Raw genomic sequence first — 115,343 nt, 5'->3', positions numbered from 1 at the left:
CGAACTGTAGGTAAAGAGGCTACAGACGGGGCGTCCTCGACCTCGAATGGCCCCAGATGCAGCCACGCATCAGTCGAGCCCTCAATGCGATAAGGCTGTACGAGACGGACCTTTTGCATAGCAGTATGATCGCTCCTACGGTGCACACGATCTTCTGGTGCACTGGCCTGGAGTACCGATGAAGCGGTATCGTCAAAGGCTGAGTCTAGATCTGGACCCATGTCTGCGTCTGACTCCAATTCCAGCTCGAAGCCCCAGCCTTCCCCATCACATACGGATTCCACAATCAGTTCATGGCGACCAAATTCCAGTCGCAATGGAACGACTAGCTGGTCACGATCCTGTGCCTTGTTACTGACCAGTGTGCCGTCAAGGTACACCGCAAGGGACGAGATGGCCCGGCAGGACCCGTATAGCTTCACAAGGATCGGCTCTGGATTCATAGATTCAATGCTGCACCAGGAGAACGCTACGGCATCCTGCTTCACACCAAAGATACGAGAGAGCTGTCCCTCCTGCTGCTCCTGCTCAGTCCAGCGGAGGTCAGGATACCACGTACATCTTGCGGCAAAGTCGGCTTCTTCATGTCCCCATGAAGCAGAGGATACCTCCTCGTTGGCATCAGCTCCTCCGTCCTTCATCGCACAAGAGACGGTTGCCTGCTGTCCATGGGGCATATTGGCTACAGACGAATCTGCCATAGACTGGCCAGGCCACACGGTCCACCGCTGCTGCTGTGGAGCACTGTATAGCCAGCCTTCACAGCCGCTATGCTCGTCAGTCGGCATCAGGAAGTGCAGCGGGGCTCCTTTCACACTGCCTGTACCGAATATACCGCCGCAGCCTGTGCCGACAGCCACGAATTCCAGTACGATATGGTTCCAGCCCGCATCCAGCTTAGCCCGAAAATAGCTTCGCCGCTCAGGGAACACATCCTCGTTCAGATTGGAACGAAATACGCTTCTCCCATTGATATAGACCCGGGCGGGGCTGTAGCAGCTGATCGCAAAAGGAAGCTCAGCCTCCGTGTCACTCCACAGCTTTCCCCACACATAGACGAAGTCGCCCGATTGTACAGACGGGAATCTCTCATGCAGATTCATATCATAGCGACAATCCGGCAAGCGCCGGAAGCCGCGCTCCGAATGGACACGATACACCGGGGGGTGAGCCGGGTGTGCACCCACGAAGCGCCCAGCGACAGCTGTCAGCACCTGCTCGATCTGCGTTCCCGCATATCGGCTGATACTATGATGAGGAGGAAAATACGTCGGAATGTGAGCCGCGGCATCGCTTATTTGGACAGCCGTGCTTGAATGGATCATGGCAGGCAAAGCCTTTAAATCTTTTACATCCTTCGTATTGTCCGTATTCTTCTCAACCAATCTGCTCATCGTCCGCTCCTCCTCTCAGACCCATTCTCCACCAGGATACAATGTTGAGCTATAAAGACGCTTGCTCTGCTTCAACGGCTTGGCAGCAGCCGGGGTCAATTCCATAGGTGCAGAGGCAAAAACCTTTGCAGTCTCATCATCATAGATAATGACCTGCTCAAGTCCGGTTCCCAGCAAATCCCCGTGCGCAGCATAGCCTTCATGAGGGAACTGCACAACTCTGTTCATTTCACCATCATAGAGGCCCGGATACACGCCTCCGCCCCGACGATAGGCCAGAATGTAATCCAGTGCGTCCTGCTCCCAGTGACCTACCGTCTCTACAATCGTCAGCCATCCGCCTGTCGTCCGTTCTTCCTTCCACACCTCACGGCCTTCGTGATCAAGCAGGAACAGGGCATCCTTGCCCTTTAATCCTTTGCCATCATCCTCCCGTACCATTCGGTCAAGCCCGGCTACCTGCAGTCCTGGCTGATCCTTCAGGAATCGTCCCAGAGCCAGATGCTGAGATTCAATCGAGCCCTCGTAGCGCCACAGCTCCTGTCCGTTCCGATCGTACATCACCGTCACACTGCCGCCGATGACCAGCTCAGGTAGTCCATCGCCATTGACATCACCGACCCAGATGCAGTCCGCATGATCGTCCAGATCATGGCAGCTCCAGCGCAGCTGTCCCTTGGCATCCAGCAGGTCATACCCGGCCATGACCTCATCCAGCCCATCTCCATCCAGGTCATACACCCACGGGAAATGCCCTACATTGCCCTTATGTGTCCACAGCAGATTGAAGTCCCGGTCAAGTGCCCATAGCTGGTGATACCGATCCTTGAGGATAATATCCGTGGGATGGTCCCCCCCTGTCAGATTGGCAATGATAATACAGTCATGTGCATGCTCGGACGGAAGATCATGCACGGCTTTTACCTGCCCAGTGTTACCGTCTAAGATATGAAAACGTCCATCCATTACACACAGCACCTCAAGCTGTCCATCGCCGTCAATGTCGTAGATTTGAACAGGATAATCTGAGCCCTGCTTCCCTGCACCCGGGTCGGGCTTCCCTGTCTGCCATAGAAGCCTTCCCTCCAGATCGTAAGCCGTGAGACACTGCACCTGATGCGGAATATAGCGAACATCCTGGCGGTTGTCTGGCTGCACGAGTAGCAGCTCCGCACGTCCATCTCCATTCAGATCGCCCAGCAGCAGCTTGCACCGCGGGCCAGCAGCCGTAATATCAATATCCGCAAGACAATGCGGGGCCAACTTTTGAATAAGTGCTTCCATAACCAGTCCTCCTGTCTCTTCTTCACACGAATCCATGCCATCTTTACGAATACAGTCGAGTTCGAGCAGATACATTCCTTAGCAGACACATCCCTCAATTGAAGCAACAACCCTAGTGCCTTGACTGCATGCGATTTCGGGTTGGAATGATCTGCAGAGAGCGGGGTAAGCAGAAAGCGGGGAAGCCCTAGAGAAACGACAGTGGCCGCCTTTAAGCTTGCTGTTCATCAGCTTTTCCATTTCGTTGGAAAGAACAGCAAGCTTAACAGTGGTTGACAGGGCTCCCCGCTTGCAGCGGCTCTACACTCACATTTGATCTGGTCAAGGTACTTAGTTCAGGTCCACCTGAGCGCCCCCGGGAACCTCCACGATCGAGCCATCAACTGCCAGCCACACGGAGAAAGCCCCTGGATTGTAGACAAAATCACGAGCAGCGGAGAAGATCAGCTGGTTACACGCCTTTAGATAATGGACGATTTCAATATTCGTCGCATACCAGATATCCTCACGTTGTCCTATGAGCTCACAAAAACGCTCCATGACCTCCCAGTTGTTGTCCTGATCGAACTCATAGCTATGTCCCCACACCGCCATCAGGTAGAGGTACTGCCGCTTGTGCAGGGCCGCAAAATTCTCCCCGTGCTCCATCAGGTGATCGTTATGATGACAGGTCATTTTCCACTCCAGCCAATCCTCAGGCAGCCCGAAGTCACCTCGGGTGGTCGGCACCACACGTGCATACTCCATCCCGAGCGACGGAAGAACGCTTATTATATCCTTGTTATAGGAACCATTTGGATAGGACATTCCTCGAATGGGTGTACGCAGCAGGCTCTCGAAGTACTTGCGGTCCTCCACGATTTCATGGACGATCTGCTCCATAGGACACCGTGCGAGTGTAGGATGCGTCTGGGTGTGCACAGAAATCTCGTGACCACGATACAGCTCCACAAGCTCATCCGCGGGAATCCGCTCAGGCTGATCCAGCAGACCTGAATTCAGGTGAAAGGTACCTTTGATGCCGTATTGGTTGAACAAGCCTACGAGTCGTTCATCGGCTCGCTTCCCATCGTCATAGCTCATGGTAAGCGCTTTATGCCGACCTTGCGGATAACAGTAATAAATACTAGGCATGATCGCATGCACTCCTTTTCTATCTCAACTTCATCAACTATTTTCCCTTTTTGTGCTCGTATATCCTAACGTGAAACCTCGTACTCTATTTACTTCTCTTACTTCTTTATTGCTCTTTATTGCTCTTTATTGCTCTTTATTGCTCTTTATTGCTTCTTCCTACTTCTTATTTTCCCTTGTTCTTCCTTGTTCTTCTTCACTCTCCCTCTTGCTTCGTCACACTTCCCCATACTTACTCATTCTTACTCGTGCTCCCTCTATACAGCCAACATGCGATCATGCGATCATGCGATCCGGTAGGCCGCTCCATAACCATTTCTCTTGCTTATTGCAGCTCTTCTGCTTGAGACGATGCCAGTGGTGCATACACAGACAGATGGGCATATTCCGCAATCAGTGGTGCCATCTGTCGAAAGCCGATATACCCACCTCCAAGCAATGGACCATAGCTCTCCCCATCATCTGTCCAACGGAAGATCGGCAAGCCGTTGATGGCAAAAGTAAGCTCCGCACCTTGCTTCAGCACCAGGATGTCATACGCATCTCGCATGTCCTCCACACCCGGGAGCGGATCGGCGCCCTGTGCTACCAGATGGAAGCCATAGCTTTTCCGTAGGTTACAGGTATGAAAGCCGCGTTCCTCCGCCCACATTCGACGGAAATACGAGACATGAAATGCATCGATATCCCCGTGATGATATTGGTTATATTCACCAGTACGGACTGCCAATGCAGGATCGAACAGATCCCGCCCGCCCTGGCCGCTGGCAGTGAAGAACATAATGGCCAACCCCGGTTCCCGCAAAGGACGGAAGCGCCAAGTAATTGCACAGTCCGCTGGAAAGCTCACAGGGCACCAATATACGACATTGGCACGCTGTCCTTCCTTCGGGTCCAGTGTGCTTTCGAGCCGCATTCGACCCATAGGGAAGGTCACAGCCCCCTGCCCCTCCAGACGGAAGCTGCTAACATCCGCCGGAGATGCGAGTGGATTATAATAGACTCGTTCCCACTGCTGTGGAATCAAGACAGGACGTTCAGTGTGCGTCATATCCTCCACCTCCCGTTTGCTTTTCTCTGGCATCCATTCAGAGCCCATACCTCTTAGGCACGAGCAGCAATCGCCGCTGCATCCTCAGGCAGTTCAGCAGCGATCAGCTCCAGGCTAATAATGGCATTGATGGACCACTGCGAGGCTTCATTGGTATTCATCCAGTCAATCTCACTCAGCTCATGGACATACTGCACTCGTGCAGCTTCATGCTGCAGATTCACACGCCCGAACGGATTGGCCAGCAAAATGCTCCAGCAACGCTCAGCCGTAGCCGTATCCTGTCGGTAATACGCTCCATAAGCAGCAATACCCACACTCAATACAGCGTGCTCGAAGCGAAGTGGACCATTGATGATCCCTCCTGTGATGGCGTCCTTCTCTTCCTGTGGCAGATTGTAGAAGACACCGAATTCCGCGAGCATATCCTCCCACTCCGGGTCCTCCAGCATGGCTGCCAGCTCGAACCAGACCTGCGGACCGCCCATACTAATGGCGAGGTGTCTGCCCCAATTGTCGTCCCCCATGCCGTAAAGTATCCCGGTCTTGGGATCGTAGCCATAGGTAGGTCCCGACAGCAAGCGCAGATTCGCTCCCTTGATGCATTCGATCCCCGTCAGAATCTTGTCACGGTAAGCCGAATCTTCGAATCGCTCCCACCTTGTCATCCAATTCGAGCTGAAGGCCGCCCAGTCTGGTCCTACCCGAACATGAGTCGGAAATTCGTCCTTCGGGAAATAAGCCCGCATCGGGTCCAGTGTCACGGTACTGAAATCCGCATCCTTCACATCATCCATAACATCCCCGATCCGCTCATCACCGGTCAGATAGTAATAGTAGCGGTGGAGGCCTGCCATGGCGATCCGTGCTTCCTTGCAGCCGCAGCCCCAGTGAATGACGTTATGACGCGAGCCCAAGCCAGCATATTCTCCAAAATGGTAGGAATCCACCTCGCTCGTATGCCGAGTCATCGCTTCGGCCATTCGGAATACATCTGCGCGTCCGGTCCGCAAGAACGTCAGCCACAACCACATATTCGGCACCAGCTCACCGTTCTGCCAGGCACAGCCACCCAGATCGTAATTCCAGACATGCCGCACTGGATCATAGCTATGCATGAAGTCGCCATAGTCCCAGAAGCCGTACCATCTACGCTGCTCGATCTCCTCCAGATAGAATTCGATAATCCCATCCAACCGATCCTCCAGATAGCTCTTGGACGGTGTGCTTCGATCTGGCAGACTCCAGATCCCAAAGGCAGCGGCCTCATGGTAATACTCCGGTGTACACACGAGCCTTGCAGGCGTATCCACCGCTGTCTGCATTCGCGCCAGCCCTTCCCTGTCTGGTGTCTGCTCCGTGCACCAGAGCGTCAGCTCGTTCGTGTTCGCAATTCCATACGGTGTCGCTCGCAGCTCCTCCGCTCCTTCATAGGATGATTCCACATGCGTTTCCGTATCGTAATGCCTTAGGTCCATAGCTCCCGCTTCCGGGGACCAGAACCAGACCGTCAAGCTTGCGCTATCCGTCGCGGCTGCTTCAATCTCCATGCCCGAGGGATATTTGCGCCAGCTATCCTTCAGTCCTACTGCTACGCCGCCACCCTCCGAGCCAATGTACCCCAGACCACCAGCACGACGCCCTTCGGCTGCCTTGATCCAGGCATTGCCCTCAGCTGTGCGCTTGACGATCCGGTAGTGATCTGCGGAGTCCTGTACGATCCTGAAGCCGTTCCAGGTCGCCGAATCCGCGAGCAGGCTGAGAAAATAGGCATCCTCATCCGCGTCGAAGGCTACGGGGCGACCCTCAGTCTGATCTGTGAACAGCTCCTGATATTTCCCCTTCGTGCGCCGGGTATGCAACGTCTTGGGCGATTCACTGAACAGGCCACGGTCACCACCAAAACGAACATGGCGATTATAGAGCGGCCCACGCATAGGAATGCTGAACCGTATTCCGAGTCCTCTGATATAATCCTGATGCGGGTTCCCATCGTAATGAAAGGTATGTACCACCCTTATAGAATCCAGTCCGGCATGGAAATACAGACGCAGCGTGTATGGCAGCCATTCCCGCGAACCTGAGCTGGATACGGAACGGTGTCTTCCCTCCAGCTTCAGCACAGCCTGCAGCGGACCATCCTGCTCCAGTAAAACATTCCGGGTATGCCCCGCGAAGCTCTCCTCCCGGATCGTCACGGTCCCGGAGACCCGATCCTGCACCTCACGTATACAGACCAATTCGCCCCCATCGCACAGCTGTACCATTCCATTTGTAGCCGGAGCGCTTACTATGGAGACAGGGATTGCCGCACCTGATCTTCGGTGGATACTGCGGAGCAATCCTCGTCCCTGCTTGTTCACTATACAGGTCATAACACCTGTGTCTATGATGAAGGTCTCCTGCGTCTCCTGAACAGCCACTCGGGGATGAAGGGCTTGTATCTCTGTTGCATCTAGACCCTTGGGATCTGTTGCCTCAGTCAGAATCCATTCTTCATCTCCAACTTGGGAATCCTCACAGATGGCGGTATGGAAGGACCACTTGATGCTGCCGTCGGGCCAGTAGGCGGCTGGGCGGCTCTGTAGTGGGAGCTCGACATCATGCTTCTGCCTGCTTGCAACCAAGTGAGGCAACTCCTTGCGAGACAGCTCTCCTTTTCTCCACGGCACCCCCCAGGTTACTCCTGTGGTGATGGTCGGCTTATGTAGCCAGCGTAGAGGAATCCTTGGCACCATGTTCAACATAATCATCTCCTTATAGTGAAGCTGCTTCTTGAGGTCCAAGAAGCAGCAACCTGAGCAGGACAGCACAGTAATTCGGTGATTCGAGAGTAATAAAGTAGTCTCATATTTAATGAAATATCCTAATAGTATTGAAGTATTCAAGTGGTATTAAGTATCATCATGAAAAAAAGCACATAAGCAATACGCCACTATTTCCCGTCCTGCCGGGCAGATTCAGAGCTGTCCTGCTGGTACAGCTTGCGATAATGCGTCGGGGTCATTCCCTCCTGCTTCTTGAAGATCCGATTGAAGTAGCTATGCTGATATCCAACCTGTACCGCCACATCGTTAATCAACAACGAGGTATCCCGCAGCAGCTCCTTGGCCTTATCCAGCCGTAGCTCCGTTAGATAATCAATGAAGTTCTTCCCTGTGACCTTCTTGAACCACTTGCTGAGTACAAACGGACTTGTGCCCGTATAATCAGCGCAGCTATCCAGCGAAATATTGTGCATGTAATTCTCGTTCATATAAGCCATTACCTGCTCCACGGTCCGTCGGAGGCCGGCGTCCGAGCGTTCTGCCATCTCCTTCAGGAACGGAGCGACCACCTTCGATCTGAACCAGTCGAGAATGAGACGCGGCTCATGAATCTGCGACAGCGCAGCATACATATTCGCACCCTTGAACAGCTGGTTAGGGTGAACGCCTGATATCATAATCGCATGCTGGATACTCCCGAGCAGGTGCAGCATGCCCTGCTGCACATCTATCGCCTTCGCACCATCTGCACATAGCGCCTCCAGGAACTCCTCCAGCAGACGATAGGCCTCATCCGCCTCTCCCATACGAAGAGCCTGAATGAGCCCCCGTTCCAATGTAAAGGAATACTGCGAGTCTGGCGCTGCTTCGCCAGTACGATCCATCTGCTCCAGATTGATGATCTGATTCTCTCCACTGAACTGACGATAGCTGGCAGCCTGCTTCACGGATTCGAAGAGCAGCGGAACCGCTGATACCCGGTCCGTCGGGGCGGCAAAAGCAATCGTCACTCTCATCTTGAGCATGCGATTGATCGCCCCTGTCAATTCCTCTGCGAAGGTCTGTACCTGCTTCAACAGCTGTTCTTCAGGTGTCCCCATAATAAGCAAGCCAGCTGTCAGATCGTGGAAATGGATACTCTCCGCTTGGTGAAAGTGTTCAGCAGCCATCTCACCCATGATATTAACAGCCGCGAAGGATACCAGACTCTCGTCACCATCCCTGAATTTCCCCTCCAGGCTGGAGATCCCTGTTAATTGAATATAGAGCACCACCAATTGGCAGTTGTCCATACTCCATTGATAGCGTTCCATTCGCTTACGAAGCTCCTGCTCAGAATAAGCATACATATTCCCTTGGAAAAGCTGATGCAGGAAGCTCTCCTTCACCTGGGGAAGCTGCTCGGATAGCGTGTACTGTAGCGCGTGACTCTCCCCGTATAGATGTAGCCAGCGCTGCTCAATCACGGAGAACTCATCCACTCGGGCATGAGCAGCCGCATCCTCTGGCATTAACGTCTGCATGAGCCTTCTGACAGGAGAATAAATCTTCCGCGAGGCGAACCAAGACAGGATAGCTGCCAGCAGTAACGCACAAGAGCTTACCGCAAAGATCAGACGAGAAATAAAAATGACAGGAGCCGTAATATTCGTGATTGGAGAAGCCGAGACATACAGCCATTCCGCAGCAATCCGAGAGAAGCTGCCATAAGTAACAGCGTAGGTCACATCCTCCCACTTGAACAGGAACGAGGACGAGCTCCCGGAGGCACGCTGCTCCTGAATGGCGCTGCGCAGGGCGCTCACGAAAGGAGCGTCCTCCGTACTCCCCCCGGCTGAGACGAACAGATCCCCTGTTGTCCTCAGCAGGAAGGTCTCGCCGTTTTTGTAAGGCATCATCGTCTTCAGCATGGCGGCTACCTTCTCTGAATCCATGCGCATCAGCAGAGCTCCGTTCGGGCTCTGGCTGCCACCAGGAATATGGTGCACCAGCGTCAGGTCCTTCTCCCAAGGTCGATTGGGATCAAACGCCCACTGCGCCCAGTAGGTGCTCTGTTCCTGCTCCATCAGCTTCTCATAGCGCTCGACTACCGCAGCAGAGGACACGAGACCATACTCGGGATTGAATAGAACAGGCTGCTCCTCTGACAAATACAGCTCTACCTGTTTTGCCATGGAGCTAGAGCCCTGCATGACCACCAGTGTCTTCGTAATATCCCACGCCCGTTCATGGTTCAGCGTGAAATCCATTCCCTTGAGACTGTAATCGAACTTCGGATCGAAGGCCCAATGCGCCAGCATGAGCTCCAGATTCGTTAATTGATCATTCATGTAAGCTGCCCGCTGCTCGATCTGACGATTGTGGTTCGCCAGCAGCTCACTCTCCAGTCTGCCGCCAGCCATCCAATAGATCATTGCACCAATAATGAATCCAGGAATGGAGGACACGACGAGGACTATAGTCAAGTTACTACGAAAATACCGTCCCCGGTGTCCCGCCCGGAACGGACTGTACCGACTCCATTGCATCGCGATCCTTTTCAATGTGCTCTCACCAGCCGAATTAGATTTGAAGTGAAGCCGAACTATACGCTTCTCCTTCGGCTCCATCCGACTGGATCTGCATCCATGAGAGCACACACATCTTGCTGCTCTATACGCCATGGTTGCTATCGCTACTGGGATGCTGCCTTGGACAACCTTTCGAAGTAATATACTGCTTCATGGCTGGCACAGACTCCACGATGAATGGAGCCTATGTCAGCCATAGCAGGATCTAACTATCGTAAGTGGCCCTTACTTCTCGGAATTCGCGTACAGCTCGTTCATTTCATTTACCAGTTCATCTCCGCCTGTGTTGCGCCATACCTCAAATGCAGCCTTCAGGCCTGCTTCGTCAAGCTGTCCTACAATGAATTTAATACGTGCGTCGTTGATGATATTGTCCAGCTGCGAGCCCTTTTGTGAATATACCTTGGAGATGAAGGCCTCCGCCGGATTATTCACAATGAACTCCTCATTGGCCTTCTGTACAGCATTTTGCTTGATCAACAGAGGCGTCTGCTTCACCTTGGCCGTGCGATCCTCAGGGATGAATGCCAGCATTTGGTTCAGTCCCTCAACCTCACTCTCCAGCAGGACTGTATCCTTGGAACGCTCTACGGCTCCGTCCACTATGGCATAGTGCTTGCCTTCCAGGCCATAGTTCAACAGTGTCTGATTATCGGCATCGTTCAGCTGATCGAGGAATTTCAGTACCTTTTTCAGCTCATCCTCCGTCTTCACCGTGGATTTCGGAATGGCCAGGATTCCTGAGAAGCCTGAAGTCGGCAGCGTACGCAGTTGACCATCTGGACCCTTGACTCCACCATTAACATCAATATAGTGCTGGTCCGGCTGATCCTGACCTGATTTCTCCAGCGCAGCGTGAATCCGATTGTCGATCCGTGCTCCACCGTCTACCACGTCTACGATTACGCCAGCCTTGTTATTCACGATCGGATCTGTCCATTTGGCGCTGTCCATGACCGGGAAGTCTGAGTTAATCAGCTTCTCTTCGTAGAGCTTTTTCATGAATTTAAGCGCTTCCAAATATTCAGGATACTCATGCTCCGGTACAAGCTTGCCATCCTTCACACCCCATTTATTAGGCGAATTGAACCATAGCTTGATTGTATCGAAGCCACTTGCCCATTGTCCGGTCCATTTCACCAGCACCATACCGTAGGTGTCAGCCTGACCATTGCCATCCGGGTCCTGCTCCTTGAATGCCTTCAGCATATTATAGAAGTCATCGACCGTCTCTGGCTCCTTCATACCGAGCTTATCCAGCCAATCCTTCCGGAATGCCATACCGTTACGACCGAGGTTGCGTCCACGATAGATCCCGTAGTTCTTGCCTTCAATTGAGGAGTTCTTCATAATGACCGGATTGGCCTGACTGAGATTCGGGTAATCCTTCAGATAAGGACCAACCTCCCAGAAGGCGCCTGATTTGGCAGCGTTCACAAAACTGGATGCCTTGACATCGCCTACATAAATAATATGCGGCAGCTTGCCTGAGGCCAGTGTAATATTGAATTTGTCCGCATAGGAAGCATTAGGCACCCATTCAAAATGGATCTTCGTTCCTGTGCGCTTCTCAATCTCGGCTGCAGTCGGACTACCATCCTTCGGATAATTCGTTTTGAAGATTGGAAGCATGATATTCAGATTCAAAGCACCATCATCAGCCCCTGCTGATCCTTGATCCTGATCACCGGAATTGGCGGAGTTGCCACCGGCACAACCTGCGATCAAAGTTACTATCATCATAGCAGCAATCAGCATTGACAACCAGCGTTTCGTGTTAGCCATACATGTCCCCTCCATTATACTTATTCATTTTCTTGCCAGTCTGAGAACTTGCTCTACTCGTCTGAGAATTTGCTAATGACCCTCTTCAACTCCGCTTCCCTATCCATAACTTAGCCCTTCACAGAGCCCAGCATCACCCCTTTGGCAAAATGCTTTTGCAGGAATGGATATACCAGCATAATCGGCACGGTACCAACGACGATGACCGCCATCTTGACTGCCTGGTCCGGTGGCTGTACAAAATTCGGGTCCATTGAACTTAGATCGCCAGCAGCCGACTGGGATAGCATAACAATCTGGCGCAGAATGACCTGCAGGGGCCATTTGCTCGGATCATTGATGTACAAGAGCGCCGAGAAGAAGTTGTTCCAGTGCCCCACCGCGTAGAACAAAGTGAACGTCGCCAGCACCGGCTTGGAGAGTGGGAGTACGATCCGCCATAGCAGCCCAAGCTCGGTACAGCCATCAATCTTGGCAGCCTCCTCCATCTCAAGTGGCAGCTCCTGAAAGAAGTTCTTCACAATGATCAGATTGAAGGCACTGATTGCTGCAGGATAAATCAAGGCGTTCAGAGAATCGAGCATATTCAGCTCACGAATGACGAGATACGTCGGGATCATCCCGCCGCTGAACAGCATGGTGAAGATGATCAGATTCAGAATCAGATTGCGCCCCATCAGCTGCTTCTTCGCCAATGGATACGCCATAGTGACGGTGCAAAAGAGATTCACAATCGTTCCGACGACCGTCACATAGATCGAGACGCCAATACTATTCACAATCGTATCCGTGGAGAAAATGAAGCGGTACGCATCTAGCGAAAATGTAGTCGGAATCAGAAATACAGCACGCTGCGTAATCTCTGCCTCCGTCGCGAAGGAGCCGGACACGACGAATATGAACGGAATAATGGCTACAATGCCGATTAGACCGAGGAAGACATAGTTGAAGATGTCAAACGTCACGCCTCCAGCAGTTCTATATTGTTTGGCCACGCTCTATCCTTCCCTTCCGAAGATCTTAGTCATAGCTTAGTAAATGCCGGACTCACCAAACTTCTTGGCCAGCCAGTTCGTGCCCAGTACCATAATGACGCCGATCACCGACTTGAACAGCCCTACAGCAGTACTGTAGCTGAACGCACCTTGTGTGATCCCGAGTGTGTACACGTACGTATCGAATACCTCCGCCACTTCACGGTTGAGTGCATTCATCATCAGGTAGATTTGCTCAAAGCCGTTGTCGAGGATCGTCCCCATACGTAGAATCAACAAAATAACAATCGTGCTGCGAATAGCTGGAAGTGTAATATGCCAAATCTGCCGCCAACGGTTCGCGCCATCCACAGTCGCCGCCTCGTACTGCTCCATATCTACTCCAGAGAGCGCCGCCAGGAAAATGATTGTCCCCCAGCCGCACTCCTTCCAGATGGTCTGGAGGATGATCAGCGGACGGAACCAGTCAGGATTGGCGAGGAAATCAACTTTTTGCCCTGTAAACGCATACACAATTTCATTGATTGTGCCGCCTTCCGTCGTTAAGAGCACATAAGACATACTCGCAACAATAACCATAGAGATGAAATGTGGTACATACACCATAGTTTGAATGGTTTTCTTATAAAAGGAAAGCCGAATTTCATTCAGCAGCAGCGCCAGTATGATCGGTGCCGGGAAGAAAAATATAAGATTATAGAAGGACAGGATCAATGTATTGCGCAGCAGCATGAAGAAATCGGGATTTTGAAAAAACACACGGAAATGCTCCAACCCTACCCATTCGCTCTTCCAAAAGCCCAAAAACGGCTGATAATCCTTAAATGCTAACATGACCCCCCACATCGGGATGTACTTGAATATTAGAAAATACAGCAGACCTGGGATCAAGAGAATATACAGCCAACGATCACGAATCAGCCTCTTCTTGCGGAGTGCCCATTTATTAGGATACAGTCTTGGCTGCGATGCTGCCAGGTCCTGAACTGCTCCACGCTCCATTACGAATCACCTCCGGTTGTCATCACAACAATTACGATTGAAGCAGCCATGGAATGCCACAATCCTTTGCGTGAGTTCATTATGGAATGAGGAGCATTTTCCAGCAATTAGACTTTTTCAACGGGGCTGTTATTGGCCTGATTTGACCGGATACTAGGCCTCTTCAAGAAAGTGCAAACGGTGCAAAACATTACTATTGCGCGCAATGACGCCGCCGCTTATGCTTCCCCTGTTAAGTTACTATAGGAGAAATTCAGGTAGGAGCCAATCAAAATTGGTTCGGTGTACGCAATGAAATATCTACTCACCTACGAGACAAGGAGGCTGTACGAATATGACGGCTAAGCTGTATCACGGGGCCGCCTGGTATCCCGAGCTGTGGAATGAGGATGTGCTGGAGCAGGATATTCGGCTGATGAAGGAGACCGGAATTAATCTGGTCCGTATGGGGGAATTCGTATGGAGTATGCTGGAGCCAGAGGAGGGTCGTATTAATATCACGCCGTTCGCCGACTTCATTGAACGTCTGCATCGGCACGGGATTGATACGATCATGTGCACACCTACGCCTACTCCGCCGATCTGGATGACCCATCAGCATCCTGAACGCTGCTTCGTAGATCAGCAAGGCACAGTCATGGGACACGGAGCCCGTCAGCACATTTGCACGAATCATCCCTATTTCCGGGAACGGGCTGCTATTCTGGCAGAGCATCTCGCACGGGGGCTCGGGCAATTGCCTGGCCTTGTGGGCTGGCAGCTGGACAATGAATTCAAAGCCCATGTAGCCGAATGTATGTGTAGCACCTGCCTGGGGCTATGGCATGCATGGCTGGAGGCACGCTACGGTACTACCGAGCAGTTGAATGAAGCTTGGGGAACGAATATCTGGAATCAGCGCTATCAGCGCTTCGATCAGGTGCCCCAGCCGGGGCCGGCTCCATTCCTGCATAGCTCCTCGCTGTGGACTATGTACCGTCTCTTCTCCATGGAGAAGATCGCGGAATTCGCAGATGAGCAGGCGGCTGTCCTGCGTCGCTATTCGGATGCTCCCATCACGCACAACAGCAGCGTTGCCTTTCATGTGGATAATGAACGGCTGTACCAGAATCTCGACTTCGCCTCATACGATACCTACGCCTCACAGGAGAACGTGCACGCGTATCTTCTGAACTGTGACCTGTGGCGTAATTTCAAGCCGGGCCGGAGCTTCTGGATCATGGAGACAAGCTCCTCCTTCGCGGGCTCACTGAAGAGCTATGCTCATCCGCATCCGAATGGATATCTGAAGGCTGAGGCGGTAGCTGCCTATGCGCTGGGAGCTGAAGCGTTCTGCTACTGGCTCTGGCGACAGCAGCGCAGCGGCAGTGAGCAGACGCACAGTGCTGTGCTAAGCGCTTGGGGCGATTACGGGGTAGGCTATGCCAACGTCCTGGAGGTGGAGTCTGCGCGACGCGAGCTAGAGCCCTGGCTACTTCATAGCCATCCCGTGCAGGCCGAAGTAGCCATTACCTATTCAGACCGTACCAAGGCGTACTTCGCAACAGAGCCGCATCGGGGATTGAATTACCGTGGACTGCTAGGGGATTACTACAAGCGCGTGCTGAACATGGGGATTCATCGTGACCTGCTGCCGGAGGGAGCTGAGCTTAGTGGATACAAGCTACTGCTCACACCGTTCGTTCATTATATATCTCCCGAGTATTTGGCTAAGGCTCGGCAATTTGTAGCCGAGGGTGGCATTTGGATTATAGGTCCCTTAAGCGGTGGACGAACCCAAGAGCATACGATTCATACAGATGCTGCGCTGGGCAAGGAGCTCGAACAGTTGGCTGGTGTCAAGACGAAGTATACGTACCCGATGGAGCAGTCCGGGGCGATCGGCCATGCCTTCGGTGTCTCGGCGGATTTATCGTTATGGAGTGCCCTCTTCGAGCCACTTCCCGGCGAGGCGGTCAGTATAGGGGAAGTCATCGGCGGACTGACACCCGGCTTGTCCTTTGTTACCGAACGCAGCTATGGACGCGGGTCCGTCGTCATGCTGGGCTCGCTGCCAACAGGTGATGATGGAGATCTGCTGCTACGCAAACTGATTGATCATTATGCAGCGCAATCCGAGGTTCGGTTGCGGAGTGATGTCACCTCGGGGACCATTGTCTGTCCCCGCCAGGGAGAGGGCTACGAGCTATGGGTAATCGTCAATATGGACGGTCATGGCGGCTCCGTCACACTTCCGTATTTGGGAGAGGACGCCCTGAGCGGACAACAGCTGCCTCCCGGGCCGCTCAAGCTCGGAGCTTATGAGTACAGGACGGTTCGTTTTCCGGCGTAAAAGGATCATACCCCATGCCAAAAGAAGCTTCCCAGCCTTATATAAGGTCTTGGAAGCTTCTCGTGCGTGGTTAGCGGAAAGCGGGGAAGCCATAGAGAAACGAAGTGTCTGCCTTTAAGCTTGCTGTTCAACTGCTATTTAACTTAAATCAAAGAACAGCAAGCTTAACAGCAGTCGACAGGGCTCCCCGCTTGCAGCTGCTTTACACTCGCATTTGATTCGGTCAAAGTCTAGTCTAAAGTTCCTGCTCTACGCCTGCTGACGCAGCTTCAGGAATACCTGATAGCTACGCTCGGCACAAGAAGAGATGGACACCGGATCAAAGCCGATCAGGTCAGCATACAGCGTATCATTTAGCGGAGCTGTCCAGGACTGCGGCAGCTGTGATGCACCGAGTCGTGCGCCCATAATGGAGCCTACCGTAGCCCCGTTGCAGTCCGTGTCCATTCCACCGTATACAGAAGTGACTACCGCCTTCTCAAAATCATTGCCCGCATACACTAGTGATGCCGCTACCAATGCCGCATTGTTATTGGTGTGGACGGCATCATAGTGACTGAAGGCATCCCAGATCCGGCTAACGAGCTCCCGTTCATTGCGAGCCTCAAGCCCAATCTCCATGCCGCGCTGAACATCCGCCGCCAAGCGACTGGTCCTCGGAATCTCACTTAAGCCAACCTGTACAATGCGCTCACTGTCGCTCTCCACGAATGCAGCCGCAATCATAGCCGCAGCCAGCATCTCACCATAAATGCCATTCTTCACATGAGAGAACGAGGCATCGCGCCAGCCCAGCTCTGCTGCCAGCTCTGGTCGCCCGGCTACACCATAGGCCAGACCATCGGCACGAATCGCAGCTCCAATCCATTCCCGATAAGGATTCAAGTGCATCCGTACATGCTCCTGGCGCTCCAACCAGTTCGAAGGCTTGCCCGGATGGAGATGAGAAGTCTCCTGTGCAAAATTCATGTAGGCCTGGGTCTCTGCTGTACATACCTGACTGTACGTCAGACGGCGATGCCACAGCTTCCCGATATCCCAGGAATCCCAGTCCAGCCCCTTCTCCTCCAGCATGAGCAGGCCCAAAATCGTATAACGGATATCATCATCGCTTTCCATGAAGCGAATTTTCTCCCGTACACTCAAGGGCCCCAGCTCCGTCAACCCCAGTCCGTACTCCTGTTCAGCTCTGGAATGCTCTGGTGTATAGCCTTGGATCGGCCAAGCGTCCGCCCCCTTGAACCAGAGCTCGACATTCTCCCATCCAGGTCGTCCATCCTTGCCGTACAAATAATCAGGGTGCTCCAGCGGCTTGCCGAGCGCGCAGCCAATACTGCGTCCCAGCCAGGCACCACGGAATTTATCCTGCCATATCTCCTCACTCCAGTCGGCCTGGAGAGTCCGTGGGCCATCTGGCCGCAGACGACGAATTCCTTCCAGATCTGAAGGCTCCTCGAAGGAGAATTCCGGAGTTACAGTAAGGTTCATTAGCTCATGATATAGCTCCAGCAGCTTATGTTCGTCCTGACCCGCAGCTGTCCAGCGCTCCGCAAAGCCCTGCGTATCGCAGCCCTCTTCGCCCCGCTGTATGAGCTCCAGCCTCACCGTCTCTTGCAAGTCTGTCCAGCCCGCCATGTTATGCATCTCCTTGCGAGGCTTGCAGCACCTTGGCATCCAGTATAGCCAGGGCTTCAAAAATAAGACGAATAAAGGCTTCACGATCAACACCGAGCAGCACATTGACGTTCGGCTCCCGGTCTGTCTTCGTACGCAGGTCACCTACCGTCATACCGCGGGTATACGTCCCTTGTGTCTCGATCGTGACATCCACCATTTTGGACTGGAACAGCTCGGGCTTCAGCAACCATGCAATAGCACATGGATCATGCAGTGCATTGCCATGATAGCCCATCTTTTTCCCGAAGATCGAATAGAAATCCAGTAACTCTCCTACCATGACAGAGACTGGGCCACGCGTCTTCAGCGCTTCGATCTCTTCGTCGAATATAGCGGCCTTATCCGTCACGTCCAGACCGCTCATTGTAATAGGAATGCCTGATTCGAAGACAATCTGAGCCGCCTCGGGATCAACGTAAATGTTGAATTCCGCTGTGCGTGTCACATTGCCGTAGGCAAGTCCGCCGCCCATCATCGAAATGCCCGCAATACGGGATTGTAGCTCAGGATAGGCACGAATCAACGTCGCAATGTTCGTCAGTGGGCCAATCGGTACCAATGTAACGGGCTCAGGCGAGGACAGCAGGATCTCCCGCATGAACTCGACTGCTCCCATCTCCAGCGGACGATAACGGCTTGGAGGTAGCACCGGACCATCCATGCCGGATTCGCCATGAGCCTCTTCTCCCGTCACCAACGTACCGAGCAGCGGTCCCTTCGCTCCTTTGGCTACGGGGATGTCCGCACCTACGAAGCTCAGAATCTTCAGTGCATTATCTGTAATCTTCTCTAATACCTGGTTACCGCCTACTGTGGTGATTCCTTTGATCTCCAGCTGCGCAGGATGAGCCAGCGCCAGCAATATAGCAATGGCATCGTCATGCCCAGGATCACAGTCAATAATAATGGGTCTAGTCATGGTCCTCTCCTCAGTTCGTTTTTTGTGCCAGCTTACGGCGCTTCTTGCGTGTCTCTGCAATTGCATAGACGATCAGCCCGATGACGGTAGCTACATATGGCAGCGTACCGATCAGCTCGGCTGGGATTTTGAGCACCTGCAGTGCATTGGCTAACGCTTCTGCTGCACCGAAGAGCAGCGAGGTCAGAGCTGTACCTACTGTCGTGCTCCGTCCCATGGACTCAGCCGCGATCGCAATCCAGCCCCGTCCGGCAATCATATCCCGAGTGAACAGGGACAGGTACCCCATCGACATGTAGGCTCCTCCCAGACTGGCGAAAAAACCACTCAGCAGTAAGGCCGCATATTGAATTTTCACCACGCTGACTCCGACGGATTGAGCTGCGTGTGGATTCTCGCCAACCGAGCGAATCTGCAGCCCCAGCGGCGTTCGCTTCAGCAGATAATAGACAGCGATGACTGCCAGTATAGAGACATAGGTCAGAATATGATGCCCTGACAGGATGGGGCCGAGCACCGGCACCTGATTAAGCAGAGGAATATCCAGGCTGGGCAGCACCTTGCTGGGCAAGGAGGTGGATGAGCCTTTATCACCACTTAGCAGGTACAGCAGGAATACAGTTCCCCCTGATGCGAACATATTGATAGCCACTCCGCCCAGAATAATATGCGTCTTGAACTTGAGGGTGAAGAAAGCTAGCAGTCCGGCAATGGCTGTACCAGAAAGGACCGCACCCAGCAAGCCTATCCAGGCACTGCTTGTATAAGAGCTAACAACAACCCCGGCCAGCGCCGACACCAGCATGATGCCTTCCATACCAATGTTGATGATGCCCGCACGATTGGAAATCAAGGCACCAAGAGCAGCGAACAGGATCGGCGTCGTCACCCGCAGCACCGAAAATGCAAAATCCGTCGTAAGAATCACGTTCAACAGACTATTCATGAAGCTTGGCCTCCTTCAGCAGCATCCGATTCTTCCAGAATTTGAGGAACTGCTCTGCCGAGATCAGCAGGATAATGACAGCCTGAATAATCGAGATCATCTCGGAAGGCACGTCCGACAGACGAGCCATCAGATCAGCACCAATGCGAATATAGGCCAGGAAGAGCGCCGCTCCAATGACGGATAGCGGATTATTCTTAGCCAGCATGGCCACAAGTGCGCCATCAAGCCCGTATCCTGGCAGCGCAGTCCATTGGAAGCGATTATACATACCCAGCACCTCTACAGAGCCGCCCATACCAGCGATGAAGCCTGCAATCAAATGCACGACAATGATCACCTTGGCTGTCTTCATGCCAGAGTAGCCGGCGAATTCACGGTTAGCCCCCGTCATACGTAGCTCATACCCCCACCGGGTCCGGTACATGAAGAAGTGGGCAGCTACGATGAGCACCAACACAATAATCAGCCCGGTATGCAGGCGGGTGCCTGGTACAATTTTGTCTAGCTGGGCCGTCTGAGCAAATTTATAGGATACATTCGAGAAGGCCTTGGCATCTCGCAGATGATAATTCAGCAGGTACAAGCCGATCCCGAATAAAATACTATTGAACATCAGAGAGGTAACCAGCTCATTCGCATTCCATTTGGCCTTCAGGTAGCCAGGTATGGCCGAGATGAGCGCTCCCGTAATAGAACCTGCAGCAATAGCTATAATCGGGTGCAGAATTCCGTTCATGCTCAGGTGAATAGCCAGAATCGCAGCGACTATGCCAGAGATGTAAAAGATACCCTCTGCTCCAAGGTTGAACATATTCGTCTTGAACAGGAGCGATACCGACAGCCCCGTGAACATGAGTGGAATAGCCATTTCGACTACATTTCCCATTCTGCTCACCGTTGATAGCGGCTCGAACAGAAAGATGCGAATCGTCTCTACAGGCTGGCTGCTTACCAAGGAAATAATAATGAATGCGATAGCAAGCGCAATCAGAATGACCGCTGAGGTCCGCAATACTTCAAAATACTTCAATCGGAACATGGGGAAGCCTCCTCACTCAATTGCTCCTGCTGACGTTGAATACCCAGCATGTAGAGGCCAAGCTCCTCTTCACTGACACTGGCTGGTGACTCTAGGCGTGCAACAATCTTGCCATCGTACAATACGAGCAGCGTATCGCTCATTTCCAGGATCTCATTCAGATCCGCCGAGACGAGCACGACAGCACAGCCTGCATCCCGCAGCTCCAGTAGCTTCTGATGGATGAATTGGGCTGCTCCGATATCCACGCCACGCGTGGGCTGCTCCGCAATCAGCAGGTCAGGTCCGGTCGAGCACTCCCGGGCAACGACTACCTTTTGCATATTACCACCAGACAGCATACCAATCTGCTGCGTGGGGCCTGAGCATCGCACCTTGAATTCCTCAATCAGTGAGCGTGCCAGCTTGTGAACAGATGACATGCTCAGGAACAAGCCTTTATTCAAATTCTTCGAACGATACTGGGTAGAGATCAGATTATCCGCAATGCTGGCTTCACTCGCGGCACCCTGCCGATTCCGATCCTCCGGGATGTAGGAGACACCCAGCTTACGAATATCATGAATGTCGAGAGTGTTGATGCTTCTACCTTTTACTGCAACCTCTCCTACGGACTGAATGTTATGCAGTCTTCCGGTCAGAGCCTCGATCAATTGCGCTTGTCCGTTGCCTTCGACTCCGGCGATGCCCACAATCTCTCCGGCACGAACATGAAAGCTAATATCCGATAGCAGAGTCTTTCCTTCATGATCAACAGCTCCAAGTCCCTGTACCGATAGTACAGGGTCACCGTAGCTCGGGCGCGTCTTATCATACTTCAGCACGACATCCCGCCCGACCATCAGCCGTGAGATTTCCTGCTCACTGACATCGACTATGTTGAATACACCCTCTGTACGTCCACCCCGTAGAATTGTGATCCGGTCACAGATCTCCTTCACTTCCTTCAGCTTGTGCGAGATGAACACGATCGTATGGCCCTTCTCCTTCAGCTGCTTGAGCTCCCGGAACAGCTCCTCCGTCTCTTGGGGCGTCAATACAGCCGTAGGCTCATCCAGAATGAGAATTTCTGCGCCACGAAGCAGCGCCTTGAGAATCTCCACCTTCTGCTTCATTCCCACACTCAGATCCTCGACCTTCGCTTCGGGATTCACCGTCAGGTTGTACTTCTGGGCCGTCTCCTTCGTCATCCGCACGGCCTCCGCATAGTGAATGCCGACCCCTCGCCTTGGCTCCATACCAAGCACCATATTCTCTGCAACTGTAAAAGACGGTACCAGCATGAAATGCTGATGCACCATACCAATACCCAGCGCTATAGCATCCTGCGGATTGCCCAGCTTCACCTGCTGACCTTTTAGCAGAATCTCGCCTTCACTCGGCTCCTCCATCCCGAACATCATCTTCATCAAGGTGGACTTGCCTGCACCGTTCTCGCCAGCAATGGCATGAATCTCGCCCTCCTGCAAAGAGAACTGTATGTTCTTGTTAGCCACGACCCCATTCGGGTATACCTTCGTAATGTTTCGCATTTCCAGCAGCGCGCCGGGCATGGTAGGCAACTCCTCTCTACAGCAAATATGCACAAAAAATATACAGCCGAAAAATGCATCAAATAGCATGACTACACTTTCCAGCTGTACAAGATCAATTCCGTATACAACTAATACTTTGACCAGATTAAACGTGAGTGTAGAGCCGCTGCAAGCGGGGAGCCCTGTCGACCACTGTTAAGCTTGCTGTTCTTTCCATCGAAATTAAAAAGCTGATGAACAGCAAGCTTAAAGGTGGACACTCTCGTTTCTCTAGGGCTTCCCCGCTTTCCGCTAACTACGATCTCCGAAGATCATTAACACCCGAAATCTAATTGAGTCAAAGGTAGTAGACTATGAAAAAACGACACAACCTCTTTCAGTTAGCGGGCTTATGGCTTGACACTGTTGCGGATCTCTTCGATCTCGGAAGTCTCCATACCCATTGCATTCGCTACTGTGATCTCATTGTTCATCAGCCTCTTCTTAATGTCCTCTACTTGAGCCTGCAGCTCGGCTGGGAACACATCCTTGTAAATATCATTCTCGGCAATCCCTACACCGTTCTCGACGAATCCCAATACTTCGCGTTTGCCCGTCTCCAGTGTGCCTTCCTTGGCTTTGCTCACCGCTTCAAGGATGGCTGTGTCAATCTTCTTGATCGCAGAGGTAATAATGAGATTCGCTTTCTCGCTGTCTGTATCTTTCAATAGTGCCGCTTGGTCCGAATCCACGCCAATGGCATACTTGGATTTCTCTTTTGCCGCGTCAAAGATGCCCAATCCAGTACCACCTGCTACGTTGAAGATCACATCGACACCGGAATTATATTGAATGAGCGACAGCTCTTTTCCCTTGGCTGGATTTACAAAATCACCTGCATACGATACAGCGACCTTGATGTCAGGGTCCACATATTTGGCTCCCTGAATATAGCCTACGAGAAAGGCGTTAATGCCTGGAATATCCATACCGCCCAGGAAACCGATTACGTTGTCTTCATTGGCCTGTGGCATGTCCGATTTCGTGGCCAACGCAGCAACGGCTCCCGCCAGGAAGGATACTTGATTCGTAGAATAAGACATGTTGTAGACATTGGCAGGTGCATCCTCGATGTCTGTGTCATAGTTAATAAAAGTCTTGTCAGGATACAGCTCGGCTGTCGCATTGAACATCTCTGTGATCTCGGAACCACCGGAAATGACGATGTTCCAGTCCTCAGCTGCAATATCATTAAACGTAGGCTCCCACTTCGTCTTGTCCGTGCCCATCTCAATCACCTTGGTCTCGGCGTCCAGCTCCGTCTTGACCATTTCCAGACCATGATTGGCTGCGTCGAAGAATGATTTGTCCCCCAGCGTACCTGGAATCAGCAGCACGACCTTCAAGCGGTCACCCTGTTCACTACCACCGTCAGTACCATTTGTGCCCGTTCCTTCAGATGCGCCTTTCGTTCCTCCGCAAGCGGACAGCAGTAGCAGCACAGCCAACATACACATTACCAATGCATTCTTCTTCATTTTCTTTACTCACACCCCTGTTTGTTGTTAAAATCATTGATGATCTGTCATACTTGTACATCAGGTCTTTCTAACAAATTGTGTATCAGATGTGCCAACTTGAACCATATTGCAATGTATCATTACCAAAAACCGAACGTAACAATGGGTAACAACAGTTAACTTTCGTTTGTGAGTATGATCATAACAAAATTCAGCCATGATATTTATATGATTTCGGCCATGTTTTTGTACGATTCGGCTAAATGTCGAAATTTCGGGGAGGGCGATTATGGATCAAGTTCTGTATGTTGTCAGGGCGGAACATGCCAGATTCACACATATTATCCCTCATCACCATGAATGCTATGAGCTGATCTATTATCTCAAGGGCAAAGGGACCTCGACGATCGGGGAGCATAGCTACCATTTTCAAGCTGGCTCTTATGCCTTGATCCCTCCGTTACAGCAGCATGACGAAGACCACCGCGAGGATGCCGAGGTGCTGTTCATCGGGTTTCAGACAGCTAGGTCCAAGGCTACGGAGCTTCAGGGTATGCATCGGGATGACAAGGAGCACAGTATCCGCAGCTATATGCAGGAGCTGAGCACCGAATATACAAGACGTCGAGAGGGCTTTCAGAAGCATCTGAATGATCGTCTTCACCATATGCTGCTGCATCTGCTACAACGAGGGACAGGCAAGCGGCATCCCTTGTTCTCTGGAGATCGGTTACAGTATGTACTCGCTCATATTGATGAGCATTTCAAACAGCGTCTATCCGTCGATATGCTGGCTGATATGTCTGGTTACAGCTATGATCGATTTCGGCATTTGTTCAAAGAGCGCTATGGTACAGCCCCTTCCAGGTACTTGCTGATCAAGCGTCTGGATTACTCCAAGCACCTGCTGGCTAGCACGCAGATGTCCATCTCCGAGATCTCGGCCGAAGCTGGCTTCGTGAATGATGCTCAATTTTGCAACATGTTCAAGAGAGAGACGGGAACGACCCCACGCTCTTATCGAAAAAGCCTGCAAATCAAGAGTATGTGACCACGCAAAAGAACCTTCATAACCACTTGAGTGTGTGGAAATGAAGGTTCTTTGTTATTTAACGCTGATGCAAGTTATTTCGTTGATTACGCCGGATATCCTCCAGTGTGCTGTAGCAGCTCAATCTCGCGCAGCATATAGGGCAGATCAGATAATGAATCAATGATGAGATGTGCACCAGCACGCTTCAGATTGTACGCTGCTTCACGACGTCGCTCTTCCTTGTCGAATGGGGTTGGGGCTGACGTTCCATCCGCTGCGGCAGGCTCCTCATTCCGATTCAGCACCCCGATTGTCCATACCCCGGCATTTCTACCCTCTTGCATGTCTATAACCGTATCTCCCACCTTCACTACATCGCTTAGCGGATATACCTGCATGCGTTGGGCCATCTCATACAGCATCCACGGATAAGGACGACCGTTGCTCACCTCACAAGGCGTCACCATGCAATCCAGTCCCAATGTATTAAATACATGACCTGGGACCGTACTCAGCATCTCAAGCGAAAGAGCAGAAGTTGCACCACACTGGATACGCCGCTCTCGTATCTCCTGTAACGCCAGATTCAATCCCTTCGCCGGGGCCGTACCATGCAGCATGGATTGCAGCATCGGCAGCAGCTCGTTGTAAATATGCTCCACATCCTTAAGCCCAGGCTCATGTCCATAATGATTCACCCAGTTCCTTCGCACTTCAGCAAGCTGCAAAATATGGGCGATATGCTCTCGTAGGGGCAACCCCCGTCCACGCCTGATATCCGTAAGACCGACCTGAACCCCCATCCAGCGAAAAATGTCGGCCATGCCTTGCGATAATCGAAGTCCTTCGGGGTCCAGCATTGTGCTTTCCAGATTGAACACCACCGCTTGTATCATGCCCTTCGCCTCTCTTCCACGCTGCCTTGTATTACTTCAAGAGCTGTTGCACTCCATCGTATACGATGAGTGTAAGAAGAGTTTCTGTGGGAGGTTAACAATATGCAAAATTCAATTCGTCCTAAGCTCATGTCTAAAATGCTGCTTGTAGGTGTTTCTTAATCTCAATTATAATAATAGGGCGAGTGAACCCGGCCAAAGCGTTGCTCGCCCCAAGCCGATTGCCTATGTGATTGGCTTGGGCTATTTTGCATTTAAGTGAACCCATTGATTAGAATTTCGATCTGTGTATATATGTACGATGTCTGGATCATCAGCAAATTCGACATAGACAGGGTATTGCGGCATTTTGCTGAGCTTCGCCTCGATCCTGACAATCTCGGATGGACTGTATCCCTCTACACGAATGAGATGATCTCTTAGGTTGTCTTCAAGTTGGATATATTTCATTTGTAGTTGGATATACGTTCCTAATGAAATCACAATAATGATAATCAGGGCAGTGAGCGACGGGGCTCGTAGCAGCAAGTTCTCTTTACGACTTGCCTTATCCTTATTATGGGACTTCCAATGTTTTATGATAGCACTCAGGATTTTAAGTATGATGTATGTCCCACAGTATATAAGAAATAATAAAATGTATAATGAAAGCATATCATCACCTCTCAAACTAAAAAATAGAGCTCTACTTTTTTTCATCTAATGTTTCCGCAATGTATACGAGAACTCCAATGATTATCACTAATAAAAGATAGATAGTTTCGTCTCCTGCAATCACGTGCATATTAAAGAGTGAAAGTATGAACCCGACAACGTAGAAAATAACGATACTTAGAAACATATATAAATAAACCATTTTACCTCCCTTCTTTGTCAACAGTTCTTAGTCAACAAATAGGTATCGTCGCAGCTTTCCGAGAATGCTCGATTATACGTAGCTGCTACTATGGTTACACCACTTAATTTGAGCTGGTTAAACAATAAAGCATTTTGCACGTAGTGCCTCCGAGAATTCAGGATATTAACACTGATTCATGTCTACACATTCCACTTTTGCATAAAGTCGCAAGCAATCGTATGGTACATTTTGTGAATTGGATATCACTTGATGAATTTTATACAAGCTGGTCAACTCAATCTCTTTTTGATGTTACACCACCAATAATAAACACTAGGAGAAAAAGCACAAAAATCCCTATGATCACACAATTCAGCACACTGTAATGTCTTAGATTTATCATATAGATTGTAATTATATAGATAATGCATATGAAGATACTCTGTAGGTTGAACTTTCGGAATCGGTGTATTCTAATTCTAAACGTAAGCAGGATCAGAACAAAAAATGATATGGCAAAACCCGCCAGCAACATAAATTCTCACCTCTCTATATAATTATTAACAACTATAACGTACAGGAATAGCCTACTAAATTTAGCAGGCTATCCAAACAATTAGTATTACATTCTGCTCACATAATTGTAAGCTTTCTTTATGTTATCCTGAGCTGCGTTGTAATTTTCATATACTAAACCAGCTTGTAATGCAGTTGCCCCACCAGCACTTAGAGCAGCTATAACAGATGGAATGGATATTACAGTCGTACCTAACAGTGAAACTAAACCAAGAGCACCAAATCTCATGTTATTGTGGTTAGTTGCAAAAGCGTCTATATTAGCCATAGCTAGTGGGACATAGTTATTTGAAATTGAGACTCCATTTTTACTGACATGGCTCCCAGCAGGTCCCCAACTCGTCCAGAAAGCAAAATCATTATACACTCTAAAAGAATACGTTCTATAATCGCCATAATAGTGAGCAATTGCAGGCAACCCTCCGGTGTCTTGACCGGCCGCTAAACTGAAATCATTGGGTTGAATGATTGATTGAGTATTATGTGTAGTATTTAATTTTTCTCCATCAATGTAGTATTCATTTTTTAATTTTTGGATTTGAGTCTTATTTATACTATCTGTAAATACCTCCTTCTGTACTTCAGTAGCATTACTATTTAAATTATAGCGTGTTTCAGCAACCAAATTTACTGTAATGTCTTCCCCTTCTATTTCTCTTTCGATCTCCAAATGAATAGTTTTAGTACCAATTTTTTCTCCTTGAACAATAACATCATAGGTTTCCTTCGTATTTTGTTTTTCTAGATTTTGGCTAACTTCAGGTGATGCACTTACGGGAGTGAAGAATACAATATTTGAAATAACCAGTGAAACTGCTAGGATTAATTTCGCTACTCTCAAAAAATTACCTCCAATCGAAATACTCTTAATAGTAAAATGGTAAAAGTATTAACATGCGCAGAGCGAGCGAACCCGGCCAAAGTGTTACTCGCCCTCCCCGTCTACCTAAACAATTGACTTAATTCTTGTTCCGTTACCAAGCTGTTGGTAATAATTGATTAGTTCATCCAGCTTCACCGATTGGGCTATGACCTTCGGATGCTGCATAGGATACCTTGCAGTTACTTGATGTAGTTTAATTCGCTCACGTTCAATGCGTACACGGACAAAAAACTTTTTGCTTGGCATGATTAATTCACCTCCTTCTGTGTAATATATTAACTATTTTTGTCAAATGTGATTATCTTAGTAAAATGACACAACTGCTACAAATCATCTACAAATAATATGGCTATATTAAAGGGTAATCCCAGTGATAATCCTGCTCAAAGAAAAAAGGAGTCTTCAGTTCTACTATTAACAGTAGAATTAAAGATTCCTTTGTTATCTGAATATCCCTCATAAAAATATTGAAAAATGTAATCCAACACTCTGGTTCTAGTTTATTGAAAGGTAGCGAACGTCGAGAAAGCGAGTATCATTTAAGAACCCATACCATGTCCCAAAGTTGTAACAATGTTTCCTATAACAATTGATAAACTCATAATAAAACTAAGCCTTACCCATTGGTATCGCCTCCGCATTGATACGATGCACCTCCATGGAGAGATTCTTGAATTCCTTTAGTTCCTCCGGTTCAGCCAAGTCCCGATATTGCTCAAAGAGGGTCATACAATTAAGCATATTCAGCACACTGTGAATTCTAACAGCTATTTTCAAACTATCCAAAATTAATTTTATGGAAAGCTCTGGCCGATGGCTATACTGATACACAGCCAAATCTGCTAAAAATCTTGTGTATTTCTCTGCCATAAATGCTTCATTGTATTGTTCATTTGAGGGAAACAGAATATAGTCATGAAATCGCTCTAAAACCTCTTCAATGATGTAGTTATATTTATTGGCAGCTTGAACTATAAAACATAACGCATAAGAAATCTCATTAGGATAAGAAGCTATGTAATCAGCATATTCTTGTAAAGCCTCGGCCTCTCCCGACATCATTCTGTAGAGGAGCGCGTTTGCTTCCCCCCATTCCTTGAATTGTAGGATACACCTGTGTGCCTGCTCGTCATCCTCCCTGATCCAACTCTCACCTGTACTGTAAAGAGCCACGAACTCTAAGGCACCTTGGTAGTCTCGGTTTTCTTCACACACATTGGAACATACCAGCCACGCATATAAAATATAATAGTACATCGGCTGAGAGGACGTTCTTTCGCTTCTATCCTTTGATCCTTGACTATAGAACATCGTGGCTAGTCGAAGTATTTCTTGTGCTAGTCTATCTACACGCTTCCAATCATGTACGGCTGCAAATACATTAATCAAATGCTTCAATGCATCCAATTGATCCATCTCATCCAACCGATCAACATAATCCTCAAATACCATAGCGGCTCGATAGTTCGCTTCTAGATCTGTACCCAGCGAAATGACAAAGAGACGATACCGGCACAGCGCCAGACGCTCAGAGTGCTGATACCTCTCCGCCTCACTAACCCGCAGATAGATGAACTTAGCGGCTTGTAACAGGTTATCTGAATACAATTCCTCGGCTATTTCGAACATAGTAGATACATAAGAGTTGTCCTCAAGCAGTTCATAAACTAATCGCTCTATACAATCAAGACGTTCAAGCTTGGCACATCGCAGTATGAATGGACGAATTCTACGTAATGAGGGGGTAGCGACACATTCATGGACATAGCGATCGAAGAAGTAATCCTCTGACAGCCCCATAGCCTGTGTAACCTGTACAAGCTGATTAAAGGCAATGGGCTTGCTCCCTTGGATTAGCCGACTGAGCGTACCAGGGTTCATGCCTGAATAGTCGGCGAATTGAGCAATCTTATAATCATGCTTCAGCATATAATCTGCCACAATATCACGAATCGGGGTCACCCAATCATACGCCTCCTCTCATAAAATCCAGAAATAGGATGTAATTACATTACACAATAGAATTCAACAGTGGTCAACATGAATTTGTTTAAAATTTCCAACAAAAAAAGAAGCCCTCTACAAATATGAGGACTTCTTCAGCTACAGATCAACTTTTAATCATCACTACCTTGGATCACTGAAACATACACTAACACTTATTCCGAATCCTGTCTTAGAGTGCTTCAATAATATCACCAGCAATCACAGACGCTGCATTCATCCGATGCGCAGCTGCCTGTGAACCCGCCAGACCATGGAGTCTCACACCAAATGTAGCTGCCTGCGTAGGGTTCAAGCCCTGCGCGAGCAGTCCTGCAATGATTCCGGTCAGGACGTCTCCAGCACCAGCTGTTGCCATACCTGCATGCCCTGTAGTATTGACGTAGACCTGTCCATCAGGAGTAGCTACGACGGTACGCGCTCCCTTCAAGACTAGCGTTACTCGTCTTGTACGAGCATACTGCATAGCAGCACTGATTCGATCACGTTGAAGCTCCTTCGTAGGCACCCCGAGTAGCCTGGACATTTCACCGGGATGCGGGGTCAGAATTACAGGTCCACCATTCGGTCTGGACCACGATAATGCTTCATCGCCTGCATCTGCCAGGATATTCAGGGCGTCAGCGTCCAAGACCAACGGAGCCTCTATCCCCTCCCACAACTGTCGTAGCCAGTCTGTATCTTCACTGAACCTGCCAAGACCCGGACCGATAGCGACTACATCCCGCTGAACTGCTAGTTCCAGCAAGGATTGTACGGTGTACGCACTCCAGCCTTCCTCACGATCATCTTCACTGCTGGATAGCTGGTCACGATCCGTCTTGCCTGTGCCAGTAGCCTGATTACCAGACACGCCTCTCAGCATCAGCTCAGGTGCAGCACCGATCATGTGGGGGAGCAGAGCCGCAGGCAACGCCCAGGTCACCAGACCACAACCGATTCGCAGCGCGGCTCTTGAGGCCATTAATCCCGCTCCACTCATCTCCAGAGTCCCACCAACAACCAGTACATGACCGTAGGTGCCCTTATGACCATCGGCCTGCCTGCTACGGCTAACATCTATCTCCAGCTGTTGCTCTAACAGGGCTTCGGTCAGGAGCTGAACCTGTACATCCTGCCTCCGTATGGCACTGGCGGGAATGCCAATATAGCGAACGACGATCTTGCCCGCATATTCTGCACCGGGGTATTGCGTTAACCCACGCTTGAGACAAGCCAACGCGACAGTCAGACTGGCACGGATGCAAGGTTCGTGTGTCTCACCAGTATCAGCATCCAGTCCACTAGGAATATCCACCGCCACAATGGGCAAGCCGCTATCGTTCGCAGCCTGAATCAAGGCCGCATAATGCGAGCGTGGCGCACCAGAGGTTCCCGTGCCGAGCAACGCATCGACGATTCCGGTGCCATGCTCCCATTCCACCTGATCCTCTCCCCACACCAAAGCAGGAATACCCAATGCCTCTACAATATTGCGCTGCTCTGCAGCCTCGGCCCTTAGCTGTAAGGGGGCGTCGGCATATACGATCGTAACGCGGATACCAGCGTCCTGCAGATGACGAGCTGCCACCAGACCATCGCCACCGTTATTGCCTTTACCCGTGAGAATGAACCAATGCTCAGTTGAGTGGAGAGCAGCATCCTCCGTCAAATCGACTTCTATAGCATGGTCCTGTTCATGGTCCTTTGCATAGCCATGTATAGTGTCTCGAGCATTGCTATACATACTACTGAGCTTGATACCTTGTGCAGTATGCCCATGCAACGCCATTCTGTGCTCACTCTCCGAGTTGCAGCCCCTCGTACTGGATGGTCTTTTTCCCGTTCGGTTCCAGCAGTATCGCAGCACCTCTTCCGCTACCACCCGGCCAGCGTTCTCCATTAGGCTTGCTACGGGAATCCCTAGTACATCAATTGCATAGCGATCGATCTTTCGCATTTCTTCAGCAGTTACAATCTCCACTATTACTCCCCTCCCTTCATCAGCTAATCCATTTCCTTCGAAAGAGCATCAATCTTAACCGTGGGCGACAGGGCTCCCCGCTTGCAGCATCCTTCCATCTGCACTCCTATTTGATCTGGTCAGGCTTCTAGTAACCAACCGTGAACCTGGCATTGACGAACTCGGCTTCCTCCGCCTCATCTACGAGAGCAACCGCGTAATCTTCAATGGAAATCCGACTGTAACCGAGCTCATCGGTGACGAGCCAGTCTGTGCCTATGCGAAAATTCCCAGTGCGAAGCCCTGGCTTAATGACCGCAGCAGGGCTAAAATACGTCCAAATCACATCAGCTTGGGAGATGACTGTGAACGCCTCAGCATGAGCTAGAGCCAGCGGACGTGCCTCCTCTGGGAACTCCAGCGTATCCATCAGCAGCTCCCCGCTGCCCGTCTTCAGGCTACCAGCTCCACCTACGACCAGTATCCGTGGTACCTGAGCCTTCTTGGCTGCCTCAATCAGGATGCGAGCCACCTCGACCAGCTCATCCTCGGCCCCGAAGCGCGGTCCGTATGCACTAATGATCAACTCATGACCTCGTGCCGCTTCAGTCACGTCAGCTAGGGACAACAGATCGACCTCTACGACCTTCACATCTCCAGTCAACCCGCCTAAGCGCTGCACATCCCGCACGGCCGCAGTAACCTGATGCTTCCGCTTCAGCAGCTCCTTCACGATGGCTTGTCCAACTCTTCCTGTAGCTCCAAATACGATAATGTTCATTTGCACATGTATTTCCCCTTTTCTAATGAAGTTCTTGTCTTATACAGCTGATCATTCTGGTGAATACACATCTTATGTTATTACTTATCCTTACTCTGCTCTGGCTAAACGTATTTCTCGCCATCTTACTCCTTCAAGGCTTCCTCCAGTACATTCCCTCCGAGACGGGACTCGTTAACCGAAAGCCGAATTGCTCATACAGTCGGTTAGCAGGGACATCTGCAAAGAGATTGGCGAAGCTTCCTGAGGGAACTTCACGCTCCAGGAATTTCATAATCTCAGCCATTATAAGCTTGCCGTAGCCCTTGCCCTGCTCTGACGGCTTAACAGCAATATCGGTGACCAGGAAGAAGCATCCTCCATCCCCGCTTACTCGCCCCATTCCGATCAATTGTTCCGCCTCACGGAGCGTTACCGCGAACAGACTATTGGCAAGTCCCTTCTCCGCTGCTTCCAGGCTGAACACGGATAGTCCAGCTTCTCCACGCAGTGATAGGTACTCTTCAGCAGCAGGTATATCATATCTAATCTCCATCTGTACCATTCTCCTTCCGTGCTCGCTTATCTTACTCATTGTAACAGTATTATACAAAATTAAATCACAAACACGACCCCATACAGCGTTTGCCTCCAGATCTTGCGCGTTTATATGAATAAAGAACTGTATTTAACACCTTACTAATGATCCTCGAAGCTTAGCCTTCCGTTTCGAGCTAAGGATTTTTGGCATCTTTCTTGAAATGTATATCGGGGTTATGCAATAGTGTAATTATTAAGGAAAGGAGGGACCGGCGTTGTCCCCAGCGGAGCCTATGAACTGGAATTGGATTGAACTCTTCGTCATGCTGGCGTTCACCTGGACCGGCGTCCTCGTGGTATGGCTGTATGCGCACAGCACTGCGCAATTGCGACTATCTCGTCGTAGCAGGCTGGACGAGCTTCAGGAATCATTATACATATACGGCGAGCTTGCTGGAGCCTTGGCATGCGTAAGGGAAGGCTCAGGACGAGGTGAGCTGGATAGCAGTCTTGTCCGGGCTTTGGAGAAAGCCAAAGCAGCTCCTTATCTAACCCCCTATCTGCAGGAGGAGATTCAGGATTGTCTAGAGCAGGCGGACAGCTCACATATCTCGCTACTGCATAGATCAATAGAACGAGAAATGAACAAGCTCATCGACGAACGGCGAATGCTGCTGCAAGAGACGCATGCCCCCGGATGGGGAACGGCTTGGTGGAGTATGCTCCGCCCGGCTCTCGGTCCAGCGGCACTCATCGGCATTCTTTGGCTGATCTGGCGGATGCTGCGTCAATGGTTAGCACTCGAAGATACGGCTACCCTGTGGGAGCATAGCTTGCTCTGGATGCAGCTCCTGTCTGGCCTGCTAGCCATCCTGTGTGTTTACCGCCTGCTCAGCCTTCGGCGCCAGAATGGCCTGGATGTGACAGCGTCTCATATCCCGGCCAGCATTGTATCGTTTCTTATCGCTGGCATGGCTTTGCTACAGTGGCTGGGGCTCGGAGCCTCCCCTTATATTCTGGCCGTACAGCTCCTGATGTTCGTCCTCGGCTTCCGCTTCACTCGTGGGAGGTCCCGCAGTAACCGCCCTTATGCAGGTCAGTCGGATGAAGACCCTGAGACCCCTAAGGGCACATCTGCTGATGCCGGTAACACGAGCCAATAGCCTCGCTTAATGCCCGACTACTGGATGGTGCGTACGGTAAATCGGTAATTTCATCTTATGTTGTCATCCGGCCAGTCCCCGGAGACAGGCCAAGGATTGGGCTTGTAACCGGGGACAAATCATCGTATTATAGTTAGTAAAAATATAAATAATATACACATATGTAAACGATATAGAATTTACAAGTGAGGAGCGCCCATGGAACTCGATATCTCAGAAAAATCTCTTCCGGTGTACGAAGCATTAGCCAGTGAAGTCCGATTGAAGATTATACAACTGTTGGCGAACAAGCCGATGAATATCCGTGAACTGGCAGATGCACTGACACTGAGCAGCGCCATTATGACCATGCATGTCAAGAAGCTGGAGAAGGCTGGCCTGATCTCCACTCGTATGCAGCCAGGTCGTGGCGGTGTGCAGAAGGTATGCAGTCTCGCCGCAGACAAGATTGAGATTACGCTCCCTGGACAGCAGCAAGAGGTGCGTCAATATCATCATACCGAGATTTCCGTTGGTCATTATGCCGATTTCAAGATTGAGCCCACCTGCGGACTGGCTACCGTTGACAGCGTTATTGGTGAGTACGACGAACCCCGTTATTTTCTGGATGCGGAGCGAGTCCATGCCAAAATTCTCTGGTTCGGTAAAGGCTATATCGACTACAAAATCCCCAATTTCCTGCTCTCCAGTGAGCAGCCTGAGGAACTGGAGATTTCCCTGGAGCTCTCATCCGAAGCCCCTTCTACGAACAACAACTGGCCTTCGGACATTACCTTCTTCCTGAATGATGTTCAGCTTGGAACGTGGACCAGCCCGGGTGATTTCGGAGACAGTCGCGGCAAGTATACACCAGGCTGGTGGCCCGATACGGTCAACCAATACGGCTTGCTCAAGCGGCTTCGAATTACTGCCGAAGGCACCTTCATTGATGGGAAACAAATCTCTGACGTAGGCATACAGCAGGTAGGCATCGAGAACAAGCAGTGGACCTTCCGCATCGCCGTGCTGGAGGAATCAAGACATGTTGGCGGTGTGACCTTATTCGGCTCTGGCTTCGGGAACTACAATCAGGATATCATCTTCCGACTGTACTACAAGCTACTGGACTCGGCAGCAAGAGAAGGTCTTTAAGTATTAGGGGATCAACTGATACCCCGAGTAATCGCAACAGCGACAGTAAAGGAGGAGAACATAATGTCCTAGACTGTCGCTGTTTCGTTGAATTAAACCTCTCTTGTTCATATACCATCTAGGTATTCATAGAAATCTAGCATCCACACTCTTGTACTCTTTCAAGCCACTCACTGATCAGTGACTCAAACAAGATAGCCTGTTCAATCTGAAGATTATGGCCTGCCCGGTCCAGAACGGCAAAGGTTGCTCTAGGATATTTATCTAAAATGCCAAAAGCATCGTTATAACCAACGACTGCATCTTGGCGACCGAGAGTAAATACGGTTGGTTTATCGAAAATGAATTCATCTATATTAGTAGAGAATCCATAGTTTCTCTGAATTTTGCTAAGAAAATCATAATCAGCGATTTTGCAGCCTGCCACGATCTCATTAGAATACCTTTTCCAATTATATTCATTGAGAACAACTTGATTTGCGCTAAAATCACTTCTTTGCTCTTCGCTTAAAGTATCCATGAACTCACGATCATAATAAATAACAACATGTTCGGGAACGATTCTTCTCTTATGCTCAGGAATAATTAATGGACAAATCAGCGCAGCACCACCAATACGATCTCTATGTCTATTGATTACCCCTCTTGTGATATATCCACCGTACGATTCACCTGCTATAAGATAATCTTGGTCCGGAATAAGTGTTTCGATAAAATCGACTACTGCTTCCAGCATATCATCTGAATTATTGATTTGATCGTAATCCTGTGTCAGTCCCATTCCAGGCAGGTCAAGATAGATACGACGCCAACCGGAGTTTTTTTCAAATATGGGCTCCATGCACCCACTCATTAACCGATGGTCCGGTGTAAAGCCGTGGATCATTATAATCGGTCTGCCTTCACCCATTTCCTCGTAATATATATTGGCATTCTTGACTTTACAATACGGCATTCAGACTCCTCCAAATTGAGCTATTTATACTATACTTACACTGCTTACTCTAAAGTAAAATCTACTGCGCACCCGTAGCGATGACAAAGACCCTTCCCAGTGGAAGAGCCTCTTTGTCAGACTAGACTTTTATACATCCGCGCTTAGCATCGCCTTTGTCTTCATTAACTCTCTTTCCCGCCTCATAGCTGTCCACAAAAAATAGAGTATGAGACAAGCATTACAGCTTCATTTTCAGCCCTTCATGTGTCGCGGTAAAGCCTAAACGCTCATAAAAACGCAACGCATCAGCTCGTTTTTTATCTGTCGTTAGCTGGACCATATGACAGCCTCGCTCTTTGGCGCGCTCTAGCGCCCATTGAATCAATTGGCTCCCGATGCCTTCTCCTCTTACTGAAGAAGCCGTCCGCACCCCTTCAATCGTAGCTCTCCAGCTACCTTGATGAGTAAGATAAGGAGTAAACGTAAGTTGTAGTACGCCAACAATCTCTTCTTCCAGGCAGGACACAATCAGTTCATTATTCGGATCTGAATCAATGGCCTCAAACGCTCTTACATAGCTGTCCGGAAGGGGAGTCTCGAAGCGTTCTCTCATTCTGCCCAGTTCGTCGTCCGCAAGCATTTCAACAATTTTATACAGATCATCTACTGTAGCTATTCTAAAATGAATCATGTTACCTCCTCTTAAGAGAGCAAAGTTAACATGCATTCTATCATATGTGCGTTTTGCCGCCAACCTGACTATTAGAGCATGAGGCTCCAGCCAGCCCTTATGAGACTCACACCTGCACTCAGGAACGCAGCTGCTCCAGAATCTGCGGGTCCTTGATCTTGCGATCCTCGGCCAGCAGCACAATCTTGGACAAGATCTCTGCCGTCTTGGGGTCCTCATCCAGGAAAGGAAGGAAGATTCGCCCCCGATGCTGGCTATGCACAGGTACAATATACAAGTCACCTGCTGCCTGCTTGAATGTGCTCCCACTGCCAAGATGAACGGCATATTCGCCTAATTCGCCTGCAATACGAGCATAGTTGCCTTCCAGCCTTACATTCTCCAGCTTCAACAGGCGAAGGGATTCCTTCACGATGACACGCCTCATCTCAATCGTCGTCAGACTGGCCTCCGGATCAACTCCACCAACATAAGCAACGCTAACGACCAGATCGAGATCACGCATCACCTCGGAAAATAATACTCCAGGCACATCCTTTAGAGCCACGGGCTCATTGGTCTTTCGGTCAAAGAACTGCACCGTCTCTAGTGTAGGTGACTCGGTATCCGCCGGGGAGAACCAATCGGCCATCGCGTACAGCCGCGCAATCAGATTATGCTGGTAATCCACGCGCTGCAGCCCCTCTTCGTAGCTAACCGTCCACTGACGCTGCTTGAGCAACGAGACCGTCTTATTCGGCTGCACTTGATACCCTGCATAGCGATTCGAGACCAGCCCGTTAGCCAGCTCATCCTCGTTAGGCAAATAGAGCTCGCGGAACACCTGCTTGAAAGGCTCGCGCTGCTTGAGATCCTCTCGTTCACGCTGTCCAATGTAGAATAGCATCTCCATACTGTTACGCTGGTACAGGTGCCACAGGCCACTCTTGAACAGATGCAGTGGATGAGCAATGACCAGTTGATCTTCGGATTCCAGCGGGTGACTCACATAACCCAGTTCTCCATTATCCGTGCCCCCTTGCTCTGAACCAGACTGTACCTGTGGACCAAGCAGACAGCGCTGTCCCTCATCCAAGTACCCGAAGGCGTCTCCACTACGGAACACAAGCGCCTGCAGGAGCGGAGCAAGCACAGGATTACCGATGAGACGGAACAATTCCTGAGCGGTGAACACGGTCTCTTGCACCATGGATCGCTCCAGCTCCTGCCGAGCACGACGGTATTGATCCGTCAGCTCGCCCTTCAGCTCCTTCAGGCGCACAACATGCTCATGCTTGTTCACACGGGACGGCAAGGATTTTAGCTCCTTACCCTGCTTCACCGCCACAATGCTCGTCTGTCCTTCCCTGCTAATCTCCAGCTTCACATGCAGACCCGGCTCTATCTCATACGGTTCGAGGAACGGCTCCAGACCATCCAGCCTGCTCGCCTCCATATCCCATGTCAAACGCGTCACATCGGCATATCCGGCATTACGTGCCAGATTATCGAGAGCGATCTGAGCAGCCGTACCTTCACTGGCTTTACGCTGAGCCCCGAATTTCTTACTTTCCTTAAGGAACTGCTGAACAAAATCATACCGTCCACGTACATCCTGCTCGCGCTCAGAGCCAAGTGCTAACGGAATCAGACTATACGCCAGTAGATGATCCTTGTTGCGCTTCGCCACTACGGAGCCGTGCATCTCCTCAAGTGACAGCTCCCCTAGCACAGCATCCGCGAACAGCTGGGAGCGGCGGTGGTTAGCCCCACCCGAGATATACTTCGCACAGTCATATAGCAGCTTGAAGCGCTTCGCACCAAGGGTGGCATAGGCATCATTGAACCAGCGAATGTCGAAGGCACCATCATTGAAATCTTGAGCAGTTATCGGTGAATAACAAGCGACCACCGTCTCCTTCTCCGCAGAGAAATGCTCATTAATGTGGGCATGGAAGTACCAAGCTGCACTATGCAGTCCCTCCCACCCAAGGTGTCCGGATACGATGTCCAGCCATTGCGGAGCATACATGGCGGCCTCCAACAGCCTTTTCTCCGTCAGGGGGTATTGCTGAAGCAGCTCGGCAAGCTCCTTCTTCCCCTCTCCTGGGCGTGGATGGCAGTTGCGTATGAGATAGCTGAATGTCTCCTTGCGTGTAGTGCTGTTCCCATAGGAATATATATATCCGCGCACAAAGGAATCCTGGTCAAGTGCTGCAACCAATCGGACCCAATATTCGATGCCAGTTAGTCGGCCCAGCTTCATCGCCTGCTCCGTCAATTCAGTCGGTAGCTCCCCACGTAATAGCTCCAGCTCCACAATCCGGCTTATGGCCGTGTCACGCAGAGCCTCTATATGAGGATGTCCATCTGTTGTCTCTGTTCGCGGAGAAGTCAGGTCCATGAGGAAATGCGGTGAGCTAGGTCCTGCTAGTAGCTGGTAGTAGATCTCCTGTTCATCGATCAGACTCAGCTCATAGGCTCGAATGAAATCTGACAAGGACAGTAGCATTTTCGGATATACCTTCTCCACCTTAACCATAGCTTGATAGGCTGTCTGGAAATATCGCTGGAAGCTTGCGTCATCATAGCTACGATCTCGCACGAGATAAGCCCACGTGTCCGTCAGCATGCTCAGCAGTCCCGCCTCTTGCTGCACTTGATCCTCGGGCATAAGATGCAGGATTGCCGACCAGTATCGCTCTGCCATGCTGAAGGTATCTTCTCGGTTGCTATCTGTAAAGGCTGCCTCAATCAGCGTCTTCACCTGGTCTTTATACTGCAGATTAAGAAGCAAACCTTGGATGTCCTCAATCAAGGATACGGGGTATACCTGCTCTATATAGGATTTGCGCCAGCCCTCCAGCAGCCAGATCTTCTTCATGTCATCATAGGAATCCATCGTGTAATGATAATATTGGTAATACTCATTCAAGGTGCCTTGCAGGCTGGGAAAACGCGCAATGATAAACAGCTGTAGCAGTTCCTGACTGGTTAGCTGATGATCACGGAAGTAGGCGTGCCATACCTCCGACAGCGGCAGTTGATCCAGCTCTGGGATATGCTTGCGCTCGTTATACCGTACCTTGGATTGCAGACAAGTACCCAGCAGATAGCTATGACGATATCCCGCATAATACTCGATCTCATATTCATAATCTCTGTGCTCATGCACTAGCTGATCCAAGCCCTCTAGCCATGTGCTTATCCGCTCGGGAGTCAGGGTGAACAGCTCCTCTGGACGGAAATCGCTAACATCCCGAACCTCTTCCAGCAGTGCTCTGCGGCGAGAAGGATCAAATAGCCCGAAGCCATTCTCCAGTGTGTATCTGGCATGAGATGGACGTAGCTTGTCGAGTAGCGGCTTCTCCTTGGGTGTGGGCTCAGTCACCAGCTCCAGCAGAGATTGTACACGTTCCTCCTGCTTCAGCTCTGGTCGTACCGCCACCTGCTCCGTCAGGATCTCAAGCGCACCCAGACGCTGAAGCTCAGACTTGGACTGCAGCAATCGTGCCAGTGATGTATCCAGTTGGGCCTCGTCCTGAAGCAGCAGCACTTGAATGACAAGCTGTCGTAACGAGCCTGTCTTCAGCTTGAGCAGCTCCTCCAATCGCTTCATCTCATTAGGTCCAAGAAGCATCTGCTTGGCATGGGCGAGTGCATGTTCACGATTGGACATACTTTTGTCGGATAGACTCTCAAATATAAAATTACGCTGCGCTGCATGCTCTGATCCACGTACGAATAAAGATAGTAGCTCTCCACGGAGATCGGGTCCCAGCTGATCCTTCAGCAGGATGACCTCTGCGATCCAATCCGGGTCCATGTCGTAGGCTGCCAAATACAGCATCTTACGAACCACATCATCCCGATGAATATGATAATGGACATAATCCAGCACACGGGATGCCCGTTCCTCCCCACTTGGTGGAAGCTGTTCAAGCATCTGCTTGAACAGCTCAAAGTCACGGCGGCGTTCCGCCTTGCTCGCCAGCTCGGATACAGGAGTCAGAAGGACACTTGAACCTTTCTCTTCACTTGCAACATTCCATTCGATCTTAAAGCCCCAGTTCCTCGTATACGCTGCATCGTAGTTCATGATAACCCAGTAGATTAACTCAGGGTCCTGCACTTGCAGATGCTGACGTGCGATGCTCAGTCTCAATTGTCGGTTCTGGCTATTCGCCAGCACATACTGAGAGACTACCTGCTGGTAGAGCTGCCCCTGCTTCATGAGCTCTGGGACCAGCTGTGCTAGATCCTGTTCCTCAAGTACTGCTGTTGCCCACAGACTCATCAACAGACGATGAGCATTCTCTTCCCTTAACCACTCCTCGCGAACCTGCTCACTCACCAACGCCTGCAATGCTTGCTCCAGCAGCTGCCCAGCTACACGCTGGTTAGCTGACTCCAGAGCCATACCTGTCCATACTGACATCGCCCGCACTACGGAGCTGAAGCGGATCAGTTCATGGTCGATCAGGATACGCAGCATATAGATGAAGGCCTCCACCGTCCCCTCATCCATGCGCTCTACTATGCTTTGACGGAGACCCTCCTGCAGTCGGGCAGCCACCAGCAATTCACCAATCTGACGGTAGCCATCCTCCCAGCTACTCATCAGCACCCCCTTGATCATCTCTCCACTAAGAAGTGCATGCTGCTGCTCTCCATAAATAATATCCGTTAGCACCTGCTGTACATGTGCATCTCCGTTGTCCAGCGCATAAGCAATACGATCCGGCAGAACCGTTCTGACTTCATGATGAGGGTAGGGCTCATTTGCAGGCAAAGATAAGTAGTTCTTCAGGTCAAAGCCAAGCATCTCCATTCTCAGCACGGAAGCCAGCTTGCGCACGATCTGCGGCAAATGGGCACGGTAATCACGGGTTCGGAAGGGTCTACGATTATATCCGTTACTGTGTGGATATAGCAGTGCACGTTCCACCACATATGCAAAAAAATCAGCTGTTGGCTGCTTTGTCAGGCTTCTTACTGCCTGAACCAACGGCTGGAGAAATGTCGGACCCTGTTGTGTGGAGTCTTGCTGTACGGATTTCGCGATATTCTGTCCCAACAAACGAACAATTTCTCCATAAGTCCGCTCACTCTCATTCACATATGGAGAATGGGCCAGCTGTGCAATGCATTGTGCGAGCTCACCCTCCTGGCCCTTCAGCCGCTCTGCCGACTGCTGCAAATGCTTCAAATATTCCTTCTCTTCCACGGAGTTCCTGCTGTTCAAAATCATTCTCCTCCTTCGTCTTCTTGACTCTAGTTGTGAAAGGCTACCACAGTCGCCCTGCTAGCATGGTTAACCTGATAAAGACCAGTTCGTCACCCTCCTCTAAGGGTAGTAGCTCATCTAACTGCTCGAGCTCTTGTTCATTCAGGAATACACGGTACAAGCCATCCTTATAGGCAGTAAGAGCAACCGCAGACGCCTCTGTCACGTCAGGCATCCCATCACGATTGATGGCTCCGAAGCTAACCTTCCCGGTGTATGCCTGATCATCGATACTCTCCGGAAGCAAATAAGCAAGTCCGTTATTCCCCTCCTGACGATCCTGATATTTCTGAATTTGCCAAGCAACTGTATGCTCAATTAGCTGTCTCAATGTATTCGTTGTTTCAGGAAGCTCAATAGTTTGCTTAGCCAATACAGGCTTGCGCTTGGCTATGCTCTTGACCGTCACGGCAATCCTCATGATGCGCCTCCTTTATTGCATATATAAATATTCCACAATGGGTACATACATTCCCCTTTTTATAATGATAAACAAATTGAATCCATGATTTCATGAGTCATATCTCATTGTTGTCTAGTTACTAAGGACCAGTTCTGATGCGGTGCAAATACGAAGATAGCTCATACAAAAAGAGGCGTCCCACACACGCCCCTTCAATCGTTCGTTATATTTGACTATATTTATGTCGCCTTAACTTGCCCTAAGCTCATTTTATCTGGCTACTACACTCGCTTTACCTAACCACTATCGCACCACAGGCTCCACGCATACAGGCGATTTCAGCTCTAATTGATGTCCTGACGCTGTCAATCGACCAGTCTCCCCGTCGATAGAGTAGGAGACGAGATTGTCACTCTCCTGGTTAGCCACGATCAGATAACCGCCGACCAGGTTAAAATTGCGCGGTGTCTTCCCCAGCGTATCCACCCATTCTATCCGTTCAAGCTTCCCGCTCTCCTCGTCGATCCGATACAACACAATGCTGTTATGCCCGCGATTCGATACATACAGGAAGCGGCCACATGGCGTAACCCGAATATCAGCCGCCGTATTTTCCTCCCGATAATCCTCAGGCAGCGTAGATAGATGCTGGAGGGGCTGCAGCTCTCCAAAGTGCACATCGTACAAGAAGGCCGAGACCGTGTTGTCCAGTTCATTGGCTACATAGGCGAATTGGCCGTTCGGATGGAAGACCAGATGACGCGGCCCGGCCCCCTTCGGCTGCTCAGCTTCCTTATGCGTCACCAGCTTGCCTTCCTCGATCCGGTAGATAACGATCTGGTCCATGCCCAGATCACAGACCATCACATAATCGCCAGAAGGGTCTGGCACAATCGAGTGGGGATGTGGTCCCTCTTGGCGCTCTGCATGGACACTAGACCCGACATGCTTGACTTGGGAGGCCATCTCTTCAAGACCTGCACCACTCACGATAGGGAACATCCCGGCATTGCCTCCTGAGTAATTCGAGACCAGAGCGAAAGCACCATCCTTCGTCACCGAGACGTAGCAGGGGTGGGCCCCTTGTGTGGACTGCTGATTCAATAGCCGGAGCTCGTGAGTCTGCTCATCGACTTCGTAAGCATATACCTTCCCCTCGCCGTCCTCACTGACAGCATACAGACGATGCTCCTCTGGATGTAGAGCCAGAAAGGACGGGCGCTCAATGCCATCGGTGCCGTTCTCAATGCTCATCTCTCCATTGTCGCCATCCATCTTGCACAGGTATAGGGCCTTCTCCTCCCGTGATGCATATGTTCCTGTATAAAAGTAGTACATCTGCTCTTGTGCCATGGTCAAATTCCTCCCTGGATCATGAGATAGATATTTCGTCTATCATTATTACCCAATTATCAGCGTTACTCATGGCAGGATCATAAATTAGGTAATAGCTATATATACAAAAAAGATCGAAGACAAAGCTTTATCCAGCCTGCCCTCGATCTTAGATGTATTCCCTACGTATCATTACCGCACAACACCGTGATACCCCTTGCTGACGGCGATATCACTCATGTTGCGAGTATATTATCTAACTATAATGAACGCAGCCTACTTGCTCCAGCGCTCTAATTCAGCTTCTTACCAATCACATGACTGAGCGGAATGAAACCAAGCACCCGGCTGTCGTTACTGTTATTGCGATTATCTCCCATCACGAAGACATAGCCCTCTGGCACGTCCCACGTCTGGTCCCCCTGATCCATCATCTCTTCCTTGATATATGGCTCATTCAGCAGTGTACCATTCAAATATACCTGACCTTGATTCAGCTCAAGCTCGTCGCCAGCCTTGGCGATTACACGCTTCACATAGATGGAGTCCGTCGGCTCATCGCTCAGCCAGCGCATGATGGGCTGCTCCATGATATCATCCCGAATGGTGCGCGCCTCATGTACACGACTATCAATAATGACTATATCCCCGCGCTCTATCGTTCCCGGGAACGTATTGGGGATCTTGGATACTAGCACCTTCTGTTGGTCATGTAACGTCGGGTCCATAGAATGACCTTCAACCGTATAAGGTTGAATACCAAAAATACCGATAACTAATGTAATGACGATCGCAATCCCAAAGGAGCATATCCAGCTCAGCATACTTTTGAAGAACTTTACCATGAATCATCTCTCCCGTACAATCTAGCTTAAATTCTATATGATCTGGATTAGAAATCTTACGATTGTTCAGATCTGTTAACCCTAGTATACACTTTCTAGTAAAAAGAAAGCCAATCTCTCACTACAGTTGTGTAAAATAACGGGCTTCGTACAATGATTTTACAATTTGGCGTCCTGAAACTTGATATTGTGTATTAATGTAGTATTATGAACCAAGGCTTCAACAATTGCGTATGTACTTATGGATTCATTACAGATTGTGCCACTAAGGCACGAATGATGTGTTCAAGATTACCAGGTAGGTGAAAATATGCTTCCTTTCAGAGAGCGCTTAGCATCTCTCAAAATCATTCAACTGGTGGTCTCCGCCTATCAGAAACGAATTGTACGCCTGATCATTCCGGTAGTTATTATTACCCTGGTCGTGTGGCTGGGTAGCCGGGAGCTGCAATCCATTAATCCGGGACGCATGCTGAACGAGCTGCGGGGCTTATCGTCTGGCTCCATTGTCTTCATGTTCATTTTCTCGCTGATTGCTGCTGCTGTCATGAGCTCCTATGATTTTGTGATTCGGCGCCATTTCAAGCTGGAGGTCACCCGCTGGGCAGCCTTTCGGTATGGATGGATCGCCAACACCTTCAATAATGCCTTTGGCTTCGCCGGCTTTACTGGGGCGGGCTTGCGGGCCTTGCTGTACAAGAAGGGCGGTGTACCACTCAAGACCATTACGACTGCGGTTATCTTCCTGTCGCCCATTGTAATTATTGGTCTGTCTCTACTGGCATGGGCATGTATTCTGCATATTCTGCCCGTAGGTGCCATGCTGCAGGAATATTCCTGGCTTCGCTGGGCTGTATGGGGGATGGCAGCGTACTTTCCAGTATTTATGTTGCTTCAGCGCACACCCATGTTCGGCAAATGGTTCAACAAAGGTGAGGGACAAATTCCGTGGAAGACCATTCTGGCCTTCCTCCTCTCCTCGGTGCTGGAATGGCTGTTCGCAGGCCTTGCATTTGCCGTGGCCGCACTTCAGATTCTGAATGGCCTTCCAATAGACGCCTTGATCGGGATTTATGTCGTGGCGGCTATTGCCGGCATTATCAGTCTCGCACCAGGCGGTCTGGGCGCATTCGATGTCACCACACTGCTAGGCCTCCAACTGCTGGGGGTAGACGCGGATCGTGCTGTCACCGTCCTGCTCCTCTTCCGACTGTTCTACTTCGTCATCCCTTGGCTCATCGGGATGGTGCTGGCAGCCCTTGAAATGATGCCCGGACGGGAGAAGCTTGGAGAGCTTGCCGGAGCTGGCTGGACCTATTCGCTGAACAAATGGCAGCGATTCTGGGGCTGGCCTGGGCAGTTCCGCTTCCTGGCCGACCTGAGCGTATGGGCACTGAGCAAGCTGGTGCTGATCGCCGGCGCAGTCTTGCTGCTATCGGCTGCTGTACCTGGTCTGCTATACAGGCTTCGCTGGGCCGAGCATCTGCTGACGCTACCGATCATGCGGCTGTCCCACGATATTTCCGTCATGATCGGGATTATGCTCATTGTACTGTCTCACGGCATATCGCTGCGAATCAAGCGAGCACTGCGGCTGACACTCGTGCTACTCCTTGCCGGGGCCGTCTTCACCTTCGTGAAGGGACTGGACTTCGAGGAGGCGAGCTACCTATTGTTCGTTGCCCTGATGCTATGGCTGTCCCGCTCTCGCTTTTACCGGATTGGAGCACCGCTGCGGAGGACGAATCTGTTCATCTGGGGCGGTATATCGGTCCTTGTGACCGGAGTCTACCTCTTGATTGGGGCTGGTGGCTATCGTTATTTCTCACACTGGCTGCCGCAAGGTATGAACTCGCATCTGTTTATTGGCCCGAATCGAATCGCGATTACAGCGGTCCTCAGCCTGCTGTTCGCCTGGATTTTCCTGACGATGTATCTGGTGCTTCGCCCTCAGCGCAGCAGATCCGAGCAATTGGATGAGGAAGCCTTGGACAAGCTTGAGCAATTCCTGGAGGACGAGGACGGTCATCTGCTGACACACATGCTGTTCCTTGGCGACAAGCATCTCTACTGGGCCTGTGATGGCAACGTATTGATTCCATATGCACGCACCCGCAACAAGCTGGTCGTGCTCGGTGATCCATTGGGCCCTCGGGAGCAAATTAGCCGAGCTATACAGGAATTCCAACAGTATGCGGATCGCTACGCCCTGCTCGTGGTATTTTACCAGGTGTCCCCAGACTACCTGCCCATCTATCACGAGAATGGATACCGCTTCTTCAAGCTGGGGGAGGTGGCTCTTGTCAGGCTGGAGGAATTCACCATCTCCGGGAAGAAGAACACGCCACTACGAACCGTCAGGAACCGTTACGACCGGGAGGGCTATTCCTTTGCCATGGTGCATCCTCCATTGACTCCATCCCTGCTGGAGCAGCTTGAGCATGTATCATGCGAGTGGCTCAAGGGACGCAAGGAAAAAGGCTATTCTCTCGGCTGGTTCCAGGAATCTTATCTGTCTCGCGCACCAGTAGCACTCGTACGCAATCCAGATGGGGATATCATCGCATTCGCTTCTCTGGCCCCAGCCTATGACGGGGATGACAAGATCGCCATTGATCTCATGCGACATCTACCTGATGCTCCGAATGGGACGATGGACTATCTGTTCACTCATGTCATGGAATGGGCGCGGGAGGAGGGCTACACGACCTTTAGTCTCGGAATGGCACCACTGTCCAGCGTCGGCCAGAACGAGAAGGCTCTGCGTGAAGAACGCATGGCACGGCTGGTCTTTCAATACGGTGGTAACTGGTACGGATTTCAGGGACTCAGGCGGTATAAGGAAAAGTTCAACCCCTCGTGGGAGCCACGTTATCTGGCCTATCCCTCCTCGGTGTCATTGCCCATTCTGACCGCCGACCTGCTGTATCTGGTCTCAAAAAAGATGAAATAACACCAAAAGAGGGACTGCCTCCGTTCACCACAGTTAGTGGCGACAAGGCAGTCCCTCTTCGCATAATATTTATAACTTATATTGTTCGTTAACCGGATACGCTTGGTCAGGGATATGACGTTTCTTAGAAGCTGCCGCGTACAACTACGTCTTCCAGTGGCAGGCGACCTGATGGACGAGCAGGCTCCAGTGCTGTTCCTACCGTGATCAGCATAACTGGAATGTAACGCTGAGGAATCTGGAAGCTCTCGATCAGCTGTGCCGGATTGAAGCCGCCCATAGCGCAGGTGTCATAGCCAAGAGATTTGGCAGCCAGCATGATGTTCTGTGCAGCCAGAGAAGCATTCAGGATTGCAGAATCACGCGCTACCTGCGGATTTTGATAAGCTCCGTTAATTTGTCCTACCAGCGCATCACGCACTTCAGCAGGCAGGAAGCCATTATCAACAGCCTGGTCATAGATAAATGTATTACGGTTAGCCTCAAGATCACCAAGGACGGCAATCGTCACACTGCTATCTGCAACCTGGCTTTGATTGTAAGCGATAGGCAGCAGCTTCTGCTTGTCAGCCTCACTTTCAACCACGAGGAATTTCCAATGCTGAAGATTCCAAGCAGATGGAGCTTGGCCAGCAGCACGCAGGATCGCTTGCAGATGCTCTTCAGGAAGAGCTGCATCCTTTACATACTTCTTGACAGCATGACGCTCGCTAATGACACGCAGCGTCTCGTTATGTTCAATGTTAGACATGGTTCACACTCCTAGAAATATAAATATTGTTTTCGCGAATCAGCGACAGCGAGCTCCTCGTCCACGGATCTCCGAAAACTACCTCAACCCAGCAAGGATGCACCATGACTCACGGCTCACGTAGTCTTCGGAAAACCAGCAAATGTAATTTTATTAGTTACAACTAAGAATGTCAAGCATAGCTTTACATAATCAGGTAATCCTAGATATGATATTAACAGATTCAAATGATAGCGGCTCATTAAGGAATGTTGTCCTACTTCAGGAAGAGCCAGATTATACTATATAAAGGGGATTTTTTATGCTTGGTTACAAAAAAAGCGATCTGGTTCTCTTCGGTGCATGGGTTGTCGCATGTATCGCCACACTAGGGAGCCTGTATCTCAGTGAATATCTGGGGTACGAGCCCTGCAAGCTCTGCTGGTATCAGCGTATTCTGATGTATCCACTCACCGTGCTGCTAGGGATTGCCTATTTTCGTGGTGATACGGGTGTTCGGACCTACGTGCTGCCACTGGCTGGGATCGGCGCAGCCATCTCAACCTATCATGTCATTATTCAACGGATTGCTGCTTCCCGCGCTTCTGCACCTTCAGGTGGTACCGCTTGTGGGCGTGTCTCCTGTGAGAATGACTATTTGAACTGGTTCGGATTCATTACGATCCCGATGCTGGCCTTGATTGCCTTCATCATGATTATTGGCGCCATGCTGTACCTGGTTCGAGCAGAACGCAGTGGCAAGAACTGATCATTGGCATTCCAAGAGTAACTGTATATTATAACCATCAAGGGTTATACTGTAGTCTGTTACATAACCTGCTCTCATATTCTGTATAACCACGCTGAGGGATCATTACAGTTCAATCACAGCTGAATGGACATCGACTGCGAGCATCAGGCCTACTAAATATGGTATACTATTGTAGTTAAAATTCAAGATATCAACAATACATCATAAAAGCAACTGTATCTCCAGAAGGAGGTTCCTGCATGTTTCAGATTAACCCGACTTACCTGCAATATGGCGCTACGTTTGGCATGCTTACCATTGCGCTGATGGCTATTTTCATACGTATGAAGGTCGGACACCGTCCGGTGAACAGCAAGACCATTATTATGCCCCCTGTAGGCATGGCGACAGGATTTGCGATGTTTGTCGTACCGGATGTGCGTATCCCGCTGTTATGGGCGCTTGCTTCGTTCTTGATCGGATGGTTCATTTTCTCCTATCCGCTCATTCGCAGTACTCGCTTCGAAGTACAGCAGGGTCAAGTCTTTGTCCAGCGCTCGCGGGCATTCTTCTTCATTCTGCTTACGCTGCTAGCTGTGAGACTGCTGCTGCACGAGCTAGTCTACATGTACATTTCCATCCAGCAGACGGCAGGTGTATTCTTCATTCTCGCCTTCGGTACACTGACCCACTGGCGACTCTATATGTACAAGGAGTATCGCAAAATCCAGCCAACTGCCCCTGCGGATCCGCATTCGCGGAAGGAAATGTAGCCGGGCAAGAAGTCGTAACAGCCCAGTAACAACATACAACGAACAACATGAGGCAGTCATCGGGAGATGGCTGCCTTTTTTTGCTGACACCTTGAACCACATAAGCATAATTGCCGAAAGGGGACGAGTACATGGGCCGTCTAAAAAGATTCTTGCTTTTCTTAATACCCTTCACGATACCTTTTTTTATATATTGGGGATATATGGGCTTTATAGCCATTAAGATGAATGAGTATGAGAGGCTTACGGAAGATTACCTGTATCAAGAAAAGCTATACGCCCAGCGTGAGGTCGATTCCATCACAAGTATGCCTTCCAAAGGCGGAAAGTTTGGTATACATATACTTGTTCGTTTTAATGATGAACCTGATATTACGTACTTCTATGTTATGGATTCAAAAACGGATAAGCTCCGCCAAGTCTATGCTATGAAAGATAACTCGACTGTTGAAGGCCGCCATAGTGAGACACGGTAAATCACATACTCACTTATTTATGGATTCGCTTACATTTCAATCATTAGCTACGCATGCGCTTTTCATAAATAAATAGACCGTTTTCTTCTTTGGTTTTGACATAACCACTTTTTTCATAAAAATAATGATTACCAACACTCCAACTCGGAGTATCCAGCCACCATTTTTGCGCCTCAGGGTACTCAGCTTCTATTAGCTTGATCACTTGGTAGCCTATCCCTTGATTCTGATGCTTGGGATCAATATAGATTCTCCCCAGATTATATACAAGATTGCTACCCACAAAAACGATAACACCACCAACAATTTCACTATTTTTTACGATCTTATAGTAATGTCCCTGTTTCATGAATTCAATTTGTGATTCTTTAGAATCGTAGCCATCAGGGCCACCTGGCTCATGATTAAAGGTTCTTGACTCGTCGTCAAAACTCTCTTGCTGAATTTGAGTCAGTAGCTCAGAGTCATCTACATTGGCTTTTTCGATATAAACATTCATTCTCCTGCCCCTTCCATCTCAATTTAAAACAAACAAGACTAACCGATATGGCTAGCCTTGTTCATCATACGATTACTGCTCCGTCAAAATTACAGGTCCATCTGCAGTAATCGCAATCGTGTGCTCATATTGTGCGGATAGTCCGCCATCCAGTGTGCGCGCTGTCCATCCGTCCTGATCAATCTTACAGCGATAAGTGCCTGTGTTCAGCATCGGCTCGATCGTAATGACCATGCCTTCCTTCAGGCGCGTGCCGCGGTGCGGAGGTCCATAGTGAGGAACCTGCGGCTCCTCATGCATCTTCTCGCCAATACCATGACCGATGAAGTCACGCACGACAGACACACCCTCTGCTTCGGCAAATACCTGAATAGCATTAGAGATATCGCCGATGCGATTGCCGATCACAGCCTGCTCAATCCCTTTGTACAGGGATTCCTTCGTCACATCCAGCAGCTTGCCAGCCTGCTCGGATACGTTACCCACAGCATAGGACCAAGCCGAGTCTGCGAGCCAGCCATTCAGGTTCACGACCATATCAATCGTTACGATATCGCCATCCTGCAGTGGTGTCTTGTTCGGGAATCCGTGGCAGATCACATCATTCACCGATCCACAGGTAGCATACGGATATCCATTATATCCCTTCTGCTCAGGAGTAGCTCCATTCTTGCGCATGAAGGCTTCCGCAAAGGCGTCGATCTCCATCGTGCTAATGCCTGGACGAATCAGCTTCGCAATCTCCCTGTGGCAGGCTGCGAGAATCTCTCCCGCCTTCTTCATATGTTCTATCTGTTCTTTCGTCTTCAAAATAATCATCAGGTGGTCTCCTTAACATGGTTAAAATGCAAATACAGCTTCCTACGCTTGTAGCCTACTGTATATTGTATCTCGAAACGACAAGAATTGAAACGTTGTTGGCCCGGCTTGCAGTCAGAAAGTACAAAAGCTTATGATAATTGTAACTTTCCATAATATAAGCTAGACGGGACCTTTGAGAGGAGGAAACAGCTTGACCGCACCACAATATATGATTGGCGTAGATATCGGAACTACCAGCACCAAGGCCGTGCTTTTCGAGGAACAGGGACGTGTCCTTGCCCAGCATCATGTCGGATACCCGCTAGACACCCCCGAGCCTGGGGCTGCCGAGCAGGACCCGAAGGCTATTCTGGAGGCTGTATTAACGGTGACCAAAGAGGTTATGGACAAGAGCAAGGTTGCCCCTGAGTCTGTTCTCTTCGTATCCTTCAGCTCAGCCATGCATAGCATTCTGGCTGTGGATGCAGACGGCGAGCCCCTCACAGCCTGCATTACCTGGGCAGACAATCGAAGTGCCGATTGGACACGCGTCCTGACTGAACAATTGAACGGGCATGAGATCTACAGACGGACTGGAACACCGATCCACCCTATGTCTCCATTAACCAAGCTAATGTGGATCACTCGTGATCTGCCACAGATCGCTGAACGCGCCTCTAAGTACATTTCCATCAAAGAATATATATTTGCCAAGCTGTTCGGTGAATATGTCATAGATCATTCCATCGCTTCTGCTACAGGAATGCTGAATCTGAAGCAGCTCGATTGGGATGCCGAAGCCTTGGCGGTAGCTGGCGTTACCCCGGACCAGCTCTCGAAGCTCGTACCGACGACTCATATTATGAAAGGGCTTCAACCAGACTATGCTAAGCGCATGGGGCTGGATCCAGCCACTCCATTTGTCGTTGGAGCCAGTGACGGGGTACTCTCGAATCTGGGGGTAAACGCCACCGAGCCCGGGGTTGTGGCTGTCACCATCGGCACCAGTGGTGCCATTCGAACCGTTGTAGACGAGCCCGTCACGGACCCGAAAGGACGATTCTTCTGCTACGCTCTGGCAGAGGGTAAATGGGTCATTGGCGGACCTGTCAACAACGGCGGTATCATCTTCCGATGGATACGAGACGAATTCGCGGCTTCGGAGGTCGAGACAGCCAAGCGGCTAGGACTAGACCCATATCATGTATTGACGAAGATCGCTGAGCAGGTGCCTGCTGGGTCAGAGGGGCTATTGTTCCATCCTTATCTATCGGGTGAGCGTGCTCCACTCTGGAACCCGCAGGCAAGGGGCTCTTTCTTCGGCTTAACATTGCGGCACAAGAAGGAGCATATGATTCGCTCTGCACTGGAGGGCGTACTGTTCAATCTGTACAGTGTAATGCTTGCCATGGAGGAGGTCATTGGTCGTCCTGCATTGATTCATGCCACGGGTGGCTTTGCCCGCTCGGAGCTGTGGCGGCAGATGATGGCGGATATTTTCGACCAGGAGGTCGTCATTCCTGAGAGTCTGGAGAGCTCCTGTCTCGGAGCAGTCATTCTGGGACTGTATGCACTGGAACGAATTCCGACGCTGGATGGAGCAAGCTATATGATGGGCACCACATATCGGCACAAGCCTGTTCACAGCCATGTCGGAGTATATCGTGAGCTGCTGCCAATCTACATTCGCCTGTCCCGCAAGTTCGAGGAGGAATACAGCGAGCTAGCCAGCTTGCAGAATCGTCTTACCCAGGAGGCCGCGAAGCAATAGCACAGTTGATGGTGGGTAGTTTGAAAGGGTAGCGTGAAAGCATCGTGGACATGAAGAAGCGTAAAGGTTCGACTTTAGCTTGCCCAAGCTTGAAACCACACCGGGACACGAGCCGTATATGATGAAAAGCTAAAATTTTAAATACAAGGAGTGTCGAATATATGCTACGCAAAATCATAAACAAGCTTCTTCATTCCACATCCTCATCCTCGCACAAACGCCATTACAGCAGCTCACGCGGGAAACAATATAAGCGGTATTCGAGCAGTGATCATGGCAGAGGCTATAGACGTAAGATGTCCTCTTCGGATCTGAAATACGGTAATCGTTCACACGGTCAGGATTACTACAAGAACAGACACAGACGCTATTCCAGCTCCTAAGCTGTAAAGGCTATGCAGCTATGCAGCTATGCAGCTATAAGGCTAATAAGCTATAAGGCAATAGTGCATTAGCCTCTAGGCACCACCTTGAGAGCTTAGCCTTCGAGCATCAGGAACTGAGCAACAATCTTTGAGGAAAATTCGATGAGCAATAGCATCTAAAGCGAGCAGTACAGCAGCAGCCTTCACCCATGATCCTACGAGGTGAAGGCTGCTTGGCTTGATGTGATCTGTGGCAATCAAGGAACTAGGGTCATACTCTCTCCATCATAGATTATGCTGCCTGCAAAACTTTTGAAACTGAACGTGAGCGGCTGTTTGTATTGCTGATCGTTCAGAATAATAATTAGAGAGTCCTCTTCTGTAGTTCCTCTAGCTCCTATCTCCATATTAAAATCGTACTTCTGTCCATTCGCATCTGCCCAATCAAATGTTTCGAATGAATAGGGCGGAGAACCTGCGAGCTTTAGAGAAACCCATTTCTTCCCCCCCTCCTCGCGAATAATACTGCTCTTGATTCGGTCATCCGATGCGTACACCTGCTCGTTACGCTCCGTATCCAGCTTGATTTTGATATCTGTGTCAAACCTGAAGCTCATACCTCCCAGCGTAAATCGCATAGGCGTAGCTTCCCGATACCAGCTGCCTGGGAAATAGATCGTATGCTGTCCGCTACTATTGTCTATATCCTGATACATATGCAAAATCTCGCTAAACTGATGATCCTTACCGAGCTGCAATCGAGGATCGAGCAGGTGATACGTTGGCCGATTCTTGACATCAACCTCCCGAATCTTCACATCCGAGCGAAGTGGGGTCTGCGTAAAGCCTTCAAGCACATACTCCTTCTCACCGATCTTGAATGGCTTCTCGATCACGGCCTCTCGGTGCAAGTCAGCGAATCTGCTCTGGTCCAATTGTACCTCCGTCTCGAACCATCGCCCATTATGCAATCCACCAGTCTTGCTCTCCTCCTGAATATATCCCGTTAGCCTGAATTCAGATGGTACATATTCTCCTGTTGGAAAGTCGAAGGCAATCTTATTTTCCTCCTTTATGATCTGACCCTCCATCATATATGGCATATAGATAGCAGATGTAGGCTTGCCATCTCGATCCAGAAGATGTAGCTTGTTATTCTCAAGGCTCACCTTATTTGAGGTAGATGAACTAGTCAGATTGTAGAACACAATCACACGCTGTGAATCGGCAATCGCACCATCAATCTGCATGACATAAGGTCCAGACTCCAGCGTCTGATTCAATGACTGATATAATCCATGCTCGACAGCCTGTAGCAGGGTATTATCCTTCTCCACAAGCTTCTGTACATACGTCGGAAGTGCAGCTATAGCATCCGAGGAAGCGGGCTTGGCAGGCTCTCCCTGCGGCATATAGTATAGTGAGGCCAAGATAGCCAGACAGATCGCGATGACTGCTCCACCCCATCTCAGGATATAAGCAAAGCGGCGGCCACGTTTTCGCTCCGCCGCCTGTCGCAGCCCTTGCTTCATCGCTTGTTCCAGCTGAACCTCCTGAATTCTTCTTTCCGCCAAACGGCTGTCTTCGAAATATCTGCGCAGCTGCTCCTCATGCTCTCCCATGCTGCACCTCACCTCCAGTCTCCAGCTTGCCCTTCATGAGCTTCAATCCCTTGTATAACCAGGTCTTTATCGTTCCTTCGGGCTTGTCTAATACTCTGGCGATCTCCGGGATCGTCATATCCTGATAGTATTTCAGCACGAGCACATCTCTGTACTTGGGCTTCATGTGCGCCAGAGCCTCCTGCAAATCAAGCTTGCTGTCGCTAATCATTTCGCTCGTCGTCTGACTCTCATGATTGAACAAGGGCTGGAATCGTTTGCGTCGCTTCAGCTCATCGGCACAAATATTCATCAGGATGCGGATGAGCCAAGGAATCATGGTCTCTGGCTCCCGCAGGCCACCACATTTGAGCCATCCCCGGCACACGGTCTCCTGAAGGGCTTCCAGGGCATCAGCCTCAGAATGCAAGTAGCTATAGGCAATCCCGTACAAGCGTCTTCTATGCACAGCAATCAATTGCTGAAATGCCTCTTCATCCCCGGCACAGGCCCTCTCTGCAAGCTGCTTTTCTTCCACTAGCTCCATGATGCAATACTCCTCTCCATTCGCATGCTATGAACTCGGCCGAATCTTATCATGCTATTAAAGAGACTTCACAGCCCCGTAGAAAGTTTTGACTAATGCGTTTTTTTCTTCCACACATGACAAAACACCCTTGACCTGCATCGGCTTCATCCGATACGGCACAAGAGTGTATTGGACACAGAGATCACGTAACTCAGTGACTGGTACTCGAATTAAAATAGTTCGGTCGACTAGCAGATGAATAACATTTGCGCAATAATTACCAGCAGAATGAACAGGACAAGAATGGCGCCTGTAGAGGTAAATGGTCCTGGACAATACCCATAGCTAGGCCCGTAGGAACCTCCTTTATCACCCCCGTACGCCGGCCCAATTCCCATATTCTTCGCTTTACCGCTCATGCACAGCACCCCTTTCGCTCATTTTCCATACCATCCTATGTAGACGATCCTATAAGCGTAAGGGACAATATCCCATTTTCAGTGAAATTCGCCCGCTAGTTGGGTGTGCAGTTGCTGTAGATCATGGCGCAATTCAAGCGTATCCTCATAGCAGGGGCCTAATTGCAGCAGACGCTCCAATATATGACGAGTGCCTTGATGCAGCTGCAGCTCCTGCTCCCAGCCTGCAGGCGGCTGCTTCGGTGCAGATGACAGCGACTCTGTAACCTCGACCGTCTCATACGACGTATAAAGCAGGAACAACAGATGATGTCCCAGATCGTAGAGATCACTCTGAATGACTGGGAGACGTCGCTGTGGATCCCGCTCATTTAGTAGCTGTTGAATGGCCGCTGTAGCTGGCTCTTCCCCACTCGGCAAAGCGAGGCCAAAATCAATCAGATACAGGTCCTCGCCATGCAGGATAACGTTAGGAATCCTCAAATCCATATGCACAAAGCCACGCTCATGCACATACTCCACCAGCTCCAGCAGGGACAGCATATAAGATACGCATTCCCGCTCATTGAATTGGTGCTGCTCCTGAAAGATCAATTCCTCCATATTGCGACCTTCGACAAACGTTGTCACTATATATTGTCGCTTTTTATAAGTAAAGGCTGCCTTAAGTGCAGGAATACGCGGGTGCTCCAGCTGACTTAAGGCAGTGGCCTCCTGCTTCAGCAGCAGCTCTCCTCTTGCCTTCTTGCTTGGTCGGGCTTGCTTGAGCGCATAGATCCGCCCATCCTGCTCGTCAGTACACGCGTAGGTCAGGCCATAACTACCCTCACCCAGCAATTCATGTATTTTGTAGCGGTCGGCAATGATCTCCCCCGGCTCACAAGGATAATCCTGCCATGCCTCAATGCTCCTCCGAATATATCCTAAGACCACTGTTCCTCCTAGCGTAAGAGGATGGACTGTCGCCATCTTTACAGCCCCATTATATCATTAGCCAGCAGACCTATGCCTCCCTGCTCTTGCGCGGCACCAGACCCAGTAGGGCAAAGATAGAGCTGCGGGTCTTCTTTTTACGACCTTGGTACGTACGCAGACTGGTGATCAGCTGACGATCACGCTCCTCCTCCGTCCTTTCCTTGATCCAATTCTTCTGCTCCTCCAACTGGGCAGTCAGCTGACTATTCAGCTGCTGCAGCTGTAGCTGTCCTTCCTCCAGTTCCTCAATACGGCGATACAGCTTGTCCCAGTCCGGGTTTACGGCCTCAGGGCGGAAAGATATTTGCTGCTCTGTCTGCGGTGTTTGCGGTGTCTGCGCTGGCTGATCTGAGCCCCCAGCCTGATCGAACTGCATGGATGAACCCGATTGTATAGGTTGATCTAATGGTAGTCGCTGACCTGATGATAGCGGCTGATCAGACTGCAGCACGGAATTAGACTGCAGCTCCCCGACGGCTGATTCCATATGAATGTCCTGTCCTAAAGTTTCGTTCAATTCCCTCCGCGACAGTGAAGGCTGATCCTCCTCCATTCGTTCTGCCTTCGCTTTGCCCGTGTACTCCTTCTCGGATGCTGCCGCTGTGACTGCCTCCACAAGATACCTCAGCTCATCGCCCTTTTCGGCCCTTTTGGCCGAATACAGGAGCATTGCCGGCTCTTCCTCCATCCCACTTGTCACGCTCACCCCTACGCTCCCTGAATTATGAATATCGTATGCTGCACGCTGTCCATCTTCCGCGAACAGGGCTTGTTCTACAGCCTCTGACAGCAGCAAATTATTTTCCCTCAATGCCGTCTTCAGCAGCCTGAACCGTTCCATATCCTTCTGAGAGAACATTCTGGACTGGTTCGCCGCTCGCTCAAAGCGGTACCCCTTCTCCTCCATTGCAGCAGCGTACTTACGAAGCGTACTTGTTCCTACGCCAAGCTTTCTGGCGATATCGGCGGTTGACTTCAGCTCTTGCATTCGTAATCCCTCCTGAATCTATAATGGATGCAGCCTTCTGACATGACGGCTCGTATACCGAAGGGTAACCTCGGCTTTTCGCAATGTAATTCCAATTCGCTTTTAGAGCGGCGATCTCCTTTGGCTGAATTCTTCTAATATTGAGGATTACTAAGAACTTTTGTCGTTCGCGCATTCGTCAGTTTTCTTGTCATGAAATGATCAAAAAACTGTCGGTTTTATCGCTTGTTCACCTGTATTTTTCTGGAATGAAATGTTTTAGGATAGAAATATCTATAATTCAATTGCATTATGTGAAGAAACGTGACGTATACCTGGGCTTTTGCATAGACTATATTAAGAAGGATGTTCATCCACATAGGAGGCTGTATCGAATGAAAGGGAAAACGCGTAAAGTGGCAGTGATCGGTGCGGGGATGGTAGGCTCCAGCTGTGCCTATTCCATGGTGAATCAGGCGGTATGTGATGAAATCTTGATTATTGACCGTTCCAGCGACCGGGCTCTCGCCCAAGCACTTGATCTGTCCCATTGCATGGATTTTACCCATACTCGAACCAAGGTCTACCCAGGCACCTGCGCCGATTGTACAGATATGGACGTAGTGATTCTGACGGCTGGAGCCAACCCACAACCAGGGCAATCCAGACTGACCGTCCTAGAGGCAACAGCTACCATCATTCAAAATGTTGTTCAAGAGGTGATGGACAGTGGCTTTCAGGGGATATTCGTAATTGCCTCCAATCCGGTGGATGTCGTAACCTGTCTTGTGCGGCAGCTCTCAGGCTTCCCACGCTCCAAGGTCATTGGCACCGGTACATCCATTGACAGCTCCCGCTTAAAGACACTGCTCTCGGAGGTATTTGCCATTGATCCCCGCAGCGTCTCCGGGTACGCATTAGGTGAGCATGGCGAATCACAGTTCGTCGCCTGGTCGCACGTCACTATTGGCGGCAAGCCTATTCTTCATATCCTACGGCAGCATCAGGATCGGTTCGCTCATGTGGACCTGGAGGATATCGAGCGCAAGACGCGGGATGCTGGCTGGGAGATTTTCACCCGTAAGGGCTCCACTCAGTTCGGAATTGGAAATGCACTGGCCTACATCACACGCTCCATCCTGAACGATGATCGCAAGATTACAGCCGTCTCAGCGGTGCTCGAAGGAGAATACGGCCATTCCGGGCTGGCCATCGGGGTACCGGCGATTATTGGCGGGGCGGGAATTCAAGAGGTCGTAGAGCTGGAGCTGACAGCGGAGGAGCAGGTCAAATTCAATCAATCCTGCAATATCATCCAACAAAGCCTCGACCAACTCTCTATCGTGTAATCACTTCTTCAAAATAGACCGCCGCCCCTGGGAAGTTGAGCGGATCGAAGAGCTAACAACGCTCACAGATCATCTCATCCCGGGGCAAGCGGTCTTTTGTTCACGTGCACATTTTTCTTACTCACACTTTACGAATCGCTTCATACAAGTTAGATGTAAGTAGCATGTACTCCTGACCTGTGTAGCTATCCTAATAAAATCTCAAGCAACCAGCTACAAGCCGTTTCAACACTTCATCCTGTTAGCGTGCACCAACATTCGTACCCGCTGGCGTTCCGGACCCAATCAGATCACTGCCTGTTGCCAGCTTCAGGAAGTTGCCAAGCTGCAGGGAGCCATCTGCACTCCGAATGACCGAAGGACTGAGGCTGGCAAAGTCCTCTGCACTCACGACCAAGCCTTTGGCATTCGTGCTCTTCTTGTTCTTCCACCATACGTTAGAGCTATCGGTATCCGTACCACTAGTCTTATCACTGCTTCCGCCATTGAACGACAGATTGTTAGTAAAGATATGCGTTCCATTATCAAAAGCAAAATTGCTTTGCCCGTTGGCCCATGAAGTGTTATTCTTCATGCTGATGCTGCCCGGATTGCTGTTGAAGGTGAAGCCGTGCTTCTTATTCTGGAAGGCAATGCTGTTGGTCACGATATGATCAACACTGATCTTCTCCCCACCCAGCTTGAAGCCGTTGCCATCACTGTTGGAGGTCGATGTACCGTCCTCTGTGTGCCCATTCTGATAGGCGATACTATTGCGGATTGTGACTGCTCCGATGGCGCCCGTATCCGACTTCGAGTAGAGATCCCATCCATCGTCTACATTATATGCCGCCAAGCACTCATCAAAGACATTGCCTGGGCCAACAGTCAGCTTAGCTGCGAAGCCGTCTGCATCCTCACCATCATCTGGATCAAAGTTATTGTGTGAATAGGAACGAATGACTTCATTGTAGCTAGGCCACTCACTCTTGGCTGCGGTTGAGCTGTAGCGGGCGATTTGAATCCCTGTGTCACGATTATGATGCGCTTCTATATTTTCGAGGCGGTTATAGCTCCCCCCGATGAATACGCCATTATCTCCGGCTCCCTTGACCTCCAGACCCTTCACGAGCCAATAGTCGCCAAATAATTGTAAACCCCGATTCGCCGAAGCGAATTCCTGGGCAGAGAAATCAAGAACAGGCTTCTCGCTTCCATACGCTACGAGCCCCTTACGGCTACCGGATGTACCACTATTCCCGCGCTCAATGGTAATCGTCTGTCCATAGCTGTACGTGCCTCCACGCATATAGATCGTTTTGCCAGGTGCAATCTGGGTTAACGCTGCCTCCAATGTCATTGGACTGCTTAACGTGCCCGGATTGGTTGCGCTTCCATTAGGAGCTACATAAAGATCCGTAGTAGCCAAGCTGATGACTGCCTCCTCAGGCTGTGCCTCCGAAGCCAGAACATAAGATGGAGATGCATAGTAAGCGCTTCCAGCAATGAGAGCCGCAACAACCCCTGTGATTACTGTAGCCGAAGACCATTTCGATTTGGAACGGGTATGGGCTCGTCCTGCACTTGCAGTGTTACGATTGGATTTGATTGTACTCAATGGATATTCCTCCTTTGAATTATGAATCATGTCAATCCTACGGCCGTCTCCACGCTCTTAGCTCCCGTAAGAGCCTCTCCCCTCCTTAATGGTCGATTGGGCGCTGCTTGTACACAACCACTGTAATACGTGAGCAGCCTAAAGCCTATACACAAGTACATCATACACAGATCAGGTATTATATTCCAGTGCTTTTTCTTACATTCGCCCTAAATTTTTGTTTTTTTTTGGAATTTGGAGCACAATAGATGTCGTATGCCCGGCATACTTCTTCTAACCTGTTACAAAGAACAGGGCTTGCGGGTAATGATTAGCTAACCTGTTACCAAATCCTCCAACCCAAAAGGAGTGAATGTCCATGCTACTGGAGGCAATACACCATGATCCGAAGCGCAACTGGGCTTTTGGATATGATGAGAAGACCATCTACCTTCGTCTGCGCACGAAGAAGAACGAGATGACTGAGGTTCATGCGCTAACCAGAGATAAGTATGACTGGGAGCGGACGCGTGAGCTCATCCCTATGTACAAGTTCGCTACCGACAGCCGATTCGATTATTACGAATGCAAGGTCCAGCCACGCCACCGTCGTCTGAAATACAGCTTCCTCCTGTGCTCGGGAGAAGAGCAGCTATGGATGATTGAGCATGATTTTGTAACAGAAGAGCCCGAGAATCCTGATCGCATGTTCCAGTATCCTTTTCTCAACCCTATCGATATTCTCCGACCACCTGCTTGGGTCAAGGATGCTGTGTTCTATCAGATCTTCCCGGAACGCTTCGCGAATGGCGATCCCTCCATTAATCCTCCGGGGACAGAGCCCTGGGGCGGACAGCCACGGTTCGACAACTTCTTCGGCGGGGACCTGCAAGGCGTGCTGAATCATCTGGATTACCTGGAGAGCCTTGGCATAACAGCTATCTACTTCACTCCTGTGTTCCAGGCGACGACCAATCATAAATACGATACCGAGGATTATATGAAGGTGGACGCCCACTTCGGCGATGCCGCTCTGCTGAAGACGCTGGTGGATGCGTGCCATGCGCGAGGAATCCGGGTGCTGCTGGATGCCGTGTTCAATCATTCGGGCAGGACCTTCGCTCCGTTCGTGGATGTGCTGGAGAAGGGAGAGGCCTCCTCCTATAGAGACTGGTTCCATGTACATAGCTTTCCCTTGACTGTAAATGATGGCATACCTACCTACGATACATTCGCACTGGAGCCGATGATGCCCAAGCTGAATACAGAGCATCCCGAGGTGAGGAGCTATCTGCTACAGATGGCCGAATACTGGACGAGAGAGATCGGCATTGATGGCTGGCGCCTGGACGTTGCCGATGAGGTAGATCATGCCTTCTGGCGAGCCTTTCGTACGACCGTGAAATCCATTAATCCCGAGGCTTATATTCTGGGAGAAATGTGGAATGATTCTGTCGAGTGGCTGCAGGGTGATCAGTTCGATGCCACGATGAACTACCCTTTTACTAGATCGGTTATTGATTTCTTCGTGGATAATAAGACAGATGCTGAGCAGTTCGCCTTCTCCATCGGCAATCAACTGGCCCGCTATCCTCGTCAGGCTGCCGAGGTTGCCTTCAACCTGCTGGACAGTCACGATACTCCGCGCCTGCTCACCTTATGCAATGGAGATACGCGGCTCATGAAGCTAGCGGCGCTCTTCCAGTTCACCTACCTCGGCACACCATGTATCTACTATGGTGATGAGATTGGCATGGATGGCGGGGCAGACCCGGATTGTCGGAAATGCATGCAATGGGACGAGGAGCTGCAGGATCGTGAGCTGTTCTCCTTCTATCAGGAATTGATTCAGATGCGGCATGAGCATCCTGCTTTGCGTGCTGATGGAAGCTTCCGCTTTCTAGAGGCGAAGGCGGGCAGTGGATTAATTGTCTACGAACGTCGCTCACACCAAGAGCATCTCCTGATTCTGCTCAACCGTGAGAACCATCCGCAAGCAGTCAGGGTGGCATTAGAGGCAACAGGTGCGACACCTCTGAAGCCACGATATGGCCATTCGCAGGGAGTCCTCCATGAAGACATTCTGGAGACGGAATTGCCGCCCTTCGGTTACGCAGTATGGCAAGGCGCCTTGTAGATTGTTAGAGGTGATCAGGCCTACCCCACGAATCGCTGATCCGATAGGAATGTAAGCCGCATTCAAGAGCTACTAGGAGCTCCTTATTACCATTCGAGGAGTTCCTGACTTGCATCCGTCCTTCTCTCCTCTAACCAAAGCAAGACCGCTGCCCATGGTATGATGACCACTGGCACGGTCTTGTTCTTTTACGTTATCTCAAGATTCTTTACACGTTCCCAAGATTAGTTCTGGCATCCTTGACTCATTCTGTACATCTGGGAGCTCGGGCGATAGGTCTAAGTTCCGTTTGTGTGTCTCATGCTGTTTATGTCTGTCTCGTGCTGTATGTTGTGTCTAATGCTGTAGGTGTGTGTCCCAGTTGTATGTCTATGTCCTATGCTGCTGGTATGTGTCTTTCTCTGTATATGTTGTCTTGCTTCACTGTTCGTCAAAAAATGTGCCGCCTGCACATTCTGTCGCCAGAGCTCGAAGCTGGGTCAGCCCATCTTCCCCCAGCGAGGTGTCCTTCCCATCATGCTGTATGAGATTGCTCCCCGGCATAACGCTCATATGCCTTACACATGTCGGCGGATGGCTCCACGCCAAGCTCTTCATATAGCAGCGTAGAGAAGCGCTCATAGTGCTGGATCAGAGCTGTGTGATTCCCCATCTCATCGTATATTCGTAGCAGCTCGGTACATATCTGCTCGGAATACGGCTCCTTCTCCTGAAGCTGCAAGAGACGCTGGGCTGCCTTTCTGGAGTGTCCTGTACGGTGCTCTTCACGGGCTCGTAGCAGCATTCCCTCCACATAGAGCTCTCGCAGCTCCTCCTGACGGGAGTAAGCCCATACATAATCATGCTCCTCCAGATAATGTCCGCGGTACTGCTGCAGCGCACGATCCAGCTGTTCATAATTTTCCTGGCCCTCAGGTGCGCCTCGAAAGGCCTGAACGGCCTGCTCAAAGGCATCCACATCTGTACTCCAGTGCCCTACATTCAGACGATAGCGGTCCAGATTAAATTCAAGCCGGATGCCCTCCAGCCATTCCTTCAGCATTTTGCGGATCTGGTAGACGGTGGTGTGCAGATGCACAACAGCTTTATCCATTGTATATTCCGGCCACAGGTCATCGAGGAGCTGCTGCTTGTTGACCCATTCTCCCCGTTGCTGAACCATGTAAGCGAACAGCTCCTGGGACTTGAGCGTCCTCCATTTGAAAGGCTTACCGTCAAACTCCTTCGGCACAGACCCGGCGAGTGACGTTAACTCAAGGCGTTGGAAGCAGCGCACATCCGGTTCTGCCACCAGCGGCTCCACAGGCTGAGCCGGGCCCCTGCTTACGATGCGGTCAATCGTCTTGCCGAGCCGCTGAGGATGCACAGGCTTGAGCACGTAATCCAGCGCTTGCAGCTCAAAGGCTTCGATGGCATATTCAGAATACGCTGTGATGAAGACGATTTGAGCCCCTAGTCCAAGCTGCTCAATCCATTCAGCCGCCTCCAGGCCATTCATTTCAGGCATACCGATATCCAAAAATATCACATCTGTATGTGCTGTGCTCAAGTGCTCTATTCCCAGCTTGGCAGAGGTGTATTTGCCTGCGACTGTCAGCCGCCCGTCGTTCTGTAGGAGTCTTTCCAGTTGATTCAGTGCTGAACGCTCATCATCAATCAGAATAGCCTTCATAAGCCTTCCTCCCTGCTGTTGTTCTCTTTATAATAGTCGGCTTTCCGGCAAAGAGCTGCGCTTGTCCAGCAGCCCAATAGTTCTTAGTAGACGGTCTGCTGTCAGCGGCTTCAATATATAGTCCACGGCCTGCTTCTCAAAGGCATGCAGCGCATAATGGCGACTGGCTGTCACAAAGACAATCTCCGCCGCACATTTCGCCCGAATAATATCTGACATATCCAATCCAGAAATGCCTTCTAATTCTATATCGAGAAAAACAGCGTCAGGCTTTAGAGCTTCTACCTCATTTAATGCAATTTTGGGGTTACTTGAGCATCCAACGACTTGAGCCTCGGGCATATACCCAAATATATCCTTCATACTGCGTATGTGATCTTCATCGCAATCCAGTAAGTATATCTTCAGCAAGCGTCCCCCTCCTGAGCTAATTATTATCCTTTCGCCGCTACCTCTCCAGGTAGCTTGTAAGGTACTTTGAAGCTGACCGTCGTACCCGCTCCAGGTGTACTCTTGATATCAAGTCCGTGCCCGTATAAAGTCATCAATCTGCGGTGAATATTGCGCAGACCTACACTATTGCTATGAGTCCCCTCAATCAGAAGCTGTGGTAGCAGCTTAGGCAGAATTCCGACACCATTGTCACTCACCCGAATATGGATGTGGCTGTCTTCATGGTATATTACAATCTGTATAAGTCCGCCAGTAGCCCTCTGCATAATTCCGTGCCTGATCGCATTCTCCACAATCGGCTGAATGGTTAGTGGTGGAATGAGCGCTTTCGCCTCCTCACTAATATCGTATTCAACCTGAAGCCTCTCCTCGAATCGTGCCTGCTCAAGGGACACATAGGCTTCTACAAGCTCAAGCTCCTTTTGCAGCGGAATCGTCTGATCGCGATTCTGAAAATCAAAGCTGCCACGTAAATACTGACTTAAGTCCATCAACAGCTCAATTGCCCGATCCGGGTCCACCGTACAGGTTGAAATAATGACATTCAGGGCGTTGTACAGGAAGTGCGGCTTGATCTGGGCTTGTAAAAATGCCATCTCAGAGCGGACAACCTCCTGGGCAGAGGAACGAATATTCAGTAGTGTATGCACACGCACTCGCAGCTCCTGAGCATCCACAGGCTTGCGCAGAAAATCATTAGCCCCTGCCTCAAAGCCAACTTCAATATCACCAGGCAGATCCCTGGCGGTAAGCAGCAGGATCGGCAGCTCGGCGAGAGAATAGCTCTCACGAATCGCTCTGCATAGCTCGACTCCCGACATGCCCGGCATGACCCAATCCGTAATGACCAGGTCAATACGCTCTTGCCCGGACACATATTCCAAGGCCTCGGCCCCTTGATCAACAGCGATGACCCTGCAGCTAGGCGAGCTAAGCAGCTCCACCAGAACCTGCAGATTAATCGGGTCATCGTCCACTGCTAGTATTGTATGCTGTCTCTCATCTGCTGGTAGAACGGCTCGCTGTTCTACCAGAGACGATAAAGCAGACATCTGCTTACCAGCCGTTGTCTCGTTCAGACTGCCGTACCTTACCAGCTCCGATTCGACTAGGTATTCGTTTAGGTCCAGTAGCTCTGCTGACATAGTCACGACAGGCTGCTTATGACTTGCGTCGACAAGCGGGAGCGTGAAGATAAAGATAGAGCCCTTTCCTACCTCGGATTGCACTTGAATACGTCCACCATGCAGCTCAATAAGCTGCTTCGTAATATTTAGCCCCAATCCGGTCCCGCTGTATGGAGATTGATCTGATTGGCCTCCGCGATTGAACAGCTGGAATATATCCTGAAGATGCTCCTTGGCAATACCAATTCCTGTGTCCTCAACCGTGAGCTTCAGCTCGCGCTCGTTCAACTCTGCCCGAATCGTGATCGTTCCTTCATTCGTGAACTTCACAGCATTCCCCAGCAGATTGTACAAAATTTGATTCAGTCGATCCTCGTCAGCGAGGACACGTGGGAGCTCCTCTGGCAGCTCCGTAATGAACACAACTCTTTTCTTGCCTACTGTATGACTCAGTACCTCCAGCACGGAGTATACAGCGGATCGTACATCTACAGCTCGAAGATAGAGCTGTAGCCTGCCGTTTTTAAGATTCGAGAAGTCCAGAATATCGTTGACAAGGTATGACAGTCTACGCCCCACAGCTGTGATTAATCCCAAATTGCTGAGCTGTTTCTCATCCAATCGCCCCTCTGAGCGCTCGATGGTGGACTGGGCAATGTTAATAATGCCATGCAGTGGAGTTCTCAGCTCATGCGAGGTATTGGCAAGGAACTCATCCTTCAAGCCATCCAGCGTGAGCAAGCGATGAGACAGGCTCTCCACCTCATAGAACGATTTGGCATACCGATGAGCCAGCAGAAGCGCCTGGGCACTGACGAAGATCAGGACCTCATAGGCAATCAAGCCCTTGATCTCCAACCTCCCCACCAGATTTGTGATGGTTACGACAACCGTCATCATAATGCTGAGCATACTGGCCGTCATATATGTAACACTCTCCGGTCGCATGACCAGCCCCTTGGCCATCGCATACACCGAATAGAGCACACTTACGATGGCATACATTAGCAATACCGGCTCGGTAGTAGACATGATAATCGTAGGCAGCAGCAGGCCGATGGCCACCAGCAGTACAGTGCAGCCTGTCGATATCCAAAGAGCGATACGGTGCACCAAGCCCTCTATATAGGTGCTCACATACCTTAGCAGGAAAAAATACACCAGTGTTGATGAGATCAACTGAACGCGCAGGATCCATTCATAGGGAATGCCTGGAATTGTACCTGCCAGCTTCTCACCCTGCACCAGACAGTACAGCAATGCGGCGAAGCAAAATCCGCCCAGATAAAGCAGAGACAGCTCCTTTTTCCGCAGACGGTACAGTACCATGAAATAGAGCGCAGGCAGGAAAAATCCCGCGGCAACCAGCAGATCCATAGCTAATGCCTTATTCCGTACCTGCTGAATGGAGCCTGTATCTCCGAAGAGCAACGGCTTGACCATCCCTCCTGAAGCATAGCTATAGTTGGCTGCATGGATCGTCAGCTCAAGCGTGCTGCCATCTGTTTTGCCGAATCCAGTAAACGGAACATTCCCTGGTTGTCCAGTATCCGCGGTTCTGCTAGGCTCCCCACTGGCTCCGATCTCCGTATCATTCAGGTAGACACGACTGGCGGAGCGAATATTCTGCATGGTGACACCGTATACGTCCTCCTGCTCATCAGGCAGTAATATTCGAAGGCGGTAAGTACCAAATCCGTCAGGCTGACCATCCGGGAGAGCACTGTCCCATTTTCCAGGCACGGCTATGTATGATTTCTGAACCCTATTCAGCGAGTGCACATCCAGTGAAGCCTCTGTCATCCGCATAACAGGAGGGGATGGCGGTAGGAAGCGATCCGAATAGAACTCCCATTCACCTCGAAGCTGTACTACACCCTGCTCACGAAAGTTCCAGTCACGAAGATCCAGCACTCCCTTCTCTGCACGCGGAAGCTCCCGGCTATCTGCGGACCAAGCTAGGATGAGATACACTGGCAGAGCTACGGTCATTAGTACAATCACAGCTATGCTTACGATTTGCTTTTTCATAGATAAGAGGCTCTCCCGGTTTTTTGGCGTCTGGACAAGGAACCTGCCATTATCCAGCTGTAAGGCTATAGTAGCCCATTCACTGTCATCCGTCATCCTCTTACCCCAAATAAAGACCACAAATCATGGTAATTCTGATGTACCTCTCCAAATGTATTATAGATCGTGCCTCTGAACGGATTCTGAGCAATACAAGATCGAAGGTGGGATAGATACTCTTGAGAAAATTTATGCAAAAAGCTTACATATTTGCTCCGCTTCCTGACAAGCCTATGAGTATCCGTGTCGTGCGGAAGATGCACATCATGAACAGGAGGTTTAACGTATTGAAGACATTGATCGTGAAGAAGCTAGGCTGGCTCCTATTAGGTGGCTTGCTGATCCTGACTGTACCAGGCATGGACAGCGTAGCCACAGCGGCTGGAGACGGTCAGCCCTTTCATTTTGGATTCAAGAAAAGCCGTAACGGCGAGCTTCCATCCATTGCACAAGAGGGCTTCATGGACAAGCTACAGGAGCAAGGAGCCGTCTTCTTGGGAGATACGAGCCACAAGGAGCTATATCTGACCTTCGATAATGGCTACGAGAATGGCTACACAGGCAAAGTACTGGATGTTCTGAAGCAGCATAAGGTACCGGCCGCCTTTTTCGTTACTGGACATTTCGTGCGAGATCAGCCTGAGCTGCTACGCCGAATGGCAGATGAGGGCCATATCATCGGCAACCACTCCTGGAGTCACCCGGATATGACCACACTATCTGCTGAGCAGATCCGTACAGAGCTGGACAAGGTACGCGAGGCAGCAGGCAAGATTACGGGACAATCGGAAATGAAGTATGTCAGACCCCCGCGTGGAATCTTCAGCGGAAAGGTATTGAAGGTGTGCCAAGAGGCAGGATATACCAACGTATTCTGGTCTGCCGCCTACAAGGATTGGGATGTACAGCGGCAAATGGGCTCCAATCATGCCTTCCGGCAGGTGGTCTCACAATTCCACCCTGGAGCCGTTCTTTTGCTGCACTCGGTGTCCAAGGATAACATGGAAGCATTGCCTTCCATTATTCAGGCGGCCCAGCAGCAAGGCTACACGTTCAAGAGCCTCGATGAGCTGCAGCATAAAACCTACCGATAAGCATATATAGTACGTAGAACAACAAGCTGAATAACAGTCGACAGGCTCCCGCTTACAGCGACTCTATATTCACATTTGAACTAGTCAAGGGTAAAGGATTAGCCTCTCGACATCTACACACATAGACCCCGGAATAGCTGCCTTCTCTGGATATAGGAGAAACAGTACAATTCCAGGGTCTATTTAGGTTGTACTTCGACCGTTCAAATTACCTATAGATAAGAGGAGAAATTATAGCCGGGCCCGGCTGGCTCCTTGACCACTGCAAAAGGATAACTCGTGGTACGATTCTCATGATGGGAGGAATTCGCATGACCTGCACTCAGGACAATCTGATCGGTGAAACGATGTCAGTCCCTGGCAACATCAATATCGACGTTGCCTCCGCTCAGCCACATGGTACCCGACGCTTAATGCTCAGTGACAACCCTGAGACATTGACTTCGACCAATGTACCCGCAGTCGACGGAACCTTATGGCACGATGTGGTCCACACTACCGACAAGACTGTACGGCATCGGATTTTCGGCTGGCACTACAACAAGACAGGTGGCCCAGTCCGTATCGGTGTTACGATCGAGAATAAGAATGGGGCACCCATGAGGCTTAGCCAACTGGAAAGAGAATTGAAGATTGTGCCGGAGACAGCAAGCTGGATCATTGATGTCGGACAGTGTATTGCCAAGTCCTGTCTGGCCGGGACGATGGAGCGCATTCGTCCAGTGGATTCACTTCAGGCCTGTCGGGGTGTATCTCTGCTGGAACAATTCGAGGTGCCAGAGGGGTCTCTGGCTGGCTTCGTCTATGATCTGACGTTGACCCGTCCGGGACACCGAGGGAAGCTAGATTATGAGATCCGAACCGTAGTGAGTAAGGACCTAACTGCTGACTTGCGTGAGGTGGTATCGGCACCTCTACCGCCCGTACCGCCACCACAAGCCCACCCCCGAGGAAGCTGGAGCTTTAGCGAGACGGACGCCATCATGCCGGAGTATATCATCGGTACAAGTGCTAATTATAGAGCTTGTGCTGCCTCACGGCTGGACGGAACAGTCCCGGCTGACCTGCTGTTCACAGCAGCACGTAGTGAACTAGGGCCAGCACTTGATAATCGGGGACAGTTCGGGGTCATCTACCATGTCACAATCCCGATCTATAACCCTCTATCGGAGGAACGCCAAGTACGCATTTATGCCAATCCACGCGGAGGTGCTTTTGCAGGCTCAGTACGACTGGACAATACCGTGTATGGCATTCCACTTCTGCGTAACAATACCCAAGTCTGTAGACTTGCAGACATAACTGCTCCTCCAGGCCGCAGCTCGTATTCGTTCAGCTTCATGGTGGCTGGCAGTGCCAGTACTCCACTTGGCATTTATGTGACGAGTCCTTAATTATCCTTAATTAGTCCTTATTAGTCCCCCTAATTCATTCTTATGATGATCCTCAGCACAATAAAGCACACAGGTCAAGGGATGAAGGTTCTCCCGGGTCCTGTGTGCTTTACTATAGTCCCACATATACGATAATTGTGTCCTTATGGATGCATCCCAGCCGGTCTTATGCAGTGGATACATAGTCCAGCGGCTCCTGCTGCGGACGTCCGAACAAATAGCCTTGGGCCAGTGGAATTCCTGCTTGCAGACAGTATAGATAATCCTCGCGATTCTCAATCCCCTCTGCAAGTACTTTCCCATGAAAAGCATTAGCTGATTGCACAATTCGCTCAATCTGACGCTGCTTCTGCGGATCACGGTGACATTCGTGAATGAGACTACGATCTATCTTCACATAATCAGGCTCAAGTCTGTTCATGAGCTCCATCGTCGCGTATCCGGCTCCCAGATCATCCAGAGCCACGGCAATCCCGTGTCTGCGATATTCATCGAAAATACGCTTCAATACATCCAGGTCTTTAATTTCCTCCGTCTCAACGACCTCAAACACAAAATCAGCAGGATCAAGCGACAGCTGTGCAATGATGTCAAAGGAGTGCTGGAGGCAAAACTTCGGATTTCGGATAGATGAGGGCAAAAAATTCACAAATCGCTTCGTACCCCGAGGCAGATATCTCGCGCTTGTCTCAATAGCTTTGACGCAAGCAGCTCGGTCCAGATATGTATACAACCCCGTGCTTCGAGCCACCTCGAATAATTGATAGGGTGAGATCAATTGCTCATGTGATGACTGGCGAAGCAGAAATTCATAACCGATCACTTGCAGATCCTGATCCACAATGGGCTGCATATGGCTGCTGAATTCCCGCCTGAGAATAAGCTGCACTATATCGTAATGCTCCAGACGTGCCCGCAGCATTGCAAGTTCTACCCACTCGTCCGACAGCAGGTGTACAGCCGATTCTTCACTTCGGGATTTCAGCTTTCCTTCCAAGGCCGATTCCTCAGCTTCCAGGAGAAGAAACAGTTGCAGCAGCTCGTCCATATTGGAATAGGGGCATCCGATGACATGGTTATCCAGCAACACGACGTGTCCCATTTGCTGAAGTTTATGCCTGATGCTTCCATCCACTGGGCGAATCCATAGCGTCCCCTCTGTGCGGATCGGGGGAATAGTACTGCAGCTGCCACAATTCATAAATATGGGCCTCCCTGGAAACTAAATTTCCTTTTTTATGAATATCATAACATGTATTTTAGAACAATAGGACTACTTTTTCGACGTATTTTTTACTTTTCAACAATTATCCACAACGAAAAAGGCCTTAAGAACTATAGTTTCGAGTTCATTTACGAAAAAACAATCTGCGTATGAGTGCATACCCATCTTTGTGCATAATTATTTGTATAACTTAAAATTTATCGACATACTTCTACATAAACAATCCACATGTATCCGAAACCATTTTGACCAATCTAAACCAAATACAGACAAGCCCTGTGCCCTCGAAGGAGCAACAAAGCTTGCCTGTATGAGTTGACCAGCTTCAGCACCACAGGTGACTGTCACCAGGCCGATTGTGATAACAGCAGCTTACTTAGGCAATACGATTTCTTGCCCTACCTGCAACTGATACACATTTTTGATATTATTCAACTTCGCCAGCTCCTGCCAGCTCACGCTATACTCCAGGCCGATCCGGTACAGGTTGTCACCCTTCTTCACAATATAGCTACCCGGCTTCGCGGATGCTGCAGGTGTAGTAGGTACAGCTGTTGGCTTGTCAGCGGCCACTGGCTTCGAGTCCTTGGAAGGCATCGTCGGCTTCGCAGCAGGTGCTGTCGGCTCTTCAGTGACTGTTGGCTTTGCACTACTTGATACTGAAGATTTCAGTGTGTATTTGGCAAAGCCATCCTCTTGCGTGCCTGCGAAAGACATCGTTGCACTGGAAGCCGTCAAGCTCTGAGCACTTGGCGAAGATACGAAGGTAACCTTGGCATCGCCAAATGGAGCAAGCGACCAGTTATTATCCGCCGTCGGGTTAATCGTCCCGTTATCACGAATATAGTCGATAATTACCTGACGGTTCTCGTCTGGTGAAGCGATTACGATGCGCTTTCCATCCGGATTCGCCAGCTTGGAGGAGGAAGCGCGATAGTTATTGGTAGCCACGATGAACTCCTGCTTCGGATCAATCGGCTTGCCATCATAGCTCAGATCCTTGATCCGGCTAGCTGATGGATTTAACACTGTACCCTTGGCATCGTACTTCGCAGGCTGTGTGACATCAATCTGGTAGTTAACGCCATCGATCACATCAAAATTATAAGTTGGGAAGTCACCATTAATCAGTTGCTGCTCATCGGTCTTCAGTGGATCGATCTGGTTGAATTGCCCCGCAGACCACTCCAGCCATTCCTTCACTTCAGCCCCTGTGATCTTCACCGCATATACTGTATTCGGATAGACATAAAGGTCAGCTACGTTCTTAATCGCAATAGTACCAGCCGGGATGTTCGTGTAATACGATGGTCCCGAGCGTCCTCCTGCCTTGAATGGCGCTCCAGCGGAAAGGACAGGCAAGCCCTCATATTCGGTTCCCTGCAGGTGCTGCTCGATATACCACTTCTGTGCATTCGTCACAATCTGGATGGATGGATCATCCTGTACCAGAGCGAAGAAGCTGTTGATTGGGGCTGTTGTCGTTCCAACAGGTCCACGTACGTACTCCAATGTCTCTTCATGCTCATGATATACGGCATCCAGTACATCTTGATCTGCTTCTACCAATGGTTTCTTGTTGGCTTTGTCATAGATGGCGCGTACTTCCGTGGACGAGTCACTCACTGTCCATTCGCCGCCCGTAAGAGTCAGCTCCAGATCAATGATTCCGAGGTGATCTCCCCAGTATCCAGGCTCAACGGATGGAACACCATTAATCGTGCCCTTCTCCAGGTCTACGCCTGGCTTATCCTTGAAGTCTGCACTTGGGAATACCTTGTGGGCATGTCCGAACAGGATGGCGTCAATTCCCTCTACCTTGCTTAGATAGAGCACGGAATTCTCCATCAGAGGCGTCTGAGGAATATCCTCGAAGCCAGAGTGCGGGATCGCGACGATAATGTCGGCGCCCTCCTCCTTCATTTTCGGGATGAATTTCTGTGCTGTCTCCACCATATCCTTCGTGACTACCTTGCCAGTCAGATGCTTCTCATCCCACTGATTGATCTGTGGCGGTACGAAGCCGATCACACCTACCTTGACGGTATGCTCCTTGCCTGCTTCATCCTTGACTGTCTTGTCCAGAATCACATAGGGTGTGAAGTAATTCTTCTCTTGATCCTCTGCATAGTACACGTTGCTGTTCACATATGGAAAATTAGCTCCCTCAAGCGTTTGCTTCAAGAAGTCTAGTCCATAGTTAAATTCATGATTTCCCAGGTTGCCGGCGTCATAATCCAGCAGATTCATGGCCTTGTATACCGGGTGAGTCTCCCCCTGCTTCAGCGGGTCTACCTTGGCTACATAGTCGCCCAGCGGATTCCCCTGAATAAGATCCCCGTTATCGAACAGCAGGCTATTCGGTGCCTCTTCACGAGCCGCCTTGATCAGACTGGCTGTCTTGGCAAAACCATACTCATCTGTGGCCTTATCCGCGTAATAATCATAGTTAACCATATTGACATGTAGATCGGTTGTTTCCATAATACGTAGCTTGACCGTAGCATTACCTTCCGCCGCAGATGCAGACCAGCTGGGCAGTACCCAGACATTCGCTACCAGCAAGACCGCAGCCAATCCCTTGTACAGACTTTTTCGCGAATTCAAAATATAACCCCTCCCGTACAATATGTATGTAACCGAATCCAAATGTACGATTCACTGAACATTTTAATCTAACTTGGGTCAATTGAATAGAGATATGTAAACATTACGTTAACGTTATTTTTACAAGAATAGTCATGTGAACGTGGGAACAAGCATGGAGAAGCCAAGGAATGAGAGCAGGTAGTAGCTTAAGCCTCACGATTCCATGTGGACATTGATTGGTATTATTTATGTTATATGATTCAATAGACTAGAGAGGCTGGATCAGCCTGCACATATTAAAGTAGGTGAGTGGTATGCCAGATAAGCCAAATAATCTATAGATGGCAGATTGATAATAACACAGCAATTAGAGGGAGATGTATATGAACGCGAATCTAAGTTCACATTCCGCAGAACACAATTTTACGATTGAATGTAAGGATATCATTTTAAGAGAATTCTTAGTTGCTGATCTAGACGATTTTCATTCACTCACCTGGCAGCCTGAAATACATGAATTTTTGCCAGGCTGGAACGTATCGAAGGAGCAACGGACAGATTGGTTTATCAACTATGAAATCCCAGAAAATAAACAGTTTTTGAATGCTGTATTGCAAAGAGAAGACATTGGTGAGCTACGTCTACGATTAGGAATTATTTTGAAAGAGACCGGGGAATTTATCGGTTGGTGTTGTTCAGGAATTAAGGAGGAATTACCAGCGCCAAATCGAGAAATCATGTATGCAATCTCTAAGGACCATCGAGGTAAAGGCTTCACAACCCAAGCCTCACAAGGAATGATCGAATATTTATTTGGCCATACAGACGTTGCAGTGCTTAGTGCTGTTGCTTTATTGGGTAACGTTCCATCAAATAGAGTAATACAAAAATGTGGATTTAGCTTTCAGCACATTATCGATATTGATCATGAAAAGTATAACTATTATACACTTCATAAAAAGGATTGGGCAGTCAACCGCTAGAGAAGACTTCCACAGCCCAGCAATCATCTTTTAGAAAAAATCTTTTAGAAAAATTAATAAGGACCGCCAGGATAATTCCTGACGGTCTTATTAACAACCTTATGCTTTACTTCTCCCAGACCTGGCGCTCCATGCCCTGACCTGTGTACTCAATACGAGCAGGTGTAATATCCAGAATCACATAATCTGGGTCATCCGGGCCTGAGAACCACTGCTTCAGCTCATCGTTCCACAGCTCATGACGCAGTGACTCCTGCTTCGTAATCTCACAGGTCCCCTCGACCTCAACAACTTCCTTAGTACCTCCTGCTTCATAGCCAAGCAGCAAATACACATTCGGATTGTCCTTGAGCTCTTCCACTTTATGTGTCTTGCGACTCGTAGCCAGATGAATATTCAGACCATTATTGAAAAGGGCCATGTAGCGCACCTTTGGCTTGCCGCCTTCGACAGTACCTAGCGAGCAATAAGAATTTTGCTCCAGAGCCTTGATGATGCTTTGCTCCAGTTGTTCACGATTTTTTGTTGCTGTACCCATGATCATCCGCTCCTTTTTGTTGGTATTATTCACAACATTTGTTCGAAATGATGCATCACTTACTTGTACCCTGTCTATTCTGCCTTGAACCGAATCCTGAACCTGAGCCCTTGAACCGAGACCGATGTCACCGCTGTATAGAGAAAGCCCCTAGGCAACATATCTTCTGCCCACATCAACTATATCCCACTATGGACAGCTGGAGTGGAAAGGCCTATAATTACACCTGTGCAGACACATATCTACATATGCTGGCTGTAGCACAAAAAATTCATAACCCTGTCAGGGGTGCTGGAATCGGCCGGCTGAGATTGTGTCCCGCAAATGACACTGACCCTTTAACCTGATCTGGATAATGCCAGCGTAGGAAGCCTTAGTCCATGTCCATCCCGTTCGATGGCCATGCTCCTTATTCATCGCATACGTCCCGGTCCGGGGCGTTTTTTTGTGTTCGCTCGGCAGATGTACAGATTCACTCCAAATTAGGAGCTGCTAGTCCCATAGAGTACCCATCGTTGAAGAATACTATGCTTAACCTGCGGGTAAAGAAAAAAGGAGAGATGCTCTACATGACACAATTACGAAGCACTACACGATCTACTGGTACTTCAATTTCTTCTAGCACAAGAACAGCTCAACAGCGGCGGATGTCTGTTAAATGGACAGGGACGGCCCTTCTGATGGCTCTTCTGCTCTTGCTGAGCGCTTGTGGAGCCGCAGCACCTACATCACCGGCTGGCGAATCTGGGGAGTCCTCCAGTCAAGGAGCCTCGGGCTCCACTCCGGAATTGAAGGCTATCAAGGTCGTACTCGACTGGACGCCGAATACGAACCACACAGGATTATACGTAGCCCAGCAAGAAGGTTATTATGAGCAAGAGGGGCTGAAAGTAGAGATTGTGCAGCCAGGATCTGGCGGAGCCGATCAGATGGTCGCTTCCAACGCGGTTCCTTTTGGCATCAGCTATCAGGAAAGTGTGACTCAGGCTCGTACACAGGATGTACCACTCGTCTCCATTGCCGCGGTTATTCAGCATAATACGTCAGGCTTCGCCGCTCCGGTGGATCGCAATATCCATTCTCCCAAGGACTTTGAGGGAAAAAGCTATGGCGGATGGGGCTCCCCCGTTGAAGAAGCAGTGATGAAATCCATTATGGAGACTGAGCAGGCCGATGTTAGCAAGGTGAAAATGGTGAACATGGGGAGTGCAGACTTCTTCACCGCGGTCAAACGAGATATTGATTTTGCATGGATTTTCTACGCTTGGACAGGAATTGAGGCGGAGCTACGTGGCGAGCCGCTTGATATGCTATATGTCAAGGACTACTCAGACAAGCTGGACTACTACACACCAGTCATTGTAACCAATGAACAGACAATCCAGAATGATCCCGAGCTCGTAAAGGCCTTCATGAGAGCTACAGCCAAGGGCTATCAGTATACGATTGAGCATCCTGAGGAGGCAGCAGACATCTTGATCCAGGCCGTGCCAGAGCTGAACCCTGAGCTTGTTCGCGCCTCTCAAACATGGCTGAGTCCCCGCTATCAGGATGACGCCTCACAGTGGGGCTTGCAGAAACAGGAAGTATGGCAGGGCTATGCCGAGTGGATGTTCGAACGCAAGCTACTGGATAAGGAGCTTGAGGTAGATAAAGCATTCACGAATGACTTCCTGCCGCAATGTCAAGGACAATAACGGTGACAATAATGGATTAAAAATTCAACCAAGAAGGTGAGAGTTAACATGGCAGATACATTGCTTAGCATTCAGGTTATTCCCAAGACTCCCGGTGGGGAGGATTCCATCCCTTATGTAGACCGTGCTATCGAGGTCATTCAGCAATCCGGCGTCAAGCACGAGGTTCATCCGCTGGAGACTACGATGGAAGGAAACATCGACGAGCTACTGAAGGTAGTTAAGGACATGCATACCGCCCTCATCGAGGCGGGAAGCCCCAGCGTGATCTCTCAGATCAAGATCGCACATAATCCGAAGGGGATCAGCATGGATCAACTGACTGAGAAATATCGTCCATGAGCCGTAGGGGACCTTCACGGAGCTCTTGGCTACAGCGCGTGTGGCCGCCACTTGTGGCGGTCCTCTTCTTTTTGGCGCTATGGCAGGCTGCAGCGACCTTCCTGAACATTGAGGCCTGGCTGTTACCCAGTCCGATTCGGATTATATCCGAAGGGGCAGCTCAATCAGCCCTGCTCGCTGGACACACCTGGGCGACCGTCAAGCTGATGCTCGGGGGCTTCGCCATTGGCTCAACAATCGGACTGCTGATTGCCATTGTGCTGCACATGATTCCATTTTTCAAAACATCGCTGTATCCTTTGCTGATTCTTAGCCAGAATATTCCCATTATTGCGCTCGGCCCGTTGCTTATGATCTGGTTCGGGTTCGGACTTCTGCCTAAGCTCATGGTGATCACACTCGTCTGCTTCTTCCCGGTTGCTGTTGCAGCCATGGACGGATTCATGCAGACAGATCGCACCATGATGAATTACATGCGAATGTCAGGGGCCGGAAGGTTGCGGATATTTGCCAGACTGGAGCTCCCTCATGCGCTGCCGTCGGTATTCTCAGGCATTAAGATCGCCGCTACTTATAGTGTCATGGGCGCCATTATTGCCGAATGGATCGGCGCAGATAAGGGTATCGGATACTACATGCTATTGCAAAAGGCGGCATACCGTACTGATCTCGTATTCGCAGCCATCGGAATTATTGTGATTCTGAGTCTGCTTATGTTCCTGATCATTATATTGCTGGAGAAGTGGCTGGTCCGCTGGCAACCACAACGCAAGCAATAGCAGCAAGCACAGCCAGTAGTCGTAGCTAGCGGTCATAGCCAGTGATCATAGATAGTAATCAATGTATTCATGAAAATACGCACGAAAATGCACCAATGATGTGCACTACATCATGACACGACGTGCATCAATATCATCACATCTACATTGTAGTCTTTTTGAATTAGTGAGTAAGTGAAAGGGTTCAAGGAGGAATGAGCAGATGAAGACAGAGCAACCGCAGGCCGCACTTCAGGTAGACCGGATTAGCGCCGGCTTCCACAGTCGTAGTGGATGGCTACCCGTAATACAGGACCTCTCCTTGACGGTGGAGCCAGGACAGTTCGTATCCATCGTAGGACCTTCCGGTAGTGGTAAAAGTACGCTATTTCATATGATCGGGGGACTCTTGACACCGCAGGAGGGTCGGATCTTCATGAATGGTGCAGAGGTAACGGGCGAACGAGGACATATCAGCTACATGCCCCAGCAGCCTGCACTTTTCCCATGGCTCACGACCCTGGATAATGTCCTGATGGGACAAGATAATGCACCAGTCCAGCGGAAGCAAGGCCGCGCCAAGTCGCGAGCTGAGTCACGAGCCGAGGCCAGGCGGCAGCTGGCCGAGATCGGATTGGAAGCCTTCGCGGATGCCTATCCGCACATGCTGTCAGGGGGTATGCAGCAGAGGGCCGCGTTCCTGCGGGCATTGCTGAGTCCACAGGAGCTGATACTGCTGGATGAGCCATTTAGCGCGCTGGATGCCATGACCCGCAGTGACATGCAAAGCTGGCTGCTGCACGTATGGGAGCGGCACCGGCGTTCCGTCCTGTTCATCACCCACAGCATTGAGGAAGCATTGCTGCTGTCAGACCGCGTCTATGTGCTCTCGGCACGTCCTGCTACGGTACTGCGTGTCGTTGATGTCCCCTTTGCCCGGCCACGCCGGGAGGAGATCATGCAGCAATTGGAGTTTACCCGGCTCAAGCAGGAGCTGACCCTGTCGATGAAAGAGGAACGACAGAAATCTGTGCAGCTTGCTCAGGGGGGATTCTGATGAGTGAACAAGCATCCCGTCCCCCTATGCAGCCTAACACTGGCCTGCACTGCACTGGAGTCACTCATGCTGGCAACAGTCCAGCAGCCTCCAAGTATAGCTTAATTGATACACATATTCACCTGGATCAATACTTACCCGAACAGCAGGTAGACATGATTCGTCAGATGGATGCTGCAGGCGTGCAAGCCCTTCTGTCCGTGTCTATGCATCTCGCCTCCAGTCGCAGCAATCTGGCATTAGCACAGCAATATCCGGGCAAGGTGCTACCAGCCTTCGGCTACCACCCTGAGCAAGCTCTGCCGACAGCAGACGAACTGGCGGAGCTATTTCACTGGATCGAGCAGCACCAGGACCATATGATTGCTGTCGGTGAAGTCGGTCTCCCCTATTACCTTGCACAGGAAAAGGCTGCTCAGGGAGAAGTGTTCGACCGGACGGGATACATTGAGCTGCTAGAGCAATTCATTATGCTCGCCGCCCGTTATCGCAAACCCATCATTCTCCATGCTGTGTATGAGGATGCCGAGATTGCCTGCGATCTGCTGGAAAGGCATCAGGTGCAGCAGGCTCATTTTCACTGGTTCAAGGGAGATATCGCGACCGTTCAACGAATGGCAGCCAATGGATACTATATCTCTTTCACACCCGATATTGTGTATGAGGAGGAGATCCAGGCGCTGGCACTCCAATATCCTCCCCAGCTGGTCATGAGCGAGACAGACGGTCCTTGGCCGTTCGAGGGTCCATTCGCTGGACAGACTACCTCTCCATGGATGGTGAGCGAGGTCATACGCACCTATAGCAAGCTGCGGGGGATGCAGGAGCCGGAGGCCCGGGCACTTCTTCATGCTAACGCCTGTCGGTTATATGGGCTGTAAGATATGGACTGTAAAAGGCTGCGCAGGCTTGTTGCACCGTGATTCACGGCGCAGCAGCCTCACATCACAGCATTCGATCGGCCTAGGGGCAAGTTGGCTCTAGAACTTCATGAATCCTTTGCTATGCAAATAATCCCTCAGCTCCAGCCGTGTTGGCTTGATGAGTCTTGCGGCCATATTCTCCGACCAGGAGGCTGTCCGCTGCCCACCTGTGCGTTCCGTAATGTACTGGACCATCGTCTGGTCGTACAGCTTCACAGCTGCCTTGGACTGCTCGCGATCATAGCCATTCATATGCAGCACACCGGACAGCGGCAAGCGCGGTTTGCTGCCGACCTCTTGGTCAGGCACACCGATGCACATGCCGAAGACTGGATACACAAGCTCTGGCAAGCCGAGCAGCTCGGATACCTGAGCAATATTCGTACGAATGCCACCGATATAGACAATTCCAAGTCCAAGGGATTCAGCGGCTATGGCCGCATTTTGTGCAGCCAAGGCCGCATCAATAGTAGCAACAGCATAGTTCTCCGTAGAGGATACCTGCGACTGAGCCTCAGGCTGATGCCATTCCACAGTCTGCTGTACACGGTACAAATCTGCACACCACACCAGAAATACTGGGCATTCCGCTACATAGGCCTGTCCTCCTGCCAGCTCGGCAAGCTGTCTCTTCAGCTCATCATCTGTGACGGCAATGGCTGTATAGGCCTGCACATTACTGGAGGTCGAAGCCATCTGGGCGGCTCCGACGATCTGCGCCAGCTGCTCCTCGGTTACAGGCTCCGGCTTGAACTTTCTGACTGAGCGATGATTCATTAACAGCGCTATCGTATCATTCATGCGGGTTTCACTCCTAATCCTTGTAGAATAAAAGCTATCGTCTGATCCACAATCTCATCCTGAGAGAAGTTCTCCGGCTCAAGAATGGACTCCAGTTGTCCTCTCCGCTTCTGGGAGATCGACGCATGAAGCACGAGCAGCAGCGCCTGATTCAGAGAACGGTAGTTAAACACCCCTTGCTCGCGCCCCCGCTCCAGCACCTGCTTGACCCTTTTCCAGATCGGCAACAAATACTTGAGAATATACTCCTGTCGCTCCGAATGCATTGTCATCTCTTGCTGAATGATGTCACTCATTTCCTTGTCCCGCATGGTCGATTCAATAATGCTGCGCAAGAGGAGCACGAGACCCTCGACTGGACTGATTGCAGCGTAGTCAACGTCTCTCAGCTGGTTCACATGATGAAAACACTCAAAAATGGCCTCATAAACCTTCTCCTTGCCTCCAAAATGGTAGGATACCATGGACACATTGACTCCTGCCAACTGACAGATTTGTCTAACACTTGTCCCATCATATCCCTGCTCGGCGAAGCAGCTTTTGGCCGTTAACAATATGCGTGTTTTGACATCTTGCTCTCTGTGCTCTGGTAGTGATGACATACAGCGTTCTCCTTACAGCAATATTTACCTCGTATTATGTTACTTTATGGACCAATACGCAAGTAAGCGGCACAGATGGATTCTGCACCGCCTACGCCCCCCCTTACATTACGTTATTCCCATTACAATGGGGCCAATTCACTGTAAACCAGAGCCTGGTCCTATACGGAAGAGTTCATCGCTGGTGCAGTAGCTGCTCTTGCCTTGGCTCCACGCAGTGCACTGGCTGTACATCCGATCAGCAAGGAGATGAGCAATATCAAGAGCAGCATCCATGAAGCCTTTGAAGCTCCCATGCCTCCCAATTGAATAGCTGTAATCCCCTGAACGGCATAAGAGGCAGGAAGCCATTCTCCAATCGTTTGATAAAAGGGAGATAGCAGCTCTCTTGGTACCATCGCGCCAGATGAGACCAGCTGCAAAGACAGAACGATAATATTGAAGAGCATACCTGCACTACCGAATACGATGAGAAAGAGCTGGGCAAAGAACATGAACGTTCCTACGAACAATGCCTGGAACATCCACAGCTTCAGGAAGCCCTGCTCTGCCTGTCCACCTAGTATGACGACTAGCGTAGAGCCGATCAAGGCGATCAGGAGGCAAGAGACCACGTTAATGATGATTCTAGCTCCAAATTTCTCATACCAGGTGAACGCAGCACCGAGCATTCCGGTAGCCATCTGCACATTCAGCCCCATAATCATGACACCTACATAAGAAGCAAGGACAAGCATCATGGGCACCATCTGATTGTTCATTCCCTGTACCGGGTGGATCGAGCTAAGCTGTGAGCCAACCTTATGGATAGAGGTCTGAGCTACCTGCTGGGCTTGCTCTGGTGACGCACCTGAAGCGACCAATTGAGCCATTACACTGGCCGTAGAGGCCTGGGAGTTCACAGTAGCTGTGATGGAGGCCGCTGCGTTGCTCATGATGCTCTTCACGGTAACTGGATTAGCCTCATTAATCGTATATCCAATGACAGCCTGGCCGCCCGGTGTGGTCAATTGAGAAGTAAAGCCTTGTGGTATATCAATGACCATCTGTACCTCACGAGCATCCAGACGGGACTGAGCCTCTTCCAGTGTCATACCTTCCTTCACCTGAAAAGGCAGATTGTTGCTCAGCTGCGCTGCAATCTCCTGAGCTTGTGCGGATTCGTCCTCGACCACAAGGGCCACCTGCAATTGATCTGCCCGATCATTAACACCTTGATAAGCTGTCATCCAGATTACACTAAAAATGATCTGAAACATGATAGCTGTGATGATGCCAATCATAGTCTGGGGTTTTTTCATATATGCCTTAACCGCATTTAGCATGATTCATCCTCCGAATTCAAACAAACGTTTGTTTCATTTTTTATATAAAATATAAGATTTCAAGCGAAACATGTCAACAATTTTCAGAAAATAATATGTTACTTTCGAAATATACAAAAGTACATAACAAACAGCCCGTAAAACCCAATTACAGGCTGTTACGGGCTTGCTATTCGTTTATAGCTATTGCAGAGAATACGCGTAATACTTAGCGCCTCGACCATTCAAAAGCGAATGTAGATAAGCTGCAGGCGTGATGGCCAATTACAGCTTAGAGCTTTACCCGTTGCAGTCGCAGGGCATTCAGGACAACGGAGACGGAGCTGAAGGCCATCGCAGCCCCAGCCAGCCATGGAGCCAGGAAGCCAAGTGCTGCAATAGGAATGCCTATGACATTGTAAGCCAACGCCCAGAACAGATTTTGCTTGATATTGCGCATGGTACGCCTACTCATGTCCATCGCATCAGGCACACTGTTCAGATTGCCTTGCATCAGCGTAATATCCGCAGCCTCCATCGCCACATCTGTCCCTGTTCCCATGGCGATACCAATGTCCGCCGTGGCTAATGCAGGCGCATCATTGATCCCGTCACCTACCATGGCTACGCGATGTCCTTGCTCACGCAGCTTGGCTACCTCCGCTGCCTTCTCCTCAGGCAGTACCTCTGCCAGTACGTTAGCTATACCTGCTTGTGCGGCTACGGCTCGTGCAGTCAGCTCATTATCTCCGGTAATCATAATGACCTCTTTGCCCATAGCCTGCAGGCGCTTCACAGCTTCCGCCGACGTACTCTTGATCGTATCCGCTACCGCCACCTGACCAGCGTAGACACCGTCAATCGCTACCAGCATCGCTGTCTTGCCTGCACGCTCGAATGCTTTCATTTGGTCGGCAGCTGCGCCCGGAATGGACACATCCTCCCGTTGCATTAGCTTACGAGTGCCCGCATAGACGACATGGCCTTCTACGACAGCTCTGACGCCGTAGCCAGGAATGCCTTCGAAGTCTCCTGCCTCAGGGATCTGAATACCCCGTTCCACAATCCCCGCCACAATCGCCTCAGCAAGCGGATGCTCGGAATGCTTCTCAGCGGCAGCGAGCAGACTTAACCAATCCGTGGCATTCCCCCCATCGGCAGCCATGGTATCCGTTAGCTCAGGCTTTCCGTGTGTAATCGTCCCCGTCTTGTCGAAGACGACAACATCGGTGTGATAAGCCGATTCCAGATGCTCCCCGCCCTTGAACAAGATACCGTATTCTGCCGCTCGTCCGGAGCCTGCCATAATAGAGGTAGGTGTTGCGAGCCCAAGTGCACAAGGACAAGCGATAACCAGCACAGCTATAGCCTTCTCCAGCGCACCCGACAGATCACCCGGGGCTACCAGCAGGTACCACACAACAAATGTTACTAGGGCGATTCCTACAACAATCGGTACGAAAATTCCAGAAATGACATCGGCAACACGCTGAATCGGTGCCTTCGAGCTCTGGGCTTGCTCTACTACCTTAATGATCTGTGCCAGAGCCGTATCTTGCCCGGTACGGGTCACTCGCACCTTCAGTGAGCCGTTCTTGTTGACCGTCGCTCCCGTTACCGGATCGCCTGCCTGCTTATCGACTGGAATACTCTCACCGCTGAGCATGGATTCATCCACGGCCGAGCGTCCTTCCTCTACCGTGCCATCGAGTGGAATTTTCTCACCCGGTCTAACGAGTAGCAAGTCTCCGGGAACAATCTGCTCCACCGGAAGCTCAAGCTCCTCGCCGTCGCGCAAGACACGTGCCTGAGGCGGCTGCAGGTTCATCAGGCTGCGAATAGCGCTGGAGGAGCGTCCTTTGGCGACAGCCTCAAACCATTTTCCCACCAATATCAATGTGATCAACACGGCGCTCGTCTCATAATACATTTCGACCTGTCCATGAGCATGTGCACCAACGGATTGATAGGTCAGGTAGAGACTATAGAAGTAGGCCGCCGAGGTCCCCAGTGCCACCAGCACATCCATATTGGCGCTACCGCTACGCAGGGCCTTGAAGGCTCCGACATAGAATTGCCAGCCTATGATGAACTGGACAGGTGTCGCTAGAATCAGCTGGAACCAGGGATTCATGAACAGCTCGGGAACATACATCCAGGACGTGAAGCTGAAGTGGCCCACCATGGCCCACAGTAAGGGTAAGGACAGTACGGCGGAGATGACCCACTTCCATAGCTTACGTGCTGTCTCTCGCTGCCGCTGCTCGAACAGATCAGGCCCTTCCCCTTGCGGGATAGCTCCATACCCTAGCTGCTGCACCTTGTCTACGATGCCCGCTCGGTCGAGGACACCTGCTGTATACTCGACATGTGCCGTTTCGAGCGCAAGATTCACATTCACTGTCTCTACTCCAGGCAAGCGCGACAGCCCCTTCTCAATCCGGGTAGCACAAGCCGCGCAGGTCATGCCTGTAATATTAAAATCTGCCTGCTCAGTCACCGTTCCATACCCCAAAGCTTCGATCTTGCCACGCAGCTCGCCAATTCCTGTCTGTCCCGCTACGTAATCAATGGTCACTTGCTCGGTAGCCAGATTCACGCGTGCATTACTGACCCCTTCCATGCGGTTCAGACCCTTCTCAATCCTTGTGGCACAAGCCGCACAGGTCATCCCGGTGACATGCAGCGTCGTATGCGCCTCAGACTGAGCGATATCTCGTTCCATTTGTGAGCACCTCCATTCATATACCCTATGGGGGTATATATATTTGAAAAATAAAAACGTCTTGCGACGACGTATTCCAGTGTAATATTTCGAATTAGAACTTGAATTTGAATACCCGACGTTACCAGCAACAGTCAGTGGAAAATAGGATACCCCTGCCGGGTACACAGCTCAAGAAGAAGCCTTCTCTTGCCTTAGTAAAGAAAGCCTCTTCTCAAGTTATATCCTGTGCTTGCACCGGTAAACTTGCCTGTGCGAGCCCAATTATCCGCGGCATATGATGATCAGACCCACAATCTCCGATCTCAATCGGTACTACACTTCATTATGGACCCATTCGTTTCCACAATTGAGCCTGTCATTAATTAAGCCTGTCATCAGCTTGTTGCCATAGCATACTGCTAGCCGCACTGATTAGACAATATCGTATCCTTGGTCCTCAATAGCATGCTTGATCTCACCAATTGAGATCTTGCTTTCATCAAAGTCCACCAATACAGTCTTCGCCTCCAGATTAACCTTGGCCTCCGCACCCGCTTCCTTCACCGCGCGCTCCACAGCCTGTACACAATGGTTGCAAGACATACCTTCTACATTTAAAGTAACTTGAGACATCCTCACATTCCTCCTGCCCAAAGTATATTATTTCATCAGCTTCTTGACAGTAACCAGCAGCTCGTCAATCACTTCATCCTCACCAGCCTGAATGCGCTCAATGACACAGCTCTTCATATGCCCTTCCAGCAGTAGCTTGCCAACCGCATTCAGAGCAGACTGTGCAGCCGCTATCTGGTTCAGCACATCGTCACAGTACGTATCCTTCTCAATTAACCCCTTGATGCCGCGAATCTGGCCCTCAACACGGTTGAGTCGGGAGATCATACTGTTCTTCAGCTCGGCGGGATGATGGCTGCGCCGTACACCCTCGGCAGAGGCTGAGGCATGCCCGCAAGCATGACCCTCAGGGGCACAAGCCGGAGCTGCCGACTCCGTTGTCTGATTCTGTTCTTCTGCACTCATATGGCTTACCCCTTCCTGTCAATCTGTTCAGGTTCATTCTAATATACCCCTATGGGGTATGTCAAGGGAGTCTATTGTCTTGCTCCTGAACACTTTCTCTCTTCCCGGTGCTATAACCCTGACTAGCTCCAGGCCAACATCTTCGTCTCCCGAAATCCGTTAGACTACCAGATCATTATCGCCCTATTCGGAAAGAATCAACCTGCATTCCTCAAATGACGCTGCACGAACAGGATATAACAGGCCAGTGCTGCCAGCTCCCCAATCGCGATGACCAGCGCCATCGGTATTGGCGTCGTTCCACTACCCAATCCCACTAGAGGAGACGTAATAGAGCCAATGAGGAGCGGTAGGAGACCGAGTAGTGCCGATGCACTGCCTGCATTCGCTCCCTGACTCTGCATGGCAAGAGATGTCGTCATCGTGGACACAATACCCACGGAAGCCACTACGAAGAATAATGGAATGACAATGGATATGAGTCCTCCACCCATTAAAGACACCAGAAGCAGCGCTACACCTGCAAGGGCCGCGATAATCAGACCAATGCGCAATAAGAGACCTTCACCCACACGTCCGGCTAGACGACCTGCCACCTGAGCAAAGAGGACAATGCCTATTCCGTTCAACGCAAAGAATAGACTGAAGCCCTGTGGCGTCACACCGAAGATATCCTGCAGCACGAACGGAGAACCGGCAATGTATGCGAACATGGAGCCTGTAATCAGGCCCTGAGACAATGCCAGCCCCATGAACATAGGATTCGCCGCCAATGCTCCAAAGGTCGACAGCGTCTGCTTCAGCCCTCCAGTAGAACGCTTGTCCTTCGCGAGCGTCTCAGGAAGTCCCAGCACAACCGCGATCAGCATGACGACTCCAATAATACACAGCACCATGAACACTCCACGCCAAGGCATGAATTTAAGCAGAAGTCCCCCAAGGACCGGGGCAGCGATAGGAGCCAGCCCATTCACGAGCATGAGGAGCGAGAAGAACCGGGTCAACGCAGGCCCTGAATAGAGATCGCGAGCAACAGCACGCGAGATGACAATCCCCGCTGAACCGGTAAGTCCTTGAATGAACCGTAGCACCAGCAAAATTCCGATATTAGGCGCAAATACACACAACAGCGAAGCAATGGCATAGAGCACCAGAGACACGATTAATGGCCCGCGGCGCCCTCGTACATCACTAAGTGGGCCAGCAATGAGCTGTCCGATTGCAAGCCCCAGCAGACAAGCCGTCAAGCTTAATTGTGCCAGTGAGGCTGTCGTCTGCAAATCTTGGGCCAGTATAGGCAATGAGGGCAGATACATATCAATGGATAATGGTGCGAAGGCGCTGAGTGCTCCCAGCACAAAGGCAATCCATAGCACACGTCCACCTTTTAATGGACTGGCTTGCATGGTAGTACTGGATGAAGATTTCATTATGTAAGATCCTCCTAATCACTTGCTGATCGAATTACTGAATCGAATCTCAAGCAACTCGATACCATTCATAGGCTTGCAAAGCCTGATTGTAGCATTATATACCCTACGCCTTGCGCACCGTCAATACCGCCAGACGTCCGAGAATCCTGTAACTATGGGCCAATCACATGATTGATCTGAGAATGAATCCAAAATTAGTCCATGTAGGGCCTGTTGCAGAATTTTTGTCTATTCTTCGACATGTAGCTGAATTTATCATGAGTTATATGTAACTATTGTTAATACAGCTTAGCTCAAAACAAAGGAGCGAGCAACCCAGTAACATTGCCTCGCTCCTTCGTCGATTGGTCAACCATCTTCTTATGTTGTGGTCTCTGTTACTTCGCTGCAGTCTCCGTTAATCCCATATCTTAGAGGGTTATCGTTTTCGTAGCAATATGCTCTTGGAAGGCTTGGTCATGCTCAACAAAAACCATTGTCGGCATAAAGTTTTTAATTAGCTCTTCTATTTGCATACGCGAATACACATCAATAAAATTTAGCGGCTCATCCCAAATATATAAATGCGCTTTTTCACATAAGCTTTTAGCAATAAGCAGCTTTTTCTTTTGTCCACCTGAATAGTGGGATAAATCCTTTTCAAATTGGATTCGGTCAAAATCCATTTTTCGCAAAATAGCTTTGAACAGCTGTTCATCAACCTGATTTTCTTCAATAAAGTCAGATAGCTTTCCCTTTAAATGAGAGGTGTCTTGTTGCACATAAGAAATGACAAGTCCTGAACCCACACTCAAAGCACCCGTATGCTGGAGCGGCTGCCCTAGAATCAGTTTTAGAATACTACTTTTCCCACTGCCATTCCTTCCCTCAAGCACCACACGATCTCCTTGTTCCACACAAAAGCTGATTGGCGTGTTCACAAATTCACCATCATACATCACAGCCACATCCACTAACTGTATTAGTTCCTTGGACTTGTATTCTAATGGCTCTACCTGCAATGCCTCTGTTTTTTCAACATTTTTTAGCAACTTCGACTTTTCTTCAATAGCCTTCTGTTGCCTTGATTCCAGGCTCTTTGCACGTTTCATCATTTTTGCAGCTTTATGCCCTACATATCCCTTGTCCAATTTAGAGCCGGAATTGGTTGTGCCATTTTTGGATGCTTCGACTTGATTAGACCAATTCGCCGAGCGCTTTGAAGATTGCTGCAGCCTTCCAATGTCTTTTTGCAAGCGTTCATTGGTTACTTCCTCATGCTCCTGCTGTCTATCAAAATTCAGCTTCCAAGAAGAATAATTACCACTTTGAACTTCTATATTGGCTCTGTTTATGGACAAGATGTGATCCACACAGCCATCCAAAAAATTTCTATCATGCGAAATTAGGATAAACCCTTTTTTCCTTTTCAAATAATTGGCGACCAACTTTCGCGCATGCGTATCCAGGTGATTCGTCGGCTCATCAATTAATAAAAATTGTCCTTCATTCAAAAAAAGTGCAGCAAGCAACACCTTTGTTTGTTCCCCGTTCGATAATGTCTCAAAGGGCCGGTACATCGCTTCGGCGTCCATATCTAGATAAGATAATTCTCGAAGAAATTCCCAATCTTCAGCCCGAGGGCAAATTTCGTCTAGTATTTCATGTGTAAATCTGCTTTTATCTGAAACTGGATATGGAAAATAATTAAATTCGACGGAAGAAATAATTGTTCCGCTGTAATCATATTTTCCTAATAGTAGATTAAAAAAAGTGGTCTTGCCTCGTCCATTTCGACCAATAAATCCGAGCTTCCAATCAGTATCGATTTGAAAGCTAACATCTTCAAAAATATAATCAAAGCTGCTTGGATAAGAAAACGTCAGGTTCTGTACTTGAATCATTGACATGTAAAAGTTCCTCCTTTTTATAACCCATTACTTCTTATAAAAAGTCGGTACATATCCATCTATTTTCATGTTACTCCGTATAAGTTGATGGATATCAACGACCTATACGGAGTAAATCATGTGTAACAATAGCGTCTGTACTCATGCCGCACCTCTCCTTTTGCATTCGGCCATGACTTTACGTTCGGTTAAGGATCAGGACTCCCCTTGATAATGAATACTTTCTCGATAAAAATACATAGGCTGAAACGGTACCCGCATCACAAGGTTTGATCCCACATAATCCTAACATGGCAAACGGAATACCATCAATTCCTGCTCCGGTTCCATGGATGTTCGAACGCCAGTCATAGGCACAAAAATAACATCTACTTCAAAAGAAGTAAAGCCTTATTCTCCTTGGTTGAAGATCAACATTTTAAAGCTAGATATATCTCCAATTCGGCTCCCTCCCCTCATTTACCTCAATAATTTGCAAATCATTCTGGCATTTTATCCTCCAATATACCGGAAATAACTATTAATTAAGGTTATCAGAGTCATACTCCTGATTTATATATTTAGAACAAATTGCTTAGTCCCCGAAAAAAATATAGAAGGATTTTCCATATATATGTCGAATATTTCTATTACACCTATTTTATGAAACTGGAGAGCTGCCATGGTCTATGACGGAATTATTATTGGTATTGTTGTCGGCTTATTTAGAGGTGGGTGGCAGCTTGAAGGGCTCCGCCGACTGGGTCAGCTGAGATTAAAGGCTGGTTGGGTATTCCCTCTGCTACTGCTTGTACAACTCGTTATTTTCTACCTGCAAGGCAAGTTCGCGTTACTGGCATCTATGAATGGCATACTGTTCATGGCAGTATATGTCACAGGAATGATCTTTCTGTGGCTCAATCGACATCATCCGGGATTTACACTCATTCTGATAGGCGTGCTGCTTAATTTTCTGGCCATGGCGGTCAATGGCGGGCGGATGCCTGTGTCTCTGACGGCTTCGACGATACTTGGTCCATATTATATGGAGCTGCTATCATCGGGGGAAGTCATATCCAAGCATGTCATGATGGACACCTCCACGCGATTACCCTTTCTCGGGGATATTATTCCATTATCCAGCCCATATCCACGAACACAGGTCATTAGTATCGGAGATGTCATTATGAATCTGGGAATCTTCTTTCTGATACAGCATTTGATGGTGCCCAAGAAGAAGGGATATAGTAGCGCTAATCCGCATCATGCCTGATTTCCATGCAAGATTGCCGGCACTAGCAGTCATCTTGCTGAAGCTATACTTCAAGAGAGGAGGTAATCCTAGATGAATTCGCTCAAATACTCTCGCGTCCTGATCAATGCCATCATTATTGTATCTGCTGTCATTGCCTTGACTTCCGGGTACAAGATCGGAGGCTAGCGACCAGTCTTGTTCCTGACAGATTGGACACAGGCTGGTTACCCAGCCTGTTTTTTTATTTTCTCATGGAAATGCTGATACATAACCATGGCAAGGAGAATCAAAATGAGGTTATTTAATCTGTTGCTTCCGCACGTCACACCGATCCGGATTTATATTCTCAGCATTTGCTTGCTCGGTGCCAGTGTCTTTACGTATGCGAATCATCTGTCCTTTCTCCATTATTCCCTGGAGCAATGGATAGTTGTGTATGCACTACTGGGCGCCGTAATGGTACTGGAGCACTTTACCTTCCAGATTCCCCCGGCGAGCAATAAGCAGTCTATGGACACCTCGGTATATCTGGCCTGCATTTTCGTATACAGCCTGGAGATGGCTATTTTCATCCTGCTGCTGAGCAGTATCATTGCGGCTGTGCGTGAACAATCGCTGTCATGGTGGAAGCACGCTGTCAATTTCTCCATCTACTCCATGTCCATGTTTGTAGCAACACAGGTATTTACAGCTAGCGGAGGACAGACAGGTCCGCTGGACAGCTCCCAGCTTGCGGCATATCTTCTAGCAATGATCAGTTATTTCGTCATCAATACGCTCACGCTCGGCTTGTACTTCTATATTGCCTACAAGGAATCCCTTAGCGAGCTTCGCAAAGCATTTTTTGCAGAATCCTTGCTTGTGTACGTATGCACTCTCCTTCTATCGCTCGTGCTGACGGTTCTGTTGTATCATAATGGATTCCTGGGACTGGCTATCTTTTTGGCACTCAGCAGTCTGCTCTCACATGCCTTCAAGCTGCTGTTCCATATGTTCCGTGATGTCGAGCAGAAGGCGAATGTAGACCAGAGGACCGGATTATTTAACCATACGCAGTTCGAGAATGTGTTGAATTGTAATGTGAAGACGGCGAGAGGACACAGCACTCCCTTATCCTTGGCGCTAATCGACATTGATGACTTCAAGGCGTATAACGACCATTTTGGCCATCTGAAAGGAGATCAGTTACTTGGATTTGTAGGTGCTCTGCTACTGAAGGAGACAGAAGATACCGATATTACAGCCTACCGCTATGGCGGCGAGGAATTCTCCCTGCTGCTCCCTGGATACCATGCTGATGAAGCCGCTCTCTTCGTCAATCGACTGCGCAAGCGTCTGAATGACTCTCTATTTGAAGGTGTGGAGATATTTCCACACGGCTGTCTGTCCTTCTCTGCGGGGATTGCCGAATATCGGATAGACATTTATGATAAATCACAGTTGGTAGAACGAGCTGATAAGGCACTCTATTATGCCAAAAGACAAGGGAAGAATACCGTTCATATCTCCGGCAGCCTCGACAACCTGGAGCGTGCCATTGATCTGAAGCAGGATATTAACGATATCGAGCAGCAGCTCAAGCTGTTCCTGTACAAGGACATCGACACCTTCAAGCACTCCAAACGGGTGTTCAAATACGCCAACGATATCAGCAAAGTACTGAACCTCAGTCCTGAAGAGAGATCCCGCTTCGTGCTGGGGGCCCTGATTCATGATATTGGTAAGCTGGAAATACCTTGGTCGATTCTGAACAAGAAGGAGCCACTGACCTGTGACGAATGGAATATGGTGAAGGGACATGTAACCTGGGGTAAACGTATAGTAGAGGCGAATGGCCGCTTCGCAGAGCTCATCCCCTTCATCGAGCTGCACCATGAGCGTTATGATGGCGGCGGATATCCTTATGGCTTTGCCGGCGAAGAGATTCCCTGGCTATGCAGGATGCTAACCATCATTGATTCCTTTGACGCCATGACGACAGAGAGACCCTACCAACGAACGAAGACCTTCGATGAAGGCCTGGACGAGCTACGTAAATGCTCCGGCACCCAATTCGATCCGGTCCTTACAGAGATTTTCATTGAATACATCACAAGCATACGCCCTGTATCGGATCAGGTATAGAACCTGAATTCGACAGTAAAGGAGAGTACATGACCTACAGAGATATCAAGCGGATGATTCTGTTCATTCCTGCAGTTACAGTCGGATTATGGGAGTATGTTCGACATCAGTTCCTGATGCCCTACATTTCTATGGAACTCGGCAATTGGCTGACCCCTGTTATTCTACTCCTCGTCAGTATTACGCTGCTGAACAGGCTGTTCCATATGATGGAGACGGCACGAGCGGAGCTGGAGCGTGAACGGGCTGCCAAGGACCAGCTGGAGTCCAGAGAGCTGCTTGCAAGAGAGCTGCATGATGGTATTGCTCAGTCCCTTTTTCTACTATCGGTAAAGGTGGATAAGGCAGAACGCTCAGCAGAAGCTGCAGCCTTACCGCAATTCTGGAGCGGCATCCGCAAGACTCTACATGAAATGGATCGCTATGTCCGCCAGGCCATCTCCAATCTGAGAGAGGTCGAGCCTACACATCCGTCAGCGGAATTCTCCGCATTGCTGCAGCGCGTAGAGGACATTACGAGGGATGTCTACCCGCAGGCCGGACTAGACTGGGACATTCAAGACAAGCAGCTTACTGCCTTGGAGCAGATTGAACTGCTTGCCTGTATAAGAGAAGGGCTATTGAATGTCCGAAAGCATGCTCAAGCCACAGAGGTGAACGTAAAGGGTGAACGTCTGCCGGGGCAGGGCTGGAGAGTCATTATTGCCGATAATGGCGTAGGATTCGACGATCATCCTCTGGAGCGTAAAGACCACTATGGACTACAAATCACCAAAGAACGCAGTGAGAGACTCGGCTGGATGTTCCGATTCGTCCGATCGAATGGCCAGACAACACTTGAAATCAGCAAGGAGGTACAGGCATGAATCTACCTGTCCGCGTTATGATCGCCGATGATTCTGCACATGCACGTGAAGCTGTACGGGACATTCTGTCTGAAGACGACTCCTTTGAGATTATTGCCGAAGCCTCCAGTGGGGCCGAAGCATTAACGTTGACCGAGGAGCTGATGCCCGACGTGCTGCTAATGGACATACGCATGCCCGATATGAACGGACTAGAAGCTACGAGCTTGATCAAGCTGCGCTTTCCATATGTCAAGATTGTGATTATTACCGTATCGGACGATGTAACGCACCTGTTCGAAGCGTTGAAGCGGGGAGCTCAGGGATATTTATTGAAGAATCTGTCTCCCTCCACTTGGCTGGAGTACCTGCAAGCCATCGTAAGGGAAGACGCGCCACTCAGCCGAGAGCTGGCTTATCGGATACTGCAGGAATTCCCAACCTCACCGAAGGGGAACGAGGCAGCACATGGCTTGACTGCACGCGAGCGCGAGATTCTCAATTGGGTCGCTTCAGGCAAGACCAATCGTGAGATCGGCGAAGGCCTCTTCATCTCGGAGCAGACCGTGAAGAATCATCTCAAGAACATCCTGCACAAGCTGCAGTTGGAGAATCGAGTACAGCTTACGCGTTATGCCATCGAGCAAGGCCTGGTCGAGCGCGACCCCGGAACTCCCCGGTAATGATTTTGGCTCAGCTATCCAAATGAACAATGGCTCTAATGCAGCGTGATTCGATACTTACGAGAAGTCATAACATAGACTCATGCTATAAACACATACTAAAGACGCATACTATACACGCAGAGATTAGACCAAGAGGCCGTGCACAGGAGGTGCAAAGGTGGATCTGCTGTTATCGTAGTGCGTCTTTTTTGCCTATTTTTCATATAATCGTCAAATTTAATCGTATAAAACACACCTTTATAGCCCTATATGGTGATGTTCGCACTTGCCAGCAAGACTTTATAATGAACTTTCGTATACTAGCATTGGAACTAAATTTTTTTTAAGGGAGGTCGCGTGACTCATGCTCATCATACACCGTCGGGCAGTGACCATCCTGATCACCGTCCTTTGCATGTTAGGCATACTGGGGTTACCTGGGGTCGCTTGGGGACATGCCTCACTGATCCAATCCTCTCCAGAAGCCAATGCGGTACTTGAGGAGGCACCCGAACGAGTTGAGCTAACCTTCAACGAACCGCTACAGACTGCGTTCATGTCCATTCAGGTGACGAATCAGGATGGGCAGCGTGTAGATACAGGTGAAACCAGACTCTTGCCGACTAACTCCAGCGTTATGGAAGGGGATCTGAAGACCGATCTGCCCTCCGGGGTCTACACCATACAGTGGCGGGCAATCTCTGCGGATGGGCACCGAATTGAAGGGATTATTCCGTTTCAAGTTGCTCTGGCTGGTCAGACCGGGGAACTCCCCCTGACTACAACGCCGATCAGCTCTGGCGAGACTGAGCAGACTCGTATCGACCTCGTTCTGATTCGCTGGCTGATGTACCTGGGGATTTCGATGCTCTTTGGAGGGCTTGTGTTTCGACTGTATGTACTACAACAGGGCTGGGGTACCACAGACTCCGGGAAGGACAGCAGCATTGATAAGCAAACAGCCAGAAACAGGCTACGAGCACTGACCATTCCACATCTCCCTGCCTTGTTATGGAGCGGATATGCCGCTCTCACTGTTGCCGTAATTCTGGCGCTTCCCCTTCAGGTATCCTGGGATGCTGCTGTACCTATCGCCCAAGGATTCAGTGGGCAACTCATCGGAGAGGCACTACGCTTCACTCATGCAGGCCAGCTATGGTTCGTTCAAGTTATGCTGCTGCTGATCATCAGTGTCACTATGATCTATGCAAACGACCGTGAGCAGCCTATTGCCAAGCAACGCCGATACGCACACTTTACTGTGATTCTGACTCTGGCTATTATGCTGGCCAAGGCCTCAGTAGGGCATGCAGCAGCGGCTTCGTTGCCTATAGCAGCCATTCTGGCTGATTGGGTACACTTTGCAGCAGCAGCCTTCTGGATCGGATCGCTTAGCGTGATGCTGATCTGTATGAGCGTACAACGGCGTGTAATGGCCCCCGAGGAGCACAAGCTCCTCATGGGTGACCTGCTGCGAGGCTTCGGCGGCTGGGGCATTGTGGCGACAGCGCTGTTGCTTGGGACGGGGGTTTATACCTCATTTGAATACCTGCCTTCACTAGAGGCACTCGTATCGACTGGTTACGGCTGGACCCTGCTAGGCAAAGCCCTCCTGATGCTGATGATGCTCGGGATTGCAGGCATTCAGTTCCGCAGGGTGCGCAAGCCACAGGAAGTCCCCCCGGTAGGTAAGGGTATCCGATGGGAGCTGGGGGCCGGGATCGCTGTCCTGCTACTCGCAGCACTGTTGACTCATTTGTCACCTACACCGGCTCCATCTACAACTACATCTCCATCTCCGGTAGCCAGCGCTTCCTTCCAAGCTACCCAGACGGATGAAGCCAATCATCAGGTCACATTGACTGTCCAACCGACGCGGGTCGGCAGTAGCACCCTCGGGGTAACGTTCACGGATCAGGCAAATGTGCCTGTCGAAGGCATACAACAGGTGACGCTGACCCTTATACCGGAGCAGGCTGAGCGCACAGCACAGGAGATTATCATACCTGCCCAAGCAGAACAGCCGTTCACAGCCACAGAAATCTTGCCTGTTGCCGGAAATTGGACCATACAGGTACACGCCTTGACGGCATCTCTGGACTCTATTGATGCGGAGTTCACCGTTGCCGTATCTGCCGACTAAGCTACGAGCGCATGTAATTCGGCCCTTGAACTTACATCGGAGCTTTACAACGCCCTTTTGCTTGATTTTGTCTGTAACAATTAACGAAGTATCCTAATTCAATCATAAAGAGAGGTATTCAATATGTTCACACGATTCAAGAAGCACTCCCGTCCATTCACCAAGCTCATGGCAACGCTGACTACAGCTACTGCAGCGATGCTGCTGTTCGCTGGCATTGCTAGTGCTCATGTCACTGTTACCCCTGCGGTATCCAAACCTGGTGCCTGGGAGACCTATACAATGAAGGTCCCTGTAGAGAAAGAGGTTGCTACCAACAAAGTCGCGTTGAAGGTGCCTGATAATGTAGATTTCAAACAATATGAGCCCGTGCCTGGCTGGACTGTCGCCATTGACCGCAATGCGGCGGGAAAGGTCGACACCGTCACCTGGACATCCGAAGGAGATGGTATTGAAGCTGGTCAGTATCAACGCTTCAGCTTCGTAGCAGTTAATCCCTCAGGAGATGCAGATGTCACCTGGAATGCTTTCCAATACTATGCTGATGGAAGCATCGTTGAATGGACCGGCGGGGAAGGCTCCCAACGTCCCCATTCCATCACCAAGGTCACTGCTGATGATACTGCAGTAGCGGATACAGGACATTCCCACGGTAACGCGGATGGCCATCATACTGAAGGGGATCTGAGCGGGGGCACTACAGGATCAGCAGACAATAATGAGGCCTCCAATGATACGGCAGCTACAGATTCATCGACAGGTAGCACAGCACCAGAAATTGCCGAGGAGCAAGCTGGTACTCCAGCGCAGACGGATGCTAGCACTGGACAGACAGCATCTGGCACGGAGACTGCTGCTTCTCCTATGAACACGAGTACAACTGTAATCAGTATTGCTGCTCTTGTCATTTCACTGGCAGCTCTGACGCTAGCGATCCGTAATCGTCAACGTCGATAATCCAGACACGACAATAAGAAAAACGTCTATCGTCGTACTTTCTCAGAAGACAGACCGCATTTAATTGAAGTTTTTCTTGCGATGATTGAATAGTTCAACTCCGCTGAAAACTTATATATTCAATCATCTAAAGAAAAACGTCTATCGTCGTACTTTCTCAGAAGACAAACCGCATTTAGCTGAAGTTTTTCTTGCGATGATCGTATGGTTCAGCTCCGCTGAAAATTTATATATTCAATCATCTAAAGAAAAACCTCTATCGCCGTACTTTCTCAGGAGACAGACCGCATTTAGCTGAAGTTTTTCTTGCGATGATCGTATGGTTCAGCTCCGCTGAAAATTTATATATTCAATCATCTAAAGAAAAACGTCTATCGTCGCACTTTCTCAGAAGACAGACCGCATTTAGCTGAAGTTTTTCTTGCGATGATCGTATGGTTCAGCTCCGCTGAAAATTTATATATTCAATCATCTAAAGAAAAACCTCTATCGCCGTACTTTCTCAGGAGACAGACCGCGTTTTGTTGATCTAAAAAAACACCGCTTCTTTCGACAGGTGTAGCACACAAGGTGCTCGCATCGCCGAAGAGAAGCGGTGTTTTTTTAAGGGATCAGCTCTCCCGAACCTTGAAGAAGGAGATCAGTTCCTGTAGCTGTTGCGATACCGTAGACAGCTCATCAGAGGCCGTCACGATCATCGCCATGGAGGCTTCCTGCTCTGCCGTAGATTCCTGAATTTGCTTGCTGCTGTTCGCAGCCTTACTTACACTAATAGATAATTCCTCCGCAGTCGCTGTCATTTCCTGAGTACTTGCGGATATTTCTTCAGTAGAGCTGGAGATATCTTGTATCTGGTTAGCAACTTTATTCGTGGCTGCCATGATATTCTCGAAGAATTCACCCGTCTCTTGAGTGACATTCAGGCCCTTGTCGACCTCAATCGAACCCTGCTGCATGGCCACTGCTGATTTCCCAATGTGCTCTTGAATCTCGTCAATCAATCCACGGATTTGCTGCGCTGATTCCTGCGACTGCTCAGCCAGCTTGCGAACCTCCCCGGCTACTACAGCGAAGCCTCTACCCTCTTCCCCTACACGCGCGGCTTCAATCGAGGCATTCAACGCCAGCAGGTTGGTCTGATTGGCAATCTCCGTAATCATATTCACGATGCTGCTAATCTCATTAGAGCGATTCTCCAGCGAACGGATCGAGCTTGAAGTGTTGTGCACGGCGTCAGAGATTAGGTTCATCTGCTGGATGACCTGACTCATCCGTTCATGACCCGCGCGGGAACGCTCCTCCATACCTAGAGCCTCATCTGCCACATCTGCGGAGCTACTGGCGATCGTCTGTACTACGGTTGACATCTCTGCCATGGATCGCGCACTTTCGATCGTCGCCTGATCCTGAGAGTTAAGCCCTGTGGAAATCTCTCGAATATTGCCACTAATCCGTTGAATGCTGCTGTTATTGGTCGCTGAGATCTCCATCAGGCTTTGGGACGAGCTTGACAGCTGACCTGCGGTTACTTGAACCTTATAGATCGTATCATTGATCCGCCCGATCATCTCATTGAACTTCTGGTTGATGACACCCAGATCATCTTTTCCCGTCTCTATTGCGATATCCAGATTCCCTGTGCTCACTTCCTCGATGCCCTGCATCAGATTGCGAATCGGACGCAGCGTCTTCTTCAGCAAAATGAACTGCAACACGATACACAGCAGCAGGAAGGCCACCAGGAAAATAGAGCCGTAAGTAAGCATCTTGTTCAGTCCCTTAGGCACGGCACTCGCATCAATATCGAAATAAAGTGCTCCGATCAACTGACCTTGGTCATTTTTGACGGGATAGATCATCGTTGTCCAGGTTCCGTAATCGTCGGTATAGAAGGTACTGAATGAAGGCTTGTCATCCTTCATCATATGTTCAAGAGCCGCCACATTCTCCTGAGGCAAAGGATACATGGCACCTGCTGGCAGGTTATCCTTCTCAAACGGCTCTACAAGATTCGTAGGAATTGCAATGACGGAGGTATGGTTACCGCCCTCAAGCTCTACCCCAAAAATATAGGCCTGTGCAATGTTAGGATAGAACTCATGAATCGAATCCAGGTAATCCCTCAACTCCTTTTGCACAGGACCTGCATAGCTTTTTTCATCTATTGCTGCAACGACCTTGCTTACGTCCAGATCATTGGACCACTTCAGAGTCATGACTTCAGCCTGATCATACAGTTGCTCCACCAGTATACTTTTCTGAAGCTGGTAGCTTGATGTAATTAATATAACGCCGATAAGAACAATACTTCCGAAGGAAATCACAAGATTTTTTACAAAAAACGGGAGCGTACTCCACCGTAACCTATTAAACAAGACGACTCACTCCTCCATAATATGTTGAAAATGGACAAAATAATACTTCTTCTACGGACCCACTATCCGAATTAGCTTACTTCAAAAGGTATAGTAATCATGTTGTGTCTTTTCTATAAGCGTCTACATACTCTCTAAATACTTCTATCTAGTCATGGTTATGTATTGTTCTCAAAATATGGGCCTTCTGGACTCATGTACTAGGACCTCCAGACTTATAGTATTCATGGAATATATCGAGATCAAGCTATATTTATGTTAGTTACATCGAAAAAAACGGTCCTTTAGAACTAAAATATTATCCTTTTTTTCGACATCTTTTTCACTTTTATACTCCTTTCCTTGCATACATGCCGCTGCCACCATTGAGTGCATTCTATCGCTGCATAACGCAAAAAAAGCTGCCGAAGGACGAGTGCACGCATCCCTTCCTGACCAGCAGCTTTGATGACTATCCACACTTACTTTACCTATATTTGCATAAAAAATTGCATCTTTGCTATCAACCCGACCTACACTCCAGTCTGCTTTCTTCCAAACACCCGATCTTATAACGTCGCCGATCTCCACGACACACTTGTCTTACTCCACTCTCACCACTTCACTTAACTTACTCAAGGATCATACGGATGCCTGTTAATACAATCCCGATTAAAAAGCCCGTCAGCGCGCCATTAATTCGAATCCACTGTATATCCTGGCCCAATTTATCCTCCATCAACGCGATTAAGGTGTCGTTATCCATTTTATCCACGTTCTCACGTACCAGCTTGCCGATCTTTCCATGATTAGCTTCTAGAAGTCCTGTGACAAGGTCCACTGCCTGGGAATTCAGCTTATCCAGTAATCCTTGCTCCTGGCGCACATAATCAATCATCCGCCCAACGACAGGCAGTAGATGACGCTCTACATAGGCTCCATCCTCCATCCCTGCCAGCAATCGGGTACGTAGCTCCTCCAGCTTGGCATGAATAAGCTCCTCACCTTGCCAGGAAGCGGCCCAATCTGCCTTCCAGTCGTTCAGACCTTCATACAGCGTATCGTCTGTCGCGAGCCTTCTGACCTGCTCCTTCATCGCTCTCAGGACTGCCTCCCGGCGTGGATGGGATTGCATTCGCAGTTCATCGATTCGCTCAAGCAGAAAATGACGAATCATCTCGCCCATACGCTCCTCATTCAGATAGCCCATAAATGCATTCACCGCGAACTGCATCAGCCCATTAAGCTGGAGGCCAGCAATGGCCTGCATCCCCATGGAGCCTAGCGTATATTGACTATCCGGCTTCATTAGCCAGGATTCAGCCTGCCCCAGAGCATAGTCAAGCACCTTGGAATCGTAGCTCTTGTCCACGATTCCCTTCGCCAATTGCTCCAGGATTGGCCTTGTATCCATAGCTGTGACCTGATGGCGAATTTCTGCAGTGAGCACAGGCACCAGCCCCTCGAGCGGAATGTGCTCAACCAGCCGCTTTGCTATATGGTCGATGGTCTTGGAGGCCTGTGGAGTCTCCAATCCTTTTTCCAGCGCATTCACCACCAGCTCAGCCAGACGAGCTCCATGGATCTTGGAGGAAATACTTTCCTTGTTCAAAAGATTATTCTCTACAGTATTAACAAGTGCATCCGTTAGCTTCTCACGATTCTTTGGTAATAGTGCTGTATGGGGGATAGGAATCCCCAGCGGATGTCGGAACAACGCGGTGACTGCGAACCAGTCCGCTAATCCTCCAACCATGCCTGCTTCGAATGCGCCCGTCACAAGACGGACACCTGGTATATGTTGAAAAGGTAACGTAGCCGCGAAGCCCGCCCCCATAATGACAAGCGACCAGGTGGCCGCCTTCTTGGTCTGTTTCGGTTTTGCCATGTTCATCCTCCATCATTAAGCCTGCAATCATCCTTTGGAACCATATTATCACCGTCCGTGGAAAATCCCAAATTTCAACGTTATTTTCTGCCCAGATGCAGCTTGTATCCGTTAAAATAAGGGTAAATATATAAGGCCGGACTTTCCGGTGTACCATGACAGTGAGGGAGGAATTCAAGTAATGAAGCATTTGCAGGATACAGTCACTTTGAATAACGGCGTCAAGATGCCTTGGTTCGGTCTGGGCGTCTGGAAGGTTGAGGATGGGCAAGAGGTCGTGGACACCGTCAAATATGCCATTCAATCGGGCTACCGCAGCATTGATACAGCTAGAGGCTATAATAATGAAGAGGGCGTCGGCCAAGGCATTCGCGAAACCGGTGTTCCTCGGGAGGATCTGTTCATTACCTCCAAGCTCTTCAATAAGGATCAGGGCTATGAATCCACACTGGAAGCCTTCGAGGGTAGCATGACCCGTCTGGGCTTGGAGGTGCTGGATTTGTATTTGATTCACTGGCCTGTCAAAGGAAAGTACAAGGATACTTGGAGAGCCATGGAAAAGCTATATAAGGAAGGGCGTATTCGCGCCATTGGCGTAAGTAATTTCCAGATTCATCATCTGCAGGACCTGATGAGCTCCTCCGAGATCATTCCGGCTGTGAATCAGGTAGAGTTCCATCCCCAGCTCACACAAGTGGAGCTACGACGCTTCTGCAAGGAGCAGGGAATTCAGCTTGAAGCCTGGTCCCCGCTTGGTGGTGGTGCTCTCCTGGACAACAGTACGCTTAAGGACATTGCAGCGAAGTACGGAAAATCAGTAGCACAGGTGATCCTGCGTTGGGATCTGCAGCATGGTGTCATTACAATCCCCAAATCTGTCCACGAGGAGCGTATTCGAGCCAACGCTGACATCTTTGATTTCGAACTGACTCCAGAGGATATGAAGCAGATCGACGCATTAAATGAGGACAAGCGCACGGGCCCGGACCCGGATAATTTTAATTTCTGACCATTTCAAAACTATTGCTAGCTTTAATGATTGATGGGATCGTGATTAAGCTCGGGGTAGCCTTATCAGCTGCCCCGATATTCGAGGACCAGATGACGAAGTATCAGGGCAATGGATATGCCAACTTCCAAGTCTATAGCCCCATCATCCTTCGGTGGGAATCATTCAATAATGTTGGTGATGTTGGTCATTTTGGGTGATGCTGGTCAGGTTGACCAGACTGAAGGTCACATGATTTCCATAGTAAATCTCTGTATAATGAGCTTCATAAGAGCAAGCTGTAGCATACATAGACTGGCAAGGAACCCGTTCAGGGCAAGAGCTAATCCTTTAGCCTTGACTGGCATGTTTACAGCCGCAAATAAGCGGTACTTAGTGTGATTAGAGATCAGATACAGGAAGGATGACTCGAATGACTGACAACATGGAGGATACGGTAGCCGAGAATGAATATGGCTTTGCCGCAATATATAGTGTAGAGCTGCTGCTCAAGGAGCCGCCAGTGCTTCAGAGGGACAAGCTTTACGCCAAAATTCAAGAATACACAGGCCCGCTTAACCAAGGGAATGAGAAAAATGGAGCCGCAACGAGTGAGGAGAATCTTGCTGTGTGGGAGCCTAACGAAGAGCATCCAGAAGCATTGCTACATTTCTTCCATCTCAATTATATGGTTGAATATGAGGATGGCTCGTTACCTGCGCAGACTGCGATCGTCCCGCTGGATAGAGCGTATGATCCCTCTACGTATACAACTGCTACTCAACAGGCCTGGCACTGGCCGGATGCAAGAGAAGCTGTGGAGCGTAGCTCCTATTCGTTGATCCTGCATGATCTGGTAGCCTCAGGCTTGCCACACCAGCGAAGACTGGAGCTGTTCACTGGCGTGCTGAAGGCGCTCCTGGAGACCTTGCCTTGTGAGGCTGTGTACTGGAGAGGCAGCGATAAGCTGGTGGAGCCACAAGCCTATCTCGCAGCGCTGGAGGATGGTCAGCTGCTATATGGTGCGCTCAACATCAGGATGTATCAGGCACCAGCTCCCATCGAGGGCAGATCGGATCTGGTCATGGACAGCTGTGGGCTGGCCGCTCTCGGGATTCCTGACGTGCAGTGCCACTTCCATTCCCTTGAGCCTAACGAGATGGCGGGCTTCCTGCTGAATATTGCCCACTATCTCTTCAATCAGGGAGATGTGATCTCCGATGGCGAGACAGTAGGCTACGATGAGGAGCAGCGCTGGGTATGTGAGCATCAATACTCGCTCGTTCAGCCCCGCAGAATCGTGCTCGACATTAATCCTGGACCTCAGCATTATGCAGGTACCTAACGTTGCCTAATCCTTAGGTGATCTGTTCATGCAAGAAATTCTCATACAATTAAGTTTCATACAAGAAAAGCACCTTTACGACAAATCTCTGCTAAAGATTATTAAAGTCTTAAAGCCTACTATTTAAAAGCGTCCTTCCCGCCGAGTACTAAGCTCAGTCTGAGAAGGACGCTCTTCTTTGAAAAAAGTATGCCCTCATTCCTACATCCCCCGCGTATCCCTAACAACACACCTTCAATTCCTGAGGATGTGCTCAAATATTGAAGGAAATACGCCATCTGGCACAGCCTTAACGCGAGATCAGCTTGAAGTCATCAAAGTGGAACCCAGGAGCTACAACACAAGTGACGAGTACAGGCTCATCACCGAGTGGACGAGCTGTCTGCCACACACCTCCAGGCACTAGTCCTTGTGGGGATTGGCCAGCAGCCACATCTGCCCCAAGAATAATAACGGTCTCCTCACCAGGATTCTCGCCATTGCCCCCAAGCTTCAGCTCGATGGGACTACCCGAATGGTAGAGCCACAGCTCATCAGAATGTACAACATGCCACTCCGAGAACTCACCTGGATGCAGCAAAAAATACGTAGATGAGGCTGCAAATCTTGGCCCCGAATAAATATCCGGAAGCACTGGCTTAGGAATCTGGAAGCTCGCCTTCCACATTTCTTTGTACCAACCACCCTCAGGATGAGGCTCCATATCAAGGGCCGCTACAAGCGGAGAGATTTCTTTGCTCATTACAATTACCTTCTTTCAGCTAATTCATTTTAGTTCATACTTATTCATCTTTTATGTCATCCATATCTTGCAATTGGGATACACAGAAGCCGAAGCTCACTTATTAATGTAAAACATGAAGCTGCATTTGTCACGTATGCAATAGGCCCTGTAGCGTTTGAGAGCAATATATGTCATGTTTTCGAACGAAACACTTGGTAACCGCGTTGTATTTGTAAATTTTTATAATATTTTGACATAAATCAAAAATTAAATGTAATAAACCTAACTTGAAACTATCTAATATTTGACCTAATGTATATAAAATAAGTTTATTAGGGGTTTTAATGTTATATTAATTGACGGAAAATTATTGTAATTATCCCTTTGTCATTGTATCATTAGTTAACTATTTTCTATTTTTGCTTTCTTTTGGATGATTCGAACGATTCTACACTACGTTGGATTCGTCAAGGTACTAGAAACGCTGCACGATGATTTGCATAATTCAGTACAATAAGGGCTTCATTATGCAGATGTCAGGCGGCATGTTAAGGAAGGAGGACTTGTTCTGATTGAATTTCGCAATGTTAACAAGCACTATGGTCATTTCCATGTACTCAAGGACATCAATCTTACAATTGAGGAAGGTCAGGTCGTCGTTATTATCGGCCCTTCGGGATCAGGCAAGAGCACCCTGCTTCGTTGTATGAACCGGCTGGAGACGATCTCCGGGGGACAACTGATTGTTAACGGAGTTCCTCTTCATGACAAGCGCGTGGACATCAACAAATTCCGCAGGGACATCGGCATGGTGTTTCAGCATTTCAACCTCTATCCGCATAAGCGGGTTGTTGAGAATATCATTCTCGCACCCATGAAGGTGCTTGGCGTCTCCAAGGCAGAGGCTTCGGCTACAGCCTTGACTTACCTGAAGCGTGTTGGCATCGAGGATAAAGCCGATAGCTATCCGGCGCAGCTATCCGGAGGTCAACAGCAGCGTGTTGCCATAGCACGTGGTCTCGCCATGAAGCCGAAGATTATGCTCTTCGACGAACCCACCTCGGCGCTGGACCCCGAGACAATCGGTGAGGTGCTGGATGTCATGCGCTCATTGGCTCATCAAGGCATGACCATGGTCATCGTTACGCATGAAATGGGCTTCGCCCGTGAAGTGGCAGACCGCGTCATATTCATGGATCAGGGACAGATTCTGGAAGACAGCACACCTGCAGAGTTCTTCGCTGAACCCAGGGAAGAGCGTGCACGCACATTTCTCAGCCGTTTGATCAATCATTAATCTAAATACAAAAGTAGAGAAAGGGGATCATCTCACATGAAACAAAGAATTCAATGGAATGTCTCCATGCTATTACTCGTATCCTTATTCCTTATTCTTGCTGGTTGTGGCGGAGGTACCGACAGTGGCTCAAGTAATGCTGGTACCGGAGGCGGTGAAGAGACTACTGCTCTGGAAGCTATCAAGGAACGTGGCAAGCTCATTGTCGGGGTGAAGAATGATACCAAGCTCTTCGGCCTCAAGAATACAGCCACTGGGGAGATTGAAGGCTTCGACGTTGATGTAGCTAAAGCGATTGCCAAGCAGATATTCGGTGATGAGAGCAAGGTAGAGTTCAAGGAGGTTACCTCCAAGACGCGTATTCCATTACTTCAGAACGGCGAGATTGATATGATCGTTGCTACCATGACCATTACGGAAGAACGTAAACAGCAGGTGGATTTCAGCGAAGTATATTTTGAGGCAGGACAATCGCTTCTCGTTCGGACAGACAGCCCGATTACAGGTATTGATTCGCTGGACGCTTCCACGAAGGTACTGGCAGTTAAGGGCTCTACATCCACCAAAAATATACGGGAGAAAGCTCCGGACGCCACCGTGCTTGAATTCGAGAACTATCAGGACGCCTTCAATGCGCTCAAGGCCAACAAAGGCGATGCTCTGACTACAGATAATGCGATCCTGCTTGGGATGCAGCAACAGGACCCAAGCTTCCATCTGGTGGGCGGCAATTTCACTGACGAGCCTTACGGTATCGCTGTGAAGAAGGGGAATGAGGCATTGCTCCAGGCAGTGAATGATACCTTGACTGAGCTGCACAGCAGCGGTGAATATGACACCCTCTACGAGCAATGGTTCGGCACGAAGCCTGAATAGGCCCGAGAACCAGCATGTACAAGAACTAGCCAGGTACTAGAACCCCCTATCCCACAAATGTGACAACCTAGCTTTTTCAAAATGGCGGAAGGAGCCGCAAGCTGCGAGCTCCTTTCTTTCATGGTGAGTCGAAGATCATCTTGTTCCCATATCGTCTGATGCAACGGAGGTGTGATGACACTAATGCTTGATTTCGACATCAATGTACTATTCAACAACTGGGATCGCTATATAGACGGCTTCCTGACGACCCTTCAGGTCAGTCTGATCGGACTGGTCGGCAGCTTCATTCTGGGTGCCCTGATCGCTGTCTTCCGGATCGCACCAGTCAAGCCTCTTAATTGGTTCGGAACAGCCTACGTCGAATTTTTTCGAAATATTCCACTGTTGATTACTGTATATTTGTTTTACTATGGTCTGGGCTCGTTCGGGGTGAACTTCGATGGGTTCGCAGCGGGGACGATCGGCCTTACTATCTATACCTCCGCCTACGTCGCTGAAGCCATTAGAGCAGGCATTCAGACCGTACCCAAAGGACAAATGGAGGCTGGTCGCTCCTCAGGTCTCAGCTACAACCAGACGATGATCGAGATCATCCTGCCGCAGGCCATCAAAATCTCCCTACCTGCCATCGGTAATCAGTTCATCAATATGTTCAAGAATTCATCCATCCTTGCCATCGTAGCTGGGGCGGACCTAATGCTCGTATCTGATCAGATTAACTCTGATATTTTCATGCCTGTCAGCGTGTATGCTTTTACAGCCATGTTCTATCTGGTTATTACGCTGCCACTTAGCTTCGGGGTGCTGTATCTGGAGAGACGATTGGCCAAAACATCCTAAGGAGGGAAGCCCGACATGGATACATTTTTCACATGGACGAACATCAGATTCATTCTGGACGGCTTCCTGCTTACGCTAGAGGTCGCGTTATATTCGATACTCATCAGTACAGCCTTAGGCATATTGCTCGGGGTGCTGCGCTATACTCGGCTACCAGTCATCTCGCAGATTTCTGCGTTCCTTATTGATATCATCCGCAATCTGCCACTCCTGCTCATTATCTTCTTCCTGTTCCTCGTGCTGCCAGCCGTCGGGTTCTCCGTTCCATTAAAGTGGTCTGCCATCATCGGTCTATCTGTATTTGAAGCAGCCATGATTGCGGAGATTGTGCGTAGCGGCCTCAATTCGGTGGATAAAGGCCAGATCGAGGCAGCCCGTTCCTCTAGCCTTAGCTATACACAGACATTATGGCACATTGTACTACCTCTGGGTCTACGCAGAATGGTGCCTCCAATGGTGAGCCAGTATATTTCGCTCATGAAGGATACGTCACTGGCCGTTATCATATCACTACCTGAACTGACGCATAGTGCACAGATTGCTGGAGCACAGAACCAGTCTTTTGTAATACCTGCCCTGCTGTTCGCAGCTTTCCTGTATTTTTTTGTAAACTATGGCATGTCACTCATCGCCAAGCGATTGGAGGTCCGCACATAACCCGACTTATAGGTCTGGTATGAAGAAAAAAGGAAGGCCCCTCGCAGAAGGAGCCTTCCTTGCCTGTTCAAGCTAAGTTTTTACCACTTCAATCAAGCTAACATTGCCCGGGCAATTCTTATTCCCGCTGCCCCAGCTTGCGCCAGTCCCCTCGTAATACCTGCGCCGTCTCCCCCGCAGTATAGCCCCTTAATCTCCGTCTGGAGATTGGAGTCCAGCTTGGGCCGTGCCGAATAGAATTTGGCTTCCACGCCATAAAATAGTGTATGCTCGGAAGCGATACCCGGCGTTACCTTATCCAGCGCCTCCATCATTTCAATCAGACTGCGCATGGTATTGTAAGGCAACACCAATCCTAGATCACCAGGTACGGCCTCCTTCAGGGTAGGCTCCAGGAAGCCCTCCTTGATCCGGTTGACAGTGGAACGCCGCCCTCTTATGATATCCCCGTATTTCTGCACAATCACACCACCGCCAGACAAGTCATTGGCACGCTTGCAGATTTCACGGGCATATTCATTAGGCTTATCGAATGGTTCAGTGAAGCTATGCGATACGAGTAAGGCAAAATTCGTGTTGGCCGAGCCAAGAGCCGGGTCCTTGTAGGAATGTCCATTGGCTGCCATAATCCCACTATGATTCTCGACCACCACATGACCGGATGGATTGCTGCAGAAGGTACGCACCCGGGTTCCTACTGAAGTATTATAGATAAATTTCCCTTCATACAGATGCTCATTGATCTCCTGCATCACCACATCCGACGTCTCAACCCTCACTCCGACATCCACCTGATTGTTGTACATCTTGATCTTGCGCTTCTTCAGCAATTCTGCCAGCCACACAGAGCCGTCACGTCCCGGTGCAATCATGACCCGATTAGCCTGATAGGTCTCCCCATTCTTGAGCAGGATCCCGCTCACATGATAGTCAGAATCCTTCTTCTCTGCGAGAATATCCTCCACCTCAGCCTTGAAGACCATGTCGATCCGTTCCTGCAAATATTCGTAGATGGATTGCAAAATCTGAAGGTTCTGCTCCGTTCCCAGATGCCGCACCTCTGCACGCAATAGCTTCAAGCCTGCAGCATATCCTCGCTGCTCAATACTGCGTACAGTCTCAGTAGTAGGATCTGTAATTACTGTCGTTGCCCCATGCTCCAGATTAATGGAATCCACGTATCGAATCAGCTCCATTACCTCGGAAGGAGCTATATAATCTGTCAGCCAGCCCCCGAATTCGGTAGTCACATTGAACTTACCGTCACTGTATGCTCCTGCCCCGCCGAATCCGGCTGTAATCGAGCAGGCCGGGAGACATCCGGCATGATCCTTCTTCCCTGCTGGAGGTGGGCACAGTGCAATCTTGCCCTCCAGAATCGGACAGCGCCTACGATAAATATCATGTCCCTTGTCTACCAACAGCACCTTCCACTCCGGTGCCCTCCTGCTCAATTCGTATGCTGCGAAAATTCCCGCCGGGCCTGCCCCGACAATAATGACATCATATGCTTTCATAGCGTCCTCCCCACATGAGCCTGCTCCACCACGGCCTTAAATGAGCGCACAAAAAAATCCCGGCTCTCCATAGGTATGCCGAAGCAGCCTATTCGTAGCCGGGAATTTACGGTTCCCTGTAGAAACCCTCAATCCTGATTATTGAGGTTATACGAACGTTGATTAAATACTGACTGAATGTTGACTAACTGATCATTGAATGTTAACAAATGTCGATGGGTCGTCAAGCTAATGTACGATTCTAGGGTCGAAGGAGCTTCCCTTAATCTCCCCTAACTCATTGTATGCCAGTAAACACGAATGTGTCAAATGATTATTGAAATAACGTTCGTGTTTTAGGGACATCTCACTATGAACACTCCTCTAGCATGCTTAGCTTGTATGCACCCCTAACTTCACTCTCGCATACTATTATATTGACAAGAGTGGCCTTAACCGTTAATATCTTCGTTGTGTCAAGATTGCCAACCATCTCTTAACAGGGATATGACATGGAGATCCGATCTCCCGCTTGATCCATGAAGTATACAAGGGAGCCTTCTCAGGCTAACCTATGTAATTGTACATATATTGCGGATGATATTGACGGGAGAGACCTGCCAGCAAGAGCAGGGCACCGAAGGAGCAAGCTGCACGGCACCCGGCCGACAGTTAATCTCTCAGGTACCCGTACCGTCAACGGACGCGCCTCTGGAGAGAGCGTAAGCCACCAAAGGGGTAAGGCGGGGGATCGCAACCAAGAACCCGCAGCAAACTCTCAGGTACACAGGACAGAGATAAGGGATCACTTCCTTATCCTGTCCTTTTTTGTGCTGACATGACGCGGCAGGATTAGAGTGAACAGATGAATATTAGTGGATACTGAAGGCAAATCATCATGTACAGGAGGAGTTCTTATGCGCTTTAAAGATGTGTTTTCCATTATTGGACCCGCTATGACCGGTCCCTCCAGCTCGCACACAGCAGGGGCCGTCCGGCTCGGACGCATGGCCCATCACTGGGTAGGTAGTACACCCGAGCGGTGTGTCATGACATTATACGGCTCCTTCGCTGATACGTACAAAGGGCATGGCACTGATTTGGCATTACTCGGAGGCTTGCTGGACTATAACACTGATGACGCGAGGATCATTGATGCAGAAGAGCAGGCCAGACGGGCCGGAATGACTTATGAGTTCGTCACAAGCTCGCTACCTGCACTTCATCCCAACACGGTACGAATTGATGCATGGCAGGCCGGTCGTAAGTCCACACTCGTAGGCTCTTCCATAGGCGGCGGGAATATTCAGGTACAGCAGCTCAACGAATTTCGTGTCAATTTGACAGGAGAGCTCCCGATCCTGACCCTGCTACATTCAGATAAGCCTGGTATGCTGGGGGCCATAACTACGGCCTTAGGTGCATCCGGTGTGAATATTGCCTATATGCACGTAGACCGCACCGGTCGGGATGGAGAGGCACTATCAGCTATAGAGACAGATAGCATCATTCCAAGACCGCTTCTGGAATATCTGCAGTCTCTCACCTACATGTACGAGGTGAAGGTGATGGATATTCGTAACACGGCAAAGTAAGCATCAAGATTAGGTTAGGAACAGGAAGGGGCTAGTCACATGCGATTTCGGCATCTGCGTGAATTAAGCGAATTATGTATACAGGAATCCAAGACGATTGGCCAGTTGATGCTCGAAGAGCAATCCAAGGAGAGCGGCAGCTCTCCTGAAGAGATTTACATCCAAATGGCCAAATACTATGAAATCATGAAGGAGGCTGTCCACCGGGGACAGACCGAGGACACGGTATCCCGTAGCGGATTGACTGGAGGAGACGGTAAGCGCCTGGCCGAATACTTGCGTACAGGAGAGGCCTGCTCCGGTGATGCATCGGCCCTTGCTATGGCTTATGCACTATCCGTATCGGAGGTGAATGCCTCCATGGGACGGATCGTAGCTACACCGACCGCTGGTTCGTGCGGTGTCATTCCGGGTGTATTCATCAGTGCGCAGGAGAGATTCGGCTGGGAGGATGAGCATATGGTTCATGGCTTGTTCGCGGCAGGGGCTATCGGCTATGTCATTGCCAATAACTCCTTCATCTCTGGAGCTGAAGGCGGCTGTCAAGCCGAGATCGGCTCTGCCATTGGAATGGCCGCAGGTGCGATGGTAGAACTTAGAGGAGGCTCTCCTGAGCAAGCTATGCATGCAGTCGGACTGGCATTGAAAAATACGCTTGGACTCATCTGTGATCCGGTAGCAGGATTGGTAGAGATCCCTTGTATCGTTCGCAATGGACTCGGTGCCGTAACAGCCTTGGCTGCGGCAGACATGGCCCTCGCCGGCGTGCGTAGTGCCATTCCTTCCGATGAGGTCATTGATGTGATGCTGGAGGTAGGAAGTGCGATGCCAACCCAGCACCGAGAGACTGCCAAGGGCGGGCTTGCCCAGACTCCTACTGGACGTCGTATGACGGAAGGACTCGCTAATCCGAAGAAAAATGCTGCTGCTAACAGCAACCAGCCCATCGGACACGAATAATGTAAGACACTCTGATGTTCTGTTCATTCCGTTCAGTAGATCGCCTATCAGCTGTGCTTTCATAGCCATCTTGTCATTCATCTAACAGCTCCAAATGCGAATGTAGAATTACGTAGGTTAATTGTAATTCGTAGCCTAGTAACAAACATGCCCCTTGATGAACGATATCCGTTCGCCAAGGGGCATGTTCTTTTCGTGTATAGAAATCTGTTTTCGTATCATTCCTATTGCACAGTTACATTTACTCTCGTAGTCTTGCCTGCATACTTAATCGTAATCGTGGCGCGGCCTTTGCTTTGCGCCTTGATTTTGCCATCCTTCACTGTAGCTACCGTGATCTTGGAGGACGTCCAGAGCGCAGGCTTGGTTACATCCTTGTCTGTCCCATCCATGAAGGTGGCTGTAGCCGTCAGTTGTGCTGTTTGCCCTGCCGTCAGAGTCAGCAACACCTCATCTGTCTGCAAATACTTCAACGTATCTACATCTACGCGTACGGTATAAGTTTTGCCGCCATAGTTACCTGTAATGCTCGTCTTACCGTAGGCCACCGCTGTAATTTGGCCATCCTTCACCGTAGCTACCTTATAATTGGAAGTCTTCCACTGAGCTTGGGAAGTAACATCCTTTGTGCTACCATCGCTAGATTTCATAGTGAGCTTAACCGTCTTTTTGTCCCCACTCTTGAGCGACAAAGCGACTTCACTTGCCTCTACACTGGTCGCGATGTCCACTTCAACGGCGAAGGTAATCCTCTGATTACCGTAGCTTGCTGTAATATTTGTTTTACCGCGGCTATTAGCATTTACTA

General features: G+C 49.8%; 90 protein-coding genes and 3 riboswitches (2 of these 93 running past the window's edge). Of the genes, 34 read left to right on the top strand and 56 right to left on the bottom strand.

Annotated features, from left to right (window positions below; translation table 11 throughout):
• The 9 genes from MKX74_RS02350 to MKX74_RS02310 all read right to left on the bottom strand — a co-directional run.
• Window positions 1–1,394, bottom strand: the 5' portion of a protein-coding gene (locus tag MKX74_RS02350; protein ID WP_341177376.1) for a glycoside hydrolase family 88/105 protein. 1,144 nt of this gene lie to the left of the window's left edge; 1,394 of the gene's 2,538 nt are visible here — the first part of the coding sequence; it begins with the start codon at window positions 1,392–1,394; its stop codon lies off the left edge, out of view.
• 15 nt (window positions 1,395–1,409) lie between these two features.
• Window positions 1,410–2,678 (bottom strand): hypothetical protein, encoded by a 1,269-nt coding sequence (locus MKX74_RS02345; protein ID WP_341177375.1) that lies wholly within the window; start codon window positions 2,676–2,678, stop codon window positions 1,410–1,412.
• 330 nt (window positions 2,679–3,008) lie between these two features.
• Complete coding sequence (locus tag MKX74_RS02340) at window positions 3,009–3,812, bottom strand: polysaccharide deacetylase family protein (protein WP_341177374.1); 804 nt, start codon at window positions 3,810–3,812, stop codon at window positions 3,009–3,011.
• A 325-nt stretch (window positions 3,813–4,137) separates the two neighbouring features.
• Window positions 4,138–4,911, bottom strand: a complete 774-nt coding sequence (locus MKX74_RS02335) for a DUF1961 family protein (protein ID WP_341177373.1) — start codon at window positions 4,909–4,911, stop codon at window positions 4,138–4,140.
• A gap of 5 nt (window positions 4,912–4,916) precedes the next feature.
• Window positions 4,917–7,610 carry an exo-rhamnogalacturonan lyase family protein gene (locus tag MKX74_RS02330; RefSeq protein WP_341177372.1) on the bottom strand — a complete coding sequence of 898 codons (2,694 nt, stop codon included), beginning with the start codon at window positions 7,608–7,610 and terminating at the stop codon, window positions 4,917–4,919.
• A gap of 188 nt (window positions 7,611–7,798) precedes the next feature.
• Window positions 7,799–10,240 (bottom strand): AraC family transcriptional regulator, encoded by a 2,442-nt coding sequence (locus MKX74_RS02325; protein ID WP_341177371.1) that lies wholly within the window; start codon window positions 10,238–10,240, stop codon window positions 7,799–7,801.
• A gap of 186 nt (window positions 10,241–10,426) precedes the next feature.
• Window positions 10,427–11,986, bottom strand: coding sequence for an extracellular solute-binding protein (locus MKX74_RS02320; RefSeq protein WP_341177370.1), 1,560 nt, complete (start codon window positions 11,984–11,986; stop codon window positions 10,427–10,429).
• 110 nt (window positions 11,987–12,096) lie between these two features.
• Window positions 12,097–12,981 carry a carbohydrate ABC transporter permease gene (locus MKX74_RS02315; protein ID WP_018887122.1) on the bottom strand — a complete coding sequence of 295 codons (885 nt, stop codon included), beginning with the start codon at window positions 12,979–12,981 and terminating at the stop codon, window positions 12,097–12,099.
• A gap of 36 nt (window positions 12,982–13,017) precedes the next feature.
• The gene (locus MKX74_RS02310; protein WP_341177369.1) at window positions 13,018–13,983 is read right to left on the bottom strand and encodes an ABC transporter permease; all 966 of its coding nucleotides are present in this window, start codon (window positions 13,981–13,983) and stop codon (window positions 13,018–13,020) included.
• A gap of 334 nt (window positions 13,984–14,317) precedes the next feature.
• On the opposite strand from MKX74_RS02310, the gene MKX74_RS02305 reads away from it, so the two are divergent.
• A complete protein-coding gene (locus MKX74_RS02305; RefSeq protein WP_341177368.1) occupies window positions 14,318–16,315 on the top strand; it encodes a beta-galactosidase in 1,998 nt (665 codons plus the stop codon).
• Window positions 16,316–16,564: 249 nt separating this feature from the next.
• On the opposite strand, the gene MKX74_RS02300 is transcribed toward MKX74_RS02305, so the two are convergent.
• The 6 genes from MKX74_RS02300 to MKX74_RS02275 all read right to left on the bottom strand — a co-directional run bounded on the left by MKX74_RS02300 (window position 16,565) and on the right by MKX74_RS02275 (window position 23,924).
• A complete protein-coding gene (locus MKX74_RS02300) occupies window positions 16,565–17,950 on the bottom strand; it encodes an ADP-ribosylglycohydrolase family protein (RefSeq protein ID WP_341177367.1) in 1,386 nt (461 codons plus the stop codon).
• 1 nt (window position 17,951) lies between these two features.
• Window positions 17,952–18,911, bottom strand: a complete 960-nt coding sequence (locus tag MKX74_RS02295) for a nucleoside hydrolase (RefSeq protein ID WP_341177366.1) — start codon at window positions 18,909–18,911, stop codon at window positions 17,952–17,954.
• 10 nt (window positions 18,912–18,921) lie between these two features.
• Window positions 18,922–19,857, bottom strand: a complete 936-nt coding sequence (locus MKX74_RS02290) for an ABC transporter permease (RefSeq protein WP_018887127.1) — start codon at window positions 19,855–19,857, stop codon at window positions 18,922–18,924.
• Window positions 19,850–20,899 carry an ABC transporter permease gene (locus MKX74_RS02285; RefSeq protein WP_018887128.1) on the bottom strand — a complete coding sequence of 350 codons (1,050 nt, stop codon included), beginning with the start codon at window positions 20,897–20,899 and terminating at the stop codon, window positions 19,850–19,852. Before MKX74_RS02285 ends, MKX74_RS02290 begins: the two co-directional genes overlap by 8 nt.
• Window positions 20,887–22,452, bottom strand: a complete 1,566-nt coding sequence (locus MKX74_RS02280) for an ABC transporter ATP-binding protein (protein WP_341177365.1) — start codon at window positions 22,450–22,452, stop codon at window positions 20,887–20,889. Before MKX74_RS02280 ends, MKX74_RS02285 begins: the two co-directional genes overlap by 13 nt.
• A 371-nt stretch (window positions 22,453–22,823) precedes the next feature.
• A complete protein-coding gene (locus MKX74_RS02275) occupies window positions 22,824–23,924 on the bottom strand; it encodes a BMP family ABC transporter substrate-binding protein (RefSeq protein WP_341177364.1) in 1,101 nt (366 codons plus the stop codon).
• Window positions 23,925–24,222: 298 nt separating this feature from the next.
• On the opposite strand from MKX74_RS02275, the gene MKX74_RS02270 reads away from it, so the two are divergent.
• Entirely contained in the window at window positions 24,223–24,984 is a 762-nt protein-coding gene (locus MKX74_RS02270; RefSeq protein WP_028590481.1) for an AraC family transcriptional regulator, read from the top strand.
• A gap of 86 nt (window positions 24,985–25,070) precedes the next feature.
• Here MKX74_RS02270 and MKX74_RS02265 read toward each other — a convergent pair whose 3' ends face one another.
• Window positions 25,071–25,862, bottom strand: a complete 792-nt coding sequence (locus MKX74_RS02265) for an HAD hydrolase-like protein (protein ID WP_028590480.1) — start codon at window positions 25,860–25,862, stop codon at window positions 25,071–25,073.
• 294 nt (window positions 25,863–26,156) lie between these two features.
• Between MKX74_RS02265 and MKX74_RS02260 the strand changes: the two genes are divergently transcribed.
• Window positions 26,157–26,285 carry a hypothetical protein gene (locus tag MKX74_RS02260; RefSeq protein ID WP_341177363.1) on the top strand — a complete coding sequence of 43 codons (129 nt, stop codon included), beginning with the start codon at window positions 26,157–26,159 and terminating at the stop codon, window positions 26,283–26,285.
• Between the two features lie 1,037 nt (window positions 26,286–27,322).
• Here MKX74_RS02260 and MKX74_RS02255 read toward each other — a convergent pair.
• From MKX74_RS02255 to MKX74_RS02230, 6 genes are all read right to left on the bottom strand, one after another.
• Window positions 27,323–28,117 carry a hypothetical protein gene (locus MKX74_RS02255; RefSeq protein ID WP_341177362.1) on the bottom strand — a complete coding sequence of 265 codons (795 nt, stop codon included), beginning with the start codon at window positions 28,115–28,117 and terminating at the stop codon, window positions 27,323–27,325.
• Window positions 28,118–28,222: 105 nt separating this feature from the next.
• A complete protein-coding gene (locus tag MKX74_RS02250; RefSeq protein WP_341177361.1) occupies window positions 28,223–28,405 on the bottom strand; it encodes an aspartyl-phosphate phosphatase Spo0E family protein in 183 nt (60 codons plus the stop codon).
• Window positions 28,406–28,768: 363 nt separating this feature from the next.
• Window positions 28,769–30,121, bottom strand: coding sequence for a helix-turn-helix domain-containing protein (locus MKX74_RS02245; protein ID WP_341177360.1), 1,353 nt, complete (start codon window positions 30,119–30,121; stop codon window positions 28,769–28,771).
• Window positions 30,122–30,335: 214 nt separating this feature from the next.
• Window positions 30,336–32,126 (bottom strand): NAD(P)H-hydrate dehydratase, encoded by a 1,791-nt coding sequence (locus MKX74_RS02240; RefSeq protein ID WP_341177359.1) that lies wholly within the window; start codon window positions 32,124–32,126, stop codon window positions 30,336–30,338.
• A 127-nt stretch (window positions 32,127–32,253) separates the two neighbouring features.
• Window positions 32,254–32,886 carry an NAD(P)-dependent oxidoreductase gene (locus tag MKX74_RS02235; protein ID WP_025678227.1) on the bottom strand — a complete coding sequence of 211 codons (633 nt, stop codon included), beginning with the start codon at window positions 32,884–32,886 and terminating at the stop codon, window positions 32,254–32,256.
• A 133-nt stretch (window positions 32,887–33,019) separates the two neighbouring features.
• The gene (locus MKX74_RS02230; protein WP_341177358.1) at window positions 33,020–33,421 is read right to left on the bottom strand and encodes a GNAT family N-acetyltransferase; all 402 of its coding nucleotides are present in this window, start codon (window positions 33,419–33,421) and stop codon (window positions 33,020–33,022) included.
• Between the two features lie 259 nt (window positions 33,422–33,680).
• Here MKX74_RS02230 and MKX74_RS02225 point away from each other — a divergent pair, with 259 nt between their 5' ends.
• On the top strand, window positions 33,681–34,568 hold the full coding sequence (locus MKX74_RS02225) for a hypothetical protein (protein WP_341177357.1): 888 nt from the start codon (window positions 33,681–33,683) through the stop codon (window positions 34,566–34,568).
• Between the two features lie 198 nt (window positions 34,569–34,766).
• Window positions 34,767–35,699 (top strand): ArsR/SmtB family transcription factor, encoded by a 933-nt coding sequence (locus MKX74_RS02220; RefSeq protein WP_341177356.1) that lies wholly within the window; start codon window positions 34,767–34,769, stop codon window positions 35,697–35,699.
• Window positions 35,700–35,835: 136 nt separating this feature from the next.
• On the opposite strand, the gene MKX74_RS02215 is transcribed toward MKX74_RS02220, so the two are convergent.
• The 6 genes from MKX74_RS02215 to lepB all read right to left on the bottom strand — a co-directional run bounded on the left by MKX74_RS02215 (window position 35,836) and on the right by lepB (window position 45,176).
• Window positions 35,836–36,654, bottom strand: coding sequence for an alpha/beta fold hydrolase (locus MKX74_RS02215; protein ID WP_341177355.1), 819 nt, complete (start codon window positions 36,652–36,654; stop codon window positions 35,836–35,838).
• A gap of 220 nt (window positions 36,655–36,874) precedes the next feature.
• Window positions 36,875–37,327 carry a GNAT family N-acetyltransferase gene (locus MKX74_RS02210; protein ID WP_341177354.1) on the bottom strand — a complete coding sequence of 151 codons (453 nt, stop codon included), beginning with the start codon at window positions 37,325–37,327 and terminating at the stop codon, window positions 36,875–36,877.
• A 118-nt stretch (window positions 37,328–37,445) separates the two neighbouring features.
• Window positions 37,446–42,551, bottom strand: coding sequence for a DUF4132 domain-containing protein (locus tag MKX74_RS02205; protein ID WP_445667247.1), 5,106 nt, complete (start codon window positions 42,549–42,551; stop codon window positions 37,446–37,448).
• 43 nt (window positions 42,552–42,594) lie between these two features.
• Window positions 42,595–43,014, bottom strand: coding sequence for a hypothetical protein (locus MKX74_RS02200; RefSeq protein ID WP_341177352.1), 420 nt, complete (start codon window positions 43,012–43,014; stop codon window positions 42,595–42,597).
• A 285-nt stretch (window positions 43,015–43,299) separates the two neighbouring features.
• On the bottom strand, window positions 43,300–44,349 hold the full coding sequence (locus MKX74_RS02195; protein WP_341177351.1) for a lactonase family protein: 1,050 nt from the start codon (window positions 44,347–44,349) through the stop codon (window positions 43,300–43,302).
• 275 nt (window positions 44,350–44,624) lie between these two features.
• Window positions 44,625–45,176 (bottom strand): signal peptidase I, encoded by a 552-nt coding sequence (gene lepB / locus MKX74_RS02190; RefSeq protein ID WP_018887149.1) that lies wholly within the window; start codon window positions 45,174–45,176, stop codon window positions 44,625–44,627.
• A gap of 310 nt (window positions 45,177–45,486) precedes the next feature.
• Between lepB and mprF the strand changes: the two genes are divergently transcribed.
• The gene (gene mprF, locus MKX74_RS02185; RefSeq protein ID WP_341177350.1) at window positions 45,487–48,129 is read left to right on the top strand and encodes a bifunctional lysylphosphatidylglycerol flippase/synthetase MprF; all 2,643 of its coding nucleotides are present in this window, start codon (window positions 45,487–45,489) and stop codon (window positions 48,127–48,129) included.
• A 124-nt stretch (window positions 48,130–48,253) separates the two neighbouring features.
• On the opposite strand, the gene MKX74_RS02180 is transcribed toward mprF, so the two are convergent.
• On the bottom strand, window positions 48,254–48,880 hold the full coding sequence (locus MKX74_RS02180) for a nitroreductase family protein (protein WP_018887151.1): 627 nt from the start codon (window positions 48,878–48,880) through the stop codon (window positions 48,254–48,256).
• Window positions 48,881–49,181: 301 nt separating this feature from the next.
• Here MKX74_RS02180 and MKX74_RS02175 point away from each other — a divergent pair, with 301 nt between their 5' ends.
• The 3 genes from MKX74_RS02175 to MKX74_RS02165 all read left to right on the top strand — a co-directional run bounded on the left by MKX74_RS02175 (window position 49,182) and on the right by MKX74_RS02165 (window position 50,859).
• Window positions 49,182–49,628, top strand: a complete 447-nt coding sequence (locus MKX74_RS02175) for a disulfide oxidoreductase (RefSeq protein ID WP_025678238.1) — start codon at window positions 49,182–49,184, stop codon at window positions 49,626–49,628.
• Window positions 49,629–49,870: 242 nt separating this feature from the next.
• Window positions 49,871–50,383 carry a CcdC family protein gene (locus tag MKX74_RS02170; RefSeq protein ID WP_341177349.1) on the top strand — a complete coding sequence of 171 codons (513 nt, stop codon included), beginning with the start codon at window positions 49,871–49,873 and terminating at the stop codon, window positions 50,381–50,383.
• 131 nt (window positions 50,384–50,514) lie between these two features.
• Window positions 50,515–50,859, top strand: coding sequence for a hypothetical protein (locus MKX74_RS02165; protein ID WP_341177348.1), 345 nt, complete (start codon window positions 50,515–50,517; stop codon window positions 50,857–50,859).
• A gap of 43 nt (window positions 50,860–50,902) precedes the next feature.
• On the opposite strand, the gene MKX74_RS02160 is transcribed toward MKX74_RS02165, so the two are convergent.
• Together MKX74_RS02160 and map are read right to left on the bottom strand one after the other, a co-directional pair.
• Window positions 50,903–51,358: a GNAT family N-acetyltransferase gene (locus MKX74_RS02160; RefSeq protein WP_341177347.1), complete on the bottom strand. Its 456-nt coding sequence runs from the start codon at window positions 51,356–51,358 to the stop codon at window positions 50,903–50,905.
• Window positions 51,359–51,430: 72 nt separating this feature from the next.
• Entirely contained in the window at window positions 51,431–52,177 is a 747-nt protein-coding gene (gene map, locus MKX74_RS02155) for a type I methionyl aminopeptidase (RefSeq protein WP_018887156.1), read from the bottom strand.
• Between the two features lie 193 nt (window positions 52,178–52,370).
• Between map and gntK the strand changes: the two genes are divergently transcribed.
• On the top strand, window positions 52,371–53,930 hold the full coding sequence (gene gntK, locus MKX74_RS02150; RefSeq protein ID WP_341177346.1) for a gluconokinase: 1,560 nt from the start codon (window positions 52,371–52,373) through the stop codon (window positions 53,928–53,930).
• Between the two features lie 622 nt (window positions 53,931–54,552).
• Here the strand turns inward: gntK and MKX74_RS02145 are convergent.
• From MKX74_RS02145 to MKX74_RS02125, 5 genes are all read right to left on the bottom strand, one after another.
• A complete protein-coding gene (locus MKX74_RS02145; protein ID WP_341177345.1) occupies window positions 54,553–55,917 on the bottom strand; it encodes a DUF4179 domain-containing protein in 1,365 nt (454 codons plus the stop codon).
• Window positions 55,904–56,443: a sigma-70 family RNA polymerase sigma factor gene (locus tag MKX74_RS02140; protein ID WP_341177344.1), complete on the bottom strand. Its 540-nt coding sequence runs from the start codon at window positions 56,441–56,443 to the stop codon at window positions 55,904–55,906. The genes MKX74_RS02145 and MKX74_RS02140 overlap by 14 nt, the downstream gene beginning before the upstream one ends.
• Window positions 56,444–56,673: 230 nt before the next feature.
• The gene (locus MKX74_RS02135) at window positions 56,674–56,844 is read right to left on the bottom strand and encodes a hypothetical protein (RefSeq protein WP_341180682.1); all 171 of its coding nucleotides are present in this window, start codon (window positions 56,842–56,844) and stop codon (window positions 56,674–56,676) included.
• A 78-nt stretch (window positions 56,845–56,922) separates the two neighbouring features.
• Entirely contained in the window at window positions 56,923–57,777 is an 855-nt protein-coding gene (locus MKX74_RS02130) for a serine/threonine protein kinase (protein ID WP_341177343.1), read from the bottom strand.
• 70 nt (window positions 57,778–57,847) lie between these two features.
• On the bottom strand, window positions 57,848–58,807 hold the full coding sequence (locus MKX74_RS02125) for a hypothetical protein (protein WP_341177342.1): 960 nt from the start codon (window positions 58,805–58,807) through the stop codon (window positions 57,848–57,850).
• Window positions 58,808–59,181: 374 nt separating this feature from the next.
• On the opposite strand from MKX74_RS02125, the gene MKX74_RS02120 reads away from it, so the two are divergent.
• Complete coding sequence (locus MKX74_RS02120; protein ID WP_341177341.1) at window positions 59,182–60,135, top strand: L-lactate dehydrogenase; 954 nt, start codon at window positions 59,182–59,184, stop codon at window positions 60,133–60,135.
• 241 nt (window positions 60,136–60,376) lie between these two features.
• Here MKX74_RS02120 and MKX74_RS02115 read toward each other — a convergent pair whose 3' ends face one another.
• On the bottom strand, window positions 60,377–61,732 hold the full coding sequence (locus tag MKX74_RS02115) for a right-handed parallel beta-helix repeat-containing protein (RefSeq protein WP_341177340.1): 1,356 nt from the start codon (window positions 61,730–61,732) through the stop codon (window positions 60,377–60,379).
• Between the two features lie 358 nt (window positions 61,733–62,090).
• Between MKX74_RS02115 and MKX74_RS02110 the strand changes: the two genes are divergently transcribed.
• The gene (locus MKX74_RS02110) at window positions 62,091–63,848 is read left to right on the top strand and encodes an alpha-glycosidase (protein ID WP_341177339.1); all 1,758 of its coding nucleotides are present in this window, start codon (window positions 62,091–62,093) and stop codon (window positions 63,846–63,848) included.
• Between the two features lie 514 nt (window positions 63,849–64,362).
• Here the strand turns inward: MKX74_RS02110 and MKX74_RS02105 are convergent.
• Genes MKX74_RS02105 through MKX74_RS02095 form a run of 3 tightly spaced genes read right to left on the bottom strand, consistent with a single transcriptional unit; the run spans window position 64,363 to window position 69,131 of the window.
• Complete coding sequence (locus MKX74_RS02105; RefSeq protein ID WP_341177338.1) at window positions 64,363–65,520, bottom strand: response regulator; 1,158 nt, start codon at window positions 65,518–65,520, stop codon at window positions 64,363–64,365.
• A gap of 27 nt (window positions 65,521–65,547) precedes the next feature.
• The gene (locus tag MKX74_RS02100) at window positions 65,548–65,931 is read right to left on the bottom strand and encodes a LytR/AlgR family response regulator transcription factor (protein WP_341177337.1); all 384 of its coding nucleotides are present in this window, start codon (window positions 65,929–65,931) and stop codon (window positions 65,548–65,550) included.
• Window positions 65,932–65,954: 23 nt separating this feature from the next.
• Window positions 65,955–69,131 carry a hybrid sensor histidine kinase/response regulator gene (locus MKX74_RS02095; RefSeq protein ID WP_341177336.1) on the bottom strand — a complete coding sequence of 1,059 codons (3,177 nt, stop codon included), beginning with the start codon at window positions 69,129–69,131 and terminating at the stop codon, window positions 65,955–65,957.
• A gap of 398 nt (window positions 69,132–69,529) precedes the next feature.
• On the opposite strand from MKX74_RS02095, the gene pdaA reads away from it, so the two are divergent.
• Window positions 69,530–70,264 (top strand): delta-lactam-biosynthetic de-N-acetylase, encoded by a 735-nt coding sequence (pdaA, locus tag MKX74_RS02090; RefSeq protein ID WP_226383586.1) that lies wholly within the window; start codon window positions 69,530–69,532, stop codon window positions 70,262–70,264.
• Between the two features lie 311 nt (window positions 70,265–70,575).
• Entirely contained in the window at window positions 70,576–71,658 is a 1,083-nt protein-coding gene (locus MKX74_RS02085; RefSeq protein WP_341177335.1) for a hypothetical protein, read from the top strand.
• A gap of 166 nt (window positions 71,659–71,824) precedes the next feature.
• On the opposite strand, the gene MKX74_RS02080 is transcribed toward MKX74_RS02085, so the two are convergent.
• Window positions 71,825–72,859, bottom strand: a complete 1,035-nt coding sequence (locus tag MKX74_RS02080; protein ID WP_341177334.1) for an EAL domain-containing protein — start codon at window positions 72,857–72,859, stop codon at window positions 71,825–71,827.
• Between the two features lie 396 nt (window positions 72,860–73,255).
• Window positions 73,256–75,490, bottom strand: coding sequence for a bifunctional 2',3'-cyclic-nucleotide 2'-phosphodiesterase/3'-nucleotidase (locus MKX74_RS02075; protein WP_341177333.1), 2,235 nt, complete (start codon window positions 75,488–75,490; stop codon window positions 73,256–73,258).
• A 365-nt stretch (window positions 75,491–75,855) separates the two neighbouring features.
• On the opposite strand from MKX74_RS02075, the gene MKX74_RS02070 reads away from it, so the two are divergent.
• Complete coding sequence (locus MKX74_RS02070; RefSeq protein WP_341177332.1) at window positions 75,856–76,455, top strand: GNAT family N-acetyltransferase; 600 nt, start codon at window positions 75,856–75,858, stop codon at window positions 76,453–76,455.
• A 106-nt stretch (window positions 76,456–76,561) separates the two neighbouring features.
• Here the strand turns inward: MKX74_RS02070 and MKX74_RS02065 are convergent, their stop codons facing one another.
• A complete protein-coding gene (locus MKX74_RS02065; protein WP_341177331.1) occupies window positions 76,562–76,993 on the bottom strand; it encodes a pyridoxamine 5'-phosphate oxidase family protein in 432 nt (143 codons plus the stop codon).
• A 274-nt stretch (window positions 76,994–77,267) separates the two neighbouring features.
• Window positions 77,268–77,380: riboswitch (TPP riboswitch) on the top strand.
• Between the two features lie 260 nt (window positions 77,381–77,640).
• Here MKX74_RS02065 and MKX74_RS02060 point away from each other — a divergent pair.
• From MKX74_RS02060 to MKX74_RS02040, 5 genes are all read left to right on the top strand, one after another.
• Window positions 77,641–78,690 carry an ABC transporter substrate-binding protein gene (locus tag MKX74_RS02060; protein ID WP_445667299.1) on the top strand — a complete coding sequence of 350 codons (1,050 nt, stop codon included), beginning with the start codon at window positions 77,641–77,643 and terminating at the stop codon, window positions 78,688–78,690.
• Window positions 78,691–78,738: 48 nt separating this feature from the next.
• The gene (locus MKX74_RS02055) at window positions 78,739–79,032 is read left to right on the top strand and encodes an MTH1187 family thiamine-binding protein (protein ID WP_028590435.1); all 294 of its coding nucleotides are present in this window, start codon (window positions 78,739–78,741) and stop codon (window positions 79,030–79,032) included.
• Window positions 79,029–79,811, top strand: coding sequence for an ABC transporter permease (locus tag MKX74_RS02050; protein ID WP_341177330.1), 783 nt, complete (start codon window positions 79,029–79,031; stop codon window positions 79,809–79,811). Before MKX74_RS02055 ends, MKX74_RS02050 begins: the two co-directional genes overlap by 4 nt.
• A 202-nt stretch (window positions 79,812–80,013) precedes the next feature.
• Window positions 80,014–80,847 (top strand): ABC transporter ATP-binding protein, encoded by an 834-nt coding sequence (locus MKX74_RS02045; protein ID WP_341177329.1) that lies wholly within the window; start codon window positions 80,014–80,016, stop codon window positions 80,845–80,847.
• Window positions 80,847–81,728, top strand: a complete 882-nt coding sequence (locus MKX74_RS02040) for a TatD family hydrolase (protein ID WP_341177328.1) — start codon at window positions 80,847–80,849, stop codon at window positions 81,726–81,728. Before MKX74_RS02045 ends, MKX74_RS02040 begins: the two co-directional genes overlap by 1 nt.
• Before the next feature lie 99 nt (window positions 81,729–81,827).
• Here MKX74_RS02040 and nfsA read toward each other — a convergent pair whose 3' ends face one another.
• The 8 genes from nfsA to MKX74_RS02000 form a co-directional block, all read right to left on the bottom strand.
• Window positions 81,828–82,571 carry an oxygen-insensitive NADPH nitroreductase gene (nfsA, locus tag MKX74_RS02035; protein ID WP_018887181.1) on the bottom strand — a complete coding sequence of 248 codons (744 nt, stop codon included), beginning with the start codon at window positions 82,569–82,571 and terminating at the stop codon, window positions 81,828–81,830.
• Window positions 82,568–83,173 carry a TetR/AcrR family transcriptional regulator gene (locus MKX74_RS02030; RefSeq protein WP_341177327.1) on the bottom strand — a complete coding sequence of 202 codons (606 nt, stop codon included), beginning with the start codon at window positions 83,171–83,173 and terminating at the stop codon, window positions 82,568–82,570. The genes nfsA and MKX74_RS02030 overlap by 4 nt, the downstream gene beginning before the upstream one ends.
• Window positions 83,174–83,334: 161 nt before the next feature.
• Window positions 83,335–84,498: a YhgE/Pip domain-containing protein gene (locus MKX74_RS02025; RefSeq protein ID WP_341177326.1), complete on the bottom strand. Its 1,164-nt coding sequence runs from the start codon at window positions 84,496–84,498 to the stop codon at window positions 83,335–83,337.
• Window positions 84,499–84,769: 271 nt separating this feature from the next.
• Window positions 84,770–87,202 carry a heavy metal translocating P-type ATPase gene (locus MKX74_RS02020; protein WP_341177325.1) on the bottom strand — a complete coding sequence of 811 codons (2,433 nt, stop codon included), beginning with the start codon at window positions 87,200–87,202 and terminating at the stop codon, window positions 84,770–84,772.
• 414 nt (window positions 87,203–87,616) lie between these two features.
• Window positions 87,617–87,817, bottom strand: coding sequence for a copper ion binding protein (locus MKX74_RS02015; RefSeq protein ID WP_018887185.1), 201 nt, complete (start codon window positions 87,815–87,817; stop codon window positions 87,617–87,619).
• 27 nt (window positions 87,818–87,844) lie between these two features.
• The gene (locus tag MKX74_RS02010; protein WP_018887186.1) at window positions 87,845–88,222 is read right to left on the bottom strand and encodes a metal-sensitive transcriptional regulator; all 378 of its coding nucleotides are present in this window, start codon (window positions 88,220–88,222) and stop codon (window positions 87,845–87,847) included.
• A gap of 197 nt (window positions 88,223–88,419) precedes the next feature.
• A complete protein-coding gene (locus tag MKX74_RS02005; protein WP_341177324.1) occupies window positions 88,420–89,652 on the bottom strand; it encodes a multidrug effflux MFS transporter in 1,233 nt (410 codons plus the stop codon).
• Between the two features lie 413 nt (window positions 89,653–90,065).
• A complete protein-coding gene (locus MKX74_RS02000; RefSeq protein WP_341177323.1) occupies window positions 90,066–91,544 on the bottom strand; it encodes an Lsa family ABC-F type ribosomal protection protein in 1,479 nt (492 codons plus the stop codon).
• Between the two features lie 661 nt (window positions 91,545–92,205).
• Here MKX74_RS02000 and MKX74_RS01995 point away from each other — a divergent pair.
• The 6 genes from MKX74_RS01995 to MKX74_RS01970 all read left to right on the top strand — a co-directional run bounded on the left by MKX74_RS01995 (window position 92,206) and on the right by MKX74_RS01970 (window position 99,512).
• Entirely contained in the window at window positions 92,206–92,796 is a 591-nt protein-coding gene (locus MKX74_RS01995) for a DUF5317 domain-containing protein (protein ID WP_341177322.1), read from the top strand.
• Between the two features lie 273 nt (window positions 92,797–93,069).
• On the top strand, window positions 93,070–94,902 hold the full coding sequence (locus tag MKX74_RS01990; protein WP_341177321.1) for a bifunctional diguanylate cyclase/phosphohydrolase: 1,833 nt from the start codon (window positions 93,070–93,072) through the stop codon (window positions 94,900–94,902).
• A gap of 29 nt (window positions 94,903–94,931) precedes the next feature.
• A complete protein-coding gene (locus MKX74_RS01985) occupies window positions 94,932–95,768 on the top strand; it encodes a sensor histidine kinase (protein ID WP_341177320.1) in 837 nt (278 codons plus the stop codon).
• Complete coding sequence (locus MKX74_RS01980; protein WP_341177319.1) at window positions 95,765–96,430, top strand: response regulator transcription factor; 666 nt, start codon at window positions 95,765–95,767, stop codon at window positions 96,428–96,430. Before MKX74_RS01985 ends, MKX74_RS01980 begins: the two co-directional genes overlap by 4 nt.
• Window positions 96,431–96,776: 346 nt before the next feature.
• Window positions 96,777–98,555, top strand: coding sequence for a copper resistance CopC/CopD family protein (locus MKX74_RS01975; protein WP_341177318.1), 1,779 nt, complete (start codon window positions 96,777–96,779; stop codon window positions 98,553–98,555).
• Window positions 98,556–98,678: 123 nt separating this feature from the next.
• Window positions 98,679–99,512 (top strand): YcnI family copper-binding membrane protein, encoded by an 834-nt coding sequence (locus MKX74_RS01970; protein WP_341177317.1) that lies wholly within the window; start codon window positions 98,679–98,681, stop codon window positions 99,510–99,512.
• Between the two features lie 611 nt (window positions 99,513–100,123).
• Here the strand turns inward: MKX74_RS01970 and MKX74_RS01965 are convergent.
• Both MKX74_RS01965 and MKX74_RS01960 read right to left on the bottom strand, forming a co-directional pair.
• Window positions 100,124–101,887 carry a methyl-accepting chemotaxis protein gene (locus MKX74_RS01965; protein WP_341177316.1) on the bottom strand — a complete coding sequence of 588 codons (1,764 nt, stop codon included), beginning with the start codon at window positions 101,885–101,887 and terminating at the stop codon, window positions 100,124–100,126.
• A gap of 610 nt (window positions 101,888–102,497) precedes the next feature.
• Window positions 102,498–103,754, bottom strand: a complete 1,257-nt coding sequence (locus MKX74_RS01960) for a DUF445 domain-containing protein (RefSeq protein ID WP_341177315.1) — start codon at window positions 103,752–103,754, stop codon at window positions 102,498–102,500.
• A gap of 181 nt (window positions 103,755–103,935) precedes the next feature.
• Here MKX74_RS01960 and MKX74_RS01955 point away from each other — a divergent pair, with 181 nt between their 5' ends.
• Window positions 103,936–104,763, top strand: a complete 828-nt coding sequence (locus MKX74_RS01955) for an aldo/keto reductase (protein WP_341177314.1) — start codon at window positions 103,936–103,938, stop codon at window positions 104,761–104,763.
• A gap of 412 nt (window positions 104,764–105,175) precedes the next feature.
• Window positions 105,176–106,087: a DUF4261 domain-containing protein gene (locus tag MKX74_RS01950; RefSeq protein ID WP_341177313.1), complete on the top strand. Its 912-nt coding sequence runs from the start codon at window positions 105,176–105,178 to the stop codon at window positions 106,085–106,087.
• Window positions 106,088–106,376: 289 nt separating this feature from the next.
• Here MKX74_RS01950 and MKX74_RS01945 read toward each other — a convergent pair whose 3' ends face one another.
• Window positions 106,377–106,829: a cupin domain-containing protein gene (locus tag MKX74_RS01945; RefSeq protein WP_341177312.1), complete on the bottom strand. Its 453-nt coding sequence runs from the start codon at window positions 106,827–106,829 to the stop codon at window positions 106,377–106,379.
• A gap of 550 nt (window positions 106,830–107,379) precedes the next feature.
• On the opposite strand from MKX74_RS01945, the gene MKX74_RS01940 reads away from it, so the two are divergent.
• The 4 genes from MKX74_RS01940 to MKX74_RS01925 all read left to right on the top strand — a co-directional run bounded on the left by MKX74_RS01940 (window position 107,380) and on the right by MKX74_RS01925 (window position 110,484).
• A complete protein-coding gene (locus tag MKX74_RS01940; protein ID WP_028590415.1) occupies window positions 107,380–108,108 on the top strand; it encodes an amino acid ABC transporter ATP-binding protein in 729 nt (242 codons plus the stop codon).
• A 36-nt stretch (window positions 108,109–108,144) separates the two neighbouring features.
• Complete coding sequence (locus MKX74_RS01935; RefSeq protein ID WP_341177311.1) at window positions 108,145–108,984, top strand: glutamate ABC transporter substrate-binding protein; 840 nt, start codon at window positions 108,145–108,147, stop codon at window positions 108,982–108,984.
• A gap of 183 nt (window positions 108,985–109,167) precedes the next feature.
• The gene (locus MKX74_RS01930) at window positions 109,168–109,827 is read left to right on the top strand and encodes an amino acid ABC transporter permease (RefSeq protein ID WP_341180501.1); all 660 of its coding nucleotides are present in this window, start codon (window positions 109,168–109,170) and stop codon (window positions 109,825–109,827) included.
• A gap of 15 nt (window positions 109,828–109,842) precedes the next feature.
• On the top strand, window positions 109,843–110,484 hold the full coding sequence (locus MKX74_RS01925; protein WP_341177310.1) for an amino acid ABC transporter permease: 642 nt from the start codon (window positions 109,843–109,845) through the stop codon (window positions 110,482–110,484).
• A 92-nt stretch (window positions 110,485–110,576) separates the two neighbouring features.
• Here MKX74_RS01925 and MKX74_RS01920 read toward each other — a convergent pair whose 3' ends face one another.
• Window positions 110,577–112,001, bottom strand: coding sequence for an NAD(P)/FAD-dependent oxidoreductase (locus MKX74_RS01920; protein WP_341177309.1), 1,425 nt, complete (start codon window positions 111,999–112,001; stop codon window positions 110,577–110,579).
• A gap of 75 nt (window positions 112,002–112,076) precedes the next feature.
• A riboswitch (purine riboswitch) is annotated at window positions 112,077–112,176 on the bottom strand.
• A gap of 401 nt (window positions 112,177–112,577) precedes the next feature.
• Window positions 112,578–112,686, top strand: a riboswitch (glycine riboswitch).
• A 211-nt stretch (window positions 112,687–112,897) separates the two neighbouring features.
• Between MKX74_RS01920 and sdaAB the strand changes: the two genes are divergently transcribed.
• Window positions 112,898–113,575, top strand: coding sequence for an L-serine ammonia-lyase, iron-sulfur-dependent subunit beta (gene sdaAB, locus MKX74_RS01915; RefSeq protein ID WP_341177308.1), 678 nt, complete (start codon window positions 112,898–112,900; stop codon window positions 113,573–113,575).
• Window positions 113,576–113,614: 39 nt separating this feature from the next.
• Window positions 113,615–114,535: an L-serine ammonia-lyase, iron-sulfur-dependent, subunit alpha gene (gene sdaAA, locus MKX74_RS01910; protein ID WP_341177307.1), complete on the top strand. Its 921-nt coding sequence runs from the start codon at window positions 113,615–113,617 to the stop codon at window positions 114,533–114,535.
• A gap of 224 nt (window positions 114,536–114,759) precedes the next feature.
• Here sdaAA and MKX74_RS01905 read toward each other — a convergent pair whose 3' ends face one another.
• Window positions 114,760–115,343, bottom strand: partial view of an Ig-like domain-containing protein gene (locus MKX74_RS01905; RefSeq protein ID WP_341177306.1) — the end only. Its footprint extends 1,753 nt past the window's final position; 584 of the gene's 2,337 nt are visible here — the last part of the coding sequence; its start codon lies beyond the right edge, outside the window — the gene reads right to left on this strand; the stop codon is at window positions 114,760–114,762.

Source organism: Paenibacillus sp. FSL K6-1230 (assembly GCF_038002385.1).
Taxonomy (GTDB): Bacteria; Bacillota; Bacilli; order Paenibacillales; family Paenibacillaceae; genus Paenibacillus; species Paenibacillus massiliensis.
Note: the sequence above shows the minus strand (reverse complement) of the source record. Positions and strands in the feature narration are given on the sequence as shown.

Coding starts and splice junctions, on each gene's coding strand:
- MKX74_RS02345 (WP_341177375.1), bottom strand. CDS start 2,678: ATGGAAGCACTTATTCAAAAGTTGGCCCCGCATTGTCTTGCGGATATT.
- MKX74_RS02340 (WP_341177374.1), bottom strand. CDS start 3,812: ATGCCTAGTATTTATTACTGTTATCCGCAAGGTCGGCATAAAGCGCTT.
- MKX74_RS02335 (WP_341177373.1), bottom strand. CDS start 4,911: ATGGGCTCTGAATGGATGCCAGAGAAAAGCAAACGGGAGGTGGAGGAT.
- MKX74_RS02330 (WP_341177372.1), bottom strand. CDS start 7,610: ATGTTGAACATGGTGCCAAGGATTCCTCTACGCTGGCTACATAAGCCG.
- MKX74_RS02325 (WP_341177371.1), bottom strand. CDS start 10,240: ATGGAGCCGAAGGAGAAGCGTATAGTTCGGCTTCACTTCAAATCTAAT.
- MKX74_RS02320 (WP_341177370.1), bottom strand. CDS start 11,986: ATGGCTAACACGAAACGCTGGTTGTCAATGCTGATTGCTGCTATGATG.
- MKX74_RS02310 (WP_341177369.1), bottom strand. CDS start 13,983: ATGGAGCGTGGAGCAGTTCAGGACCTGGCAGCATCGCAGCCAAGACTG.
- MKX74_RS02305 (WP_341177368.1), top strand. CDS start 14,318: ATGACGGCTAAGCTGTATCACGGGGCCGCCTGGTATCCCGAGCTGTGG.
- MKX74_RS02300 (WP_341177367.1), bottom strand. CDS start 17,950: ATGGCGGGCTGGACAGACTTGCAAGAGACGGTGAGGCTGGAGCTCATA.
- MKX74_RS02295 (WP_341177366.1), bottom strand. CDS start 18,911: ATGACTAGACCCATTATTATTGACTGTGATCCTGGGCATGACGATGCC.
- MKX74_RS02290 (WP_018887127.1), bottom strand. CDS start 19,857: ATGAATAGTCTGTTGAACGTGATTCTTACGACGGATTTTGCATTTTCG.
- MKX74_RS02285 (WP_018887128.1), bottom strand. CDS start 20,899: ATGTTCCGATTGAAGTATTTTGAAGTATTGCGGACCTCAGCGGTCATT.
- MKX74_RS02280 (WP_341177365.1), bottom strand. CDS start 22,452: ATGCCCGGCGCGCTGCTGGAAATGCGAAACATTACGAAGGTATACCCG.
- MKX74_RS02275 (WP_341177364.1), bottom strand. CDS start 23,924: ATGTTGGCTGTGCTGCTACTGCTGTCCGCTTGCGGAGGAACGAAAGGC.
- MKX74_RS02270 (WP_028590481.1), top strand. CDS start 24,223: ATGGATCAAGTTCTGTATGTTGTCAGGGCGGAACATGCCAGATTCACA.
- MKX74_RS02265 (WP_028590480.1), bottom strand. CDS start 25,862: ATGATACAAGCGGTGGTGTTCAATCTGGAAAGCACAATGCTGGACCCC.
- MKX74_RS02260 (WP_341177363.1), top strand. CDS start 26,157: ATGTACGATGTCTGGATCATCAGCAAATTCGACATAGACAGGGTATTG.
- MKX74_RS02250 (WP_341177361.1), bottom strand. CDS start 28,405: ATGCCAAGCAAAAAGTTTTTTGTCCGTGTACGCATTGAACGTGAGCGA.
- MKX74_RS02235 (WP_025678227.1), bottom strand. CDS start 32,886: ATGAACATTATCGTATTTGGAGCTACAGGAAGAGTTGGACAAGCCATC.
- MKX74_RS02230 (WP_341177358.1), bottom strand. CDS start 33,421: ATGGAGATTAGATATGATATACCTGCTGCTGAAGAGTACCTATCACTG.
- MKX74_RS02220 (WP_341177356.1), top strand. CDS start 34,767: ATGGAACTCGATATCTCAGAAAAATCTCTTCCGGTGTACGAAGCATTA.
- MKX74_RS02215 (WP_341177355.1), bottom strand. CDS start 36,654: ATGCCGTATTGTAAAGTCAAGAATGCCAATATATATTACGAGGAAATG.
- MKX74_RS02210 (WP_341177354.1), bottom strand. CDS start 37,327: ATGATTCATTTTAGAATAGCTACAGTAGATGATCTGTATAAAATTGTT.
- MKX74_RS02200 (WP_341177352.1), bottom strand. CDS start 43,014: ATGAGGATTGCCGTGACGGTCAAGAGCATAGCCAAGCGCAAGCCTGTA.
- MKX74_RS02195 (WP_341177351.1), bottom strand. CDS start 44,349: ATGGCACAAGAGCAGATGTACTACTTTTATACAGGAACATATGCATCA.
- lepB (WP_018887149.1), bottom strand. CDS start 45,176: ATGGTAAAGTTCTTCAAAAGTATGCTGAGCTGGATATGCTCCTTTGGG.
- mprF (WP_341177350.1), top strand. CDS start 45,487: ATGCTTCCTTTCAGAGAGCGCTTAGCATCTCTCAAAATCATTCAACTG.
- MKX74_RS02180 (WP_018887151.1), bottom strand. CDS start 48,880: ATGTCTAACATTGAACATAACGAGACGCTGCGTGTCATTAGCGAGCGT.
- MKX74_RS02175 (WP_025678238.1), top strand. CDS start 49,182: ATGCTTGGTTACAAAAAAAGCGATCTGGTTCTCTTCGGTGCATGGGTT.
- MKX74_RS02170 (WP_341177349.1), top strand. CDS start 49,871: ATGTTTCAGATTAACCCGACTTACCTGCAATATGGCGCTACGTTTGGC.
- MKX74_RS02165 (WP_341177348.1), top strand. CDS start 50,515: ATGGGCCGTCTAAAAAGATTCTTGCTTTTCTTAATACCCTTCACGATA.
- MKX74_RS02160 (WP_341177347.1), bottom strand. CDS start 51,358: ATGAATGTTTATATCGAAAAAGCCAATGTAGATGACTCTGAGCTACTG.
- map (WP_018887156.1), bottom strand. CDS start 52,177: ATGATTATTTTGAAGACGAAAGAACAGATAGAACATATGAAGAAGGCG.
- MKX74_RS02145 (WP_341177345.1), bottom strand. CDS start 55,917: ATGGGAGAGCATGAGGAGCAGCTGCGCAGATATTTCGAAGACAGCCGT.
- MKX74_RS02140 (WP_341177344.1), bottom strand. CDS start 56,443: ATGGAGCTAGTGGAAGAAAAGCAGCTTGCAGAGAGGGCCTGTGCCGGG.
- MKX74_RS02135 (WP_341180682.1), bottom strand. CDS start 56,844: ATGAGCGGTAAAGCGAAGAATATGGGAATTGGGCCGGCGTACGGGGGT.
- MKX74_RS02125 (WP_341177342.1), bottom strand. CDS start 58,807: ATGCAAGAGCTGAAGTCAACCGCCGATATCGCCAGAAAGCTTGGCGTA.
- MKX74_RS02120 (WP_341177341.1), top strand. CDS start 59,182: ATGAAAGGGAAAACGCGTAAAGTGGCAGTGATCGGTGCGGGGATGGTA.
- MKX74_RS02110 (WP_341177339.1), top strand. CDS start 62,091: ATGCTACTGGAGGCAATACACCATGATCCGAAGCGCAACTGGGCTTTT.
- MKX74_RS02105 (WP_341177338.1), bottom strand. CDS start 65,520: ATGAAGGCTATTCTGATTGATGATGAGCGTTCAGCACTGAATCAACTG.
- MKX74_RS02095 (WP_341177336.1), bottom strand. CDS start 69,131: ATGAAAAAGCAAATCGTAAGCATAGCTGTGATTGTACTAATGACCGTA.
- pdaA (WP_226383586.1), top strand. CDS start 69,530: ATGGACAGCGTAGCCACAGCGGCTGGAGACGGTCAGCCCTTTCATTTT.
- MKX74_RS02085 (WP_341177335.1), top strand. CDS start 70,576: ATGACCTGCACTCAGGACAATCTGATCGGTGAAACGATGTCAGTCCCT.
- MKX74_RS02080 (WP_341177334.1), bottom strand. CDS start 72,859: ATGAATTGTGGCAGCTGCAGTACTATTCCCCCGATCCGCACAGAGGGG.
- MKX74_RS02070 (WP_341177332.1), top strand. CDS start 75,856: ATGAACGCGAATCTAAGTTCACATTCCGCAGAACACAATTTTACGATT.
- MKX74_RS02065 (WP_341177331.1), bottom strand. CDS start 76,993: ATGGGTACAGCAACAAAAAATCGTGAACAACTGGAGCAAAGCATCATC.
- MKX74_RS02060 (WP_445667299.1), top strand. CDS start 77,641: ATGTCTGTTAAATGGACAGGGACGGCCCTTCTGATGGCTCTTCTGCTC.
- MKX74_RS02055 (WP_028590435.1), top strand. CDS start 78,739: ATGGCAGATACATTGCTTAGCATTCAGGTTATTCCCAAGACTCCCGGT.
- MKX74_RS02050 (WP_341177330.1), top strand. CDS start 79,029: ATGAGCCGTAGGGGACCTTCACGGAGCTCTTGGCTACAGCGCGTGTGG.
- MKX74_RS02045 (WP_341177329.1), top strand. CDS start 80,014: ATGAAGACAGAGCAACCGCAGGCCGCACTTCAGGTAGACCGGATTAGC.
- MKX74_RS02040 (WP_341177328.1), top strand. CDS start 80,847: ATGAGTGAACAAGCATCCCGTCCCCCTATGCAGCCTAACACTGGCCTG.
- nfsA (WP_018887181.1), bottom strand. CDS start 82,571: ATGAATGATACGATAGCGCTGTTAATGAATCATCGCTCAGTCAGAAAG.
- MKX74_RS02030 (WP_341177327.1), bottom strand. CDS start 83,173: ATGTCATCACTACCAGAGCACAGAGAGCAAGATGTCAAAACACGCATA.
- MKX74_RS02025 (WP_341177326.1), bottom strand. CDS start 84,498: ATGCTAAATGCGGTTAAGGCATATATGAAAAAACCCCAGACTATGATT.
- MKX74_RS02020 (WP_341177325.1), bottom strand. CDS start 87,202: ATGGAACGAGATATCGCTCAGTCTGAGGCGCATACGACGCTGCATGTC.
- MKX74_RS02015 (WP_018887185.1), bottom strand. CDS start 87,817: ATGTCTCAAGTTACTTTAAATGTAGAAGGTATGTCTTGCAACCATTGT.
- MKX74_RS02010 (WP_018887186.1), bottom strand. CDS start 88,222: ATGAGTGCAGAAGAACAGAATCAGACAACGGAGTCGGCAGCTCCGGCT.
- MKX74_RS02005 (WP_341177324.1), bottom strand. CDS start 89,652: ATGAAATCTTCATCCAGTACTACCATGCAAGCCAGTCCATTAAAAGGT.
- MKX74_RS02000 (WP_341177323.1), bottom strand. CDS start 91,544: ATGTCAATGATTCAAGTACAGAACCTGACGTTTTCTTATCCAAGCAGC.
- MKX74_RS01995 (WP_341177322.1), top strand. CDS start 92,206: ATGGTCTATGACGGAATTATTATTGGTATTGTTGTCGGCTTATTTAGA.
- MKX74_RS01990 (WP_341177321.1), top strand. CDS start 93,070: ATGAGGTTATTTAATCTGTTGCTTCCGCACGTCACACCGATCCGGATT.
- MKX74_RS01985 (WP_341177320.1), top strand. CDS start 94,932: ATGACCTACAGAGATATCAAGCGGATGATTCTGTTCATTCCTGCAGTT.
- MKX74_RS01980 (WP_341177319.1), top strand. CDS start 95,765: ATGAATCTACCTGTCCGCGTTATGATCGCCGATGATTCTGCACATGCA.
- MKX74_RS01975 (WP_341177318.1), top strand. CDS start 96,777: ATGCTCATCATACACCGTCGGGCAGTGACCATCCTGATCACCGTCCTT.
- MKX74_RS01970 (WP_341177317.1), top strand. CDS start 98,679: ATGTTCACACGATTCAAGAAGCACTCCCGTCCATTCACCAAGCTCATG.
- MKX74_RS01960 (WP_341177315.1), bottom strand. CDS start 103,754: ATGGCAAAACCGAAACAGACCAAGAAGGCGGCCACCTGGTCGCTTGTC.
- MKX74_RS01955 (WP_341177314.1), top strand. CDS start 103,936: ATGAAGCATTTGCAGGATACAGTCACTTTGAATAACGGCGTCAAGATG.
- MKX74_RS01950 (WP_341177313.1), top strand. CDS start 105,176: ATGACTGACAACATGGAGGATACGGTAGCCGAGAATGAATATGGCTTT.
- MKX74_RS01945 (WP_341177312.1), bottom strand. CDS start 106,829: ATGAGCAAAGAAATCTCTCCGCTTGTAGCGGCCCTTGATATGGAGCCT.
- MKX74_RS01935 (WP_341177311.1), top strand. CDS start 108,145: ATGAAACAAAGAATTCAATGGAATGTCTCCATGCTATTACTCGTATCC.
- MKX74_RS01930 (WP_341180501.1), top strand. CDS start 109,168: ATGCTTGATTTCGACATCAATGTACTATTCAACAACTGGGATCGCTAT.
- MKX74_RS01925 (WP_341177310.1), top strand. CDS start 109,843: ATGGATACATTTTTCACATGGACGAACATCAGATTCATTCTGGACGGC.
- MKX74_RS01920 (WP_341177309.1), bottom strand. CDS start 112,001: ATGAAAGCATATGATGTCATTATTGTCGGGGCAGGCCCGGCGGGAATT.
- sdaAB (WP_341177308.1), top strand. CDS start 112,898: ATGCGCTTTAAAGATGTGTTTTCCATTATTGGACCCGCTATGACCGGT.
- sdaAA (WP_341177307.1), top strand. CDS start 113,615: ATGCGATTTCGGCATCTGCGTGAATTAAGCGAATTATGTATACAGGAA.